Annotated in this window: 103 protein-coding genes (1 of these 103 only partly in view); 37 read left to right on the top strand and 66 right to left on the bottom strand. The window is 71.4% G+C overall.

All coding sequences use genetic code 11. From position 1 onward, the window contains the following. Window positions 1–101 precede the first annotated feature (101 nt). Together HD594_RS06850 and HD594_RS06845 are read left to right on the top strand one after the other, a co-directional pair. On the top strand, window positions 102–1640 hold the full coding sequence (locus tag HD594_RS06850; protein WP_184750231.1) for a DUF11 domain-containing protein: 1539 nt from the start codon (window positions 102–104) through the stop codon (window positions 1638–1640). Next, a complete protein-coding gene (locus HD594_RS06845; RefSeq protein ID WP_184750230.1) occupies window positions 1637–2623 on the top strand; it encodes a hypothetical protein in 987 nt (328 codons plus the stop codon). The genes HD594_RS06850 and HD594_RS06845 overlap by 4 nt, the downstream gene beginning before the upstream one ends. Window positions 2624–2716: 93 nt before the next feature. Here HD594_RS06845 and HD594_RS06840 read toward each other — a convergent pair whose 3' ends face one another. Continuing rightward, window positions 2717–3154: a helix-turn-helix domain-containing protein gene (locus tag HD594_RS06840; protein WP_184750229.1), complete on the bottom strand. Its 438-nt coding sequence runs from the start codon at window positions 3152–3154 to the stop codon at window positions 2717–2719. 431 nt (window positions 3155–3585) lie between these two features. On the opposite strand from HD594_RS06840, the gene HD594_RS17675 reads away from it, so the two are divergent. The 3 genes from HD594_RS17675 to HD594_RS06825 all read left to right on the top strand — a co-directional run bounded on the left by HD594_RS17675 (window position 3586) and on the right by HD594_RS06825 (window position 7547). Further along, the gene (locus HD594_RS17675) at window positions 3586–5307 is read left to right on the top strand and encodes a DUF222 domain-containing protein (protein WP_276511978.1); all 1722 of its coding nucleotides are present in this window, start codon (window positions 3586–3588) and stop codon (window positions 5305–5307) included. Window positions 5308–5363: 56 nt separating this feature from the next. Further along, window positions 5364–6275, top strand: coding sequence for an oxygen-dependent tRNA uridine(34) hydroxylase TrhO (trhO, locus tag HD594_RS06830; protein ID WP_184750228.1), 912 nt, complete (start codon window positions 5364–5366; stop codon window positions 6273–6275). Between the two features lie 63 nt (window positions 6276–6338). Beyond that, window positions 6339–7547, top strand: a complete 1209-nt coding sequence (locus tag HD594_RS06825) for a sulfotransferase family protein (protein ID WP_184750227.1) — start codon at window positions 6339–6341, stop codon at window positions 7545–7547. 97 nt (window positions 7548–7644) lie between these two features. On the opposite strand, the gene HD594_RS06820 is transcribed toward HD594_RS06825, so the two are convergent. Further along, a complete protein-coding gene (locus HD594_RS06820; protein ID WP_184750226.1) occupies window positions 7645–8337 on the bottom strand; it encodes an endonuclease/exonuclease/phosphatase family protein in 693 nt (230 codons plus the stop codon). A gap of 113 nt (window positions 8338–8450) precedes the next feature. Between HD594_RS06820 and lepB the strand changes: the two genes are divergently transcribed. Further along, on the top strand, window positions 8451–9158 hold the full coding sequence (gene lepB, locus HD594_RS06815; protein WP_184750225.1) for a signal peptidase I: 708 nt from the start codon (window positions 8451–8453) through the stop codon (window positions 9156–9158). Window positions 9159–9161: 3 nt separating this feature from the next. Here the strand turns inward: lepB and truA are convergent, their stop codons facing one another. The 3 genes from truA to HD594_RS17835 form a co-directional block, all read right to left on the bottom strand. Continuing rightward, window positions 9162–10016 (bottom strand): tRNA pseudouridine(38-40) synthase TruA, encoded by an 855-nt coding sequence (gene truA, locus HD594_RS06810; RefSeq protein WP_184750224.1) that lies wholly within the window; start codon window positions 10014–10016, stop codon window positions 9162–9164. 41 nt (window positions 10017–10057) lie between these two features. Then, a complete protein-coding gene (locus HD594_RS06805) occupies window positions 10058–10897 on the bottom strand; it encodes a universal stress protein (protein WP_184750223.1) in 840 nt (279 codons plus the stop codon). 75 nt (window positions 10898–10972) lie between these two features. Then, window positions 10973–12475, bottom strand: a complete 1503-nt coding sequence (locus tag HD594_RS17835) for a PqqD family peptide modification chaperone (RefSeq protein ID WP_184750222.1) — start codon at window positions 12473–12475, stop codon at window positions 10973–10975. 112 nt (window positions 12476–12587) lie between these two features. Here HD594_RS17835 and HD594_RS06795 point away from each other — a divergent pair, with 112 nt between their 5' ends. After that, window positions 12588–14711, top strand: coding sequence for an acyltransferase family protein (locus tag HD594_RS06795; protein ID WP_184750221.1), 2124 nt, complete (start codon window positions 12588–12590; stop codon window positions 14709–14711). Between the two features lie 3 nt (window positions 14712–14714). Here the strand turns inward: HD594_RS06795 and HD594_RS06790 are convergent, their stop codons facing one another. The 7 genes from HD594_RS06790 to infA form a co-directional block, all read right to left on the bottom strand. Next, the gene (locus HD594_RS06790; protein WP_184750220.1) at window positions 14715–15749 is read right to left on the bottom strand and encodes a GNAT family N-acetyltransferase; all 1035 of its coding nucleotides are present in this window, start codon (window positions 15747–15749) and stop codon (window positions 14715–14717) included. 177 nt (window positions 15750–15926) lie between these two features. Next, on the bottom strand, window positions 15927–16478 hold the full coding sequence (rplQ, locus tag HD594_RS06785) for a 50S ribosomal protein L17 (RefSeq protein WP_184750219.1): 552 nt from the start codon (window positions 16476–16478) through the stop codon (window positions 15927–15929). Between the two features lie 53 nt (window positions 16479–16531). Beyond that, on the bottom strand, window positions 16532–17521 hold the full coding sequence (locus tag HD594_RS06780) for a DNA-directed RNA polymerase subunit alpha (protein ID WP_184750218.1): 990 nt from the start codon (window positions 17519–17521) through the stop codon (window positions 16532–16534). A 162-nt stretch (window positions 17522–17683) separates the two neighbouring features. Then, window positions 17684–18082 carry a 30S ribosomal protein S11 gene (rpsK, locus tag HD594_RS06775; RefSeq protein WP_167038520.1) on the bottom strand — a complete coding sequence of 133 codons (399 nt, stop codon included), beginning with the start codon at window positions 18080–18082 and terminating at the stop codon, window positions 17684–17686. A gap of 31 nt (window positions 18083–18113) precedes the next feature. Beyond that, the gene (gene rpsM / locus HD594_RS06770) at window positions 18114–18488 is read right to left on the bottom strand and encodes a 30S ribosomal protein S13 (protein ID WP_184750217.1); all 375 of its coding nucleotides are present in this window, start codon (window positions 18486–18488) and stop codon (window positions 18114–18116) included. A 166-nt stretch (window positions 18489–18654) separates the two neighbouring features. Continuing rightward, window positions 18655–18771, bottom strand: coding sequence for a 50S ribosomal protein L36 (gene rpmJ / locus HD594_RS06765; protein ID WP_005050492.1), 117 nt, complete (start codon window positions 18769–18771; stop codon window positions 18655–18657). Window positions 18772–18854: 83 nt separating this feature from the next. Then, complete coding sequence (gene infA, locus HD594_RS06760; protein ID WP_013583992.1) at window positions 18855–19076, bottom strand: translation initiation factor IF-1; 222 nt, start codon at window positions 19074–19076, stop codon at window positions 18855–18857. Between the two features lie 321 nt (window positions 19077–19397). On the opposite strand from infA, the gene HD594_RS06755 reads away from it, so the two are divergent. Continuing rightward, complete coding sequence (locus HD594_RS06755; protein ID WP_184750216.1) at window positions 19398–20897, top strand: phospholipid carrier-dependent glycosyltransferase; 1500 nt, start codon at window positions 19398–19400, stop codon at window positions 20895–20897. A gap of 56 nt (window positions 20898–20953) precedes the next feature. On the opposite strand, the gene HD594_RS06750 is transcribed toward HD594_RS06755, so the two are convergent. The 24 genes from HD594_RS06750 to rpsJ all read right to left on the bottom strand — a co-directional run bounded on the left by HD594_RS06750 (window position 20954) and on the right by rpsJ (window position 34042). Next, window positions 20954–21637, bottom strand: a complete 684-nt coding sequence (locus HD594_RS06750; protein ID WP_184750215.1) for a DsbA family protein — start codon at window positions 21635–21637, stop codon at window positions 20954–20956. Window positions 21638–21692: 55 nt separating this feature from the next. Continuing rightward, on the bottom strand, window positions 21693–22532 hold the full coding sequence (map, locus tag HD594_RS06745; RefSeq protein WP_184750214.1) for a type I methionyl aminopeptidase: 840 nt from the start codon (window positions 22530–22532) through the stop codon (window positions 21693–21695). A 7-nt stretch (window positions 22533–22539) separates the two neighbouring features. Then, the gene (locus tag HD594_RS06740; protein ID WP_184750213.1) at window positions 22540–23148 is read right to left on the bottom strand and encodes an adenylate kinase; all 609 of its coding nucleotides are present in this window, start codon (window positions 23146–23148) and stop codon (window positions 22540–22542) included. Beyond that, window positions 23145–24467 (bottom strand): preprotein translocase subunit SecY, encoded by a 1323-nt coding sequence (gene secY / locus HD594_RS06735; protein WP_184750212.1) that lies wholly within the window; start codon window positions 24465–24467, stop codon window positions 23145–23147. Before secY ends, HD594_RS06740 begins: the two co-directional genes overlap by 4 nt. A 103-nt stretch (window positions 24468–24570) precedes the next feature. After that, a complete protein-coding gene (gene rplO, locus HD594_RS06730) occupies window positions 24571–25089 on the bottom strand; it encodes a 50S ribosomal protein L15 (RefSeq protein ID WP_184750211.1) in 519 nt (172 codons plus the stop codon). Next, window positions 25089–25274 (bottom strand): 50S ribosomal protein L30, encoded by a 186-nt coding sequence (rpmD, locus tag HD594_RS06725; RefSeq protein WP_023954062.1) that lies wholly within the window; start codon window positions 25272–25274, stop codon window positions 25089–25091. Before rpmD ends, rplO begins: the two co-directional genes overlap by 1 nt. Next, window positions 25274–25957, bottom strand: a complete 684-nt coding sequence (gene rpsE, locus HD594_RS06720) for a 30S ribosomal protein S5 (RefSeq protein WP_184750210.1) — start codon at window positions 25955–25957, stop codon at window positions 25274–25276. Before rpsE ends, rpmD begins: the two co-directional genes overlap by 1 nt. After that, a complete protein-coding gene (gene rplR, locus HD594_RS06715) occupies window positions 25954–26313 on the bottom strand; it encodes a 50S ribosomal protein L18 (protein ID WP_184750209.1) in 360 nt (119 codons plus the stop codon). The genes rpsE and rplR overlap by 4 nt, the downstream gene beginning before the upstream one ends. Window positions 26314–26315: 2 nt before the next feature. Beyond that, a complete protein-coding gene (gene rplF, locus HD594_RS06710) occupies window positions 26316–26852 on the bottom strand; it encodes a 50S ribosomal protein L6 (protein ID WP_184750208.1) in 537 nt (178 codons plus the stop codon). Between the two features lie 7 nt (window positions 26853–26859). Beyond that, window positions 26860–27258, bottom strand: coding sequence for a 30S ribosomal protein S8 (gene rpsH / locus HD594_RS06705; RefSeq protein WP_184750207.1), 399 nt, complete (start codon window positions 27256–27258; stop codon window positions 26860–26862). Window positions 27259–27352: 94 nt separating this feature from the next. Continuing rightward, window positions 27353–27943 carry a 50S ribosomal protein L5 gene (gene rplE, locus HD594_RS06700; RefSeq protein WP_184750206.1) on the bottom strand — a complete coding sequence of 197 codons (591 nt, stop codon included), beginning with the start codon at window positions 27941–27943 and terminating at the stop codon, window positions 27353–27355. A gap of 2 nt (window positions 27944–27945) precedes the next feature. Beyond that, window positions 27946–28305: a 50S ribosomal protein L24 gene (rplX, locus tag HD594_RS06695; RefSeq protein ID WP_184750205.1), complete on the bottom strand. Its 360-nt coding sequence runs from the start codon at window positions 28303–28305 to the stop codon at window positions 27946–27948. Between the two features lie 3 nt (window positions 28306–28308). Beyond that, on the bottom strand, window positions 28309–28677 hold the full coding sequence (gene rplN / locus HD594_RS06690) for a 50S ribosomal protein L14 (protein ID WP_184750204.1): 369 nt from the start codon (window positions 28675–28677) through the stop codon (window positions 28309–28311). A gap of 32 nt (window positions 28678–28709) precedes the next feature. Next, window positions 28710–29045: a 30S ribosomal protein S17 gene (rpsQ, locus tag HD594_RS17670; RefSeq protein ID WP_221446571.1), complete on the bottom strand. Its 336-nt coding sequence runs from the start codon at window positions 29043–29045 to the stop codon at window positions 28710–28712. Further along, window positions 29045–29353 (bottom strand): 50S ribosomal protein L29, encoded by a 309-nt coding sequence (rpmC, locus tag HD594_RS06680; protein WP_184750203.1) that lies wholly within the window; start codon window positions 29351–29353, stop codon window positions 29045–29047. The genes rpsQ and rpmC overlap by 1 nt, the downstream gene beginning before the upstream one ends. Beyond that, a complete protein-coding gene (rplP, locus tag HD594_RS06675) occupies window positions 29353–29772 on the bottom strand; it encodes a 50S ribosomal protein L16 (protein WP_144874267.1) in 420 nt (139 codons plus the stop codon). Before rplP ends, rpmC begins: the two co-directional genes overlap by 1 nt. Further along, window positions 29772–30527 carry a 30S ribosomal protein S3 gene (gene rpsC, locus HD594_RS06670; RefSeq protein ID WP_184750202.1) on the bottom strand — a complete coding sequence of 252 codons (756 nt, stop codon included), beginning with the start codon at window positions 30525–30527 and terminating at the stop codon, window positions 29772–29774. The genes rplP and rpsC overlap by 1 nt, the downstream gene beginning before the upstream one ends. Then, window positions 30527–30922, bottom strand: coding sequence for a 50S ribosomal protein L22 (gene rplV / locus HD594_RS06665; RefSeq protein WP_184750201.1), 396 nt, complete (start codon window positions 30920–30922; stop codon window positions 30527–30529). Before rplV ends, rpsC begins: the two co-directional genes overlap by 1 nt. A 25-nt stretch (window positions 30923–30947) precedes the next feature. Beyond that, entirely contained in the window at window positions 30948–31229 is a 282-nt protein-coding gene (rpsS, locus tag HD594_RS06660) for a 30S ribosomal protein S19 (protein ID WP_184750200.1), read from the bottom strand. Window positions 31230–31241: 12 nt separating this feature from the next. Then, window positions 31242–32081, bottom strand: coding sequence for a 50S ribosomal protein L2 (gene rplB / locus HD594_RS06655; RefSeq protein ID WP_184750199.1), 840 nt, complete (start codon window positions 32079–32081; stop codon window positions 31242–31244). Window positions 32082–32105: 24 nt separating this feature from the next. Then, complete coding sequence (gene rplW, locus HD594_RS06650) at window positions 32106–32405, bottom strand: 50S ribosomal protein L23 (protein ID WP_184750198.1); 300 nt, start codon at window positions 32403–32405, stop codon at window positions 32106–32108. Beyond that, window positions 32402–33061: a 50S ribosomal protein L4 gene (gene rplD / locus HD594_RS06645; RefSeq protein ID WP_184750197.1), complete on the bottom strand. Its 660-nt coding sequence runs from the start codon at window positions 33059–33061 to the stop codon at window positions 32402–32404. The genes rplW and rplD overlap by 4 nt, the downstream gene beginning before the upstream one ends. A 4-nt stretch (window positions 33062–33065) precedes the next feature. Continuing rightward, entirely contained in the window at window positions 33066–33725 is a 660-nt protein-coding gene (gene rplC, locus HD594_RS06640; RefSeq protein WP_184750196.1) for a 50S ribosomal protein L3, read from the bottom strand. Between the two features lie 8 nt (window positions 33726–33733). After that, window positions 33734–34042 carry a 30S ribosomal protein S10 gene (gene rpsJ, locus HD594_RS06635; protein ID WP_184750195.1) on the bottom strand — a complete coding sequence of 103 codons (309 nt, stop codon included), beginning with the start codon at window positions 34040–34042 and terminating at the stop codon, window positions 33734–33736. 534 nt (window positions 34043–34576) lie between these two features. Here rpsJ and HD594_RS06630 point away from each other — a divergent pair. Together HD594_RS06630 and HD594_RS06625 are read left to right on the top strand one after the other, a co-directional pair. Beyond that, a complete protein-coding gene (locus HD594_RS06630; protein WP_309297727.1) occupies window positions 34577–36127 on the top strand; it encodes a sugar transferase in 1551 nt (516 codons plus the stop codon). Further along, window positions 36124–37290, top strand: coding sequence for a glycosyltransferase (locus tag HD594_RS06625; RefSeq protein WP_184750194.1), 1167 nt, complete (start codon window positions 36124–36126; stop codon window positions 37288–37290). Before HD594_RS06630 ends, HD594_RS06625 begins: the two co-directional genes overlap by 4 nt. Here the strand turns inward: HD594_RS06625 and HD594_RS06620 are convergent. The 16 genes from HD594_RS06620 to HD594_RS06545 form a co-directional block, all read right to left on the bottom strand. After that, window positions 37237–38346 carry a glycosyltransferase gene (locus tag HD594_RS06620; protein WP_184750193.1) on the bottom strand — a complete coding sequence of 370 codons (1110 nt, stop codon included), beginning with the start codon at window positions 38344–38346 and terminating at the stop codon, window positions 37237–37239. The genes HD594_RS06625 and HD594_RS06620 overlap by 54 nt on opposite strands. A gap of 177 nt (window positions 38347–38523) precedes the next feature. Next, the gene (locus tag HD594_RS17830; protein ID WP_184750192.1) at window positions 38524–40374 is read right to left on the bottom strand and encodes a DUF4012 domain-containing protein; all 1851 of its coding nucleotides are present in this window, start codon (window positions 40372–40374) and stop codon (window positions 38524–38526) included. Between the two features lie 109 nt (window positions 40375–40483). Then, window positions 40484–41677 carry an elongation factor Tu gene (gene tuf, locus HD594_RS06610; protein ID WP_184750191.1) on the bottom strand — a complete coding sequence of 398 codons (1194 nt, stop codon included), beginning with the start codon at window positions 41675–41677 and terminating at the stop codon, window positions 40484–40486. A gap of 156 nt (window positions 41678–41833) precedes the next feature. After that, window positions 41834–43948: an elongation factor G gene (gene fusA, locus HD594_RS06605; protein WP_184750190.1), complete on the bottom strand. Its 2115-nt coding sequence runs from the start codon at window positions 43946–43948 to the stop codon at window positions 41834–41836. 79 nt (window positions 43949–44027) lie between these two features. Then, window positions 44028–44498, bottom strand: a complete 471-nt coding sequence (rpsG, locus tag HD594_RS06600; protein ID WP_184750189.1) for a 30S ribosomal protein S7 — start codon at window positions 44496–44498, stop codon at window positions 44028–44030. 5 nt (window positions 44499–44503) lie between these two features. Then, complete coding sequence (rpsL, locus tag HD594_RS06595) at window positions 44504–44872, bottom strand: 30S ribosomal protein S12 (protein ID WP_091703622.1); 369 nt, start codon at window positions 44870–44872, stop codon at window positions 44504–44506. A gap of 296 nt (window positions 44873–45168) precedes the next feature. Then, on the bottom strand, window positions 45169–45615 hold the full coding sequence (locus HD594_RS06590) for a hypothetical protein (protein WP_184750188.1): 447 nt from the start codon (window positions 45613–45615) through the stop codon (window positions 45169–45171). Continuing rightward, on the bottom strand, window positions 45602–47050 hold the full coding sequence (locus tag HD594_RS06585; protein ID WP_184750187.1) for a DUF5684 domain-containing protein: 1449 nt from the start codon (window positions 47048–47050) through the stop codon (window positions 45602–45604). The genes HD594_RS06590 and HD594_RS06585 overlap by 14 nt, the downstream gene beginning before the upstream one ends. Then, a complete protein-coding gene (locus HD594_RS06580; RefSeq protein WP_184750186.1) occupies window positions 47047–49545 on the bottom strand; it encodes a transglutaminase-like domain-containing protein in 2499 nt (832 codons plus the stop codon). Before HD594_RS06580 ends, HD594_RS06585 begins: the two co-directional genes overlap by 4 nt. Next, window positions 49542–50915, bottom strand: a complete 1374-nt coding sequence (locus tag HD594_RS06575; protein ID WP_184750185.1) for a DUF58 domain-containing protein — start codon at window positions 50913–50915, stop codon at window positions 49542–49544. The genes HD594_RS06580 and HD594_RS06575 overlap by 4 nt, the downstream gene beginning before the upstream one ends. After that, entirely contained in the window at window positions 50912–51877 is a 966-nt protein-coding gene (locus HD594_RS06570; protein WP_184750184.1) for an AAA family ATPase, read from the bottom strand. Before HD594_RS06570 ends, HD594_RS06575 begins: the two co-directional genes overlap by 4 nt. A 15-nt stretch (window positions 51878–51892) precedes the next feature. Further along, a complete protein-coding gene (locus tag HD594_RS06565) occupies window positions 51893–57853 on the bottom strand; it encodes an Ig-like domain-containing protein (RefSeq protein ID WP_184750183.1) in 5961 nt (1986 codons plus the stop codon). Then, the gene (locus HD594_RS06560) at window positions 57853–58989 is read right to left on the bottom strand and encodes a serine/threonine-protein kinase (RefSeq protein WP_184750182.1); all 1137 of its coding nucleotides are present in this window, start codon (window positions 58987–58989) and stop codon (window positions 57853–57855) included. Before HD594_RS06560 ends, HD594_RS06565 begins: the two co-directional genes overlap by 1 nt. A gap of 121 nt (window positions 58990–59110) precedes the next feature. Further along, the gene (locus tag HD594_RS06555; RefSeq protein ID WP_184750181.1) at window positions 59111–59767 is read right to left on the bottom strand and encodes a spermidine/putrescine ABC transporter substrate-binding protein; all 657 of its coding nucleotides are present in this window, start codon (window positions 59765–59767) and stop codon (window positions 59111–59113) included. Between the two features lie 52 nt (window positions 59768–59819). Beyond that, window positions 59820–60272 carry a hypothetical protein gene (locus HD594_RS06550; RefSeq protein WP_271171254.1) on the bottom strand — a complete coding sequence of 151 codons (453 nt, stop codon included), beginning with the start codon at window positions 60270–60272 and terminating at the stop codon, window positions 59820–59822. A gap of 35 nt (window positions 60273–60307) precedes the next feature. Then, complete coding sequence (locus HD594_RS06545) at window positions 60308–61327, bottom strand: ABC transporter (RefSeq protein ID WP_184750179.1); 1020 nt, start codon at window positions 61325–61327, stop codon at window positions 60308–60310. A 137-nt stretch (window positions 61328–61464) separates the two neighbouring features. On the opposite strand from HD594_RS06545, the gene HD594_RS06540 reads away from it, so the two are divergent. Next, window positions 61465–62064: a hypothetical protein gene (locus HD594_RS06540; protein ID WP_184750178.1), complete on the top strand. Its 600-nt coding sequence runs from the start codon at window positions 61465–61467 to the stop codon at window positions 62062–62064. A 1-nt stretch (window position 62065) separates the two neighbouring features. Here HD594_RS06540 and HD594_RS06535 read toward each other — a convergent pair whose 3' ends face one another. From HD594_RS06535 to rpoB, 3 genes are all read right to left on the bottom strand, one after another. Further along, window positions 62066–62680 carry a hypothetical protein gene (locus HD594_RS06535; RefSeq protein ID WP_184750177.1) on the bottom strand — a complete coding sequence of 205 codons (615 nt, stop codon included), beginning with the start codon at window positions 62678–62680 and terminating at the stop codon, window positions 62066–62068. Between the two features lie 174 nt (window positions 62681–62854). Then, window positions 62855–66727 carry a DNA-directed RNA polymerase subunit beta' gene (rpoC, locus tag HD594_RS06530; protein WP_184750176.1) on the bottom strand — a complete coding sequence of 1291 codons (3873 nt, stop codon included), beginning with the start codon at window positions 66725–66727 and terminating at the stop codon, window positions 62855–62857. Window positions 66728–66776: 49 nt separating this feature from the next. Then, entirely contained in the window at window positions 66777–70286 is a 3510-nt protein-coding gene (gene rpoB, locus HD594_RS06525) for a DNA-directed RNA polymerase subunit beta (RefSeq protein ID WP_420827205.1), read from the bottom strand. 264 nt (window positions 70287–70550) lie between these two features. Between rpoB and HD594_RS06520 the strand changes: the two genes are divergently transcribed. From HD594_RS06520 to HD594_RS06510, 3 genes are all read left to right on the top strand, one after another. Beyond that, complete coding sequence (locus tag HD594_RS06520; protein ID WP_184753016.1) at window positions 70551–71138, top strand: hypothetical protein; 588 nt, start codon at window positions 70551–70553, stop codon at window positions 71136–71138. Between the two features lie 118 nt (window positions 71139–71256). Continuing rightward, complete coding sequence (locus HD594_RS06515; RefSeq protein ID WP_184750174.1) at window positions 71257–73569, top strand: DUF7363 domain-containing protein; 2313 nt, start codon at window positions 71257–71259, stop codon at window positions 73567–73569. Between the two features lie 27 nt (window positions 73570–73596). Further along, window positions 73597–75765 carry a caspase family protein gene (locus HD594_RS06510; RefSeq protein ID WP_184750173.1) on the top strand — a complete coding sequence of 723 codons (2169 nt, stop codon included), beginning with the start codon at window positions 73597–73599 and terminating at the stop codon, window positions 75763–75765. A 4-nt stretch (window positions 75766–75769) separates the two neighbouring features. Here HD594_RS06510 and HD594_RS06505 read toward each other — a convergent pair whose 3' ends face one another. Together HD594_RS06505 and HD594_RS06500 are read right to left on the bottom strand one after the other, a co-directional pair. Beyond that, window positions 75770–77335 carry a 5-oxoprolinase subunit B/C family protein gene (locus HD594_RS06505; protein WP_184750172.1) on the bottom strand — a complete coding sequence of 522 codons (1566 nt, stop codon included), beginning with the start codon at window positions 77333–77335 and terminating at the stop codon, window positions 75770–75772. A gap of 13 nt (window positions 77336–77348) precedes the next feature. Continuing rightward, the gene (locus HD594_RS06500) at window positions 77349–78104 is read right to left on the bottom strand and encodes a 5-oxoprolinase subunit PxpA (protein WP_184750171.1); all 756 of its coding nucleotides are present in this window, start codon (window positions 78102–78104) and stop codon (window positions 77349–77351) included. Window positions 78105–78155: 51 nt separating this feature from the next. Between HD594_RS06500 and HD594_RS06495 the strand changes: the two genes are divergently transcribed. The 5 genes from HD594_RS06495 to HD594_RS06475 all read left to right on the top strand — a co-directional run bounded on the left by HD594_RS06495 (window position 78156) and on the right by HD594_RS06475 (window position 82002). Further along, complete coding sequence (locus HD594_RS06495) at window positions 78156–79019, top strand: spermidine synthase (RefSeq protein WP_184750170.1); 864 nt, start codon at window positions 78156–78158, stop codon at window positions 79017–79019. Between the two features lie 128 nt (window positions 79020–79147). Next, entirely contained in the window at window positions 79148–79675 is a 528-nt protein-coding gene (locus HD594_RS06490) for a hypothetical protein (RefSeq protein WP_184750169.1), read from the top strand. Window positions 79676–79705: 30 nt separating this feature from the next. After that, on the top strand, window positions 79706–80194 hold the full coding sequence (locus HD594_RS06485; protein WP_184750168.1) for a SprT-like domain-containing protein: 489 nt from the start codon (window positions 79706–79708) through the stop codon (window positions 80192–80194). 190 nt (window positions 80195–80384) lie between these two features. After that, entirely contained in the window at window positions 80385–81848 is a 1464-nt protein-coding gene (locus tag HD594_RS06480; protein WP_184750167.1) for an NAD(P)/FAD-dependent oxidoreductase, read from the top strand. 16 nt (window positions 81849–81864) lie between these two features. Continuing rightward, window positions 81865–82002 carry a hypothetical protein gene (locus HD594_RS06475; RefSeq protein WP_184750166.1) on the top strand — a complete coding sequence of 46 codons (138 nt, stop codon included), beginning with the start codon at window positions 81865–81867 and terminating at the stop codon, window positions 82000–82002. A gap of 19 nt (window positions 82003–82021) precedes the next feature. On the opposite strand, the gene HD594_RS06470 is transcribed toward HD594_RS06475, so the two are convergent. Further along, window positions 82022–82672 carry a 2-phosphosulfolactate phosphatase gene (locus HD594_RS06470; protein WP_184750165.1) on the bottom strand — a complete coding sequence of 217 codons (651 nt, stop codon included), beginning with the start codon at window positions 82670–82672 and terminating at the stop codon, window positions 82022–82024. 39 nt (window positions 82673–82711) lie between these two features. On the opposite strand from HD594_RS06470, the gene HD594_RS06465 reads away from it, so the two are divergent. The 11 genes from HD594_RS06465 to HD594_RS06415 all read left to right on the top strand — a co-directional run bounded on the left by HD594_RS06465 (window position 82712) and on the right by HD594_RS06415 (window position 94602). Continuing rightward, window positions 82712–83230 carry a hypothetical protein gene (locus HD594_RS06465; RefSeq protein WP_184750164.1) on the top strand — a complete coding sequence of 173 codons (519 nt, stop codon included), beginning with the start codon at window positions 82712–82714 and terminating at the stop codon, window positions 83228–83230. 72 nt (window positions 83231–83302) lie between these two features. After that, window positions 83303–83983 (top strand): hemerythrin domain-containing protein, encoded by a 681-nt coding sequence (locus HD594_RS06460; protein WP_184750163.1) that lies wholly within the window; start codon window positions 83303–83305, stop codon window positions 83981–83983. A gap of 219 nt (window positions 83984–84202) precedes the next feature. Further along, a complete protein-coding gene (locus HD594_RS06455) occupies window positions 84203–85051 on the top strand; it encodes a nitrilase-related carbon-nitrogen hydrolase (protein WP_184750162.1) in 849 nt (282 codons plus the stop codon). Window positions 85052–85209: 158 nt separating this feature from the next. After that, window positions 85210–86646 (top strand): dihydropyrimidinase, encoded by a 1437-nt coding sequence (gene hydA, locus HD594_RS06450; protein ID WP_184750161.1) that lies wholly within the window; start codon window positions 85210–85212, stop codon window positions 86644–86646. A gap of 100 nt (window positions 86647–86746) precedes the next feature. Then, window positions 86747–87766: a TIGR03842 family LLM class F420-dependent oxidoreductase gene (locus tag HD594_RS06445; RefSeq protein WP_184752628.1), complete on the top strand. Its 1020-nt coding sequence runs from the start codon at window positions 86747–86749 to the stop codon at window positions 87764–87766. Further along, window positions 87763–88713, top strand: coding sequence for an ABC transporter permease (locus HD594_RS06440; protein WP_184750160.1), 951 nt, complete (start codon window positions 87763–87765; stop codon window positions 88711–88713). The genes HD594_RS06445 and HD594_RS06440 overlap by 4 nt, the downstream gene beginning before the upstream one ends. Beyond that, window positions 88710–89543 carry an ABC transporter ATP-binding protein gene (locus HD594_RS06435; protein WP_184750159.1) on the top strand — a complete coding sequence of 278 codons (834 nt, stop codon included), beginning with the start codon at window positions 88710–88712 and terminating at the stop codon, window positions 89541–89543. The genes HD594_RS06440 and HD594_RS06435 overlap by 4 nt, the downstream gene beginning before the upstream one ends. Continuing rightward, a complete protein-coding gene (locus tag HD594_RS06430; RefSeq protein WP_184750158.1) occupies window positions 89540–90370 on the top strand; it encodes an ABC transporter permease in 831 nt (276 codons plus the stop codon). The genes HD594_RS06435 and HD594_RS06430 overlap by 4 nt, the downstream gene beginning before the upstream one ends. 55 nt (window positions 90371–90425) lie before the next feature. After that, window positions 90426–91601 (top strand): ABC transporter substrate-binding protein, encoded by a 1176-nt coding sequence (locus tag HD594_RS06425; RefSeq protein ID WP_184750157.1) that lies wholly within the window; start codon window positions 90426–90428, stop codon window positions 91599–91601. 69 nt (window positions 91602–91670) lie between these two features. Further along, window positions 91671–92981, top strand: a complete 1311-nt coding sequence (locus HD594_RS06420; protein ID WP_184750156.1) for an aspartate aminotransferase family protein — start codon at window positions 91671–91673, stop codon at window positions 92979–92981. A gap of 88 nt (window positions 92982–93069) precedes the next feature. Next, window positions 93070–94602 carry a CoA-acylating methylmalonate-semialdehyde dehydrogenase gene (locus tag HD594_RS06415; RefSeq protein WP_184750155.1) on the top strand — a complete coding sequence of 511 codons (1533 nt, stop codon included), beginning with the start codon at window positions 93070–93072 and terminating at the stop codon, window positions 94600–94602. A gap of 30 nt (window positions 94603–94632) precedes the next feature. Here the strand turns inward: HD594_RS06415 and HD594_RS06410 are convergent, their stop codons facing one another. Then, a complete protein-coding gene (locus tag HD594_RS06410; RefSeq protein WP_271171255.1) occupies window positions 94633–95076 on the bottom strand; it encodes an Lrp/AsnC family transcriptional regulator in 444 nt (147 codons plus the stop codon). Between the two features lie 170 nt (window positions 95077–95246). On the opposite strand from HD594_RS06410, the gene HD594_RS06405 reads away from it, so the two are divergent. Both HD594_RS06405 and HD594_RS06400 read left to right on the top strand, forming a co-directional pair. Beyond that, window positions 95247–96680: a DUF6421 family protein gene (locus HD594_RS06405; RefSeq protein ID WP_184750153.1), complete on the top strand. Its 1434-nt coding sequence runs from the start codon at window positions 95247–95249 to the stop codon at window positions 96678–96680. A 91-nt stretch (window positions 96681–96771) separates the two neighbouring features. Then, window positions 96772–97461, top strand: coding sequence for an SDR family NAD(P)-dependent oxidoreductase (locus HD594_RS06400; RefSeq protein WP_184750152.1), 690 nt, complete (start codon window positions 96772–96774; stop codon window positions 97459–97461). Between the two features lie 27 nt (window positions 97462–97488). Here the strand turns inward: HD594_RS06400 and HD594_RS06395 are convergent, their stop codons facing one another. Then, entirely contained in the window at window positions 97489–98850 is a 1362-nt protein-coding gene (locus tag HD594_RS06395; RefSeq protein ID WP_184752626.1) for an MFS transporter, read from the bottom strand. Window positions 98851–98976: 126 nt separating this feature from the next. On the opposite strand from HD594_RS06395, the gene HD594_RS06390 reads away from it, so the two are divergent. After that, on the top strand, window positions 98977–100047 hold the full coding sequence (locus HD594_RS06390) for a threonine aldolase family protein (protein ID WP_184750151.1): 1071 nt from the start codon (window positions 98977–98979) through the stop codon (window positions 100045–100047). Between the two features lie 91 nt (window positions 100048–100138). Here the strand turns inward: HD594_RS06390 and HD594_RS06385 are convergent, their stop codons facing one another. The 4 genes from HD594_RS06385 to HD594_RS06370 all read right to left on the bottom strand — a co-directional run bounded on the left by HD594_RS06385 (window position 100139) and on the right by HD594_RS06370 (window position 105792). Further along, complete coding sequence (locus HD594_RS06385) at window positions 100139–101182, bottom strand: IS110 family RNA-guided transposase (RefSeq protein WP_184750150.1); 1044 nt, start codon at window positions 101180–101182, stop codon at window positions 100139–100141. A gap of 259 nt (window positions 101183–101441) precedes the next feature. After that, on the bottom strand, window positions 101442–103019 hold the full coding sequence (locus tag HD594_RS06380) for a DivIVA domain-containing protein (RefSeq protein ID WP_184750149.1): 1578 nt from the start codon (window positions 103017–103019) through the stop codon (window positions 101442–101444). 234 nt (window positions 103020–103253) lie between these two features. Beyond that, window positions 103254–105170, bottom strand: coding sequence for a M3 family metallopeptidase (locus HD594_RS06375; RefSeq protein WP_184750148.1), 1917 nt, complete (start codon window positions 105168–105170; stop codon window positions 103254–103256). 34 nt (window positions 105171–105204) lie between these two features. After that, entirely contained in the window at window positions 105205–105792 is a 588-nt protein-coding gene (locus HD594_RS06370) for an NUDIX hydrolase family protein (protein ID WP_184750147.1), read from the bottom strand. A gap of 90 nt (window positions 105793–105882) precedes the next feature. On the opposite strand from HD594_RS06370, the gene HD594_RS06365 reads away from it, so the two are divergent. Next, a complete protein-coding gene (locus HD594_RS06365; RefSeq protein ID WP_184750146.1) occupies window positions 105883–106506 on the top strand; it encodes a hypothetical protein in 624 nt (207 codons plus the stop codon). 55 nt (window positions 106507–106561) lie between these two features. After that, on the top strand, window positions 106562–107230 hold the full coding sequence (locus HD594_RS06360; protein ID WP_184750145.1) for an alpha/beta hydrolase: 669 nt from the start codon (window positions 106562–106564) through the stop codon (window positions 107228–107230). Here HD594_RS06360 and HD594_RS06355 read toward each other — a convergent pair. Further along, window positions 107227–107445 (bottom strand): hypothetical protein, encoded by a 219-nt coding sequence (locus tag HD594_RS06355; RefSeq protein WP_184753014.1) that lies wholly within the window; start codon window positions 107443–107445, stop codon window positions 107227–107229. The genes HD594_RS06360 and HD594_RS06355 overlap by 4 nt on opposite strands. A 252-nt stretch (window positions 107446–107697) precedes the next feature. Here HD594_RS06355 and HD594_RS06350 point away from each other — a divergent pair, with 252 nt between their 5' ends. After that, window positions 107698–109395 carry an ABC-F family ATP-binding cassette domain-containing protein gene (locus HD594_RS06350; protein WP_184750144.1) on the top strand — a complete coding sequence of 566 codons (1698 nt, stop codon included), beginning with the start codon at window positions 107698–107700 and terminating at the stop codon, window positions 109393–109395. 31 nt (window positions 109396–109426) lie between these two features. Here HD594_RS06350 and HD594_RS06345 read toward each other — a convergent pair whose 3' ends face one another. Then, window positions 109427–110476, bottom strand: a complete 1050-nt coding sequence (locus HD594_RS06345; RefSeq protein ID WP_184750143.1) for a hypothetical protein — start codon at window positions 110474–110476, stop codon at window positions 109427–109429. Between the two features lie 107 nt (window positions 110477–110583). Here HD594_RS06345 and HD594_RS06340 point away from each other — a divergent pair, with 107 nt between their 5' ends. Continuing rightward, a protein-coding gene (locus tag HD594_RS06340) for an ATP-dependent helicase (RefSeq protein WP_184750142.1) crosses the window boundary here: on the top strand, window positions 110584–115090 show its 5' portion. It continues 275 nt past the right edge of the window; 4507 of the gene's 4782 nt are visible here — the first part of the coding sequence; its start codon is at window positions 110584–110586; its stop codon lies off the right edge, out of view.

Raw genomic sequence — 115090 nt, 5'->3', positions numbered from 1 at the left:
CCGCTCCGAAACGCCGCCGTATCTGACGGGCCTTACGCGTCCTCATCCTCGTGAGTAGCGTTGCCCACGGGGACTGCGCATGTGAATTCTTGGGGGATTCGATGCGAAGCAGGACGAGAGCGATCGCCGCGACGGCCGCGGCGCTGCTCATCGCGGGCGCGTGCGTGGCCGCATCCGCTCCCCCTTCGGCGGTGCAGGATGCAGGCACCGCGGTCGGCGCGTCGATCCCGGCGGCGGTGGGAGGCGTTCGCGCTTCAGCCGAGGAACCGCCCGCGACGATCGTTTCGGACGGCCCGCTGACGCTGATCGAGATCTCGGGCGACCTCAGCTGCCGCGTGCGGCACATCGACGACGACCTGTCGGAGTTCGACGCCGAGACGGCCTGCGGCACCTTCGTCGCGACCGAGCAGGCGCTCTACGGCCCGGCCGACATCCCCGGCGGCGGTCGCGCGCAGCAGACGCCGTGGAAGCCGGTGCTGCAGGGCACCGGCGGAACTGGGACCGACGAGGACCCCTACTTCATCTGGACCGTCGTCACGAACGACTCGATCACCGTCAGCCAGATCGACTCGTACGTGCCCGGCGACGACTTCTACCGCACCCGCATCACCGTCCGGGGCGGGATCGAGACCACCTCGGACGTCGTCGTCTACCACGCCGGCGACTGCCGGCTGGCGGACTCCGACTTCGGCCTCGGCTCCTACGACCCCGGGTCGGGTGCCGTCCGGTGCCACCCGTCGAGCGAGTCCGGCGTGGTCGATCCGGATGGGCGGGTGCTGGAGTTCGTGCCCGAAAGCACCGACGGCAGCCACTTCACATTCGCCAGCGCCCCCGTGGTCTGGGCCCGGGTGGGCAGCCGGCAGGCGCTGCCGGACTCGATCGACCAGGAGGGCGAGACCCTCGACCACGCGATCGCGCTCAGCTGGGACCTCGTCGCCGGCGACGAGTCCGTCGGCGTCACGATGCTCACCCGCATCACCGGAGCACCGGCGGTCGTCCAGCCGCCCGCACCCCTGCAGGGGTCGATCTCGCTGAGCACAGCCGAGCCGCAGGTGGGGGACGAGGTCCGCGTCGAAGCGACGGTGAGCAACCCGAACGACTCGACGCAGGTGATCTCCCGGCTCACCGCCGAACTGCCGCCCGGCACCGACTACGTCGACGGGTCGGTGGAAGGCATCGGGCCGCCGACCGTGTCGGGGACGACGCTCGACTTCGGCGCGGTGACGCTCGCGGGCGGGCAGTCGCTGGGCTTCGGCTTCTCGGTGATCCCGCAGCAGGAAGGCGACGGCACGATCAGGCTGAGCGGCGCCCTGCGCACCGGCGAGCTGGTCGAGGCGCAGTCGACGTTCACGGCGCAGGGAGTCGTTCCGCCGCCTCCGGTCATCGATCCCCTCCCCTGGGCGCTGGGAGCGATCGGCGCCGCACTGCTGCTCATCCTCGGCGCGACCACCATCGCGCGGATCAGAGGCCCGCGCCGGCAGGAGAAGCTCGTGCGCGAGCACGTGCGGCTCATGCCGCAGCGCGCGACGACCATCCACCACACCACGACCCCGGACGTCCCCGCGCCCGAGCCGCCGTCGTTCCGGCTGGTCGGCGAACCAGGCACATGGGAGCACCGCGTGATCGAGGAGAAGCCATGACCACCGCAACCGCATCCACCACGGTGAAGGACATCCTTCTGCCCGAGAGCGAGCCCCCGCCGAAGCTGCGGCAGGAGGCCGCGAAGTCCGCGAAGAAGGGCGGCGTCGCCGACGCGATCGCGCGCCTGACCGCCATCGGGCTCGACATCCTCGGCGCCCGCATCGGCCACGTCGTCGGCGACGTGCTGGGCGCCGACCTCGGCGGCGTCATCGGCTCGGCGCTCACCAAGAACCAGAAGATCGCCGCCGCCATCTCCAAGACCGAGAACGACCCCAAGGCCGAAGAGGTCGTGACCCTCGCCGACCACAAGCTCGAGTCGACGTACGAGCCGTCGGTCGACGTCATCGTCGACGAGCGCAAGATCACCAGCATCCCGTTCGAAGTGAAACTCGAGACCAAGGTCGAAGGCGGCCTCGTCGTCGTCAAGGGCGGCGAGATCGTCGCCGTGCGCACCGGCCGCGGGACGATCACGGCGACCCTGAAGTGCGAGGGCGTGCAGGTCGCCGAGAAGAAGGTCGACTACGAGCTCGCGGGGGTGATGCGGCTGCCGTCGGCGGACACCGCCGCCACGCGCGGTGCGGCGGGGCCGGTGGTCGCCGGGGCGGCGGCGGGGGCGGCGGGGGTCGCGGGGGTCGCGGGGGTCGCGGGGGGTGCCGGCGGTGCCGGCGGTGCCGGTGGGGCCGGTCCTGCCGCTGGTGCGCCACAGGGGGCGTCGGCGCAGCCTGCGGCGGTTCGTCTGCCGCCGGTGCAGCCTGCGCAGCCCCACCAGCCCACGGCCCAGCCCATCGTGCGACCCGCGAGGGACGTTCCGCAGGCGCCGTCGCAGGGGCCCCCGCCACCGGTGGGCTGGATCCAGAACGGGTGGCGGTTCACCGCATCCGGTCAATGGGAGCGCGTCACCCACTACCTGCCGGGCGACATCGTCAACGGCCACCGGCTCAACGCCGCGGGCAACGCGTGGGAGCAGCTGCCGCGGGGGTAGGTGATCAGCCGCGTGACGCGGCAAGCGTCGCGGGCCACAGGCGCGACCCGGTCGTGGCTCTCGTCGGCCATCTGCTGGGCGGCCGAGATGGGTCTAGGAGAACTGCGCCGTCGCCGCAGTCGCCAGTGCACCGCTAGCCACGCCGAGCAGAAACGCGATCGCCGCGATCAGAATCGCCGTGCGCTGGCGGATGCCGGTGACAGCGGGCGCTGCCGGTGCGGATGCGGCGGTCTCAGCATCCGTCGTCGGCGCGGGCGCGACCGCAGCGGGCACCGGCGGCGGGACGGCGAGGCCGGCGAGAACGTCGCGACGGTCGAGCCAGGACGCCGTGTCACCGTCGCACACCCGCACCACGCCGTCGACCGTGCGGGCGGTCGGCAGGGAGCGTCCGGCGAAGGCCTCCGAGAGCACCGACCGCGAGATGCCCGTCTCGTCCTGCAGGCGCTTGAGCGTGGGGTTGCCCCCGTCGAGTCTCAGCTTGCGCAGGTCGGCGGCGAAGCGCTCCTTCGTGTCTGCTCCTGCATCCGTCATGGTCCTCTCGTCGCCCGGCGGCGGCGCTGCTGTCATTCGCGTTCCCCAGATGTTCTGCTGTGGTGGCGGTCCCACCCGCCTCTCTCATATAAGCACGGGATCAGCGGCTCAGCAGAAGGTGTCCGGTTCTTCCGGAAGTGTCCGAAATGCGGACTCGATGCATGCCGGTGCCGGACGGGCGCGCTTGAATGATCATTGCGCCGCGCGCCGATCGGGGGATCGCGCCGCGGCACGGGGGCGGACATCGCAGCGGATCGGGGGATGCGCAGCGACGGATGCCGACGGGGAGGGGCTCGGCGGCCCCTCCCCGGGTCTTCGCTCGTGCGGTGTGCGGCGGCATCCGCTCCTCCCCAGGCTTGGCACTCTGGGGGTTCTGCACATCGACATTGACCATCGAACAAATGTCCGAACCCCCGCGTAGCGTAGCGGGCATGACGAACCCGTTGGTCCCCCTCGGCGAGGCGCTCGACGTCGTGCGCCGTCTGTGGGCCGACGACGTCGATGTCGCGGAGCTCTCCGGTGACGATCTCGCGCTGGTGACGACGCAGTTGGCTCTCGTCCAGCGGCACGTCGACGCGGCCAAGACGCGCGTCGCGCACGAGGTCGCGCGCAAGTCGCGCCCCGACCTCGGGCCCGAGGGGCTCGCGAAGAAGCGCGGCTTCCGCTCCCCCGTCACGTTCATCGCGACGACCACCGGAGTGTCGACCGGCGAGGCCGCCCGCCTGCTCGAGGTGGGCGAGGCGACCGCGCCGCGCTCCGGCTTCGACGGTGAGACCAGGCCGGCACGCTTCCCGGTCGTCGCCGAGGCCCTCGCCGCGGGACGCATCGGAGTCGCCGCTGCGGGCGCGATCGTGCGCCTCCTCACCAAGGTCGCGCTGGCCGCCGATCCCGACGCGCTGCGCCGAGCCGAGTCCGAGCTCGTCGAGAAGGCGCGGATGCTGTCGCTCAACGATCTGACCCGCGTGCTCGCGCGCGCCGAAGCATGGCTCGATCCGGTCGGGGTCGCCCAGCGTGAGAGCGAGCTGCGCTCGCAGCGCGCCCTCCATATCCGCGAGGGCAAGGACGGCATGTTGCACATCTCGGCCATCCTCGACCCCGAGCACGGCGCCGTCTTCAAGACCGCGATCGAGGCGATCGTGACATCGCGACTGCGGATGCAGCGCGAGCGAGCGGGCCGGGGCCGCGGCGGGGATGCGGCGGGCGCGGCGGGCGCCCCGGCGAGCGCGGCGGGCGCCCCGGCGGGCGCGGCGGGCGCCCCGGCGAGCGCGGCGGGCGCCCCGGCGAGCGCGGCGGGCGCCCCGGCGGGCGCGGCGGGCGCCCCGGCGAGCGCGGCGGGCGCCCCGGCGGGCGCGGCGGGCGCCCCGGCGGGCTCCGCTGGAGACCTGGGGAAGAACTCCAAAGGCGACGGCACCGCGGGCGAGGCGACCGGCGACGGCACCGCGGGCGCGGCGAGCGGCGACGGCACGAGCGGCGACGACACCGCGGGCGCGGCGAGCGGCAACGCCACGAGCGGCGACGACACCGCGGGCGCGGCGAGCGGCAACGCCACGAGTGGCGACGCCCTCCCGCGCCCGAGCATCCCGCAGATGCAGGCCGACGCGCTGATCCACCTCATCGAGCACACGATGGGGTGCGGCGAGACGGACCTCCCGCTTCAGGGCGCCACGGTCATCGTGCGGATGACGCTCGCCGACCTGCAGTCCGACGAAGGTTTCGCGACGGTCGACGGCCTCTCGACCCCGGTCTCGGCGCAGACGGCGCGTCGCATGGCCGCCGGCGGAGCGGTGATCCCCTGCGTCCTGGGCGCCGACAGCGAGATCGTCGACTGGGGACGGGAGCGACGACTCTTCACCCGCGCGCAGAAGCTCGCGCTCGTCGAACGCGATGGCGGATGCGCGATGTGCGGGGCACCACCGGGGTGGACCAAGGCCCATCACATCCGATGGTGGACCAGAGACGCGGGACCCACGGATCTCGCGAACGGGGTGCTGCTGTGCGAGAGCTGCCATCACCGGATACACGACAACGGGTGGGACATCCGAGTCGACGGCGCCCGCCGGGACTCCGCGGTGTGGTTCATCCCGCCGGCGGACGTGGATCCGGCACGCACGCCGCGTCTCGGAGGGAGGGCGCTGTATGACTTCGCCGCGTGATGGATCAGACGTGCACGTGCCGAGGTTCTCCCAGGCCCGGCAAGTAATCTTGGCCGGTGCCCATCGCGAAGATCCTGCTCTACTACCGGTTCACGCCGATCGCCGACCCCGATGCGGTGCGGCTGTGGCAACGCGACCTGTGCGAGCTGCTCGGGCTCCGCGGACGCATCCTCATCTCGAAGGACGGCATCAACGGCACCGTCGGCGGCGAACTCGACGCCGTCAAGACGTACTGGCGCAAGACCCGCGAGTACCCGGGCTTCGGCGACATCGACTTCAAGTGGTCCGAGGGCACCGGACTCGACGACGACGGTCGCAGCCTCGACTTCCCGCGCCTGTCGGTCAAGGTGCGCGATGAGATCGTCAGCTTCGGCGCCCCCGGAGAACTGCGCGTCGACGAGGACGGCGTCATCGGCGGCGGCACCCACCTCTCGCCCGGTGCGCTGCACAAGCTCGTCGCGGAGCGCGGCGACGACGTCGCGTTCTTCGACGGACGCAACGCGTTCGAGGCCGAGATCGGCCGGTTCAAGAACGCCGTCGTGCCGGATGTCGCCACCACGCGCGACTTCGTCGCCGAACTGGACTCCGGCAAGTACGACCACCTCAAGGAGCGTCCGGTCGTCACCTACTGCACCGGCGGCATCCGCTGCGAAGTGCTCTCGAGCCTCATGGTCTCGCGCGGGTTCACCGAGGTGTACCAGATGGACGGCGGCATCGTCCGCTACGCCGAGAGCTTCGGCAACACTGGCCTGTGGGAAGGCTCGCTCTACGTCTTCGACGGCCGCGAGGCGATGTCGTTCGGCGCGAACGCGGCCGTCATCGGCCAGTGCACCACATGCGACGGGGCCTCCTCGCTCATGGTCAACTGTGCTGACCCCGAATGCAAGGTGCGCGTCGTGCAGTGCGAGACATGCACGGATGCCGGCACGGCCGCGCACTGCGCGAAGCATCCGGTGGCTGCCGCGTAGGCGATCCCCCGCCGCCCGCCACCCGCCGATAGGATGGCGCGGACCGTCGAGTACGCTGATGCCGTGCGCGAGCCACGCGTGCGGGCGCGCACGTCCGTCGCCCGGAATCCACGGCAGATCGGGGAGCACAGCGTGATGACCACGTCGCCGGTGTTCGTCGTCGGCGCCCCCCGCTCCGGCACGACGCTGGTATCGGCCGCGATCGCCGCGCACCCGGCGTTCCACGGCGGGCCCGAGAGCGACTTCTTCTTCCGCCTCGGTGCCCAGGCTCGCGCGGACGCCGCGACGGACCCGGCGTGGCCGACGAAGGCGGTCGAACTGCTCGGCTCGCTGTCACGCCACGGCGAACGCGTCATCGACATGTTCGGAGTGTCGACCGACGACCTCACGCGCTATCTCGAGCAGCGGCAGCCGTCCCAGTCGGCGATGCTGGCGGCGCTGTTCGAGTCATCGCTGCAGGGCGACCAGGGCCCTCCGCGATGGGTGGAGAAGACGCCGAATCATCTCTGGTACCTGCGCGAGATCGTCGACCACTTCCCCGATGCGACGATCGTGCACGTGGTGCGCGACCCCCGCGACGTCGTCCGATCTCTGGTCGGGCTGCCATGGGCCACGGGATCACGCGTGGCCGACGCCTGGCAGTGGCTTCTCGATCACGCCGAGATCGCCCGGGCCCGCGAAGAAGACCCCGCTGTCGAGGCCGCGATCATCGACGTGCGCTTCGAAGACTTCCTCATCGACCCCACGTCAGCGCTCACCACGATCTGCGACGCTGCCGGAGCCGAGTTCCACCCCGACATGCTCGCGCCGGAGCGGGCGGCGGAGGGCATGATCCTCTCGGCGGAATGGTGGAAGAAGAAGAACGCCTCGGGCATCGATCCGGCCCGCGCGTTCGCGTGGCGTCGAGACGCCGACGAGATGGACGACGCGATCGCGACCATGTGCGACGCCGTGATCCGGCAGTTCGGGTACGACCCCGCGGGCAACCCGATCAGCACCCGCATGCCGCTCGCGTGCGCCTCGCACCGGCACGCAGCGCTCCTGGAGCCGACGCTGCTGCGGGCAGCCGAGGCGGGGACGAGCATCTACCCCGCACCGCGCGATCAGGCCGGAACGGTCTGGGTCTGGTCGGAGCGGGAGGCCTGGCAGGAGGGTCTGACCGGCACGGCTCGCGGAGTCATGCGCACCCGGATCTCGCGCGCGCTCGCGCTGCGCCCGACGCGAACGCTTCACAGGGCGGACGACTTCGGTCCCGCTCGGGTCGCGCAGTAACCGGCGAGCGCTGCCGCGCGCCGCTTCCGGCCGGGAAGGACGGCGGATCCGCGGGACGACGCGCGCAGCCCGAGCGTGGGAGCATGCCCCGGCGCGATCACGCCACGCCGAGCGCCGCCTCCTGCGTCACGCGCGCCGTCACCAGGATCGGCAGGTGGTCGCTGAGCCCCTGCGGCAGCGTCTTGACCTTGTCGATGGTGAAGCCCGACGACGTCGCGAAGTCGTAGTGCCCGCGGAAGAACCGGTACCGCGTGTACGTGCGCGAATCGCTCAGCGACAGCTCGTACCCGTGCCGCCGCACGTGCTGGCCGAGCTTCTCCTTGAACACCGGATAGTTGTAGTCGCCGACCATGAGCGCCGGGAGCCCGTCGCCCAGGTGCTCGATCTCCTCCAGCGCCGTGCGGATCTGATGCCGGCGCAGCGAGTTGAGCGCCGTCAGCGGCGCGGCATGGAAGGAGGCGACGATGATGTCGCGGTTCGCGTCGATGTCGTGCAGGCGCACGCCCAGCATCCGCTCCTCGGCGGGCTTGAGGACGTAGTCATGCAGCGACTTCTTCAGCGCGATCGCCCGCACGTCGACCGCGCGGTACGTGTTCTCGCGGTAGTACACCGCCAACCCCAGCCGATTGCGCTGCGTCGCCTCGGCCAGGCGGAGCCCGTGGATGTTGTCGGGGATGTCGGTCGAATCGCACTCCTGCAGGCACAGCACATCGACGTTGTGGCGCTCGACCAGGGCGTCGAGTTCGGTAGCGGCCCGGTGCTTGCGCAGGTTGTACGAGATGACCTTCATGTCGATGTCAGCCTATGCCCGCGAGTGTTTCGGCGGTATGACTTTCGGCCTCCCCTGGGCGAGTGCGAAGCAGGCTCACAACCAGGCCTCGCGCACCGCGATACGGTGGCGAGGTGACAACCACCGAGGCGCCTGCACGCCCACCGCTGTGGCGACGCATCGTGTCGAGCACGTGGTTCCACTTCGCCGCAGCCGTCGTGCTCACCGGCCTCGTGCTCAGCTTCGTCGCGAAGCCGTTCTGGGTGCCGTCGTCGTCGATGGCCGAGACCCTCGAGCCCGGCGACCGGGTGCTCGTGAACCGGCTCGCGTACGTCGGCTCCGAGCCCGCGACCGGCGACGTCATCGTGTTCGACGCCGACAGCACGTGGAGCATCAGCGGAACCGCCGAGGAGAACCCGATCAGGACGGTCCTGCGGTGGATCGGCGAGGTCAGCGGGTTCGGGCCGACCGGTCCCCACACCCTCATCAAGCGCGTCATCGCGTCGTCCGGTCAGACCGTCGAGTGCTGCGACGCCGACGGCCGCATGCTCGTCGACGGCGAACCCCTCGACGAGCCCTACCTCGGCAGCGACTACGCCTTCGAGCCCGGCACCCTCGACTGCGACTCCGAGCCGACGTCGCTGCGGTGCCTGGTCGCGGTGACCGTCCCCGAGGACTCGTACGTCGTCCTGGGCGACAACCGCACGAACTCCTCCGACTCGGCCCGCGCCTGTCGCGTCGCCGACGCCGACGAGACCTGCTGGCGCTTCGCCACCCGCGCGGGCGTCGTCGGCAAGGCCGTCGTCATCCTGTGGCCGATCGGCCGCTGGAGCGGCCTGTAGCGGTCAGTCGCGGTCGCGGCGCGCGCGGGTCTGCTCTGCCCGCGACGCGAGCAGGTCGTCGGCCGGATACCCCACCTCGGTGAGGGTGAGCCCACGCGCCGCGAGCACCTTCACCTCGGGGATGCGCGCGAGAGCGTCGCGGATGCGGGCGAGGTCGTCGACCTCGAGCCGACCCTCGCCCACCGCGACGCAGCCGCCGACGAGCGCGCGGACCATGCTGTGGCAGAACGCGTCCGCCTTGACGTTCGCGATCAGCACGCCGTCGCGGTCGCGGCGCCAGTCGAACTCCAGCAGCGTCCGGATCGTGGTCGCCTCGGGCCGCGGCTTGCAGTAGGCCGCGAAGTCGTGCAGCCCGACGAGGCTGCGGGCGGCGGCATCCATCCGCTCGACATCCAGCGACGCCTTCACGGTCGTCGTGCGGAGCCGCTCCAGCGGGTCGTACCCGGCCACGCGATCCGCGATCCGGTACGCGTACCGGCGCCACACCGCCGAGAACCGCGCATCGAACCCGTCGGGCGCGAGCGCCGTGCGAACGATCGCGACGTCGGAGTACTGCCCGAGCACGCCCGTGATGCGGTGCGCGAGAACCGCTGCCTGATCCTGCCGACCAACCGACCCGCGCCGCCCTCGCACGGCGAGCAGCCGCTGCTGCTGGCTCTCGTCGAGGTCCAGATGCGCGACCTGGTCCGATGCGTGGACGCCCGCGTCCGTGCGCCCGGCCACCACGAGCCGCGGGTCGCCGCCCAGCACGCGCGCCACGGCATCCTCGATCGTGCCCTGCACGGTGCGCAGGCCCGGCTGTCGCGCCCAGCCGCGGAAGTGCGTGCCGTCGTAGGCGATGTCGAGCCGGATGCGCACGCTGCCAGCCTACCGGCGGGGCCTCGCGTGGCCCCGGCGCGTCAGCGCACGATCGCGGCCGAGCTCGGCAGCCGCATCAGCAGCTCTTCGCTCACCGACCCGAGCAGGAAGCGCGCGATGACGCCGCGGCCGTGCGACCCGACGACCGTCAGATGCGCGTGCCACGCGGCGTCGACGATCGCCTCACCCGGGTACCCCTGCTCGACGCGGCGTTCCACGACCAGGTCGGGGTAGGTCTGCGCGAGCCCCGCCAGCGAGATGGCGGATGCCTCGTCCGCGAGCGCCGCGAGCGAGTGCAGGTACTCGGACGGGTAGAGCCCGGGGCTGCGCGGCACCTCCATCGGCGCCCACGTCGTCACCCCGATGAGCGGCTCACCTAGACGATCGGCCTCAGCGGCCGCGAACGCGATGGCCTTCTCGCTGATTTCCGAGCCGTCGACGCCCACGACCACGCCGCGGCGCTCGCGCTCGTCGGGCTCGCGCACGACCACCACGGGGCAGTGCGCGCCGCTCACGATGCGGATGCCGTGGGGCCCGCGAACCGGGCCGTGGCCCTCACCGCGGAAATCGCTGCCGATCACGAGCATCGCAGCGTCCTTCGACGCCTCGATGAGCCCGGAGACGGGGTTCCCGTGCCCGACATGGACGGTCACGCTGAAGCCCTCGGCCACGAGCGCATCACGCTGGGCCTCGAGCGCCGTGCGCGCGTGCTCCTCGGCCTCGACGACCAGCGACTGCTCGCCGACCGCCCCGACCGCGCCGCCGATGATCGACACCAGCTCGATCGTCCGCTGCCGTCCGCGGGCGTGGAGCGCCGCCCACTTCAGCACGTGCGGGCGGGGGTCGCCCGGAAGGACTCCGACCAGGACCTTGTCGCTCATGTCGACCTCTCTCTCGGTTCACCTCGAACGTAGAAGCCGCACCGACGGCGCGCCAGGGGCCAAGGGCCCGGGACCTCAGGCGGGCTCGCCGTCGGCGCTCTCCTCCGCCGCGCGCGCCACCGGCCGAACGTCCGAAGCGGATGCCGGCGAGGCGGGGACCGTCTCCGATTCGGCGCCGAAGTCGGCGGGGAGCTCCTCGACGAACAGGCAGTCGACCAGATCCGCGACGAACGCCTCGACGTCGGCCGCCACCTGCGGATCCAGCACGCCCGACTCCTCGGTCGCGCGCGCCGCCAGCTGCGTCACCGTCGACGGGGACGCGAGCCAGTCCCAGATGACGGCGCCGGCATCGGCGAGCATGCGCGGCTGCGACGAGAGGTCGCCGAGCGCGAGCGCGTAGACCTGGTCGTCGCGGTCGACCCATGCGACATCCTCGCGACGCTGCACCACCGGCTCGTCCGAGACGACCAGCCCCGCGTCCATGAGGGCAGCCACCGCCATCAGGACCACCGGCCGGGGATCCTGCCCCTCGGGCGCACCGTAGGCGTCGACCGCCGCTTCGACGAGGTCGTCGAGCGTGGCGGCATCCGCCGCCCGCCAGATCGCGGGGGCGACGCCGGCGATCACGCGCACGGTGCCGGTGCCGCGGGCCATCGTCGTCAGGATCGCGATGCGGTCCGGCTCGGGCAGCTCGGCATGGTCGGCCCAGGACGCGCGAGAGTAGCGGGCGGGTCGCTCGACGGTCGCGGGCAGCACCGGATCCGTCGATTCCGGGGACGCGGCCGCCGCGACCGGGTCGGGGACGACGTCCGCGACGACGATCGGTGCGTGGCCGTCGCCGGCGTCGAGCAGCTCGGCGACCACCGGGGCGAGATCGGATGCCTCGGCGTAGCTCAGCCGCCGCACTCCCCCGGTCGCCTCGGCGACGGCGGCGATGAAGCGCAGCGGGGCCTCGGCGTGGACGAGGAAGCTCGACTGCGCGACGAGCTCCTCGAGCGCGTCGCCCAGTTCGACCGGCTCCAGCACGGGCGCGCCGGAGTGCTCGGGGTCACGGTCGAGCATCACGATGGCCCGCACGCGCAGCGGTGCGTCCGGCAGCGGCGCCAGGCCCGCCTCGGACGGCGCGACCTGGACCTTCGGCCGGCCGCGCTCCTCGATGATCGAGAGCGGCTTGCGGTACGCGCGCACGCGGCCGGATGCCTCGATCGCGATCGTCTCGTCGGAGACGTAGCCGAACACGCGCCCGAGCGAGCGGGATGCGGTGGTCTTGCCGCGACCCGACGGCCCGACGAGCACCACCACGTCGCCGCTCTCGCCCGCGACACCGGCGGCGTGGAGCATCCACACCCGGCCGCGGCCGGCGTCCAGCGCGGCGTAGGTGACCTGCTGCGACAGCGACTCGAGGGTGCGGGACACGTCGGCATCGCGCGGGCGGACGGTCGCATCCGGCTCGGCGTCGCCAGGAGCGACCGCGTCCGCCCACGCGCGCTCGACGGCCTCCGCGATCTCGTCACGGACACCGTCCAGGTCGATGCCGATGCGCGCCCCGACGGCGTCGACGCAGATGACCCGGGGCACACTCGCAGTGTACCGGCGGCGTCTCCGATGCGGCGCACGCGGGCGCGGCATCCGCGGTGAGCAATCGCCGAGGAACTACCCTGAGGTGCCGGCCAGGTCGGAGCCTCTGATCATGTCCACGCCCTCCCCCGCCCGCTACGCGGGCCTCGACGGCCTCCGCGCGATCGCGGTGGGCCTCGTCGTGCTGTACCACCTCTTCCCGCCCGCGGTCCTGCCCGGCGGCTTCATCGGCGTCGACGTGTTCTTCGTGATCAGCGGCTTCCTCATCACGAGTCTGCTGCTGCGCGAGCACGTGCAGCAGCGCGCGAGCCTCCCCGGGTTCTGGCGCCGGCGAGCCCGGCGGCTGCTGCCGGCGCTCGCCGTCATGATCACGGTGTGCGCGTCGCTCGGGCTCCTCGTCGGCGGAGACGTGCTGTACCGGCTCGGAGCGCAGATCCTCGGGGCGGCGACATTCACGTTCAACTGGTGGACGATCGCCGCGGACACCGGGTACTTCGACGCGTCGGCGCCGGAGCTGTTCCGCAACGTGTGGTCGCTCGCGGTCGAGGAGCAGTTCTACCTGCTGTGGCCCCTCGTGCTGCCGCTGTTCTTCGTGCTGCGCCGGACGTGGATGCTCGTGGCCGCGGCCGCCGCGCTGGCTGCGGCATCCGCCCTCGAGATGGGGCTCATGCTGGCCGGCGGCGCCGATGCCACGCGCGTCTACTACGGTACCGACACCCACGCTTTCGGTCTGCTCCTGGGCGCCGCCGCGGCGTTCGCACTGGCGCCGATGCTCTCGCACGCGGACGCGAAACCGGCGCGGAAACGCCGACCCCGCCGCTCCGCCCCGGCCGCCGCCGGCACATCGCTGCGCTTCGTCGACGTGCCCCCGCGCCCGCCGGCACCGGGCGAGCTGCTCGATGCGGCCTACGTGGTCCTTCCGGCGGGATGGACGATCGTGCTGCCGCCGTCGGCGCGGACGGCGGAGCCCGAGCGCGAGGGTCCGCCTGTCGCGACGCGCGTCGCGACGAGTCTGGTGGGCGGGATCGCTCTCGCGGGACTGGCCGCGCTGGCCTTCTTCCCGCTCGGGGGCGCCCACACCGGATACGCGCTGTCGCTGCTCGCGGCGAGCGCGCTGTCGGTGGCGCTCGTCGTCACGGCGGTGTGGCCGGGTTCGCCGCTCGGCGCGGCCCTCGACGCGGCGCCGCTGCGATGGATCGGCGAGCGCTCGTACGGCATCTACCTGTGGCACTGGCCGCTGCTCGTGCTCGCCCTGTTCGCCGCCGTCGGCACCGGGCCCGAGGCAGGGGTCCCGGTGTGGATCGGCGGCGCCGTACTCGCGGCGACGGTGCTCGTCGCGTGGGCGTCGTACCGGTTCATCGAGCAGCCGGTGCGCACACTCGGGTTCCGCGGCGCCGCGGGCAGGTTCCGCGAGCTGCTGCGCGCGCCCGGGCGTCGTCGCGTGCGGGCGGCGTCGGTCGCCGTCGCGAGCGTCCTGGTCGTCGCGGGCACGACCGGCGCCATCGCCGCGGCGCCCGATCAGACGAGCGTGCAGCAGGCCGTGGCGGCCGGCGAGGCGGCCCTCGAGCGGGCACAACGGCAGGCGGCGCTCGAGGCGCTCGCGGACGCGGAGGCCGCGGCCGCACGCGCCGACGAGGGGGCAGCGGCCGCGGGCGACGGGAGCGTGACCTCCGTCGACATCCCGGGCTCGGCCGTCGACGCCATCGGCGACTCGGTCATGCTCGCGGCCTCGGGCGCGCTGATCGACGGGCTCCCCGGCATCCGCATCGACGCCGAGGTGTCGCGCTCGATGTGGGCGGCGCCGCGACTGATCGAGGAGCTGGCGGATGCAGGCGAGCTGCGGCACATCGTCGTCGTCGCGCTGGGGACCAACGGCACGGTCGACCCGTCGGCGCTCGACCGGCTCGTGGAGCTGGTGGGACCCGGCCGCGGCCTCGTGCTCGTCAACGCGTCGGCCCCGCGCAGCTGGATCCCCGGCGTCAACGAGACGCTGCGGGCGTTCGCCGCGCAGCACCGCAACGTGGTCGTGGCCGACTGGGCGTCGGCGATCGCGTCCCACCCCGCGGAGCTCGCCAGCGACCGCATCCATCCCGGCGCCGCCGGCGGTCGCCGCTACGCCGACGCCGTGGCCGATGCCGTCGACCGCGTCGAGCAGCGCCGCCTCGAGTGGGGCCACGATCGGCTGGTGAAGCGACTGGCCGAGGCCGAGGCGAGCGGGCTCCCGGTTCCGCAGTGACCGTCAGAACTCCGCGGTCAGCACCCTCTCGCGCTCGGTCGCGACGAAGCCGAGGCCCTCGTACAGCGTGTTCGCGCCGGTCGGGCTGTCGGTGTCGACGTCGAGCACGGCCTTCTCGAGCCCGGCATCCGTCATCGCCTGAAGGGTGCGTGCGATGACCCGCGGCGCGAGTCCCCGGCCCCGGTGGTCGCGCACGACCCCGATCAGGTCGATGTAGGAGTTCGACGCGCCGAGGCTCGCCCAGTCGTCCTCGTTGACCGACGCGAGGCAGAACGCGACGATCCGCCCGTCCGGTTCGAGTGCGAGCGTCGACAGGTCGGGGCGGAAGAACGGACCGCCCACGAACTGCTGCCAGCGCTCCGGCGGGGTCGGCAGGCTCCCCCAGTGGTCGCGGAAGGCGTCGTTGCGCGCGAGACGCGCGTCGTCCGACCGATCGGGCGCGTAGGCCACGAGACGGATGCCCTCGGGCGGACTGCTCTCGCGGACCGGCTGCGCGTTGTCGCGCACCATGGTGGTGAACCAGCGCGCGGTGCGCAGTCCGAGCGCCTCGGCGATGACGACCGCGCCGTCGTTGCCGTCCTGAGCGTACAGGTCGAGCTCGCCCGGCAGCGTCGAGCCGGTATCGGCCAGCTGCTGCAGCGCCCGCGCGTGCAGCCAGCGCCCGAGCTGTGCGCCGATGCCGCGCCGGCGCCGGTCGGGGTGGACCGCGCCCTGCAGATACGCCTTGATGCGCACCGATGCGTCGGGATGCCGGAGCGACGTGCCGACGGCGACGACCCGGCCGTCGTGACCGACGGCGAGGATCGAATCGCGTGCGTGGTCGATCTCGGGAAGGTCGAACGTGTCGGCGACGTCCTCGCGCGGCGTCACCCACGTCGGGTGGTCGACACGATCAGCCGCGGCGGTGACGGCGTGGATCGCGTCGATGTCGGCGCGCGTCGGGGCGCGCCACTCGGCGATGTCGGGATGGCGCGGAACGGCCGGCCCCGAGGCGTCGAGTCCCGCCGCCGCGATGCGCTCCGCCAGGGTGTCGCTCATCCCGACCACGATACGGGCCCACCACCCTGCGCGCGATCCGTCCAGGACCTTCGGCCCGCAGGATCGGCGCCGTCGGAGACGACGAGACCCGCGGGCCCAGAACGGGTCCGCGGGTCTCGCGATGCACAGTCGGTCAGTCAGAGCTGACCAGGCCGAGCGGTTCGCCCGGCCATCCGATCACTCGGACTTCTCCTCGGCGGCCTCGGCGGCCTCCTCGGCGGGAGCCTCCTCAGCGGGAGCCTCCTCGGCCGGAGCCTCAGCGGCCTCCTCAGCGGGGGCCTCCTCAGCGGGGGCCTCCTCAGCGGGAGCCTCCTCGACCGGAGCCTCGGCGGCCGGGGCGGCCTTCGGGGCTGCCTTGGCCTTCTTGGTCACGGGCTCGAGGACGAGCTCGATGACCGCCATGGGGGCGTTGTCGCCCTTGCGGTTGCCGACCTTGGTGATGCGCGTGTAGCCACCCTCGCGGTCCGCGACCAGCGGTGCGATCTCGGAGAACAGGACGTGAACCACTTCCTTGTCTCCGATGACCGAGAGCACCCGGCGACGGGCGTGCAGGTCGCCGCGCTTCGCGAACGTGATCAGGCGCTCGGCGAGCGGACGCAGGCGCTTGGCCTTGGTCTCGGTCGTGGTGATCGACTTGTGGGTGAACAGCGCGGCCGACAGGTTGGCCAGCATCAGACGCTCGTGTGCGGGGCCGCCTCCGAGGCGGGGACCCTTCGTGGGCTTGGGCATTTCTCAGTTACTCCAGGGGTGGGAAGTTGATCGAGACGACGTCAGGACGCCGCTCAGGCGTTCTCGTCGTCGTAGCCGCCGTAGAAGTGCGCGCCGTCGAACCCGGGAACCGAGTCCTTCAGCGAAAGGCCGAGCGAGACGAGCTTGTCGCGCACCTCGTCGACCGACTTCTGACCGAAGTTGCGGATGTTCATCAGCTGCGTCTCCGACAGGGCGACGAGCTCCGACACGGTGTTGATGCCCTCGCGCTTGAGGCAGTTGTACGAGCGGACCGACAGGTCGAGGTCCTCGATCGGCATGGACAGCTCGCTCGAGACGACGGCCTCGACCGGCGCGGGGCCGATCTCGATGCCCTCGGCCTCGACGTTCAGCTCGCGGGCGAGACCGAACAGCTCGGTGAGCGTGCGGCCGGCCGACGCGACGGCGTCGCGCGGGGCGATCGAGGGCTTGGTCTCGACGTCCAGGATGAGCTTGTCGAAGTCGGTGCGCTCACCGGCACGCGTCGCGTCGACGCGGTACGACACCTTCAGGACCGGCGAGTAGATCGAGTCGACCGGGATCTGACCGGCCTCGGCGTACTCGTTGCGGTTCTGGGTCGCCGACACGTAGCCGCGGCCGCGCTCGATGGTGAGCTCGAGCTCGAACTTGGCGGTGTCGTTGAGGGTCGCGATGACCAGGTCGGCGTTGTGCACCTCGACGCCCGCGGGGGCGGAGATGTCGGCCGCGGTGACCTCGCCGGCGCCGGTCTTGCGCAGGTAAGCGGTGATGGGCTCGTCGCGCTCCGACGAGACGACCAGCTGCTTGATGTTGAGGATGATCTCGGTGACATCCTCCTTCACACCGGGAATGGTGCTGAACTCGTGGAGGACGCCGTCGATGCGGATGCTGGTGACAGCCGCACCGGGGATCGACGACAGGAGGCTGCGACGCAGCGCGTTGCCGATCGTGTAACCGAAGCCGGGCTCGAGCGGCTCGATGACGAAGCGGCTGCGGAACTCCCCGATCTTCTCCTCGGTCAGAGTGGGACGCTGTGCAATGAGCACTGTGTGTTCCTTTCGATCACGTGCCCGCCATATGACACGTGGTGGATGAGGTGTTGAGTTTTGATCCGGGATGCCGCGTGGCCGGCATCCGTTCGAAACGTGCTCTGGCCGGGAGCCGGCCCGTCCCACGATCAGGGGACGGGCGCGGCGCCCGGCGATGAATCAGACGCGGCGGCGCTTGGGGGGACGGCAGCCGTTGTGCGCCTGCGGGGTGACGTCCTGGATGGAACCCACCTCGAGGCCGGCGGCCTGCAGCGAACGGATCGCCGTCTCGCGGCCCGAGCCCGGGCCCTTGACGAAGACGTCGACCTTCTTGACGCCGTGCTCCTGCGCCTGGCGGGCGGCCGACTCGGCGGCCATACCAGCGGCGTAGGGGGTCGACTTGCGCGAGCCCTTGAAGCCCACGCCACCCGAGGACGCCCAGCTGATGACAGCGCCCGAGGGGTCGGTGATCGAGACGATCGTGTTGTTGAACGTCGACTTGATGTGGGCCTGGCCCAGCGCGATGTTCTTCTTCTCCTTGCGGCGCGGCTTGCGCGCAGCGGACTTGGCCTGTGCCATGTTCTTCTCCTAAACCCTGCGGCGGCCGCGCTTAGCGCGCCTTCTTCTTGCCGGCGACGGTGCGCTTCGGGCCCTTGCGGGTGCGCGCGTTGGTCTTCGTGCGCTGGCCGCGCACGGGAAGGCCGCGACGGTGGCGAAGGCCCTCGTAGGAGCCGATCTCGACCTTGCGGCGGATGTCTGCGGCGACCTCGCGGCGAAGGTCACCCTCCACCTTGTAGGTGCCCTCGATGTGGTCGCGGAGCGCGACGAGCTGCTCGTCGCTGAGGTCCTTGACGCGGATGTTCTCGTCGATCTCCGTCGCGGTGAGGATCTCGTTCGAGCGGGTACGGCCGATGCCGTAGATGTAGGTCAGGGCGATGACCACGCGCTTGTCGCGCGGGATGTCGACGCCGGCGAGACGTGCCATGCGGCTCTCCTAGGAGTGTCGTGGAGGTGTGGAGCAGGATCGGTGCCCGGGCCTCCGCCCCGAGGTGTCCCCCGCTCGCGCGGGTTCTGATCCTGCCGTGTATTCGTGTTGAGTTGTGTGGTCCGGATGCCGGGGGAACCGGCATCCGGCAAGCTGTGCTCCGGGATCAGCCCTGGCGCTGCTTGTGGCGCGGGTTGGACTTGCAGATGACCATGACGCGGCCGTGGCGGCGGATGACCTTGCAGTGGTCGCAGATGGGCTTGACGGAGGGGTTGACCTTCATGATGTTTCCTGTTCGCTGTCTTCGCCGGGCGCTCCCGGCCGCGCCGAAGCGGGCCGGAACCGGGGCGTTACTTCTCGACCGGTCTAGCGGTAGCGGTAGACGATGCGGCCGCGCGTGAGGTCGTAGGGGCTGAGCTCCACGACGACGCGGTCCTCGGGGATGATACGGATGTAGTTCTGCCGCATCTTGCCCGAGATCGTGGCGAGCACCTTGTGTCCGTTGGTCAGCTCAACGCGGAACATCGCGTTGGGCAACGCCTCGGACACCGTGCCCTCGATCTCGATGACACCGTCTTTCTTGGCCATAGCCTCGCTTACGCTTGTGCAGACCGGTCGGTCTGCGGTGGATGGGTGGCTGGGTGCCGTGACACGCCAAGATAGGCGCAAGGCACCAAAGATCAATGGTACGTGATAGTCGCGCGCTCGGCAACTCGCGGCGTTGACTCATCTATCACCTCCGCGTGCTGGTGTTCGTTGGCTCATGTAGGGATCTCCGGACGCGGGTACGCCTGAAGCTGTGGAGCTCTGTCACGTTCACCCAGACCCCGCCGTGTCACACCTCGGGCACGCGGCGCTGCTAGATTCGGCGAACATGCAGACGCGAAAGAGATCGGCCAGGCCCGCCTGATGCAGTGGGCGGCACGTGCGGGGACACTGGCGGCGACGGCGCTCTTGGCCGGGGCGCTCGTCGCGTGGGCTGTCGTCGCTCCCGGATACCGCGGCCCGGATGAGCCGCAGCACGTATCTGCGGTCATCGACCTCGCACTGGAGTCCGCATATCCGCCGCCCGGCACCGCACCGTTGGATCCGGGCGTTCGCGGATCTTACCCCTGGTTCGGCTTCGCCGGCGCGACCGACTACAGCGGGATCGATGTCACCGTCGGAGCCCTCCCGAACGACGCGCCTTCCCTCAATGAACTGCGTGAGCTGTCGCCGGAAGCGGACGCCGGTCTGCGCAACCAGATCACCCAGCATCCCCCTCTGTATTACCTCTACCTCGCCGGCGTCGTGCACCTGCTCTCCCTCGCCGATGCGCCGATCACGACCGCGGTCCTCGTACTCCGACTCGCGTCCGCTCTGCTCTTGCTCCCAATCCCCTGGCTCATCGTTGTGACCGCCTATCGCCTGCGGCTCTCGCCGAGCGCCGCGTTCATCGCGGCGATGATCCCCGCCGCGTGGGTGCAGTTCGTTCATATCGGGGCTGTCGTCGGCAACGGCACGATGCTCGCACTCACGACCTCGGCCGCGGTCGCGCTGCTGATCCGAGTCGTGACGGGCGACCTCACGGTACGCACGTCTGTGGGTCTGGGGTTCGCGCTATCAGCAGCTCTCCTCTCCAAAGGGTTCGCGCTCCCGTTACTCCCCCTCGCCGTCTTCGCGTACCTATGGCGTTGGCGCACAGACCGCGCACGGATCTGGAAGCCTATGCTGATCGGCGCAGCCGTGTCGCTGATCGGATGCTCGTGGTACGTCGCGAGCTTCCTACGTTTCGGCACGCTCCAGCCCATGTCCAGGTCAGTGGAGTTCGAGTTCTCGGCGTCAGCCCTTCTCGAATGGATCCCGCGCTTCCTGACCGCATTGTCCAGTTCGATGTGGATGAATCTCGGCTGGCTTGAGACACCGCCGCAGCCCCCGATCCTCCACCTCGCCGTAAGCGCTACCGTCGGCGTGCTGGTCATTCTCGGCACCTGGGCTATGCGACGTCTGCCAGGGGCGCTCGTGGTGCTGCACGGCTCATGGGCTCTCCCACTGCTGATCTTCGGATACGGCAGTGCGCGCTCGTGGCTGTACGCAGGCACCATCCGAGCCGCTCAGGGACGCTATCTGCAACTCGCCGTCATCGCCGTGGCCGTACTCATCGTCGCGTCCATTCAATGGTCGCGATGGATGGTCTCCGCGGCTCCCGCACTGTGCACCGTGGCGATCGTCTTCGGTGTGATATTCGGGATCCGCCACTTCTGGGCCACCCCCACGCTCGCCAGCGTTGCCGGCGCCTGGCCAGGTGGAACGGCAGCATTCGTCACCGCGGGGGCGCTACTCGTAGCCGGAAGCGCCGTCGGCACCTTCGTCGCACTGCGCATACCCACCCGCGCCCAAGAAGACGCCGCAGAGCCGGCGTCGATCTGACGCCGGCTCTGGTTCCGGGATGCCTGCGTCAGGCGCGGCCCGGACCGCGAGGTCTCCTATTGGAACAGCGAGGCGAGGTCAGCCGGGTCGGGGATGTCGGCGTTGGCGATCGCCTCGCCGTTGACCGCGACGGTCGGGGTCGCGATCCCGTCGAGCCCGGGCTGCACCGGGGTGTCCTCGGTGAGCTGCGCGACGTAGTCGCCGTACTCGCGATCGGTGACGCACGCGTCGATGCCCGTCACGCCGACGCTCGCCGCGATCTCGAGGATCTGGTCGTCGGTGAGGCCCGTGGTGTTCTCGTCGGGCTGGTTGGCGAACATCGCCTGCATGAACGGCACGGCGGCCTCGCCGTCGGCGACCGCGACGCAGTACATCGCGTTGGCGGCGCGCGTGGAGTACTCGGTGCCCTGCGAGTAGCGGTCGAGGATCGAGATCGGGTGGATGCCGACCGTCGCGGTGCCGTCCTCGGCCAGCGCCAGGATCGATTCGCCGTAGAGCTGCTCGAACTGGTTGCAGATCGGGCACATGAAGTCGATGTAGGTGTCGAGGCGGTTCTCGCCGTCGCCGATGACGATGGCACCGGTCTCCTCCTCGACGACCGCCGCCTGCGGAGCCGTCGCGGGGCCCTGCTCGGCGTTGTTGAGGGTGATCACGAGAACCGCGACGAGCGCGAGCGCGACGACCACGCCGACGCTCACCCAGACCGCGAACCAGTTCGTGCTCCGTGACTGTGCTGCCATCACTCTTTCCTTGCTGTGGGGGGCGGGCGCGGGGCGCCCGGTGATCTCGGGAGGCTCAGGCGATCGGCTGGGGCGTCACACCGAAGGGTGCGAGGCCGGCCGCTCCGCCGTCGGGTGCGGTCAGCACCCAGATTCCGCCATCGTGCACGGCCACGCTGTGCTCCCAGTGGGAGCCTGCTGTGCCGTCGACGGTGGAAACGGTCCAGTCGTCGTCCTCGACGAGGGTCGCCTGATCGCCGATGACGACCATCGGCTCGATCGCGACCGCGAGCCCGGGGCGCACGTCGGCGCCTCGATCGGGCGTGCGGTAGTTGAAGATCGGCGGCGACTCGTGCATCTTGCGGCCGATGCCGTGACCGACGTAGTCGCGCAGGATGCCGTAGCCGTCGCCCGGGGCGTTGGCCTCGATGTAGTCCTCGATGGCGGCGCCGACCTCGCCCAGGTGCGATGCGGTGGCGAGGGCCGCGATGCCGGCCCACAGCGAGCCGCGGGTCACGTCGCTCAGCCGCTCGCGTTCTGCGACGAGCTCGGGGCGCTGCGGATCGGGGATCACGACGGTGAACGCCGAGTCGCCGTTCCAGCCCTTGTACTCCGCACCGGCGTCCACCGACACGATGTCTCCGGCCTCGAGGATGCGCTCCCCGGGGATGCCGTGGACGACCTGCTCGTTGACCGAGGCGCAGATCGTGTGCCGGTATCCGCGAACCATCTGGAAGTTCGACCGCGCCCCGCGCCCGGTGATGGCACGGTGCGCCACGGCGTCGAGCTCCGCCGTCGTGACGCCGGGCGCGATGCGGTCGCGCACCGCCTCGAGCGCGGCGGCCGTGATCATCCCCGGCTCGACCATCGCCCGCAGCTGCGCTGGGGTCTTGTAGAGGGAGCGGCGCAGCGCCACGGCGACGTCAGGCCGCCGCCGAGCGCTCGAGGCCGCGGGCCCGGAGCGCCTCGACGATGCGGGCGGTGATCTCGTCGAGCGATCCGACGCCGTCGATCTCGTCGACGATGCCGCGCTCGCGGTACACGTCGAGGATCGGCGCCGTCTCGCGCTCGTAGATGGCCAGGCGGTTGGCGATGACCTCTTCGGTGTCGTCGGTGCGGCCCTGCTCCTTCGCGCGCAGCGCGAGGCGCGAGATGCTCTCGTCGCGCGGGACCGTCAGCTCGATGACCGCGTCGAGGGACTCGCCGCGGCCCCCGAGGAAGGCGTCGAGGTCGCCGACCTGCCCGAGGTTGCGGGGGTAGCCGTCCAGGAGGAACCCGCCTGCGGCGTCCTCCTGCGACAGGCGCTCCCGCACCACCGCGCTGGTCAGCTCGTCGGGCACCAGGTCGCCGGCCTCGATGATGGTCTTGACCTTCACGCCGAGCTCCGTGCCGGCGGCGACCGCACCGCGGAACACATCCCCTGTCGAGATGGCCGGGATCCCCAGCGCTTCGGCGATCCGCACGCCCTGCGTGCCCTTGCCGGAGCCCTGCGGCCCCACGATCAGAAGACGTGCCTGCGGTGCGTTGGTCATCGGAGAAGCCCCTCGTAGTGTCGCTGCTGAAGCTGTGCGTCGATCTGCTTGACGGTCTCGAGCCCGACACCGACCATGATGAGGATCGATGCGCCGCCGAACGGGAAGTTCTGGTTCGCGCCGACCGTGGCCAGGGCGAACAGCGGCAGCAGGGCGACCAGACCCAGGTAGATGGAGCCCGGCGCGGTGATGCGCGTCAGGACGTAGTCCAGGTACTCGGCCGTCGGGCGTCCCGCGCGGATGCCCGGGATGAAGCCGCCGTACTTCTTCATGTTGTCGGCGACCTCGACCGGGTTGAACGTGATCGCGACGTAGAAGTACGTGAAGCCCACGATCAGCAGGAAGTACAGCGCCATGTACAGCGGGTGGTCTCCGCTGACGAGGTACTGCTGGATCCATGCGACCCACGCCGGGATCTCTTCGCCCGCCTGCGGCTGGTTGAACTGCGCGATGAGCGCCGGGATGTACAGCAGCGACGATGCGAAGATGACGGGCACGACGCCGGCCATGTTCACCTTGATCGGGATGTACGTGTTCGTGCCGCCGTAGGTGCGGCGGCCGACCATGCGCTTGGCGTACTGCACCGGGATGCGGCGCTGCGACTGCTCGACGAAGACGACGAGCGCGATGATGACGATGCCGACGGCCAGCACGAGGAGGAACACCTCGAAGCCGCGGGACTGCCAGATCGCCCACAGCGACGCGGGGAAGGCCGCGGCGATCGAGACGAAGATCAGCAGCGACATGCCGTTGCCGACGCCGCGCTCGGTGACGAGCTCGGCGAACCACATGATGAGGCCCGTGCCGGCGGTGAGCGTGATGATCATCAGCAGCTGCGCCCACCACACATCGTTGGTGAGGAGCTGCTCGCACTCGGGGATGCCGGTGACGCCGAACAGCTGCCCGCTGCGGGCCACAGTGACAAGCGTCGTCGACTGCAGCAGAGCGAGGGCGATGGTCAGGTAGCGGGTGTACTGCGTGAGCTTGGCCTGGCCCGCCTGACCCTCCTTGTAGAGGGTCTCGAAGTGCGGGATCACGACGCGCAGCAGCTGGGTGATGATCGTCGCGGTGATGTACGGCATGACGCCGAGGGCGAAGATCGACAGCTGCAGCAGTGCGCCGCCCGAGAACAGGTTGACCAGCGACAGCAGTCCGTCGGTGCTGGCCGACTGCGCGAGGCAGGCCTGCACGTTGGGGAAGTCGACGAACGGCGCGGGCACGTGGGCGCCGAGCCGGTAGATCGTGATGATGGCCAGGGTGAATGCGATCTTCCGACGGAGGTCGGGTGTACGGAAGACCCGCGCGAGGGCGCTGAACAAGAGGATGCCTCCAGGAGAGGGGGAAAGCCGGCGCGCACAGGCGCACCGTTCCCAGGGTAACGCAAGGGGGCCGGAGCGAAATTCTCCGGCCCCCTGGCGTGGACTACTTGACGGTGCCGCCTGCCGCGACGATCTTCTGCTCGGCGGAACCCGAGACCTTGTCGACCGACACGGTGAGCTTCACCGAGATGTCGCCGGTGCCGAGCACCTTGACCTTCTCGTTCTTGCGGACCGCACCCTTGGCGACGAGGTCGCTCACGGTGACGTCTCCGCCGTTCGGGTACAGCTCGGCGAGCTTGTCCAGGTTCACGACCTGGTACTCGACCCGGAACGGGTTCTTGAAGCCGCGCAGCTTCGGGGTGCGCATGTGCAGCGGCATCTGGCCGCCCTCGAAGCCGACCTTGACCTGGTAGCGGGCCTTGGTGCCCTTGGTGCCACGGCCGGCGGTCTTGCCCTTCGAGGCCTCACCGCGACCCACGCGGGTCTTGGCGGTGTGGGCGCCGGGGACCGGACGCAGGTGGTGCACCTTCAGCACGCCGGGGCGGGCCGCGGCGTCCTTCTTCTCGTCGGCCTTGGCGGCCGCGGGCTTCTTCGAAGAAGCCTTCTTGGCGTTCTCAGCCATCAGTCGATCTCCTCAACCTTCACGAGGTGAGCGACGGTCTTGACGTAGCCGCGCGTCTGCGCGTCGTCGGGACGGACGACCGAGTCGCCGATCCGCTTGAGACCGAGCGAGCGCAGCGTGTCGCGCTGGTTCTGCTTCTCGCTCACCTTGGACTTGACCTGGGTAACCTTCAGGCGCGCGGCCATCATGCACCAACCTTCGGGGCAGCGGCAGCCTCGGCCTCTGCGCGCACGAGGCGCGCCGGGGCCACCTGGTCGAACTCGAGGCCACGGCGAGCTGCGACCGCACGGGGCTCCTCGAGCTGCTTGAGCGCATCGACGGTCGCGTGCACGATGTTGATCGTGTTCGACGAGCCGAGCGACTTCGACAGCACATCGTGGATGCCCGCGCACTCGAGGACGGCGCGAACCGGACCACCGGCGATGACACCGGTACCGGCGGCGGCGGGGCGCAGGAGCACCACACCGGCGGCGGCCTCACCCTGGACGGGGTGCGGGATGGTCGAGGCGACGCGGGGCACGCGGAAGAAGTTGCGCTTGGCCTCCTCGACGCCCTTCGAGATCGCCAGCGGCACCTCGCGGGCCTTGCCGTAGCCGACGCCCACGACGCCGTTGCCGTCGCCCACGACGACGAGCGCCGTGAAGCTGAAGCGGCGGCCGCCCTTGACGACCTTCGACACGCGGTTGATCGTGACGACCTTCTCGAGGAACTGGCTGTCGCTGCGGTCGCGACCGCCGCGGTCGTTGCGCTGGTTGCGCTCACGACCGCCGCGGCGGGCCTCGCGGGGCTCGCGCTCGGTGGCGGGCGCCTCGGCCGGAGCCTCGGCAGCTGCCTGCTCGGTCACGTTGTTCTCCTTGTTCTCGCTCACAGGTTCAGACCTCCCTCGCGGGCGCCGTCCGCGATCGCGGCGACGCGGCCGGCGTAGCGGTTGCCACCGCGGTCGAACACGACGTCGGCGACGCCGGCGGCCTTGGCGCGCTCGGCGAGCAGCTCGCCGACCTTGTGCGCCTTGGCGGTCTTGTCACCGTCGAAGGCGCGCAGGTCGGTCTCGAGCGTCGAGGCCGAAGCGACCGTGTGGCCCTTCGAGTCGTCGACGATCTGCACGAACACGTGGCGCGACGAGCGGGAGACGACCAGGCGGGGACGCTCGGTGGTGCCGACGACCTTCTTGCGAAGGCGGGCGTGACGACGCGCGCGCGCGTCGGACTTCGACTTCACAGCCATGGTTACTTACCAGCCTTTCCGGCCTTGCGACGGACGACCTCGCCCGCGTAGCGCACACCCTTGCCCTTGTACGGCTCGGGCTTGCGGATCTTGCGGATGTTGGCAGCGGTCTCGCCGACGGCCTGCTTGTCGATGCCGCTCACGGTGATCTTGTTGTTGCCCTCGACCGTGAACGTGATGCCGGCGGGCGGCTCGACCAGGACGGGGTGCGAGAAGCCGAGCGCGAACTCGATGTTCGAGCCCTTCTGCTGCACGCGGTAGCCGGTGCCGACGACCTCGAGGCCCTTGGTGTAGCCCTGGGTGACACCGATGATGTTGTTGTTGATGAGCGTGCGGGTCAGGCCGTGGAGCGACCGCGACTCGCGCTCGTCGTCGGGACGGGAGACCAGGACCTGGCCCTCCTCGACCTTGACCTCGAGGGGCTTCGCGACGGTGAGCTTCAGCTCGCCCTTCGGGCCCTTGACCTGGACATCCTGGCCGTCGACCGAAACGGTCACGCCGGCGGGGATGTCGATGGGAAGACGTCCAATACGCGACATTGTCAGATCACCACACGTAGGCGAGGACTTCCCCACCCACGCCCTTCTGCTCGGCCTGGCGGTCGGTGAGAAGACCGGAGGAGGTGGACAGGATCGCGACGCCGAGGCCGCCGAGGACCTTGGGGATCTCGTTCGACTTCGCGTACACGCGCAGGCCGGGCTTCGACACGCGCTTGATGCCGGCGATCGACCGCTCGCGGTTCGGGCCGTACTTGAGGGTCATCGTGAGGGTCTGGCCGACGCGGGCGTCCGCGACGTCCCAGCCCGAGATGTAGCCCTCCTGCTTGAGGATCTCGGCGATGTGCGACTTGAGCTTCGAGCTCGGCAGCGACACGGAGTCATGGTGAGCCGAGTTCGCGTTGCGCAGACGGGTCAGCATGTCTGCGACCGGGTCTGTCATTGTCATTTCGTGTTTCCTTTGTTCACCAGGTTTCGTACGCCGTTACACGACGGCCGACCTGTGGTGGTGTGGGCCCGGATGACCCGGGCCCACAGGGTTCTCAGGCCTGAGCGCCCTCGGCGCGGAACGGGAAGCCGAGGTGGCGCAGGAGCGCGCGGCCCTCGTCGTCCGTGTCGGCCGACGTCACGATGGTGATGTCGAAGCCGCGCACGCGGTCGATCTTGTCCTGGTCGATCTCGTGGAACACCGACTGCTCCTGGAGACCGAAGGTGTAGTTGCCGTGGCCGTCGAACTGCTTCGGCGACAGACCGCGGAAGTCGCGGATGCGGGGCAGCGAGAGGTTGACCAGGCGGTCGACGAACTCCCACGCGCGGTCGCCGCGGAGCGTGACGTGCGCGCCGATGGCCTGGCCCTCACGCAGCTTGAACTGCGCGATGGACTTGCGGGCCTTGGTGACGACGGGCTTCTGGCCGGTGATCTTGGTGAGGTCGGCGACCGCACCCTCGATGACCTTGGAGTCGCGAGCGGCCTCGCCGACACCGGTGTTCACCACGACCTTGACCAGACCGGGGATCTGCATGACGTTCGCGTAGCCGAACTCGTCCTGCATCGCCTTCTTGATCTCGGTGTTGTACTTCTGCTTCAGGCGGGGCTGGATCTTGCCAGCCTCCACGGCAGCGGAGGTGCTCATATTCAGAGGTCCTTGCCTGACTTCTTCGCGTAGCGCACGCGGACCGTGCGCTTCACGCCGTCCTTGACCTGCTCCTCGACGCGGTGGCCGACGCGGGTCGGCTTCTTCGTCTCGGGGTCGACCAGGGCGACGTTGGAGATGTGGATCGGCGCCTCGAAGGTCTCGATGCCGCCGGTCTTGGTGCCGCGCTGGGTCTGACCCACGCGGTTGTGACGGGTGACGTAGTTCACGCCCTCGACGATGACGCGGTCCTGGTCGGTGAGGACCTCGAGGACCTTGCCCTGCTTGCCGCGGTCGCCGCCGTTGTCCTGCTTCTTGCCGGTGATGACCTCGACCAGGTCACCCTTCTTGATGTTGGCCATGGGTCAGATCACCTCCGGTGCGAGCGAGACGATCTTCATGAACTTCTTGTCACGAAGCTCGCGGCCGACCGGGCCGAAGATGCGGGTGCCGCGGGGCTCCCCGTCGCTCTTCAGGATGACGGCGGCGTTCTCGTCGAACTTGATGTACGAGCCGTCGGGACGACGGGTCTGCTTGACGGTGCGGACGACGACGGCCTTGACCACATCGCCCTTCTTTACGTTGCCGCCCGGGATCGCGTCCTTGACCGTGGCGACGATGACGTCGCCCAGGCCTGCGTAACGCCGGTTGGAGCCGCCGAGCACACGGATCGTGAGCAGCTCCTTGGCGCCGGTGTTGTCGGCGACCTTGAGGCGGGATTCGTTCTGAATCACTTCTTACTCCTTGGGTTCCAAGCAGCCGAGGCTTACTTGGCCTTCTCGAGGATCTCGACCAGGCGCCAGCGCTTGGTGGCGCTGAGCGGGCGGGTCTCGTTGATGAGGACGAGGTCGCCGATGCCGGCGGTGTTGTTCTCGTCGTGCGCCTTGACCTTGGAGGTGCGGCGGATGACCTTGCCGTAGAGGGGGTGCTTCACGCGGTCCTCGACCTCGACGACGATGGTCTTGTCCATCTTGTCGCTGACGACGTAGCCGCGGCGGGCCTTGCGGTACCCACGGGCGTCGGCGTCGCGCACGTCGTGCTCGGCGCTCTCGTGGCCCGGAACGACCTCGGTCGCCGAGGCTTCCTTCTTCGTGGTGGCCATCACTCAGCCTCTTCCTTCACGGCCTCGGCGGCATCCGCCTTCTTGGCCTTCGTCTTCTTCGCCTTCGTCACCTCGACCGGAGCGGGCGTGGCACGGATGCCGAGCTCGCGCTCACGGATGACGGTGTAGAGCCGCGCGATGTCGCGCTTGACCGCACGGATGCGGCCGTGGCTCTCGAGCTGGCCGGTGGCCGACTGGAAGCGCAGGTTGAACAGCTCTTCCTTGGCCTTGCGCAGCTCCTCGACGAGGCGCTGGTCTTCGAACGTGTCGAGCTCGCTCGGGGCGAGCGTCTTGGTGCCGATCGCCATTATGCGTCGCCTTCCTCGCGCTTGATGATGCGTGCCTTCAGGGGCAGCTTGTGGATGGCACGGGTCAGGGCCTCACGAGCGAGTTCCTCGTTGACGCCGGCGACCTCGAAGAGGACGCGACCCGGCTTGACGTTTGCGACCCACCACTCCGGCGAACCCTTACCGGAACCCATGCGGGTCTCGGCAGGCTTCTTGGTGAGCGGACGGTCGGGGTAGATGTTGATCCACACCTTGCCGCCGCGCTTGATGTGACGGGTCATCGCGATACGAGCGGACTCGATCTGACGGTTCGTCACGTAGGCGGGGGTGAGGGCCTGGATGCCGTACTCGCCGAAGGAGACCTTCGTGCCGCCGGTGGCCTGGCCGTCGCGCTTGGGGTGGTGCTGCTTGCGGTACTTGACCTTGCGGGGGATAAGCATCAGGCAGACGCTCCTTCTGCGACGGGGGCCTCCGCGTTGCTGTTGCGGGGGCCGCGACGGCGGTCGCCGCGCTCACGGGCAGGCTTCTGGTTGGCCTGCTCGCGTGCGAGCTCCTTGTTGGTCAGGTCGCCCTTGTAGATCCAGACCTTCACGCCGATGCGGCCGAAGGTGGTCTTGGCCTCGTAGAAGCCGTAGTCGATGTTCGCGCGCAGCGTGTGCAGCGGCACACGACCCTCGCGGTAGAACTCCGAGCGGCTCATCTCGGCGCCGCCGAGGCGGCCGGAGACCTGGATGCGGACGCCCTTGGCGCCGGCGCGCTGCGCGCCCTGCAGGCCCTTGCGCATCGCGCGGCGGAACGCCACGCGAGCCGAGAGCTGCTCGGCGATGCCCTGGGCGACCAGCTGAGCGTCGGCCTCGGGGTTCTTGACCTCGAGGATGTTCAGCTGGATCTGCTTGCCGGTGAGCTTCTCGAGGTCGGCGCGGATGCGCTCGGCCTCGGCGCCGCGGCGGCCGATCACGATGCCCGGGCGGGCGGTGTGGATGTCGACGCGGACGCGGTCACGCGTGCGCTCGATCTCGATGTTGCTCACACCGGCGCGGTCGAGCTGCGTGGTGAGGAGCTTGCGGATCTTGATGTCCTCGGCCACGTAGTCCGCGTAGCGCTGGCCCGGCTTCGTCGAGTCGGAGAACCACCGCGACACGTGGTCGGTGGTGATGCCGAGGCGGAAGCCGTACGGGTTGACCTTCTGTCCCATTACTTGCTCGCCTTCTTCGTTGCTGCCGGGGCGGTCTCGGCGACCTCGGGGGTCGCGAGCACCACGGTGATGTGGCTGGTGCGCTTCTTGATCTGGAAGGCACGACCCTGCGCACGGGGCTGGAAGCGCTTGAGCGTCGTGCCCTCGTCGACGTACGCGTTCTTCACGTACAGGTCCTGCTCGTCCAGGTACTCGCCGTCCTTGTCGGCCTTCACGCGAGCGTTCGCGATCGCCGAGGCGACGAGCTTGTAGATCGGCTCGCTCGCGCCCTGCTGCGCGAACTTGAGGATGGCCAGGGCCTCCTCAGCCTGCTTGCCCTTGATGAGCGCGACGACACGACGAGCCTTCTGAGGGGTCACGCGGATGTGTCGCACGCGTGCGATGGACTCCACCATTTCTCTCTCCTCTATCGCCCCCGCGTCAGCGGCGGCGGCCCTTCTTGTCGTCCTTCACGTGGCCGCGGAAGGTGCGGGTGGGCGCGAACTCGCCCAGCTTGTGGCCGACCATGGTCTCGGACACGAACACGGGGATGTGCTTGCGTCCGTCGTGCACGGCGATGGTGTGACCCAGCATGGCCGGGACGATCATCGAGCGGCGCGACCAGGTCTTGATGACGTTCTTGGTGCCGGCTTCGTTCTGCGAGACGACCTTGCGAAGCAGGTGCTCGTCGACGAAGGGGCCCTTCTTAAGGCTGCGAGGCATCTTCCTCTACTCCTACTTGCGCTTCTTGCCGGCGGTGCGACGACGGACGATGTACTTGTCGCTCTCCTTGTTGGGGTGGCGGGTGCGACCCTCAGCCTGGCCCCAAGGAGTGACGGGGTGACGTCCACCGGACGTCTTGCCCTCACCACCACCGTGCGGGTGGTCGACCGGGTTCATCGCGACACCGCGGACGGTCGGGCGGACGCCCTTCCAGCGGTTGCGACCGGCCTTGCCCCAGTTGATGTTCGACTGCTCGGCGTTGCCGACCTCGCCGATCGTCGCGCGGCAGCGCGCGTCGACGTTGCGGATCTCGCCCGAGGGCAGACGCAGCTGCGCGTACGGGCCGTCCTTCGCCACGAGGCGAACCGACGTTCCGGCCGAGCGGGCCAGCTTCGCGCCGCCGCCGGGGCGGAGCTCGATGGCGTGGATCACGGTACCGGTGGGGATGTTGCGCAGCGGCAGGTTGTTGCCGGGCTTGATGTCGGCGCCGGCACCCGACTCGACGATGTCGCCCTGCTTGAGCTTCTCCGGCGCGAGGATGTAGCGCTTCTCGCCGTCGAAGTAGTGCAGCAGCGCGATGCGCGCGGTGCGGTTGGGGTCGTACTCGATGTGAGCGACCTTGGCGTTCACGCCGTCCTTGTCATTGCGACGGAAGTCGATGACGCGGTACTGGCGCTTGTGGCCGCCACCGATGTGACGCGTGGTGATGCGGCCCTGGTTGTTGCGGCCACCGGTCTTGCTCAGCGGGCGGAGGAGCGACTTCTCAGGCGTCGATCGGGTGATCTCGGCGAAGTCCGCCACCGACGAGCCGCGGCGACCCGGGGTCGTGGGCTTGTACTTGCGAATAGCCATATCTCTAGTCCTCTATTCCGACCGTCAGCCGACTGCCGTGAAGATGTCGATGGTGCCCGACTTCAGGGTCACGATGGCGCGCTTGGTGTCCTTGCGCTTGCCGGTGCCGAAGCGGGTGCGGCGGGCCTTGCCGACGCGGTTGAGGGTGTTGACCGCTGCGACCTTGACGCCGAAGATCTTCTCGATGGCGAGCTTGATCTCGGTCTTCGAGGCGCGGGGGTCCACGAGGAACGTGTACTTGCCCTCGTCGATGAGCCCGTAGCTCTTCTCCGAGACGACCGGCTTCAGGATGATGTCGCGCGGGTCCTTGTTCACGGCGCTCATGCCGAGACCTCCTCGGTGGCCGACTTCGAGGCGACGAAGGCGTCGAAGGCGTCCTTGGTGAAGACGATGTCGTCCGAGACGAGCACGTCGTAGGCGTTCAGCTGGTCGAACGTCAGCAGGTGCGCGAACGCGAGGTTGCGAATGCTCAGGATGCTGAGGTCGTCGTCGCGGTCGATGACGACCAGGACGTTCTTGGTGGCGCCGAGGCCGTTCAGGACCGCCGCGGCGGCCTTGGTCGACGGAGCACCCTCGATGCCGAACGACTCCACGATGTGGAGACGCTCGCCGCGAGCGCGGTCGCTCAGCGCGCCCAGGAGGGCGGCGGCGATCATCTTCTTGGGGGTGCGCTGCGCGTAGCCGCGCGGCTTCGGGCCGTGGACGATTCCACCGCCGGTCATGTGCGGCGCGCGGATCGAGCCCTGGCGGGCGTTACCCGTGCCCTTCTGCTTGAAGGGCTTGCGGCCGGCGCCGGAGACCTCACCGCGACGCTTGGTCGAGTGGGTGCCCTGGCGAGCCGCCGCGCGCTGCGCGACGACGACCTGGTGGATGAGCGGGATGTTCGTCTTGACGTCGAACAGGTCGGCGGGCAGCTCCACGGAGCCGGCCTTCTTGCCGTCTGCGTTCACGACGTCGAGCGCGAGAGTCGAGTCAGCCATGTGATCAGGCACCCTTCACTGCGTTGCGGACGTAGACGGTGCGGCCACGAGCGCCGGGGACGGCGCCCTTGACGAGCAGCAGACCCTTCTCGGCGTCGACGGCGTGCACCGTGAGGTTGAGGACGGTCACGCGCTCGCCGCCCATGCGGCCGGCCATGCGCATGCCCTTGAAGACGCGGCTCGGGGTCGACGAAGCGCCGATCGAACCGGGCTTGCGGTGGTTGCGGTGCGCACCGTGCGAGGCGGAGACGCCCTTGAAGTTGTGGCGCTTCATGACACCCGCGGTGCCCTTGCCCTTGCTGGTGCCGACGACGTCGACCAGCTGGCCGGCCTCGAAGGCGCCGTCCACGGTGAGCTCCTGACCGAGCGAGTAGTCAGCGGCATCGGCCGTGCGGACCTCGACGAGGTGGCGACGGGGGGTGACGCCGGCAGCCTCGAAGTGAGCGGTCTGCGGCTTGTTCACCTTGCGGGGGTCGATCTGACCGGCGGCGATCTGGACGGCGCTGTAGCCGTCCTTCTCGGCGGTGCGGATCTGGGTGACCACGTTCGGAGCGACCTCGATGACGGTGACGGGAACGAGCTTGCCGTTCTCGTCCCAGACCTGGGTCATGCCGAGCTTGGTGCCAAGGAGGGCCTTGGAAATCTTGGAGTTGATGTCAGCCATGTCGAACCTCAGAGCTTGATCTCGATGTTGACGTCGGCCGGAAGGTCGAGGCGCATCAGCGAGTCGACGGCCTTGGGCGTCGGGTCGATGATGTCGATCAGACGCTTGTGGGTGCGCATCTCGAAGTGCTCGCGGCTGTCCTTGTACTTGTGGGGCGACCGGATGACGCACACGACGTTCTTCTCGGTCGGAAGGGGCACGGGGCCCACGACGCTCGCGCCCGCACGGGTCACGGTCTCGACGATCTTGCGGGCCGACGAGTCGAGGCCTGCGTGATCGTACGACTTCAGGCGAATGCGGATCTTCTGTCCCGCCATTTGTCTGCTCACTCTCTGTCTCGCGTCATACCTCTCGGAGGCTCCGAGGGCATTGGACGCACGGTGGCGCTGCTGCGCCATGGCACGTTCACCAGCTGCGCTGGTGCTGCTGCACCGCTGTTCTGATGTCAAACCGGAGGCTCGCCCCGGCTCCTCCTCCCCCGGCCGGCACGCGCACGTGCGGATCCCATTCCTGGGTGGGGGTTTCGGATATCGTGTTCTGCTGCCCGCGGCCTAGGTCCTTGCGCGTGACGCGCCGCCTATGCACTGCCCTGGCAGTGATCCTGCGCACGCCAACAGGCGCGCCGGAATGTGGAACCTGACTAGTCTACGGGTCTCCCGGGCGTGTCGCAAACCCGGGCGTGTCGTGACGCGCGGTATGGAGCACCTTCCCAGAGAGGACGGCATCACGAGCCGATCACGACCGATCCCCCACCCTGGGCGGGATCGGCGGGCGGGTGGCAGAATGGCAGAACCACGCCGCCCGCACACCTGACGGGCGGGCACGCCGCCCCGGCGGCGGGGAAGGGTGCTGTGGCGTCGAACGTCATCGGCGCGGCGAGGACGCCGAGCGAACCGGAACCCGAGGATCTGAACACCTCGGAGGTCCGTCGTGTCGCCGCGGCCGCGCCGCCGCCGCGGCGGTCGGACTGGCGCGCGAAGTACGCGCGGCTGCTGACGCTGAGCGACTTCGTCGTACTGATGGCCGTCGTCTTCGGCACGCAGCTGTTCTGGTTCGGCATCGGCGGGGCGCGCGTGTCGATCCGCGAGGACGCGCGGCTGAGCGTGGTGTCCTACTGGCTGTTCTCGGCCGGGCTCGTGGTGCTCTGGATGTGGTCGCTGAGCCTCATCGACTCCCGGACCGACCGCGTCTTCGGCACCGGGTCCACGGAGTACATCCGCATCATCTCGGTCAGCACGCGCCTGTTCGGCATCATCGCGATCGTCGCCTTCCTCCTCCGCGTCGACGTGGCGCGCGGCTACCTGCTCATCAGCCTGCCGCTGGGCGTCGCGGTGCTGCTCCTGGAGCGCCGGATATGGCGCCAGTGGCTCATCGCCCGGCGCCGGCGCGGCGAGTTCAGCGCGCGCGTGCTGCTCGTCGGCTCGGAGCGCTCCGTGGCGCAGATCGGGCAGGCGCTGCAGCGCGTCCCGAGCGCCGGCTACCACGTCGTGGGTGCCTGCGTCCCCGGCGGGCGCACGCGCGCCGGCGACCGCGTGGACGGGCTCGACATCCCTGTGCTCGGCGATGTCAGCGCCATCGCATCGGTGCTGCGCGCCGCATCCGCCGACACCGTGGCCATCACCAGCACCGACGATCTGCCGCCCTCGAGCGTCAAGCGCATCTCGTGGGAGCTCGAGGCCGGCCGGCAGCATCTCGTGCTCGCGCCGAGCATCGTCGACGTCGTGGGTCCCCGCATCCAGACGCGCCCGGTGGCGGGTCTTCCCCTCATCCACGTCGAGACGCCGCGCTACAGCAAGGGTCAGCGGGTGGTGAAGCGCTCCGCCGACCTGGTCCTGGCCACGATCGCCGTGATCGTGCTGAGCCCGGTGATGCTGGCGATCGCCGCCGCCATCCGCGTCACCTCGCGCGGACCGGCCCTCTTCCTGCAGACCCGCGTCGGGCTGGACGGCCGCGAGTTCCGCATGGTCAAGTTCCGCACCATGGTCCACAATGCCGAGGAGCTGCTCACCGGCCTGCGGGCGCGCCAGGATGCCGGCAACGAGGTGCTGTTCAAGATGCACCGCGATCCGCGCGCGACGAGGATCGGCGGATTCCTCCGCCGATACAGCCTCGACGAGCTGCCCCAGCTGTTCAACGTGCTGACGGGCTCGATGTCGCTCGTCGGCCCGCGTCCGCCGCTTCCGCGGGAAGTGCGCAAGTACGCCGACCACGTCCACCGGCGATTCATGGTCAAGCCGGGGATCACGGGCCTCTGGCAGGTCTCCGGGCGGTCGAGCCTGTCGTGGGAGGAGTCGGTGCGGCTCGACCTGTCGTACGTCGAGAACTGGACGCTGGTCGGCGACCTCGTGATCCTCTTCCGCACGGCGCGCGCGGCGCTGCGACCGGGCGGGACGGCAGCGTGAGCGGCCTCCTCGTCACAGAGTGGATCGAGCCCGCCGGCGGCGCCGAGCGCGTGCTGGACCGCCTGGCGGGTCTCTTCCCCCACGCGGACATGCTCGCACTGTGGAGCGACGCGCCCGACCGATACCCGGATCGCATCGTCCGCGAGACCTGGCTGTCGCGCACGCCGCTGCGCCGGCGCAAGGCCCTCGCGCTGCCCGTCATGCCCGTCACGTGGCGCATCCCCCGCCAGCGGGGGCACGAGTGGACCCTGGTGAGCTCGCACGCCTTCGCCCACCACGTCCGCACCGAGCCCGGCACGCCCAAGCTCGTGTACGCGCACACGCCGGCGCGCTACCTGTGGGCCCCCGAGCTCGACGCGCGCGGCGACAACCTGGCCGCGCGCATCGCGGGCCCACCCCTCCGGGCGATCGACCGGCGACGGGCGGGCGACGCGACCGCGCTCGCCGCGAACAGCCGGTTCGTCGCCGACCGCATCGCGCGCTCCTGGGATCGCGAGGCGACGGTCGTCCACCCGCCGGTCGATGTCGCCGCCATCCGCACCGGCGCCTGGCGGGCTGACCTCACCGACGCCGACCGGCGACTGCTCGACAAGCTCCCCGTCGACGTCGTGCTCGGAGTGTCGCGCTTCATCCCGTACAAGCGCATGGATGCCGTGATCGCCGCAGGCGAGGTGCTGGACCGGCCGGTCGTGATCGCCGGCTCGGGGCCGCTGGAGGCCGAGCTGCGCGAAGCAGCCGCGGCGGCGTCCGTCCCCGTCCGGCTGGTCGTCGGCCCCAGCGACGCGCTCGTGCGGGCCCTCATGGAACGGGCGTCGCTGTTCGTCTTCCCGCCCGTCGAGGACTTCGGGATCGTCGCGGTCGAGGCGATGGCGGCCGGGACGCCGGTGATGGCGAACCGACGCGGCGGCGCCGGCGAGTCCGTCGTCGACGGCGTGAGCGGCGCCCTGTTCGATCCGCGCTCGGCGGACGAGACCGCCGCCGCAGCCGACGTGTGCGCGGGAATCCCGCGCGAACGGATCAGCGCACACGCCCTCCGGTTCGACGCCGAGGCGTTCGACCGCGACCTGCTGGCGTGGCTCGCGCCGCACGTCGCGGACGCGGCGTCGCTGTCAGACCAGCGCGCTCACGCCGGCGTGCGCGCCGACGAAGGAGCGGATGCGTGACGTGAACACGCACGTGTCGAAGTCCTCGGCACGGGCGATGCAGTCCTGCGGGCGCGCCTCGAGCGCGCGGGCGACGGCTTCGCGCAGCTCACCGCGCTTCCACGTCGTCACATGCGCGCCGGTGACCCCCTCGATGACCGACTCGGATGCCCCGCCGACGGCGTTGGCGATCACGGGCGTGCCCGAGGCCATGGCTTCGACGGGAACGATGCCGAAGTCCTCGACGGGCGCGAACACGAGCGCCGACGCCCGGCGGTAGAGCGCGCGCAGCAGCGAGTACGACGGCCGGTGCACCAGCTCGACGGGGATGCCGCACGATGCGCCGATCTCGCGCAGGTGCCGCTCCTCGGGCCCCGCTCCAGCGAGCACGACCGGCATGCCCGAGGCGAGGCCCGCCTCGATCACGGCGTCGAGACGCTTGTACGGCACGAAGCGGCTCACCCCCAGCAGGAACTCGCTCGGCAGCGCGTCGAGGATGCGCTGCTCGTCGTCGGTGAGGGTCAGCGGCGCCGCGAACGCGCCGACGTCGACGGGCGGGTAGATGACCTCGGCCTCGCGATCCCACTTCTCGGCGATGCGGGCCGCGATGTAGCGGCTGTTCGCGGCGATCGCGGTCGGCTCTGCCGCCCGGCGGCGGTCGATGGGCTTCAGCGCCGCGGAGATCGCGCGCGCCGCGAGGCTGTCACCGCGCTGATCCAGTTCGGGGACCCAGACGTAGCGGGCCGGCGTGTGCGCGTACACGAGCTTGGGCACGTCGCGCGCGGGCCCGCCGAAGCGGGCGTGGTGGGCGAACACGTGGCTGCTGGCCAGGATCCAGTCGGCGTCGCGCTCCGGCAGGGAGCGCCACACGGCCGGCATGAACGGCAGCGCGAGCGCCTTGTTCCGCCGCAGCGGCGTGCGCGCCAGGATCGTCTCGTCGACGTCTGTGAAACGTCCGCCGCTGTCGTTCCACAGGCAGAGGCGGCCGGCATCGGGGAAGGCGTCGACCAGTGTCTCGAAGACGTTCTCGGACCCGCCGCTGGCCTCGAGCCACTCGTGGACGATCAGGCCCGGCATGCGGCGTCCCCCGGGCACGATCCGGCTGTCGTCCTGCGGCTTGCTGCGGTCATCATTGCCCCTGAGTCGGCGGGTCGGGCATCCTGCTCGACGCCCCGGGTCGGGTCTCCGGCGCGCTTCCCCCAGAGCAGGTCCCACCATCCTAGAGTGCACGCCCCGTTTCGATGCAACCCCGTATCAGCCCGCGGGTTCGCCGAGCAGCTCGGTGCACGCGGCGCCGATCGTGACCGGGGTGTCGGTCACCGTCGGCGTCCACCGCACGGACAGCGGCCCCAGGTCGCCGTCGGGGAGGACGCTGGTGTACGCCACGGTCTGCGTCTCGCCGCGATCGAGCAGGATCGACACGCTCTCGGCCTCGCGACCCTCCTCGACGCCGGTCCGGGCGAGCACGGGTGCATCGCCGCCGACCGGATCCACCTCGTCGATCGTGGCGCCGGGCGGCGCGACGTAGACGATGTCGAGGAGCATGCTCGTCTTGGCGCCTCCGTAGGTCGGGGTGCGCCGCGACAGGATGTGGAACGTCAGATCGTCGCGGTCGACGTGGTTCGTCATCGTCACGGCCGTCGTCACCGACCGCTCATCCGCGTCGCAGGTGACGGCCACCGACGCGTCCAGGTAGTACTCCATCTTGCCGACGCCGGAGTCGTTGATGAAGATCCCGACCTCCGTGGTGGTGTCGTTGTCCGTCTCGAGCGCACCGCTGATGCCGAGCTCGGCGGCGGCGGCCTCCTCGTCCTCGCGCGTGAACCACGCGTACACGCGCTGCTCGTCGGCCGACTTCTGCAGCGCGTCGATCATGCGCAGCGGGTCCCACTTGCCCACGACGAGCTTGTTGAACACCGCCGCCGACGCCGCCGCGAAGAACGCGTCGGCCGGCTCCTGCGACCCGGGGTAGCGCAGGTAGGTCTCGCTGAGGAGCTCGTCGACGACGTTGTCGGCGGTGAGCTTGATGCCGTCGACCTTGACCGCGCCGGTGACCTCGAGCATGTGCGACAGCGCGATCGGGTCGAGCGAGAACACCCCGTCGATCTTCTCTCCGGTCTCGGCGAGGATCCCCTGGAACATGCGCGCCGAGGTCGGGAAGTTCGGCGTCTTCGTGTAGTTCTGCACGAACCGCGGCCACTCGTCGTCGTACAGCGCCATCGTCTCGGTCGGAAGGTCGACGAACTGCTGGTTGTAGAGCGCCCACTCATTGAACGTCGTGGAGCTGGACTGCTCCCCCATGGTGACGCGGCCGTTCTCCACGTGGATCAGCATCGACGCAGCCGGGTTGCCGCCCGTGGCCCGGATCTCGGCGTTGTTCTGGAACATCACGAAGTACGTGCGCTCGCCGTCGTCGCCGAGGATCTGCAGCGCGGTGGGGAGCACGCCGGTCGCGGTGTGGACGAGCGGCGCGGTCTCGTCGATGACCTCGATGACCTCGCCCACCGCGTCGTCGACGATCGGCAGGAGCGAGCTGCGGTCGATGTCCGCCACCTGCTGGCGCGCCGAGGCGAATGCCTGGTCGATGCCGGGCAGGACCTCGACGATCTCCTTGAACGGCTCGAGGTTGAAGCCCCCGCCCGAGAACCGGATCTTGGTCTGGTCGACGGCGCCGAGGATCTCGAAGCTGGCCGGGAGCGCATCGCGGACCAGGATGTGCGCCGCGACGGTGGCATCGCGCACGGCGGCGACGTTGGGGCCGACACCGGGGATCCAGGTCGCGAACTCCCACAGCGGTCCCTGCACCGTCTCGTCGGCGCTCGAGGTGTGGGCCAGGATGCTGGCGGCCGCGGCGTCGAACTGCTCGGTGTCGCCCTCCTCGACCAGAGCGGGGACGCTGCTGAGCTCGGACTTCGCGGCCTCGAGGTCGTCCCGCACCTCGAGCGCCTGGCCGGCCAGCGCGACGCCGGCGATGCCGAGGCCCGCGATCACGACGATGACCCCGCCGATGATGCCCAGCACCCATGGCCAGCGACGCCGACGCGGTCGGCGTCGGGCGGGTCGCTCGTCGTCGGGCGCGGCGAGATCGTCGAAAGTGTCGGGCACCTACGCATCCTAAGCGAGCGGACTGCGAATCGACCTGTGCATGTGCTTCGGGGCATGCGAAAGGGGGCCGGACCCGAAGGTCCGACCCCCTCTCAGAGGCGCGAAGTCCTTACTTCAGGATCTTCGTGACGGTGCCGGCACCGACGGTGCGGCCACCCTCACGGATCGCGAAGCCGAGGCCCTCCTCCATGGCGATCGGCTGGATCAGCTCGACCGACATGTCGGTGGTGTCGCCGGGCATGACCATCTCGGTGCCCTCGGGCAGCGTGATGACGCCGGTGACGTCGGTGGTGCGGAAGTAGAACTGCGGGCGGTAGTTCGTGAAGAACGGGTTGTGGCGGCCACCCTCGTCCTTGGACAGGATGTACGCGGTGCCCTCGAAGTTGGTGTGAGGGGTGACCGAGCCGGGCTTCACGATGACCTGGCCGCGCTCGACCTCGTCACGCTTGGTGCCGCGGAGGAGCAGACCGCAGTTCTCGCCGGCCCAGGCCTCGTCGAGCTGCTTGTGGAACATCTCGATACCGGTGACGGTCGTCTTCTGCGTCGGACGCAGGCCCACGATCTCGACCTCCGAGTTGATCGCGAGGGTACCGCGCTCGGCACGGCCGGTGACGACGGTGCCACGGCCGGTGATGGTGAAGACGTCCTCGACGGGCATGAGGAACGGCTTGTCCTTGTCACGCACCGGGTCCGGGATCGACTCGTCGACGGCCTCCATGAGGTCGAGGATCGACTGGACCCACTTCTCGTCGCCCTCGAGGGCCTTCAGGCCCGAGACCTGGACGACCGGCGCGTTGTCGCCGTCGAAGTCCTGGCTCGAGAGCAGCTCGCGGACCTCGAGCTCGACGAGCTCCAGGATCTCCTCGTCGTCGACCATGTCGGCCTTGTTCAGCGCGACGAGCAGGTAGGGAACGCCGACCTGCTTGGCGAGCAGAACGTGCTCACGGGTCTGAGCCATCGGGCCGTCGGTGGCGGCGACCACGAGGATCGCGCCGTCCATCTGAGCGGCACCGGTGATCATGTTCTTGATGTAGTCGGCGTGACCCGGGGCGTCCACGTGAGCGTAGTGGCGCTTGGGGGTCTCGTACTCGACGTGCGAGATGTTGATCGTGATGCCGCGCTGGCGCTCCTCGGGAGCCGAGTCGATCGACGCGAAGTCGCGCAGCACGTTGGTGGCCGACGGGTACTTGTCGGCGAGCACCTTCGAGATGGCAGCGGTGAGCGTGGTCTTGCCGTGGTCGACGTGACCGATCGTTCCGATGTTCACGTGCGGCTTGGTCCGCTCGAACTTGGCCTTAGCCACTGGGTCCTCCTCAGGACGGTCATGTAGAAGCTCCGGGCGCTGGTTTGCGACCGGTTCTCTACGGGGATTCCTCCACCATAGTGGAGAGGTTCTGGTGGTTCTTCTTATGCAGTTGTGACCGGATGCCGGGACGCGCACGCCCCGGCATCCGAAGCGTTACTCGCCCTTGTTCTTCTGGACGATCTCGTCAGCGACGGCCTTGGGGACCTCGGCGTAGCTGTCGAACTCCATCGAGTACACGGCGCGGCCCGAGGTCTTCGAGCGCAGGTCGCCGATGTAGCCGAACATCTCGGACAGCGGCACGTTCGCACGCACCACCTTGACGCCGGCGGCGTCCTCCATCGACTGGATCTGGCCGCGGCGGCTGTTCAGGTCGCCGATGACGTCGCCCATGTACTCCTCCGGAGTACGGACCTCGACGGCCATGAGCGGCTCGAGGATGACCGGGCTCGCCTTGCGAGCGGCCTCCTTGAAGCCCATGGAGCCGGCGATCTTGAACGCCATCTCCGACGAGTCGACGTCGTGCGAAGCACCGTCGGTGAGGGTCGCCTTGACGCCCACCATCGGGTAGCCGGCGAGGATGCCGACCTGCATGGCGTCCTGGAAGCCGGCGTCGACCGAGGGGATGTACTCGCGCGGGACGCGGCCACCGGTGACCTCGTTGCCGAACTCGTAGATCTTGTCGCCCTCGACCTCCATGGGCTCCAGGCGGAACTGGATCTTCGCGAACTGGCCCGAGCCACCCGTCTGCTTCTTGTGGGTGTAGTCGTGGCGCTCGACGGTCTTGCGGATCGTCTCGCGGTAGGCCACCTGGGGCTTGCCGACGTTGGCCTCGACCTTGAACTCGCGCTTCATGCGGTCGACGAGGATGTCGAGGTGCAGCTCGCCCATGCCCTTGATGACCGTCTGACCGGTCTCGGCGTTGAGCTCGACGCGGAACGTCGGGTCCTCTTCGGCGAGCTTCTGGATGGCCAGCGACAGCTTCTCCTGGTCGGCCTTGGTCTTCGGCTCGATGGCGACCTCGATGACCGGCTCCGGGAACGTCATCGACTCGAGGACGACCTGGTCCGACGCGTCGCACAGCGTGTCGCCGGTGGTGGTGTCCTTCAGGCCGATGACCGCGTAGATGTGGCCGGCGGTGACCGAGTCGACCGGGTTCTCCTTGTTGGCGTGCATCTGGAAGATCTTGCCGATGCGCTCCTTGCGGCCCTTCGTGGAGTTCACGACGGCCGATCCGGAGTCGAGGTGACCCGAGTACACGCGGATGTAGGTCAGGCGACCGAAGAACGGGTGCGACACGACCTTGAACGCCAGGGCCGCGAAGGGCTCCTCGCGGTCGGCGTGGCGCTCGATGATCTTCTCTTCGTCCTTGGGGTCGTGCGCCTCGATCGAGGGCACGTCCAGGGGCGAGGGGAGGAAGTCCACGACCGCGTCGAGCATGGGCTGCACACCGCGGTTCTTGAACGCCGAGCCGCAGAGCACCGGGTACGCCTCGCCGGCGATGGTGAGCTTGCGGATCGCGCCCTTGATCTCCTCGGGGGTGAGTCCCTCGCCGCCGAAGTGCTTCTCGAGCAGGACCTCGTCGGACTCGGCGACGGCCTCGAGCAGCTTCTCGCGGTACTCCTCGACCTTGTCGACCATGTCGGCCGGGATCTCCTGGATCTCGTACTTGGCGCCCATGGTCACGTCGCCCTTGGCGTCGCCCGGCCACACCAGCGCGCGCTGGTAGATCAGGTCGATGACGCCCACGAAGTCGTTCTCCGCGCCGATGGGCAGCTGGAGCACGAGCGGGGTCGCCTTCAGGCGGTTGATGATGGTGTCGACGGTGAAGTAGAAGTCCGCGCCGAGCTTGTCCATCTTGTTGACGAAGCAGATGCGGGGGACGTTGTACTTGTCGGCCTGACGCCACACGGTCTCGGACTGGGGCTCGACGCCCTCCTTGCCGTCGAAGACGGCGACGGCGCCGTCGAGGACGCGGAGCGAGCGCTCCACCTCGACGGTGAAGTCGACGTGACCGGGCGTGTCGATGATGTTGACCTGGTTGTTCTCCCAGAAGCACGTCACCGCGGCCGAGGTGATGGTGATGCCGCGCTCCTGCTCCTGCTCCATCCAGTCGGTGGTGGCAGCGCCGTCGTGCGTCTCGCCGATCTTGTGGTTGACGCCCGTGTAGAACAGGATGCGCTCGGTCGTCGTCGTCTTGCCGGCATCGATGTGCGCCATGATGCCGATGTTGCGGACCTTGTTGAGGTCGGTGAGCACTTCTTGTGCCACGGGTGTCTTCCTTACCTGGATCGGGAGGTGATTCGGTGTCGCCGGCCGGGACGGGGCCCCGGCCGGCGGACAGAGGCTGTTACCAGCGGTAGTGCGCGAAGGCGCGGTTCGACTCGGCCATCTTGTGGGTGTCCTCGCGGCGCTTGACCGCGGCACCGAGGCCGTTCGAGGCGTCGAGGATCTCGTTCTGCAGACGCTCGGTCATCGTCTTCTCACGACGGCCCTTGGCGTAGCTGACGAGCCAGCGCAGCGCGAGGGTGTTCGCGCGGTGCGGCTTGACCTCGACCGGCACCTGGTAGGTCGAACCGCCGACGCGGCGGCTCTTGACCTCGAGGGTGGGGCGGACGTTGTCGAGCGCCTTCTTGAGCGTGGCGACGGCGTCCTGGCCGGACTTCGCCTCGACGCCCTGGAGGGCGCCGTAGACGATGGCCTCGGCGATCGACTTCTTGCCGTCGATGAGGATCTTGTTGACCAGCTGGGTCACGACGGGGGCGCCGTAGACCGGGTCGTTGACGACGGGGCGCTTCGGGGCGGGTCCCTTACGAGGCATCTTTCTCAGCCCTTCTTCGCGCCGTAGCGGCTGCGAGCCTGCTTACGGTTCTTGACAGCCTGGGTGTCGAGCGCACCGCGGACGATCTTGTAGCGGACACCGGGGAGGTCCTTGACACGACCGCCGCGGACGAGCACGAGCGAGTGCTCCTGCAGGTTGTGGCCCTCGCCGGGGATGTACGCGGTGACCTCGGTGCCGTTGCGGAGCTTGACACGGGCGACCTTGCGCATCGCCGAGTTCGGCTTCTTCGGGGTCGTCGTGTAGACGCGGGTGCAGACGCCCGCCTGCTGCGGGTTCGACTTCAGCGCGGGAGCCTTGGTCTTGGCGACCTTCGGCGACCGGCCCTTGCGAACCAACTGCTGAATGGTTGGCACGTTCTCTCCTATGTTGTGCTGCACGGTGACAGCGTTCGTGGTCTCCCCCGGGCGTCGGATCTCGCGATCCGCTGTGTCCCGGGCTCACGTGGACCCACCCGTGCGTCAGAATGATCCGACGCTCGCTGTTGTGGTGGGTATGCCGTGGGGGTGGCCTGTTCGCAGGCCCTTCCCTGAGATGCGGCGCTCGCGGTTCCTCGCGCACGTGCCGGGGCACGTCGCAAGGCGCGCGCGAACGCACACCCGATCCATGATACGTGAGGTGGTGCGGGACGAGCAAACGGAGCGGCTCGGCATCAGCCGAGAATCAGCACCAGACCCACGACGGCGGCGGCGATCGCGGCCACGGCGACCGTCCCCGCGATGACCGCGCGGCGCACCGCCCGCGCGCGGACGGCCCGGTTCACCTCGTCGCCCGCGACCGGCGCACCGCCGGACGGCGGCTGGGGTGCAGCGCCCCGCGCCACCCGGATCGCGTCGTCCCCGCGCGCCGGGTGCGGCGACCGCAGCGACGCGGCATCCGGCACGACCGCCTTCCGGGCGGTGGACGGCGATGCCGGGGCGGGCGGGGGCATCCGGGAACGTCCGCGACCCGGATCCGTATCGTCGGCGTCGTCGTGCGCCGAGACCGCCGTCGGCCCGAGGATGCCGGCCGCGGGCGTGTCGGGCGCGCGCTCGCGCGGCCGCGACGACACGACGGTGTCGTCGTCGCGGTCGTCGGCGGGATCCTCAGTCGGCGCCACGACCGCCCTCGTCGGTGACGAGCGAGACCTCGGCGTCGCCGACGAGGAAGCGGGCGGGGACCGGATGCAGCGAGCCCGGCTCGATCTCGGTCTCGCCCCCGTCGCTGCCGATCAGGACCGTGCCGTTGGTCGAGCCCAGATCGACGATGTGCCAGAGCGCGCCGTCGCGCTGCAGCCTCGCGTGGGTCTTCGACACCGTCCCGTCGGCGACGCGCACCAGCTGGGCGCCGGGGAAGGCCGACGACGGCGTCGGGCGGCGGCCGACGATGACGACGTCCGCCGTCAGCTCGACCCGCTCCCCCGACGGCAGCGCCAGCGACCACCGGGCACGGCGGCGCTGCGCGATCTCGGTGTCGTCGAAGTCGTCGTCGGGGATCTCGGGACGCACGTGCTGCGCCGACACCGACGACCGGGCGGCGCGCGGGACGTCGGCGACCGGCGCACCGGCGATCGCCGAGACCTCCGCGGAGGCCTCGGGGAAGGTCTCGGGGACCACCCGCGACGGCGCGGTGGCCGGAGCCGCCGACGCCGGAGCCCACGGCTCCGCGGTCTCCCGCGCCGGCATGGACGGCACGTGGGTCACCGCCGCAGCGAGGACGGGCGCGGGCGCGGGGGCCTGGGAGCGACCGGGAACGGCGGCGATGGGCGCGGGCTCCTCGGCACGACCCGGCACGGCGGCGATGGGTGCGGGCGCGCCGCTGACGCCCGCGGTGATCTCCCCCGCGGTGTCCACGTCGGTGTCCAGCCCGGTCCACGGCTGCGGCCGCCGAGCGGACGCGGGCGTCGCCGCCACCGGCTCGGGTGAGGTCCGGACGGGTCCCGCAGCGGCGGTCTCGGGCTCCCCGGCGGCGTCGGGGTCCATCGTGGGTGCGACCGGAGCCGCGACGGCGGATGCGGCCGCGGCGGGGGCCGGGGGCGCCACCCCCGGAGCGGCCGACGCGACCGGAGCGGCCGGAGCCGACGGGGCTTCCGACACCGGACGCGGAGCGGGCCGGGCCTCGGGCGCCGGGGGCACGGCGGTCGAGCGGGCCCGGGCCGGGCCGCGCACGGGACCCGCCGCGGCGCCGAGCCAGCGCGCCGAGCCGAACCCGACGACGCTCGCCCACGCGGGGAGGAGAACGGCGGCGAGGACCGTCATGCCCGGCCCCAGGCCGAACGAGCGTCCCACCCGGTGGCAGGCGATCACCGTGATCACCCACAGCGCCAGCGAGCCGACCCCCGGGAACAGCGCCACGAGCACCAGCCACCCCGACAGCCCGCCCAGCTCGAGCAGGACGAACACGTTGAGGAAGGGCACCCAAGCCTTCCAGGACTCGCGGCCGCTCTTGCCGAAGACGGCGGCGAGCGCGATCGCCGCCCAGACGTAGAGCGCCGCCGCCAGCAGCAGCGAGATCGTGAGGCCGGCGATGACCGAGGTCGGGTCTTGCGTGGTCATGGTGCGGTGCGCGCGAGCGATGCGGTCGCGCGCTTCCCCCTCTCGGGACGGATCCGGGCGGCACGGGCGGGCGCCGGCGGACGAACGAACGACTTCAACGATACGGTCATGGCCACCCGGCCCCAGAACGTCTGTGCATGACGGATGCCGGCGCGCTCGGCGTCCACGAGGCGCCAGAACTCCTCGGCCTGGTCGTCGTCCGGGTCCTGGCCGGAGAAGACCGCTCGGTCCGCCCGTGCGGCCAGGGCGGGTCCGCCCGCGGTGGCGATGCGGGCGGCGAGCTCGCTGCGCGTGAGCCGGCCGCCCCCGGCGAGTCCGGCGTCGGCCGCGGTGTCGACGTACTCGTCCCAGCCGCCGACGATGCGCGCCCCGGGGGTCGGCGCCCGTCGGCGGGCGCGGCGCCGCACGGCCTTCGCGCCGACGACGACCAGCAGCGGCGCGGCGGCGATCAGCAGGAGCAGCAGGCCGACCCCGACGATCCGGGCGGCGCGCCACAGCCACGCGAGATCCCATCCGTCGTCGGCTCCGCCCCCGTCGCGGACGCCGGTGTCCTCCTGCAGGGGGTCCGGCGGGACGACGTCCTCGACGGCGTCGGGCAGCGCGTCGGTGACGTTCTCGGGGTCGCGCGCCTCGGTGACCACGAGGCTCGGGGACTGGGTGTGCTGCGGCGTGGCGTCGATCGCCACCCACGATCCGTCCGCCGACTGGACCTCCGCCCACACGGCGAGATCCTGGGCGCGGCAGACGCCCTCATCGCACACCGGCACTCCGGGATCGACCGAGGTCAGGCGTGTGCCGACCACGACGCGGCTGGGGAAGCCCAGTTCGCGCGCGACGAGCGCGACGGCGACCGCGAACTGCTCGTCGTCGCCGATGGCGGCGACGTAGACGCCGGTCGCCGCCGCGCGCGGATCGGCCTCCCGCTCGAGCAGCCGCGTGAACATCGTCTGGATGCGCGCGAGCGAGTGGCCCGACGCGCTCGGCTGGAAGCTGTACCCCGGCAGCGACCGCACCCACACCGCGTCCGCTTCGGCCTCGAGCCCATGGCTGAGGTATCCGCGCTCGCGCAGCAGCGCGACGAGCCCCGACAGCGCCTCCCCGCCGGATCCGGCGCTGTGCCGGTCGACCCACGCGGTGAGGGCCTCGGGCACGGCCACCGACGAGGCGGCGCCGCCGGGGGCGGCGATCGACGCGAGCGCCGGCTCGTCGGGGACCACGACCTCCAGCCGGAGGACGTCGCCGGCGGCCAGGCCGCCCGCGGCGGTCTGGACGCCCGCCCAGGCGGTGCGGTTGTAGTAGAAGCTGGCGTCGAGCTCCGCGGCGCGCGGACCGGCGAAGTCCACCGAGCGGACCCGTCCCACCGTCGGCATCCAGATCCCCTCGAGCGTGCCGACCGTGATCTCCACCGATGTCCGATCGCCCTCGCCGGCGTCGAGCTCGGCGGGGACCCGCACGAAGCGCGCATCGTCGACCGCGCCGTCGTCGCCCGAGCGGAAGACCTCCCCGTCGTAGGCGTCGAGGGTGGCGATCCGCACGCGCTCCGGCAGGCCGTCGTCCGAGACGACGCTGAAGAGCACGTCCCCCGCCCGGTCGTCGGCGAACATCGTGCGATACGCCGAGAGCGGGCTCGCCGATGCCGAGAGCTCGACGTCGGGGCCCGCTGCGGCCCGCAGCACATCGCGCGTCGTCGCCTGTGCCGCGAAGGGGACGACCGCCACCGACACGAGCAGCGCCGTCGCGACCATGACGGCCGCGAGCACGCCGCGCCGACGATGCGCCGGCGAGCGCTCGCGCACCAGGCGCACACCGCTGCTCTCGGCGGCGAGCGAGAGCGCGAGCATCCGCTCGTGATCGCCGCGCCACACCAGCCACAGGAGGCAGGCGAGGAACGTCAGGGCGCCGAGCGCCGTCTCGACCGGCGCGGGAAGGACGACCGGCCCGAGGACGAGCGGGTCGCTGACCACGGTCGCCCCGAACAGCAGGCCGAACGCGGTCATCGCCGCCGCGACGGGCACCGCCGCGTAGGCGATGCGGTCGCGGCGCCAGGCCAGCAGCAGCAGCGCGCACGTGCCGGCGAGGAACACCGCGAACGCGGGCACGAGCAGGTTGCGGTACGTCCCGATCGGGAGGTCCACGGTGACGAGGTCCTTGAAGCCGACCAGGACGCCGGCGGCGACGTCGCCCAGACCCTGCGCGAACTCGCCCGGGCCGGCGACGCGGGCGGGGACGGCCAGCGGCACGCCGAGCACCAGGAACGCCGCGGCCGTCACCCACGCCGTCGTGCCGACGCGCCATGACCGGCGCCAGGCGACCGCTGCGATGAGGCTCGCCGCGGCCACCGCGCCGCCCGCGGTGACGACGAGCCACGGCGTCCGGTACACCGGCCACGCGGCCGCGAAGGCGATCGCCACGATGGCGGCCGCGAACAGGGTGCCGACGAGGATCCGCGGCTCCCGCCGGACCGTGCGCGACGCATCCGCCCTGTCCGCGCTCACGATGCCGCTCCCCGATGCAGGAGCCCGGTCAGGTCGTCGAGCGTGCCGATGGTGAGGACGGTCAGCCCCGAGAGCGACTGCATCCGCGGATGGGCGCGCTCGTCGCACACGACGGCGATCACGACCGTGTCGGCGGGGAAGGCCAGGGCGGCCTGCTGCAGCCGGGCGAGCGGCACGGTCGATCCCACGACGACGAGCGCGACCGACATGCCGCCGCCGCTCTCGGCCACGAGGCGGCACACGTCGGCCACCGGCATCGTGGCCTCGAGCGGCGTGACGCCGCTGAAGCCGTCGAGCATCGCCCGGGGCGAGCCGGCCGGCAGGCGGCGGATCGAGCGCAGGCGGCTGCGCACGGCGCGCGGGACCTCGGCGCCCACGACGATCTCGACGTCGCGCGCGTCGCGGATGGCCCGCAGCCCCAGCGACGCCGCGCAGGAGACGGCGAGCTCGAACTCGTCGTCGTCGAGGTGCTCCCCGGCGCCGACGCCGAGCACGACGGCCATGCGCGAGCGCCGGGACTCCTCGTACTGGCGGACCATGAGCCGGCCCGTCTTCGCCGTCGACTTCCAGTGGACCTGGCGCCGGGCATCGCCCGGGGCGTACTCGCGGATCGCGTGGAACGACATGTCGGCGTCGACCAGCCGCCGCGTCGGCAGCCCCTCGAGATCGCGGATGAGCCCCGCGCTCATGGTGGGCAGGACCACCGTGCGGGGATGGACGTACAGATCGTGGACGTCGGCGAAGGCGTGCTCGCGACGCAGCAGTCCGATCGGATCGCCGCGGACCGTGGTGGCCGGTCCCACGGTCACGATCCCCCGACGCAGGCCCGGGATCTCGAGGTCCTGCGCGTGGGTCTGCCCGCCGCGCAGAAGCGGCACGCCGAACTCCACGAGCCCGGCGCCGACCGGGATGTCGATGGCGCCGGGCAGGGCGGTGCGCCGGTGGACGTTGCGCACCTCGACCCGGCCGGTGATCCCCTGACCCGCCGTGACGTGCTCGCGCGAGAGCGTGAGGTCCACGTCGTACGCGCGCGCTCCGAAGAGGAACGGGACCGACGCCGTCAGCAGCAGCAGGGACGCGCCGCCGGCGATCATCCACTCGACCCAGCCGAAGGCGAGCCCGACACCCAGGCCGGCCGTCGCGGCGAGCGCGACCAGGGCGCCCGCCGGCCGGACGGTGCGCGCCGCCCACGCCGCGCTCGCGCGCGTGGCCGCCCCGAACGCCCGCCACGCCCGCGTCCACCACACCACGAACCGCACCAGCGAGCGGCCGCCCGAGCCTCCCGCCACCGAGGTCGCGGTCTCGTCGCCGCGACCTCCCGTGGAGGTGGCCACGGTCGTGCGCGTCAGGTGCTCTTCGCCGAAGCTCATACCGCCTCGCGACTGCTGGGCGGATCGACGTCGAGGAGCACCTGGCCGATGACCGACTCGGGGGTGACCCCGTCGAACTCCGCTTCGGGATGGAGGATAAGGCGATGGGCGAGCACCGCGACGGCGAGCGCCTTCACATCGTCGGGGGTCCCGTACGTGCGTGCCTGCGACACCGCGCGCGTGCGCACCGCCCGGGTCAGCGCGAGGGCGCCGCGGATGCTGACGCCCAGGCGGACCTCGTCGGCCGAGCGCGTCGCGTCGACGATGCGCGAGATGTAGTCCAGCACGAGCGCGTCCACGTAGACCTGCGCGGCGAGGTCTGCCATCCCGACCATCGCCTCGGGCGTGATGATGGGGGCGAGCTCCGCGGTGGGGACGGCCGCGCCGTCGAGGATGCGCACGGTCGCCGCATGGTCGGGATACCCGAGCGACGCGCGCATCATGAATCGGTCCAGCTGCGCTTCGGGAAGGCGGTACGTGCCGGCCTGCTCGACGGGGTTCTGCGTCGCGAGGACCAGGAACGGCACGCCCACCTGGCGGCTCACCCCGTCCACGGTCACGCGCCCCTCCTCCATGACCTCCAGCAGCGCCGACTGGGTCTTGGGGCTCGCGCGGTTGATCTCATCCGCGAGGACCACGTTGGCGAAGACCGGTCCCGCGTGGAACTCGAAGACGCCCTCCTTCTGGTCGTACACGCTCACGCCGGTGATGTCGCCGGGAAGCAGGTCGGGCGTGAACTGGATGCGCGTGTTCGTGCCCTGCACCGACTGGGCCATGGCCCGCGCGAGCGAGGTCTTGCCGGTTCCCGGGACGTCCTCCAGCAGCACGTGGCCCTCGCTGAGCATCGCGGTGAGCACCAGTTCGACCACGTGGCGCTTGCCGAGGATGGCGCGCTCGACGTTGTCGGCGATCTGGTCGAAGGTCTGGGCGAACCACGTCGCCTGCTCCTGGGTGATGGTCATGTGAGGCCTTCCGGGTCAGGGCTGGGGGCCGGAGTCGTCCGGGGGGAGGTTGGGGGTGCAGGATGCCGAGAACGTCGTCGTCGCGGGCTGGAGGCCCCAGCCCTGGGCGTCCCAGTCCGCGGTGACGGAGATGCCGTCCACGCTCGCGGCGCCGACCGGGACCTCCCACGTCCCCTCGGCGTGGGCGAGCACGGCGCCGTCGGCGTCGCGGTAGACCAGCGAGGCGCTGCCGAACGAGATGGTCGCCGTGCCGCCGGACGGACCCGCCGACGAGCCGCCCTGCAGCTCGAGCTGCCCCCCGCCGACGCACGATGTCGCGGTCCAGCTCGCCTGGAGCTGGTACGGCGCGCTTCCCGCCGCCGGCACCACCGTCGCCCATGGCGTCGTCCGGTTCCAGAACGTGTGCACGTAGCGCACCAGGATCCCGGGGTCCCGCCCGAAGACCGATGTCGGCGGCGCACCGCTGAACTCCACGGTGTTGTTGTTCGGCACGCGCTCGTCCGAGGTGGGCTGGTCGCGGATGATCCACTCGGCGCGCCCGGATCCGACAACGGGCGTCGCGTCGACGACGAACGTCCAGCCGGTGGGCGCCCTGCCCGTCTGCTGAGCCCGCACCGTCGCCGTCGCCGTCACGCGCCCGTACGGGACGCCCTCGAACCAGGACTCCGCGCACATCGTGTACCGGTACTCCTCGCCGTCGGCGAGGCCCGAGAACGTGGCCGTGTCGCCGTCCTCCGTCACCTGGCAGGCGGAGCCCTCCGGCACGATGCCGTACCGCACCGTCGACCCGTCGCCGCCGGAGGCCGCGGCGGCCCGCGCCGTCACCGTCGAGGTTCCGTCGCCGTCCGAGGCGGACGCGAGCGTCAGCTGCGGGTCGAGCGGGGCTCCCACGCCGTTCGTGCGGACCGTGACCGCCGTGCCCGCCTGGGTCCCCGTCAGGCCCGGCGGCAGCTCGAACCGCGACACGGGGGTGACCGTCACCGCGGTGCGGGAGTTCGTCCCGATCCGGTACGACGCCACCTCGAGGCGCGTCTGACCGGGTCCGACCGAGAGGGTCAGCGTCTCGCCGGTCTCGCTCTCGATCTCGATCGCCCCGGTCTGAGCTCCGTCGATGCCGGTCACCGCCAGCGCCACGATGCCCCCGTCGCCGCCGGTCACGACGGGCTGCGCGGTGACGGACTCGGGAGCCGGCGGCGGCTCGTACGCCCACGCGACGGTCCGCACCGCCTCGCGCGACCGGCCGACGGCGTTGACCGCGACCGCCTCGTACTCGCGTGCGTCGCCGTTGGGCGCGGAGATGTCCGGGCACACGCCGTCGGCGTCGCAGCGGGCAACGACCGTTCCGCCGCGCAGCACCGAGAAACCCGTGAGGGCCGGGTACGCCTGGCGCGCGTCGCCGGGATCCACCCGCAGCGTGAGGGTGCCGTCGCCGTACGCGGTCTGCGACACGCTCGCCGGGGCCTTCGGGTACCCGAGCAGATCCAGGACGAGGGTGCCGTCGCGCTCGGCGTTGGTGCGCCGCTGCTGCGCGTCGCGCACCGAGAAGGACGCCGTGCACGTCGCGCCCGGCGCGTCGGCGTCCCACGTCGCCGTCACCGCGGTGCTCGAGGCGACCCGGAAGCTCACGCCGACGCACGGGCCGGTCGCACGCACGTCGATGACCTCGAGCGGCGTGCGCGGGAGCGGGTTGACCTCGCCCGGCGCGGCGACGACCGAGATGGTGCAGCTCGACCCGGCCGCCTGCGTGCACTGATGCGCGACCGTCCCGCCCTGCGGCAGCGTCGACGGCGCCGCACCCACCCGCAGGATGAGGCGCACCGGCGCGACCGAGCCGTGGCTGGTGACCGTCACGATCGCGGCCTCCTCGGCGCCGGGGAGCGCCCGGTCCCGTCCCGTGACGGTCACGATCGTCCCCGTCAGCGACACGTCGAACGAGGTTCCCCCGTAGGAGACGGCGTAGCGGATGCCCTCCCAGTCGGCGCGCAGCTGCCACCGCGTCATCTCGGTGAGGTCGAACGTCCGGACTTCGCCGGGTCCGACGGTGAGCGAGGCGGCGCGCAGCTCGGGCTGCGGGTCGAGCGCGAACACGGTGATGGGCACCGACAGGTACGTCCACTCCTCATCGCCGGCGGTGCGCACCGGCACGCGGCACGCGTCCGCCCACGGGGCGCCGGCTCCGGCCTCGTAGCGCACCGTCGTCGGTCCCGCGCGCGTGCACACGGCATCCGGCCGCGCTCCCGACGCGACGATGTCGGAGCCCATCTCGAGCGTCGCGCCGCGCGGCAGCGCGACGAGGTCGGCCATGTCGAAGTCCGTCGACCCCAGCTCGTCCACCTGAGGAGCCGAGAATCCCGTCCTCAGCGCCAGAGCCAGGTCGCCGTCGCCGGGCACGCGCAGGAACGCGTACGTCGTCACCTCCCCGGAGGCTCCGGTGCCGGTGACGGCGAACGGGATGATCCGCGAGGTCTCGGGCAGGTCCCCGCCCAGCCGCGGCCCGTCGACCCACACGCCGTCGGCCGGGCCCCACAGCGTCACGACGAGATCGTCGACGTCTCCTCCCGACCACGACACGCGGTCGGCGAGGACGTCGACGCCGTCGGGGAAGTCCTCGCGCGTCTCGACCGTGAGCACGGTGTCGGCGACGACCGGATAGTCCGGCACGCTGTCGCGCACCACCTTGACGACGATCAGTCCGCGGCCGGTATTGCCCGACGAGGACTCGACGTCGTAGAGGAACGACATGACGCCGGGTTCGGTGCCGGCCGAGATGAGGACGGTGTCGTCCCGCGTGGACCGGATCAGCCCCGCAGTCCGCGTGTACTCGGGGTTCGGCGTCCCGTCCTCGAGGATCGCGACGACGTCGGGCCGCACCTGCGTGAGGGTCAGCTCTCCCATCGTCGGGTCCACGTCGTTGGCGAGCGGGCTGACCCGGATGCGGCTGCCGATCCCCACCTGCACCTGCACGTAGTCCGTGTAGGTGACCGGGCTCGGATTGGACTCGGCGTCCAGCACGCCGACGCGCACCGTGCCCTCGCCGGTCCGGCCGAACGCGTCGGCGACGCGGTAGCGGAAGGACACCTGGCCGCGGTCGCCGGGGACGCTCGTGTAGACGATCGACGCGCCGTCGGCGCTGATCGCGGCCGCGCCGCGCTCGGGCTGCTCGGTGATGCCGTCGAGGGCGACGACGTCGCCGTCGGGGTCCATCCCGAAGCCGTCGAATTCGATGAGCGTCGACTGGCCGCTGAGCACGCGCCCCTCCAGCGTGGCGGGCAGCGGCGAGCGGTTCGCATCGGCGTCGAGGACGCTGATGCGCACCACCGCGGTGTCGGCGAGGGCAGGCGACCCCGCCGAGTAGACCGAGTACTCGACCGTGTACTCCCCCGGCTCCTCGGGCGCCAGGTACCGCAGCACGTCGCCCGAGGCGAACGCCAGCGCGTCGGGCGACGACGACGTCACGGTCGCGGGGTTCAGGATGGGAAGGCCGCCGGCGGGGGCGATGTCGTTCTCGAGCACCGGCACGTCGATCTGCGCCCCGGCGCGCACGAGCACCGTGTCGTCGACGGCGATCGGCGCGAGCTCGGGTGCCGGCGGCAGCAGGTAGACGGTCGCCTCCCCCTCGACGCGGGAGCCCGCGTCGTCGGTGCCGTCGCTGACGATGTAGCGGACGCTGCCGAGCCGCCCCGCCGCGGCGTCGGCGGTCGTCCCCGACACGCGCAGATGGTTCTGCGCCACCGCGTCGACGGTCAGCGACGCCCCCGCGTCGGGCGTGGTGACGACGTCGCTGAGCAGCAGCACCCGCCGCGTCGGGTTGGACACCGCCGCGAACACGTCGAGCGTGGCGTCCTGCTGGGGCCGGACGAAGGCGACGACCGGGGAGGTCGCCAGCTGAGCGGGCGCGTCGGCGGCGAGGATCGTGATGCGCGCGGTCCCGGCGGCATCCGACCGGCCGTCGGTCACGGTGAAGCCGACACGGAACGTGCCCGGCTGCCGCGCGGCGAAGTCGAACGTCGTGGAGCCCGCGACGAGGGTCGCCGTGGCCGCGGCGTCGTCGAGCACGCGCACCGACTCCAGCGACATCGCGCCGGCGGTTCCGGTCACGTGAGGCGCGACGTCGACGGAGATGCCCGCCTCGATCGAGTCGATCACCGCGAACGAGTCGACCGCGAGCACCGGGTCGGCCGCCGCCCGCACGATCAGCGGGCGCGTCGACGTCGCGCCGGCCGTGTCCGACACCGTGACCGACAGGGTGATGAGCTGATCCACGCCCGAGCCGTCGTCGTCGTGCTGGTAGACGACGTCGCCCGCCGGCGTCGCCGCGACGCTGCCGACCCCGGTCTCGTTCTCGACCGACAGCAGCAGCAGCGGGTCGCCCTCGGGGTCGACCCAGCCCGGCAGCACGGGCACGGTGACCGTCCCGCCGCGCGCGACCTCGGGCTCGGGCCACTCCAGCAGGCAGTCCTCGACGCCGCACCATTGCGGGCCGGTGTTCTGCGCGCCGTCGACCACCGTCAGCGCCACGGCGGCCGGGGACGAGCGCAGTCCGCCTTCGGCGGTGCCGTCCGTGACGACGTAGCGCAGCGACGCGGTGCCGCTCGCGGTCGCCGAGACCCGCACGGCGAGGCGCTGCCCGTCGTCCGTGATCGACACCTCCCCGAACCCGGGATCGAGACCGGCGACCGACTCGGGATCGATCGCGAGCACGTCCTCGTTCGGATCGTGGTCGTTCATGAGGACGGGAAGCGTGACGAGAGCACCCGCGCGGACGCCGAACGCGTCGGGCTCGGCGACCGGCGGCTTCGGATCGATCACGACGCTCAGCTGCTCGTCGCTGGGCACGGCCTCGGGGTCGATGCGGTCGTCGAGCGTCCAGTCCTGGCTCGAGGCGACCAGCCGGCCGTCCGGGACGGTCCACACCCACCCGGTGCGGGTCTCGTTGAGGATGACCGCCGAATCGCCGGCGACGAAGACCGGCCGCCGCTGGTCGGGCAGCTCGCCGTCGCCGTAGTCCAGCGGCGCGGACCCCGAGGTCGAGCGCCACAGGGTCCCGCCGTCCGAGCCGCGCGCGAGCCACGCCGCGAACACCTCGCCGTCGTGCACGATCGGCTGCGCCGGCTCGCCGAGCACGGCGCTGCCGTCGCCGGCGACCCGCTCGACCGCGGTGCCGTCGGCTGCCACCCTCACCAGCCCGGTCTCGTCGGCGAGATAGACGGCGCTCCCGGCCGGGTCGGGTCGGCCGAGCACGACGGCGCCCGTCGTCGGGGCGGATGCCGCCCCCTCGGCATCCGCGAGCCACACGTCGCCGTCCTCGATGTCCACGACCGCCCACGTCGCGCCGGCCGCCGTCACCGCGGGAGACGACAGGCCCGACGCGTCGAGATCGTCGCGGCTGACCAGCCGCGACGCCGCGATGTCGAAGCGCAGCACCGAGGCGTCCTCCCGCGAATAGGCCAGCAGAACGCCGTCGGCGCCGACCGCGATCGCGTCGGCGGTGTACTGGGGCGCGTCGTCGTCCGGCTCCGAGAAGGGATCCACCTGCGAGGTCTCACCCGACGACAGCAGCCCCGCGTACACCGCCCCGGCATCGGTGCGGTACGCCACGAAGTCCCCGGCGGTGGCGACGTCGGTGGTGCCGCGCGGCGTCGAGCTCGCCTCCTGCAGCGCCTGCTCGTCGAGGTCGACGGGGAGCGCGCCGTCGATCTCGAAGAGCTTGCTGTAGCTGTCGGTGTACAGGTACGCGGCGCCCGCCCCCTGGACCACCTGCGATGGATTGCTGACGCTGCGCACGGTGTCGAGCTCGCCGATGGCCGTGTTCACGCGCGCGTAGCGGCGGCCCTCGCCCGTCTGCAGCGCCCACACCGCGGTGTCGACCTCGGGCGTCTCGCGCGCGTCGAGCCCAGGCCACGCGACGCCGACGCCCACCAGCACGGCCCCGGCGCACACCGCCGCGATGACGCCGACGAGCGAACGCCGCCTCATCACAGCCCTCCGGTCAGCAGCAGCGTCGCGATGACCGCCGCCGCGGCGACGGCGACGGCCGCCCCTGCGCCGACCAGCCACGGCGCGAGCCGCCGCGGCGCACCGGCGGCGCCGTCGATCGGCTCGTCCTCGTCGCGCGCCAGCCCGGTCAGACCCGCCGTCCGATCGCTCTTGCGCGCGGTGGTCCGCTCCAGCCGGCTGCGGACGGGCCCGCGCAGGACGCTGTCGTCGAAGTCCACCTCGCGCGACGACGGCGCCCACCCGGACTCGGGCACGTCCACCGGGGTCGGGCTCAGGCCGAGCTCGCGCTGCACGTCGCGCAGGGCGTCCGCGAACGCGAGGGCCGACGGGTAGCGGCGCGCGGGGATCCGGTTCATCGCGGTCGCCAGCACGCGCTGCAGCGAATCCGGGACGTCGGAGCGCGGGATGTCGGTGTAGCTCGCACGGGTGATCCGGCGCCGCAGCAGCTCGCGGGAGTTCTGCCCGCGCTCGCGCCGCTCGAACGGACTGTGCCCCGCCAGCAGTGAGTACACGGTGGCCCCCAGGCCCCACACCTCGCTGGCCACGGTCCCCGAGGTCTCCTCGGTCACCACCTCGGGAGCGCTCCACGGGATGGACATCGCCAGCACCTGGTCGCGGCCGGCGCGCAGCAGCGACGACGAGATGCCGAAGTCGGCGAGCACCGGCGATCCGAAGGTCGTGGTGAGGATGTTGCTGGGCTTGATGTCGCGGTGGATGAGTCCCGCACGGTGTGCGGACTCCAGCGCGCCCGACATCCGCACACCGATCGCCAGCACCTCCTCGACCGGCATCCGCTCGATGCGGTAGCGCTGGGCGAGTGCGCCCGGGCAGTACTCCATCACGATGTAGGGCCGGCCGTCGGCCGAGATCCCCGCCTGATAGACGGTCACGATCGCGGGATGCGCCGACAGGTGCGCGAGGACGTCGGCCTCGACGTTGAACATGCGGCGCAGGTCCGGGTCGCGGATGTCGGCGGGGAGCACCTTCACGGCCACATCACGGCGCGGCATGTCCTGCTCGTACAGGAAGACGTCGGCGAATCCGCCGGATCCGAGCGGCCGGATGTAGGTCAGGCCCGGGAGGATCGGCGGCGTGGAGGGCAGTCGTTGCGGCACCCGCCCTCCTCTCGACACCGCGCCGGCGGGACACGGGCCGACGGCCGCGTCGCCCGCGGGCCCGCCCATGCTAACAAAGCGGCGGGAGCCGGTCCGGCGCTCTCCGGCGATCAGCCGGCGATCAGCCGGAGAGCGGATCGTTCGGGTCGAACGGAGCGTCCAGCGACTCCGTCAGCTCGGCCAGCATCTGCTCGATCTGGGGCTCGACGTACGTGGAGATCGCGGACTGGATGCGCAGCCGGTGGTGCAGCAGGATCGAGCAGATCTCGCGGCCGACCATGTTCGCGTAGTCGTCGGCGAGCCCGACCTCCTGCCGCAGCGCCGCTTTGGCCTCGTCGCTCAGCGGCGGAAGCGCCGGGACGTGGGCATCCGCCTCCTGCGCGAGGCCGGCGATCGTGAACAGGAAGGGCGCGCCGGGCACCGGATCGGGGTCGAGCGGAAGCCCCTCGAACTCCGGTTCCAGCCCCTCGCCGGGCCGGTAGCTTCTCGCCCGGTTGCGGGCGGCCTGCTGGTCGAGCTCGGCCTGGAGCGTCGGGAGGTTCAGAGCCGTGTACTCGGCGACGGAATGGTCCACGATCGTCTTGATGCGCGTGGACAGACCGTGCTGAACGCCGTGAGGGACGTCCGCGCCGAGACCGGCCGCCGACAGCACCGGCGACCCGAAGCACCTGCGGCACACCGCCACCCGTCCCCGGTGCGTGGCCGGCTCCCAGCGGGGAAGCCAGCGGAGCCAGGCGTCCACCGCCTGGCTCACCTGCGTCTCGAGCGAGCGCTCCACCGTTCAACGGTACCCCCGACACGCCGGATGCCGCGGGATGACGGGCGGAGGATCACTCGTCTTCGTCATGCTCCCACGGCCAGCGGGGTCGCTCGGAGCGCGTGCGCACCAGCGCGATCCCGCCCCAGCCGCACACCAGGCCGGTCCCGGCCACGACCGCTCCGAACCACGACACCGCCACGTCGCCGGCCGCGCCGACGGCTGCCGCCGGGCCCGCCCCCGCGATCGCCGCGCCCAGCCAGACGCCGACGAGGTAGCCCAGATACGCGCCGAGCGCGCACCATGCCGCCGCCCAGTAGGACGGGCGCGGCAGACGGACCCCGGCCCACAGCCCGAGCACGAAAGCCGCCGTCGCGGCCGTCGTGCCGGCGACGCCCGGCGCGAGCCCGAGCCCCGGCGTGGCGACGACGTCGGCGTCGAGAGCGAGGCTCGTCAGGCCGAGGCCGGCGATGAGCAGCGCGACGAAGGCGACCGACGCGAAGGCGATCGCCTGCGCCGGGCTCACGGACCCGGAGGCGCCGCCGCCGGGTCCGCCCGTCATCACTGCCGGACCAGCTGCGGCCCCGCCTCGAGCGTGCGCTCGTACTCGCGCTGGGCCTCGACGTTCAGCTCGGTGACGCGCTTGCCGCGCGAAGCGGCCCACGCGCCGAACCAGATCGTCAGCTCGCGGCCGATCACCAGCGCGGCGATGGCCGAGGGGGCGAACAGCTCGTCCTGCAGGAGCGCTGCGCCCTCCGATGCCGTGAGCATCCAGAACGGCGCCTGGAAGAGCACGCCGAGGAGGTGGCCGCCGTACGCGGCGACGCCGACGAGCAGGCCGAAGATCACCCACGCACCCCACCGCCCGCGGTTGATGATGGCGCCCAGCAGCCAGAACGCGAGGTAGAACACGACGATCGGCGTCCAGAGGGTCCACGTGCCCAGGGCCTCGACGACCGCCTCCCCCGCGTTCGCCGCGTCGACCTCTCCGGTGACCAGCCTCAGTCCCAGCCAGGCGCCGAGGTACAGCAGCGCGAACGACAACGCCGCCAGGAGGCCGATCGCCCCGGCCGCGGCGCGGTTGCCGCGCGGGCGGGGCGCTTCGGGCGCCTGAACGAAGATGGCCTGCTGACCCACCGGGACCGCGTACGCCTGGTCGGCGGCGGGCTCGCTCGGCGGCATGGCCACCGTCTCGTCCACGGGGGCGGCGACCGGCTCCGGCTGCGCCTGGGCGACGGGCTCGCTCTCGGGCGCCGCCGCAGGCGCGGGCTCCGCCTCGGCGGCAGGCTCGGGCTCGGCCGCGGGCGCGGCGGGGGGCGCCTCGCCGCCGGCGGATGCCGCGTAGGCGGCGTCCCACTCGTCGGGGGTCGAAGCGGGCTCGGGCTCGGGGGCGTCGACTGTCGACGCAGCGGCGTCCGCGGGCTCGGGCGCCGGGGCGGTCTCGTCAGCGCCGGCCCCGGGCTGCGACTCGGTCCGGGCGGCCTCCGCCTCGGCGAGTCCCTCGTTGGCCGTCCCGACGACGTCGTCCACCGGCGTGGGCTCCTCGACCGGCTCGCCGTACGTCGACTTGGGATCACTCATCGGGGTGCGCTCCTCACGCGGGGCCGTTCCCCGCACGAGCGAGGGTAGCGTCCGGCGCGGCCCGCGCCGCGCAGGCGTGCCGGGAATCGCGGGCGCGGCGCGGGCCGCGCCCGCCGGCGCCGCCATAGCCTGGGGCCATGCCCGTCCCCCGTGTCCGCGTCGCGCTCGCCGCCGCGTCCGTCCTGCTCGCCGCATCCGCCCTGTCGGGGTGCGCTCCGGCCGAGGTCGTCGCGACGACGCCGACCGCCACCGTCGACGCGACGCCGACCCCGATCCCGATCGCGACGACGTCGGCGGACCCGACGGCCTCCCCCACCCCGTCGGTGCGCATCCCGACGGACTGCCGGGTGATCCTCGACGACGACGTCCTGGCGCAGCTCGAGGACATCCCCCTCAACGACCCCGCCTTCGGCGACTCCGGCGCGCAGCCCGACGGGAGCCTGATCTGCATCTGGGGCGATCCGGCCGCCGACACGACCGGGCTCACGACGACGATCAGCTGGATGTCGCGGGGTCCCGCGCTCGACATGCTCAACGAGCTCGTCGACGAGGAGGACTACACGTGCTACACGCCGTCGGGCGGAACGCGGTGCGAGAAGACCTGGAAGAACAGCACGTATCCCGTGACCGACGGCCGGACGCTGTTCTGGCGCGACGACGTGCTGATCGACACGCGGTACTCGAACCTGGCGCCGTCGGGCTACACCGACGCGATCGTGGCCGGCATCTGGGGCTGAGTCAGCCGAACAGCCACGCGTCGAGGCGGTCGCCGTAGCCGGCGGGCTGCCAGCCGGACTCGAGGCTCACCAGCCACAGGCGCCCGCTGAGGGTGTGCTCCTCGCGCACGCGCCCGGTGAGCCGCGCGCAGTCGAGCACGCCCTCCCGGACGTTGCACGAAAACCCCTCGGCGCGAAGCGCGTCCTGCACGACCGTCTCGGCGTCCCCGTCGACCTCGGCGAGCGTCGTGACGATCGACCCGCCCGCGCCGCGCGTCCACGTGCACGTCACCGCGACGTCGGCCGACACCTCCTCGGCGAGCCCGGCGGCGGCCGTCGGCGGCGGCGAGTGGTCCTGGGCGAGGGACACGTCGGCCGTCCACGTCAGCTCCGCCCACAGGTTCTCGGGATAGAGGTCGCGGCAGTCCAGGGCGTCCAGATCGAGACTCCCCGCGACCGGCTCCTCGTCGCCGGTCTCCTGCGCCCGCAGCGTCGCATCGCGCAGCGTCTGCCCCACCCAGTCCCACGCGACGGGCACCATCGGCAGGGCGAGCCACACCAGGGCGGCGACGACGGCGAGGGAGACCGTGGTCGCGGGCACCGCGATCCACATGTTGCGTCCCCCCGTCCGGGCCATCCCCACCTCCCGTCTCCACGGTAGGCGGCGAGTCGCCGGGGCCCCGTAGGGCGCGCAGCGGTCGCGCCGGACCGCACGCGGGAACCGTCGGCCGGGTGCGGCGTTCGCCGACGCGGGAACGACGAAGGGCCCCGGCGTGATGCCGGGGCCCTTCGCTCACCTACTCGCCGGGGATCAGTTGTAGTTGCCCGAGAAGTCGTCGGTGGTGAAGCTGTCGAAGTCGACGTAGCTCAGGTCCGCGTCGCTGTACGCGCCGTCCGAGGCGAAGATGCGGTTGGGGTACCGCTCGCTCTTGGCCTCCTCGGTCGCCTCGACGGTGACGTTGCGGTACTTCGAAAGGCCGGTCCCCGCGGGGATGAGCTTTCCGATGATGACGTTCTCCTTGAGGCCGACCAGCGGGTCGCTCTTGCCCTCCATGGCCGCCTGCGTCAGGACGCGGGTGGTCTCCTGGAACGACGCGGCCGACAGCCACGACTCCGTCGCGAGCGACGCCTTCGTGATGCCCATCAGCTCGGGACGACCCGACGCCGGACGCTTGCCGGCGGCGACGGCCTCGCGGTTGATCGCCTGGTAGCGCTTGAGGTCGACCATCTCGCCGGGCAGGAGCGCCGTGTCGCCGTGGTCGACCACGGTGACCTTGCGCAGCATCTGGCGCACGATGACCTCGATGTGCTTGTCGTGGATCGGCACACCCTGCGAGCGGTACACGCCCTGGACGCCGTTGACGAGGTACTTCTGCACCTCGCGGGCGCCCTGCACGCGCATGACCTCCTTGGGGTCGAGCGTGCCGACCTGCAGCGCCTGGCCGACCGTCACGCGCTGGCCGTCCTCGACCAGCAGCGTGGCGCGCTTGAGCACCGGGTAGACGTGCGGCTCGTCGCCGTTGTCGGGGGTCAGGATCACCTTGCGGCTCTTGTCGGTCTCCTCGATCGTGATGCGGCCGTCGGCCTCAGCGATCGGGGACGCGCCCTTGGGGGTGCGGGCCTCGAAGAGCTCCTGCACGCGGGGCAGACCCTGCGTGATGTCGTCGGCCGACGCCGAACCACCGGTGTGGAACGTGCGCATCGTCAGCTGCGTGCCGGGCTCGCCGATCGACTGGGCGGCGATGATGCCGACCGCCTCGCCGATGTCGACGAGCGAACCGGTCGCGAGCGAGCGGCCGTAGCACTCGGCGCAGACGCCGACGGCCGAGTCGCACGTGAGGACCGAGCGGACCTTGATCGACTCGATGCCGGCCTCGACCAGGAGGTTGATCTCCGGGTCGCCGACGTCGGAGCCGGCGGCCAGGACGACCTCGCCGGAGTCGCTGACGACATCCGCGGCGAGCGTGCGGGCGAACACCGAGTTCTCGACGTTCTCGTCGCGACGCAGGACGCCGTCCGCACCCTCGCGGGCGATGACGAAGTCCAGGCCCTTCGAGGTGCCGCAGTCGTTCTCGCGGATGATGACATCCTGCGAGACGTCCACGAGACGACGGGTGAGGTAGCCCGAGTCCGCGGTGCGGAGGGCGGTGTCGGCCAGACCCTTTCGCGCACCGTGGGTCGCGATGAAGTACTCGGCCACCGACAGACCCTCGCGGTACGACGAGATGATCGGGCGGGGGATAATCTCACCCTTCGGGTTGTTCACCAGGCCTCGCATACCCGCGATGTTGCGGATCTGCAGCCAGTTACCACGCGCACCGGACGACACCATGCGGTTGATGGTGTTGTCGGCCGGGAAGTTGTCGCGCATGGCCTTCTGGACCTCGTCGGTCGCCTCGGTCCAGATCTTGATGAGCTCCTGGCGACGCTCGGCGTCGGTCGTGAGACCCTTCTCGAACTGCGCCTGGGCCTTCGCGGCCTGCTTCTCGTGCTTGGCGACGATGTCCTTCTTCGCCGGCGGCGTGAGGATGTCGCTCAGCGCCACCGTGACACCCGAGCGGGTGGCCCAGTAGAAGCCGGCGTCCTTGATGCGGTCCAGGGAAGCTGCGACCTCGACCTTGGGGTACTCCTCGGCCAGCTTGTTGACGATCTCGCTGAGCTTGCCCTTGTCGGCGGGCTCCCGCACGAACGGGTAGCCCTTGGGGAGCGTGTCATTGAAGATCGCCTGACCGAGCGAGGCGTCCAGGAGCCCGTGGCGCTCGTAGCCCTCGGGGGCCTCGCCCTCGAGGAACGTCAGACCGGGGACGCGGATGCGGACCTTGGCCTGCAGGTCGAGGGTGCCCTCGTCCTTGGCCAGGATCGCCTCCGAGACCGAGCCGAACACGCGGTTCTCGCCCTTGGCGCCCTCCTTGACCGTGGTCAGGTGGTGCAGACCGATGATCATGTCCTGCGAGGGCAGGGTCACCGGACGGCCGTCCGACGGCTTGAGGATGTTGTTCGACGCCAGCATCAGGATGCGGGCCTCGGCCTGGGCCTCCACCGACAGCGGCAGGTGCACGGCCATCTGGTCGCCGTCGAAGTCCGCGTTGAACGCGGCGCACACGAGCGGGTGCAGCTGGATGGCCTTGCCCTCGACCAGCTGCGGCTCGAAGGCCTGGATGCCCAGGCGGTGCAGCGTGGGGGCGCGGTTCAGCAGCACGGGGCGCTCGCGGATGATCTCCTCGAGCACGTCCCACACCTCGGGGCGGTAGCGCTCGACGGCGCGCTTGGCGGCCTTGATGTTCTGCGAGTGACCGAGGTCGATGAGGCGCTTGATGACGAACGGCTTGAACAGCTCGAGGGCCATCTGCTTCGGCAGACCGCACTGGTGGAGCTTGAGCTGCGGGCCGACGATGATGACCGAACGGCCCGAGTAGTCCACGCGCTTTCCGAGCAGGTTCTGACGGAAGCGTCCCTGCTTGCCCTTGAGCATGTCGCTCAGGGACTTCAGGGCGCGGTTGCCGGTGCCGGTGACGGGACGACCGCGGCGGCCGTTGTCGAACAGCGCGTCGACGGCCTCCTGCAGCATCCGCTTCTCGTTGTTGACGATGATCTCGGGGGCGCCGAGGTCGATCAGACGACGAAGACGGTTGTTGCGGTTGATCACGCGGCGGTACAGGTCGTTGAGGTCGGAGGTCGCGAAGCGGCCACCGTCCAGCTGCACCATCGGGCGCAGCTCCGGCGGGATGACCGGGACGACGTCCAGGACCATCGAGGCCGGGCTCATGCCGGTCTGCAGGAACGAGTTGACGACCTTCAGGCGCTTGATCGCGCGGATCTTGCGCTGGCCCTTGCCCTCGGCGATCTGCAGGTGCAGGCTCTCGGCCTCGGCGGCCAGGTCGAAGGTCTCGAGGCGGCGCTTGATCGACTCGGCGCCCATGTGGGCCTCGAAGTACTGACCGAAGCGGTCCTGCAGCTCGTGGAAGATCTCGTCCTCGCCCTTGAGCGAACCGACCTCGAGCGTGCGGAACTCCTCCCACACGCGCTCGAGCTTGGCGAGATTGTCGTCCGCGTTCTTGCGGATCGAGGCCATCTCCTTCTCGGCGGCGTCCTTGACCTTCTTCTTCTGGTCGGCCTTGGCGCCTTCCTCCTCGAGGGCGGCGAGCTCCTCCTCCAGCTTCGCCAGGCGGGTGGCGATGCGGGAGTCACGGCGGTCGCCGATGTTCTTGATCTCGAGACGGATGTTGTTCTCGTGGGTCGCGAGGTCGCGGTGGCGGGCGTCCTCGTCGACCGAGATCACCATGTAGGCGGCGAAGTAGATGACCTTCTCGAGGTCCTTCGGCGCCATGTCCAGCAGGTACCCGAGGCGCGACGGGACGCCCTTGAAGTACCAGATGTGGGTGACGGGGGCGGCGAGCTCGATGTGGCCCATGCGCTCGCGGCGGACGGAGGACTTGGTGACCTCCACGCCGCAGCGCTCGCACACGATGCCCTTGAAGCGGACGCGCTTGTACTTGCCGCAGGCGCACTCCCAGTCGCGGCTGGGGCCGAAGATCTGCTCGCCGAAGAGGCCGTCCTTCTCGGGCTTGAGCGTGCGGTAGTTGATGGTCTCGGGCTTCTTGACCTCACCGTAGGACCAACGGCGGATGTCGTCGGCGGTGGCCAGGCCGATGCGAAGCTCATCGAAGGTTGTTGCGTCGAGCACTAGTTCTCCTGTGTCGAAAATTCAGTCTGAGTCGGTTGCCGGTCGCGGATCAGATCTCGTCGATCGACGACGACTCGAACCGGGTGGAGATGTTGATGCCGAGCTCCTCCGCTGCGCGGAAGGCGTCGTCATCCGTGTCGCGGAGGTTCACCGCGGTGCCGTCGGCCGAGAGGACCTCGACGTTCAGGCACAGCGACTGCATCTCCTTCATGAGGACCTTGAAGGACTCGGGGATGCCGGGCTCCTGGATGTTCTCGCCCTTGACGATCGCCTCGTACACCTTGACGCGGCCGAGGATGTCGTCGGACTTGATCGTGAGGAGCTCCTGGAGCGCGTACGCGGCGCCGTAGGCCTCGAGGGCCCACACCTCCATCTCACCGAAGCGCTGACCGCCGAACTGCGCCTTACCACCGAGCGGCTGCTGGGTGATCATCGAGTACGGGCCGGTGGAGCGCGCGTGGATCTTGTCGTCCACGAGGTGGTGCAGCTTCAGGATGTACATGTAGCCGACCGAGATGGGCGCCGGGAACGGCTCGCCGGAGCGGCCGTCGAACAGCTGCGTCTTGCCGCTGCGGTCGATCAGGCGCACGCCGTCGCGCGTGGGGGTCGTCGAGTCGAGCAGACCCGCGATCTCCTCCTCGTACGCGCCGTCGAACACCGGGGTGGCGACCTTGGTGCCCGGAGCGGCCTCGCGGGCGATCTCGGGGAGCTTCACAGCCCACTCCGGCTCGCCCTCGACCTTCCAGCCCTGCTTGGCGACCCAGCCGAGGTGGGTCTCCAGGACCTGGCCGAAGTTCATGCGGCCGGGGATGCCGAGCGGGTTGAGGATGACGTCCAGCGGCGTGCCGTCGGCGAGGAAGGGCATGTCCTCGACGGGGAGGATCTTCGCGATGACGCCCTTGTTGCCGTGGCGGCCGGCGAGCTTGTCGCCCTCGGTGATCTTGCGCTTCTGGGCGATGTAGACCACGACGCGGCGGTTGACGCCCGAGCCGAGCTCGTCGTCGCCGTCCTCGGCGTTGAACTCCTTGACGGCGATGATGGTGCCCTGCTCACCGTGCGGCACCTTCAGCGAGGTGTCGCGGACCTCGCGGCTCTTCTCGTTGAAGATCGCGCGGAGCAGGCGCTCCTCGGCGCTCAGCTCGGTCTCGCCCTTGGGCGTGACCTTGCCGACGAGGATGTCGCCGGGGCGGACCTCGGCGCCGATGCGGACGATGCCGCGCTCGTCGAGGTCCTTCAGCAGGTCGGGGCTCACGTTGGGGAGGTCACGGGTGATCTCCTCCTTGCCGAGCTTGGTGTCGCGGGCGTCGACCTCGTACTCCTCGATGTGGATCGACGAGAGGGTGTCGTCCTTCACCAGGTCCTGGCTGAGGATGATGGCGTCCTCGAAGTTGTGGCCCTCCCACGTCATGAACCCGACGAGCAGGTTCTTGCCGAGCGCGAGCTCGCCGTCCTCGGTCGCGGGACCGTCGGCGATGACCTCGCCGGCCTCGATGCGCTCGCCGGCCGAGACCACGACGCGCTGGTTGTACGAGGTGCCCTGGTTCGAGCGGTCGAACTTGCGCAGGAAGTAGTCCTGCGTGCCGCCCTCGTCGAGCTGGATCGTCACGACGTCGGCCGAGACCTCGAGCACGACGCCCGAGCTCTGGGCGGTGATGACGTCACCGGCGTCAATCGCGGCGTAGCCCTCCATGCCGGTGCCGACCACGGGCGACTCGCTGCGCAGCAGCGGCACGGCCTGGCGCTGCATGTTCGCACCCATGAGGGCGCGGTTGGCGTCGTCGTGCTCGAGGAACGGGATGAGCGAGGTCGCGACCGACACCATCTGGCGCGGCGAGACGTCCATGTAGCCGATGTCGCCGGCCGGGAACAGGTCGACCTCGCCGCCCATGCCGCGACGGGCGAGGACCCGCTCGTTGACGAAGGAGCCGTCGGCGTTGAGCGCGGCGCCGGCCTGCGCGACGATGAACGCGTTCTCCTCGGAGGCGGTGAGGTAGTCGATCGTGTCGGTGACGTGACCGTCCACGACGCGACGGTACGGCGTCTCGATGAAGCCGAACGAGTTGATGCGCGCGAAGGACGCGAGCGAGCCGATCAGACCGATGTTCGGGCCTTCCGGCGTCTCGATCGGGCACATGCGGCCATAGTGCGACGGGTGGACGTCGCGAACCTCGACGCCGGCGCGCTCACGCGACAGACCGCCGGGGCCCAGCGCCGACAGGCGGCGCTTGTGGGTCAGGCCCGCGAGCGGGTTGTTCTGGTCCATGAACTGCGACAGCTGCGAGGTTCCGAAGAACTCCTTGATCGCGGCGACGACGGGGCGCACGTTGATCAGGGTCTGCGGCGTGATCGCCTCGATGTCCTGCGTGGTCATGCGCTCGCGGACGACGCGCTCCATGCGCGAGAGCCCCGTGCGGACCTGGTTCTGGATCAGCTCGCCGACCGCGCGGATGCGGCGGTTGCCGAAGTTGTCGATGTCGTCGACGTCCAGGCGGATCTCGGTGGTCTTGCCGCCGCGCGAGCCCTCGAAGGTGACGTCGCCGCGGTGCAGGCGCACCAGGTACTTGATCGTCGCGACGATGTCCTCGACGGTGAGCACCGACGCGTCGATCGGCAGCTCGAGGCCGAGCTTCTGGTTGATCTTGTAGCGGCCCACCTTCGCCAGGTCGTAGCGCTTGGCGTTGAAGTAGAAGTTGTCCAGCAGCGCGCGGGCGGCCTCGGCGGCGACCTGCTCGCCCGGACGGAGCTTGCGGTAGATGTCGCGGAGCGCGTCCTCCTTGGTGAGGATCGTGTCCTTCGACAGCGTCTCCTCGATGGAGTCGAAGCCGGCGAACTCGGCGAGGATGTCCTCGCTGGTCAGGCCGAGGGCCTTGAGGAAGACGGTGACCGACTGCTTGCGCTTGCGGTCGATGCGCACGCCGACCTGGTCGCGCTTGTCGACCTCGAACTCCAGCCACGCGCCGCGGCTGGGGATGACGCGGGCCGACACGATGTCCTTGTCGGAGGTCTTGTCGGGGGTCTTGTCGAAGTAGACGCCGGGCGAACGGACGAGCTGCGACACGACGACGCGCTCGGTGCCGTTGATGATGAACGTGCCCTTGTCGGTCTGGAGCGGGAAGTCGCCCATGAAGACCGTCTGCGTCTTGATCTCACCGGTCTGGTGGTTCATGAACTCGGCCTCGACGTACAGCGGGGCGGCGTAGGTCTTGCCGCGCTCCTTGCACTCCTCGATCGAGTACTTCTCGGGCTCGAGGTAGGGGTTCGTGAACGACAGCTGCATCGTCTCGGAGAGGTCCTCGATGGGCGAGATCTCCTCGAAGATCTCCTCGAGGCCGCTCTTGACGGCGATGTCGGTGCGGCCTTCGGCCTGCGCCTGCGCGAGGCGCTCACGCCACGTGTCGTTGCCGACGAGCCAGTCGAAGGACTCGGTCTGCAGCGCAAGAAGGTCGGGGACCGTCAGCGTGTCGGAGATCTTGGCGAACGAGAGGCGGGATGCTCCGCGTCCGCTCTTGGGGGTGGTGGTGGATGCGTGGGGCGCAGCAGCCAAGGGGATAACCTCCATGGGCCCGGATCGGGGGCTCGTTTCCTTGTCGTGGTGGAGTGCTCGATCCCCTCCGAAGCCGCACGTCACGCACCGCGAACACGCGGGGACATGCGGACACAGCCGACCACCATATGAGGGCAGGGAGGATCCATCGAGCGCAACTAGCAACTATAGTTCGCTCGACGCGCCATGTCCAGTCCGATTCTTGACCCTTCGCATCCGCTGCGGTATAAACCGGACGGAGTGCGCGGGATCGGAGCCACCAGGGGCGGGGAGGCCATCATGCCAGGGTTCTACACAGCGGCGAAACGCGGAGGAGGTCTGGCCGCGATCGCGGTCGCGGCGTCCCTCGTGCTGACGGGGTGCGGCGACGTCGACGACCTCGACGATCTGAACGACATGATCGACCGCGCGCAGGAGTTCGTGGACGAGGCCAGCGAAGGGTCCGGCGACCCGGGTTCCGGCGACCCGGGATCCGGCGACCAGGGTTCGGGGGACGAGGGATCCGGCGACCAGGGCGACTCCGGCGAGGACGAGCCGGGGTCGGACTGGGAGGAGCGGATGCGGGAGGCCCGCGACGACTGGGACACCTACCCCGCGCCGCCGGCCGACATCCCCCCGTCCGAGGAGCCGTATTCGTACGCCACCAGCCACAACGACGGCTCTCGGTCGGCGACCGAGCAGAACACCTACCCCGGGAACGAGTCGGAGGACCTGTCCGACCACTACACCGAGCAGTATGGATCGGAGCCGACGGTCCAGGACGGCACGACGACGTGGTCGAACGACAACGCGACCACGACGATGGAGACGAACTGGGACGGCTCGGTGACCGTCGAGTCGAAGTGGTACGACCCGTCGACAGGCTGACGGGCCCCGGCTGATCACGACCTCCCTGGTGCGGCGTATCAGGCATCCGTACACTCCGCTCTAACGGGGTATCGCGGGCGGTGGCCCGCGGGTTCGGTCGTGACGAGGGGGTTCGGTCATGACGTCGCCGTCGGGCGGGGACGATCGCGAGGTGCGGGTCGCCGGCGCCGCGCGCGCGGCGGACACGCTCACCGCGGGTCCCGCGACCCGTCTCGCCCGCCGCGGCGGGCGCCTGGTCGCCGCCACCCTGATCGAGTGGGTGGAGCACGGTGGGGCCAGCGTCTCGGCGCGTGTTCCGGCCGCGGCGCCGTACGGCGCGGCCCTGATCATCCTCGAGGACGGAAGCGCGCTCGCCGTCGTCGCGCGGCGCCGGGCCGGGACGATCGTCGCCGACGTGCCGGCGCACCGGCGCGGGCACCGGGCCGCGGTCGTGCTGCTCGCGTTCGCGAGCACGGCCGAGCGCGACCGGTACGTCCGCGAGGCGGGAGGCGCCACCGATGCCGACGCCGTGCGGGCGATCGTCACGGGCACCCTGGTCGCGCGCGAGGAGGAGTCGGGCCGCGGCGGCGGATTCGCCGGCGGCGGATACTCGGCCGGCGAGGGGTACGCCGTCGGCGGCGGATACTCCGGCGGCGGACCGTCCGAGCTCGAGACCGCCGCCGGGGAGAGCGCCGAGGAGGCCGTCGAGGAGGCGATGGCGGAACCGGCCGAGGAGGCCGCGCCGCCGCCGGTCCCGCGCATGGCCGCACCCCGTGCGCCTCGCCCCCGAGCCCCTCGCGCCGCGCCGCCGTTCGGGATCGCCGGTGGCGAAGTGCCGCGCATGGCCGCTCCGCCGGGGCCGGCCCCCGAACCCGGGACGGCTGCGGAAGCGGCGCGCGAGCCCGACGGGGGGCGCGCGGAGCCGGTCTCGGCGCACATCGACGCCGAGATGCCGGGGCGGCTGGTCCGCGGCGAGCGGATCGACGTCACGGTGCGCCTGTCCCCCGTCCCTCTCGCCGCCACGCCCGGCGCGGCCCATGCCGAGGCGCGGATTCCGATCGACCCGGGCCGCCCCGTCGACCTGGTCGTCGTCCCGCGCGGCCTGAGGTTCGCGCCGGGTCACCGGTCGGCGCGGCGCATCAGCCTTCCGCCCGCCGGTGACGGGCCGGCGGTCGTGCGCGTCGGACTGATCCCCACCGACGTCGGCCGCGCCGACGTGTCGGTCATCGTGCGCCAGGAGCCCGTCGAGCTGCCCCTGGCAACGCTGCGGATCACGGCGCCGATCCTCGCGACCGCAGACGATGCGGCCGCCGCGGACCTCGAGGTCACGGCCCCCGTCGGGGGCGCCGCGGCCGACATCGCCGGACTTCCGACGCTGCGGGTCGACGAGTCCATCGCCGCGGGGCGCTCGACGCTGCGGATCGCGCTCGTGGTCGGCGGCGAGCGCGCCGAGCGATCGGTGGTCATCGGCGACAAGGTCGCCTTCATCGACCGCATCTACCGCCGCCTCGACGGCGTGCGCGCCGCGATCGAGAGGGAGCCCGAAGCGGGCAGGGCCCGCGAGGCGGCGCGGCAGATCGCCGACATCGGACGCGTCATGACCCGCGCGCTGCTGCGCGGCGACATCGCCGAGCTGCTGTGGCGACGTCGCGACGATCTGACGGGCCTCATCGTGCAGACCTCGGGCGAGATCGACCTGCCGTGGGAGATCGTGACGATCGACGAACCGGGCGCTCCGGCGACGGACACGCCACGATTCCTCGCCGACGTGGGCGTGACCCGCTGGGTCTACGACACCGCGCACCCGGCGACGATCACCGTCCGTCCCGATCGCGTGCTGGCGGTGGCGCCGCAGTACGACAACCAGCTCTTCCGGCTCGCGCGCACCGCCGAGGAGCTCGACGACCTCCGCGCGCACGTCGACTTCACCCCCGCCGTCGTCCCCCGCCGCGCGGATCTCAGCGGACGCATCCGCGGCGACTTCGACCTGCTCCACTTCGCCGGCCACGGGCGCTGGCGCGACCGCGACGAACGCAGCCAGGAGCTCCTGCTGGCGTCCTTCACCGACGACGATGACGACGACCATGCCGGCGCCTACACCGACGCCGACGCGCGGGCCGACCTGGACGGCGCGGCCCCGGCATCCGCTCCCCTGGTGTTCCTGTCGGCCTGCGACGTCGGGCGGCTGCGCTCGGACGGGCCGGGTCTGGGAGGCTTCGCCGAGGCGTTCCTGCACGGCGGCGCGGGCGCGTTCATCGGCTGCGGCTGGGCGGTGCGCGACGACGTCGCCTCCCAGTTCGTGCGCACGTTCTACCGGGCCGTGTTCGACGACCGCCTCACGATCGGCGAGGCGACGGCCGTCGCGCGCTCGGCCGCGGGAGGCTCCCGTGACCCGAGCGCACTGGCGTTCGCCGTGTTCGCCGACCCCCGCTCACGACTGACCACCGGATGAGATACGCACCAGGCACCAGGAGGAACCATGTCCACTGAGACCACGGAGCCCGCGGGCGCCACCCGCGGCGGCTTCTCGCTCACGCCCGCCCAGCTCGCCCGCATGCGCGGCCACGTCATCCACATGAAGGACGGGCGCCTGGCCGACAAGTCGGTCGCCCGGCCGGGCTCCATCGCCGAGTTCACGACCACAGAGCAGGACGTGAAGAACCTCGTCGCGAAGGACCTGCGGAAGTTCGTCGACGACCACCCCGGCACGCGCGTGCCGGTCGTCATCTGGGCGCACGGCGGCCTCGTCGACAAGGAGTCGGGCTTCGAGACCGCCTTCGAGCAGATCGAGTGGTGGAAGGCCAACGGCGTCTACCCGATCCACATGGTGTGGGAGAGCGGCCTGCTCACGTCCATCGGCGGCGCGATCGCACGCCGCGCGACCGGGGCGCGCGGGTTCTTCGACGTCACCGACAGCGTCATCGAGGTGGCTGCGCGCCTCTTCGGCGGCCGGGGGATCTGGGACGAGATGAAGCTCGACGCCGCGGCGGCCTCGCTCGACGGCGGCGGCGGAGACGTGCTCATCGACGCACTGAGCGCCCTGATCGCCACCGACGAGGTCGACGTCTCGCTGCACGCGATCGGCCACAGCGCCGGTTCCATCTTCCATTCGCACTTCGTCGCGAAGGCGCTGAGCGGCCCGAAGCCGCGCCTGCGCGAGTTCGAGACGGTGACCTTCCTCGCCCCGGCGGTGCGCGTCGACACGTTCGAGTCCACGCTGCTGCCCCTCGCCAAGCGCCAGGCGATCAAGGAGCTGTCGATCTTCACGATGGACGACGAGCACGAGCAGGACGACTCGTGCGTGGGCGTGTACCGCAAATCTCTGCTGTATCTCGTCTCACGCGCGTTCGAGCCGGAGCGGGGCGCGGCGATCCTGGGCATGGAGAAGCACCTGAGCGCCGCCGGCAACACGATGCGGTACCTCGGCGCGGGCAGCGAACGGCTCGTCTACGGACCGGTCACCGGCGGTCCCCGCACGAGCTCCAACGCGACCTCGCACGGCGACTTCGACAACGACGCGCCAACGATGGAGTCCGTCGCGCGCCGCGTCACCGGATCCGGCAGCGTCACACCCTTCGAGCCGCTCGCCCGGGCGAGCCGCGCGGTGCCCCCGCCCCTGCCCGCCCCCGCCCTCGCGGGCGCCCGCGGGGCGGCTCCCGCCCGCCGCGCACTGTGCATCGGCATCGACGCGTATCCGTCGGACCCGCTGTCGGGCGCCGTAGCGGACGCGCGCGACTGGGAGCGCTGGTTCACCGCCGCGGGCTTCGACACCGACGTCATCGTCGACGGCGCCGCCACCCGCGAGGCGGTGCTGGCACGGATGCTGGACGCCGTGGCGACGTCGACGGCCGGCGACAGCCTCGTCATCCAGTACTCCGGCCACGGCACGTTCGTGAAGGACCTGGACGGCGACGAGGACGACGCCGAGACGTTCGGCGCCTACGACGAGGCGCTGTGCCCCGTGGACTTCCGCGACGGCAAGCTCATCATCGACGACGACCTCGCACCGATCTGGGATGTCATCCCCGACGGCGTCGCCGTGACGCTGCTGTTCGACTGCTGCCACTCCGGAACCGCGAGCAGGGGCCTGCCCGCCCGCGCGGACGGTCCCGAGCCGGTCGCGGGGCGCCGCGCGCGCTTCGTGCGGCTGGACGGCCCCACGATCGACCGGTACGAGGCCGAGCGCGCCGTGTTCCGCGGGGATCCGGTGTCCGCCGCGGCGCGCGCGTCGGTGCTCGAGGCCGAGACCGGCCGGGCTGCGAACGTCACGAAGAACCGCCCCGAGGTGGCACGCCGCGAGGTGCTGGTGAGCGCCTGCAAGCCCGACGAGGTCGCGTGGGAGAAGGGCGGCCACGGCGTCTTCACGCAGGCCGCGCTCGGCGTGCTCACGGCGGATCCGGCGATCAGCGCGAAGGCGTTCCTGGCGGCCGTCCTCGACACGCTCGGTCCGGACCGCGACCAGACCCCGGTGCTCACCGGCGACGAGGCGCTCGTGGTCCTGCCGCTCCTCGGCGGCGCCACCGTGTCGGCGCCCGCGGCCGCCCCCGGCGCGCTCCCCGCGGTGCGGGGCACGACCGAAGACGTCCGCGAGGCGGCGATCGTGTCGATCCTCCGGGCGACCGCCGACCTGCTCGAGACCAGAGGCTGAGCGCTCAGCCGGGCACGCGCGCGTGGCGGAAGCGCACGCGCGTGCCCGGTCGCGCCTGCGCGAACGCGTCGATCGCGGCATCCGTCGCCACGGCGATCACCGGGTAGCCGCCCGTCACCGGCCCGTCGGCCATCAGAACCGTCGGCCGCCCGCTCGGGGGGACCTGCAGCGCTCCGGGCACCATCCCTTCGCTGGGCAGCTCGCCGTCGCGGATGCGCTCGAGCTCGGGACCGTCGAGGCGGATGCCGACGCGGTCGGCCTGTCCCGACACCGTCCAGACGGCGTCGTAGAGCAGGTGGCGCGCATCGGGGGTGAACCACGCGGAGCGGGGCCCCGGCGCGAGCTCCACATGGATCTCGGCGTCGGGGGCCGTCCACGGCGCGAGGTCCGCCGCCGGTACCGCGTTCGCGGCGGCATCGGCGAAGCCGACCTCGGCTCCGGCCCGCAGCGGCTCGGGCCCGAGGCCGGCCATCAGATCGGTCGCGCGCGAGCCGAGCACCACGCGGCCGTCCCAGCCCCCGCGCACCGCGAGGTAGGCCCGCGCGCCGTGCGCGAACCAGTCGAGATGAAGCTCCTCGCCCGCGGGCCACGGGAACGCGCGGCCCGGGTCCACGGCGCGGCCGCCGAGGGTCATGGCGCCCCACGCACCGGTGACCGCGGCCCACGCATCCGCCGTCGCGACCGCGCGGAGGCCCCCCATCGTGACCTCGATGCACGCGGCGCCCTCGGGGTTGCCGACCAGCCGGTTCGCCAGTCTCAGCGCGCCGCGGTCGAGCGCCCCCGACAGCGCGACGCCGATCGAGGCCGCGCCCGGACGCCCCAGGTCCTGCAGCGTGGCGAGCAGCCCCGGCTCGGCGATGCGGATGCCGCCCGCGCCGGCTTCCGCCGCATCCGCCCGCCCGGCATCCGTCCGATCCGCATCCGCCTGCCCGAGCACGGCCCCCGCGGCCACCGCGCGCACCGGACGGAACCGCACGTGGTCCCCCGGCGTGAGCAGCGCGGGGGCCGCGGCATCCGCATCGAACAGGACCGCGTCGGTCGTGCCGAGCAGGCGCCAGCCCCCCGGGGTGTCGCGCGGGTACGCCCCGCTGAATTCGCCGGCCACGCCCACGGCGCCCGCGGGCACGCGCGTGCGCGGCGACGCGAGCCGCGGCACGTCGAACGGCCAGTCGTCGCCGACGAGATACCCGAACCCCGGCGCGAAGCCGGTGAAGGCGACGGTCCATTCCGTCCCCGCGTGCCGGGCGACGAGCTCGTCGCGGCTCACGTGCAGCAGGGCCGCCGTCTCGTCGAGGTCGGCTCCGTCGTAGACGACCCCGATCTCGACCGTGCGCGGCTCGGCGGCGGCGGCGCCTGCCTCCGTCCCCTCCGCGCCCTCGATCCACATCCGCGCGGCGGCGAGCGAGAGCACGCGCGGGTCGACCTGGACCAGCACGGTCCGCGCGGCGGGGACCAGATCGACGACGCCGGCGGGACGGGACGCCGCGAGGGCGTCGTGGAGCGACAGCACCTCGGCGAGGGTCGCGACCTCGGCCAGCAGCGCACGCTCGCCCATCGGCAGGATCCGCATCAGCGCCTCCCGCTCACCACGGCGCCCGCACGTCGACCCCGGCCGCGGCGAGCGCCTCCCGCACGGCGCGCGCCATCGTGACGGCCGCCGGCGTGTCCCCGTGGACGCACAGCGACCGCGCCCGCACCTCGATCGCCGTGCCGTCGACGGCGGTCACGGTGCCGGCGACCGCGAGCGCCACGGCGCGCTCGGCGACGGCATCCGGGTCCTCCAGCAGCGCGCCCGCCTCGGCCCGCGGCACGAGCGTGCCGTCGGCGAGGTAGCCGCGGTCGAGGAAGGCCTCCTGCACGAACGGCAGCCCGCGCTCGGAGGCGGCGAGGGCGATCCGCCCGCCGAGCCCGAGGAGCGGCAGCGCCCGCCCGAGCTCCTCCGACAGCGCGGCGACGGTGTCGGCGACGACCTCGGCCTGCTCGGCATCCGCCACGATCGCGTTGTACAGCGCCCCGTGCGGCTTGACGTAGCGGATGTCGGCACCGGCCTCGCGCAGCCGCGCCACCTGCTCGTCGAGGCTCGCCCGCAGCACGGCGGACGGGAGGCTCATCGCGGTGCGCCCGAAGTTCGCCCGGTCGGGGTACGACGGATGCGCTCCGATCGCGACGCTGTGGCGCGCGGCGCGCACGACCGCGTCCCGCACCGACGACGCGTCGCCGGCGTGACCGCCGCACGCGACGCTGGCGCTGGAGATCACCGCGAACATCGCCTCGTCGTCGGCGGTGGGCACGCCCTCGACCGTCTCGCCGAGGTCGGCGTTCAGATCGATCGTGGCCATGCCTCCACGCTAGCCGCGTCCCCGCGCGGCTGGGCGACTACCGTGGACGCCATGGCGCGGTCACGACACGACGCCGACGCCCCGCACGTGCGGCTGTCGGACGGGACGATCGCACGCGTCGTCCCGGGCCGCTACGCGGGCGGCTGGGAGCTCGACGTCGACGGGACGCCGCAGTCGCATGTCGACCTCGACGATCCGACGCACCTGCACTTCGAGTACGTCGCGCGCATGGGCGCCGTCATCGACCGGCTGCGCATGCCGGGTCAGCCGCTGACCGCCGTGCATCTGGGCGCGGGGGCCCTGACGATCCCGCGCTACGTGGAGCACACGCGCCCCGGGTCCCGTCAGCAGGTCGTCGAGATCGAGCAGCCGCTCGTCGACCTCGTGCGCGAGCACCTGCCGCTGCCGCGCGGCGCGTCGATCCGGGTGCGCATCGGCGACGCCCGCGACGTCCTGTCGCGGCTGCCGGCCGGGCTCGTCGGGAACGTCGACCTGCTCGTCTCCGACGTCTACAGCGGCGCGCAGACGCCGGCGCACCTGACGACGCTGGAGTTCTACACGGCGGCGGCGCGGATGCTGGCGCCCGACGGCGTGCTGCTGGTCAACGTCGCCGACGGGGCGGGGCTGGCCTTCGCGCGCCGGCAGGTGGCGACCGTGCGCGCGGTGCTGGAGCACGTCATCGTGCTCGCCGAGGTGCAGACGCTCAAAGGCCGCCGCTTCGGCAACCTCGTCGTGGCGGCCTCCCCCGCGCCGCTGCCGACCGAATGGCTGCCCCGCATCATGGCCGCCGGCCCGCACCCCGCGAAGGTCGCCCAGGGCGCCGAGCTCGACGAGTTCGTGCGCGGAGCGCGCGTGGCCACGGATGCCGATTCCTCGGCGTCGCCGAAGCCGTCGGCATCCGTCTTCGACCGCTGAGCGGGCACCGGCGTCGGGCGCCCGCGCCCGTCCGCGACGGCTCGGCGGCGTCGTCGGCGCGGCGGACGGCGATCGGGCCGGAGCCCGGGCACACTGGATGCCAAGCCTCGCGGGCGAAGGGAGACACGGTGAGCTACATCCTCGGGTATGACCCCGACACGCTGCGCGAGAAGGTCGATCCGCGCCGGTGCACGGAGCGTCTCGCGGAGATCGGCGAGCAGCGCAGCCTTCCGGCCCTGCTCGAGCGCGTGTGGCTGCTGAAGGTCCTCGAGCGACTCGACGAGGCGCTCGTGCTGTCGGACCAGTCGGTGCGCGTGGCGCGCATGGCGGGCACCCGCAAGGATCTGCTGCGCGCGCGCATCCTCCACGCGTCGGTGCAGCAGTGGCGCGGCGCGTACGCGGCCGCCGTGCAGGAGCTCACCACGTGCGCCGCGGAGGCCGAGGGTCAGGAGTGGTCCGGCATCGCCGCCTTCGCCTACCAGCACCGCGGCAAGACCCACTTCGACTCCGGCGACTACGACCTGGCCCGCTCGGACTTCAAGCGGGCGCTGTTCCTCCGCCAGGACGCGGGCGCCACCGACGAGCAGCTGGAATCGACGCTGCTGGCCGTCGACGCCGCCGACCGCCGGCGCGCGGCCGCCGTGGTCGCCAGCTGAGTGTCGTAGGTACGTTCTAACGTCACCGACATGTCGGAACTGCGCGATGTCCGCCGCTGGGCGGACGCCCTCATCACCCTCCACCTCGACGCATCGTGGACATTCGCGTTCGACAACGCCAAGCGCCGGGCCGGGCTCTGCGACTACACCCGCAAGCGCATCAGCGTGTCGCGCTACCTCGCGGCGCGCTACGACGACGACACGAACCATCAGACGCTGCTGCACGAGGTCGCGCACGCCCTCGCGGGGCCCGGCGCGGGGCACGGGCCGCGGTGGAAGGCGCAGGCGCGCGAGCTCGGCTACGTCGGCGGCACCACGCACCGCGGCGAGACCGCGACCGACCTCGCCCCGTGGGTCGGAGTGTGCCCGGGCGGGCACGTCGCGTACCGCCACCGGCGTGTGACGCGCGCGACGTCGTGCGCCAAGTGCGCTCCGCACTTCGACGACCGGTACCTCTTCGCATGGACGCGCCGTGAGATCACGCCCGCGACGCGACTGGCGGCGCTGACGCCGCGCTGACGCGACGCCCGCGACGCGACTGGCGGCGCTGACGCCGCGCTGACGCGACGCCCGCGACGCGTCTGGCGGCGCTGACGCCGCGCTGACACCCGGTCTCCCGGCCGACGACGGGACCAACGTCCCCCTCCGCGATATACCCCCGGGGGCATTATTGACCCGTCGGCCACGGAGGCCGGGAATCGAGGCGAGGATGTCGACCGTCGTCGTTCTGGGAGCAGGGGTGGCCGGCCACACCGCGGCGCTGACGCTGCGCCGCAAGCTCGGGCGCGGGCACCGCGTGATCGTGGTGTCGCCGAATTCGACGTGGAACTGGATCCCCTCCAACATCTGGGTGGGCGTGGGGCGGATGCAGCCCCAGGCGGTGGTGTTCCCCCTCGAGCCGGTGTACCGCCGCAAGCGCATCGACTTCCGCCAGGCCAAGGCCGTCGCGATCCGCCCCGACGGCGACGAGGAGTCCCCGCAGGGCGCCGTCGACATCGAGTACACCGGGCAGGGCCGCGTGGGCGAGACCGAGCGGATCCGCTTCGACTACCTCGTCAACGCGACCGGGCCGATGCTCAACTTCGGCGCGACGCCCGGTCTCGGGCCCGACGCCGGCAACACCGTCTCGGTGTGCACGCCCGCGCACGCCGTCGAGGCATCCGCACAGCTCTCCGAGGCGATCGGCCGCTGCCGCGACGGAGAGCACCTGCGGTTCGTCGTCGGCGTCGGCCACGGGCAGTGCACGTGCGAGGGTGCGGCGTTCGAGTACGCCTTCAACGTCGAGCAGGAGCTCGAGCGGGCCGGCGTCCGCGACCGCGCCGACGTCGTCTACCTCAGCAACGAGCCGGCGCTGGGCGACTTCGGCGTCGGCGGGATGTCGTTCGAGACCCCCGACGGGCCGGTCTCGGGCGAGCAGTTCATGGCGAGCCTGTTCCACGAGCGCGGCATCCGCGCGGTGGCGCGCGCGGCGGTGACCGAGGTCGACGCATCCGCCATCCACTACGTGCACGAGGACGGTGCGCCGCAGGAGCTCTCGTACGACTTCGCCATGCTGCTGCCGCCCTTCCGCGGCGTGCCCCTGAAGGCGTACGACCGCGCGGGCGAAGACGTCACCGACCGGTTCTTCGCGCCGAGCGGCTTCATGCGCGTCGACGCGGACTACAGCCCCAAGGCGCCGGAGGAGTGGTCCGGCGACGACTGGCCGTCGACGTATCAGGTGCCCGGCTACCCGAACATGTTCGCCGTGGGCATCGCGTTCGCCCCGCCGCACGCCATCAGCACGCCGATGAGCACTCCGGACGGCGTGGCGATCGCCCCGGCGCCGCCGCGCACCGGCATGCCGTCGGGCGCGATGGGCAAGGCCGCGGCGCTGAGCATCGCCGGCATGGTCCGCCACGGCGCCGGGACCGCGCCGCACCGCGCGTCGATGGCGGAGCTCCCCGCCGCCTGCATCGCCTCGACCGGCACGGGCTTCGCCCGCGGCACGGCGGTGGCGATGACCATGACGCCGATCGTGCCCGATTTCGCCAAGCGACCGGACTCCCACGGACGCGACGCGACGCGCACCGTGGGCGAGATCGGGCTGGCGGCGCACTGGCTCAAGCGCATGCTCCACACGGCCTTCCTGTACAAGGCGAAGGCCTACCCGTTCTGGTACCTGATCCCCGAATGAACCGGGAGGGACTGACATGACCACGGCACAGCAGCTGATCGACACGGCCGCCGATCCGTCCGCCGCCGAACTGCGACGACGCTCGAACTGGTTCCTCCAGGGCTGGCGCTTCGTCGTGCTCGGCTGGCGGATGTTCCGCCTGGCCCAGCACTGACCCGCGAGGGCGGCCCCGGTCAGAGGGCCCGGAAGTACCCCGCGTCGAGCACCGGGACGGCGGTGGCGACATCGACCTGCGCGGCGAGCGCGACATCGCCCTGCTCGCCGCGCGCGATCAGCTCCTGACCCGAACCGCTCGCACTGACGAGGTGTCGCACAGCGCCCCCGAGTCCGCGGAACGCTTCGCCGGCGGCTGCGGCCTCGGGCGACGTGTGGTCGATGCCGTGCTCGCCGAGCGCGTCGATGATGGCCCCCGCGCCGAGCATGTCCTCCACGGCGAAGCGCACGGGATCGTGCGGGTCGGAGCCGATGCGCTCGCCGGCGGCGATCACCGCGACGCTCGTCCGCTCGCCGCGACGATCCTGCTCGTCGGCGACCGCCTGGGCGACGGCGGCGGCGTTGCGCAGGCACCCGAGCAGCACGAGACCCGACGAGAGCGTGGCCCGCCCGGCGACCGGCGCACCGTTCAGCGACACCGCGTGGGCGTCGTCGTCCAGCAGCACGCGCTCACCGGACGCGACCGCCTCGGTGATCGCCGTCGAGTACCGCAGCACATCCACCACCACGACGACATCGGCGGGTGCGAGCCGGCCGAGGCCGATCGCGCCCCACTCGTGGCGGACCTGATAGCGCTGCTGGTCGTACGGGCTGGAGATATGGTCGGGCATCCTTCCAGGGTACGTGGTGGGTGGTGCGACACTGGGGGCATGCGCATCCTGCTCAAGCTCGTGATCGACTGCGACGCGGATGCCGCCTGGCGCGCGCTCCATTCGCCTCGCGCCGTGGCCGAGCTGTACGGACCCCTGCTCGAGGTCGCGCCGATGTCGGCCGGGGGCCTCCCCACACGGTTCGAGCCCGGCGCCGACGTCCCGGTGTCGATAGCGGCCGCGGGTGTTCCCCTCGGCGACCAGCTCATCCACATCAGCGACCGCTGCGTCGAGGACTCCCGGGGCCCCGTGCGCATCCTCCGCGACTCGGGCATCCCGCTCACGGGGCCCCTCGCGGCACTCGATGTGTGGGACCACCAGATGGCCGTCTCCCCCGCGCCCGGCGACCCGTCGAAGACGCTGTGGCGGGACCGCCTCGCGATCGGGGGCGCCGCCGCGCCGGCGCTGTGGCCGGTGCTGTGGGCCACGTGGCAGTGGCGCGCGGCGCGCATCCACGCCATGGCTCCGACGTGGGCGCACGACCCCGAGCCCGCGCCCGAGCCGACCGAGCCGGCCTGACCGCGCCGCCGGCATCCCCTTTCGCCGGGGAGGCGTGCGCGCTATCTTCGGGCCCTGACAGGGGAGGCTCTCATGCCCGCACAAGCAATGCCCTCCAGCGGCGGTGAGCCGCAGCAGCCCAAGACGTGCGATGCCAGTGGCATGGCGATGATCCATCGCGTGTTCCGCTCCGGGTTCGGCGAAGGTTCCGACTTGGTGCGCGCGGTCCGCGCCGGCGACACCGCGCACGCCGACGCCGTGGCCACCCAGCTGAACATGCTCTCGGTCAGCCTCCACGCCCACCACGAGGGTGAGGACGCGCGGCTGTGGGGTCCGCTCGAGGAGCGCGCGCCGGCGTGCGCCGTACACGTCGAGCGCATGAAGAAGCAGCACGCCGAGATGCTGGTGCACCTGCGCGAGCTCGACCGCGCCCTCCCGGCGTGGCGCACCGCGGCGAGCGATCCCGACGCGGTCCTGCAGGCTCTCGACGGCATCAACGCCGCGCTCGCCGTGCACCTGCCCGACGAGGAGGAGAACATCGTGCCGGTGATGGAGACGACCATCACCGAGAAGGAGGCCGACTGGTTCTCGGAGCACGGACGCAGGGCGACGCCGAAGGGCCAGACGTGGAACATGATCGGGACCGTGCTGCGCGCCCAGCCCGATCCCGACGCGTTCCTGCGCGAGGAGTTCCCGCCGCCGTTCCGGCTCGTGTGGCGCATGATCGGCCGGTCGCGGTACGAGAAGAACCGCGCCCTCATCGAAGGGCGCTGATCGGCGACGGGCCGCCACCGCGCTCCCGCGACGTGCGCGCGCGCTGCACGCACCCCCCTGCCGCGCGCGCCGCCGAGGCTTTACTGTTCGGACATAGGCCGAAACCGCGGGGAAATGTGGGCGCAGAATGATCGGCTCACGGGGTGGAACCCACCGGACCCGACCCGGTCCCCCGTCGGCCCAGGCCGAAGCGGTGCAGCAATGGACGGGGGATGGACCATGACCACGGTACGCGCGGCGATCTCGCAGACGACCTGGACGGGCGACAAGGAGTCGATGCTCGACAAGCACGAGGGCTTCGCGCGGGACGCCGCGGCTCAGGGCGCCCAGGTGATGTGCTTCCAGGAGCTGTTCTACGGCCCCTACTTCGGGATCACGCAGGACAAAAAGTACTACCGGTTCGCCGAGCCCGCTGACGGCCCCATCGTGCAGCGCTTCGCCGACGTGGCCAAGGAGCTCGGCATCGTGATGGTGCTCCCCATCTACGAGGAGCAGCAGACCGGCGTGTACTACAACACCTCGGTGCTGGTGGATGCCGACGGCACGATCCTCGGCCAGTACCGCAAGAACCACATCCCGCACGTGGAGAAGTTCTGGGAGAAGTTCTACTTCCGTCCCGGCAACATGGGCTACCCCGTCTTCGAGTCGGCCGTCGGCAAGGTCGGCATGTACATCTGCTACGACCGGCACTTCCCCGAGGGATGGCGGGAGCTCGGCCTGAACGGCGCGCACATGGTGTTCAACCCGAACGCGACCAAGCCCGGCCTGTCGAACCGTCTGTGGGAGATCGAGGGCCCGGCCGCGGCCGTCGCGAACGGCTACTACGTGCTCCAGCCGAACCGCGTGGGCCTCGAGGACAACGAGTACGGCGACGACGCGGTGTTCTTCTACGGCAACAGCCAGGTGATCGACCCGCGCGGCAACTTCGTCGGCGACATCGGCTCGAGCGAGCACGAGGAGCTGCTGGTGCGCGACCTCGACCTGGACCTCGTGCAGCAGATGCGCGACGACTGGCAGTTCTACCGCGACCGCCGTCCCGACACCTACGGCGACATCGTCGCCCCTTGACCACCGCCCCCACCCTCATGCGCACCCGGTCAGACGAGCGAAGCGGCGCGGCCTCCGCGACCGCTGGCATCGGGTCTGGCGGGAGGCGGCCGCAGGCCGCCGGGGGCATGCGGTCGCGGAGGCCGCGCCGCGCAGCGGACATCTGAAGAGGAGAGAGCATGGCAACCACACTCATCAAGGGAGGCACCGTCGTCTCGGCCACCGGCCGCGGCGAGGCGGACGTCCTCATCGACGGCGAGACGATCGTCGCCGTGCTCGCGCCGGGGTCGGAGCTGCTCGGCACCGACCTCACGGCGTCCGTGGACACCGTCGTCGACGCGACCGGCAAGTACGTGATCCCGGGCGGGATCGACGCGCACACCCATATGCAGCTGCCGTTCGGCGGCACGAGCGCCAGCGACACGTTCGAGACCGGCACGCGCGCCGCCGCGTGGGGCGGCACGACCACGATCGTCGACTTCGCCGTGCAGAAGTACGGCGAGCGCGTGGAGGACGGGCTGGCCCACTGGCATGAGCTGGCCGCCGGCAACTGCGCGATCGACTACGGCTTCCACCAGATCATCGGCGGCGTCGACGAGGACTCCCTCGCGGCGATGCCGAGGCTCATCGACGAGGGCGTGTCGAGCTTCAAGCTCTTCATGGCCTACCCCGGGGTGTTCTACTCCGACGACGCCCAGATCCTCAAGGCCATGCAGATCTCGGCCGAGACGGGCCTGCTGACGATGATGCACGCCGAGAACGGTCCCGCGATCGACGTTCTCGCCGAGCAGCTGGTCGCGAAGGGCAACACCAGCCCGTACTTCCACGGCAAGGCCCGTGCGTGGCAGATGGAGGAGGAGGCCACGCACCGCGCCATCATGCTGTCGAACCTCACCGGCGCCCCGCTGTACGTCGTGCACGTGAGCGCGAAGCAGGCCGTCGAGCAGCTCGCGTGGGCGCGCGACAACGGCCAGAACGTGTTCGGCGAGACGTGCCCGCAGTACCTGTACCTGTCGCTCGAGGAGCAGCTGGGCGCGACGAGCGAGGAGTGGGGCGACTTCGAGGGCGCCAAGTGGGTGTGCTCGACGCCGCTGCGCTCGCGCGCCGAGGGCCACCAGGACCACATGTGGCAGGCGCTGCGCACGAACGACCTGCAGATGGTCTCGACCGACCACTGCCCGTTCTGCATGAAGGACCAGAAGGAGCTGGGCCTGGCGGACTTCCGCGCGATCCCCAACGGCATCGGGTCGGTCGAGCACCGCATGAACCTCATGTACCAGGGCGTCGTGACCGGCGAGCTGAGCCTCGAGCGCTTCGTGGAGCTGACCTCGACGACGCCGGCGCGCATGTTCGGCATGTACGGCAAGAAGGGCGTCATCCAGCCGGGAGCCGACGCCGACATCGTCGTCTACGACCCGAACGGGCACACCTCGATCGGGTACGAGAAGACCCATCACATGAACATGGACCACTCCGCGTGGGAGGGCTACGAGATCGACGGCCACGTCGACACGGTCATCGCCCGCGGCAAGATCATCGTCGACGACGACCAGTACCTGGGGTCCAAGGGCGACGGCAAGTACCTCAAGCGGGGCCTCAGCCAGTACCTGCTCTGACCCGCACCGACCGGTGTCCCGCGTCCGGTCGCCCGGCGAAGCCCCCGGCGCCCGGAAGCGGGACGTGAACCACCCCGACACCAGAGAGGCAGTGAACGACATGGACTTCGGCGTCGTCCTGCAGACAAACCCGCCCGCGGCGCGCACCGTGCAGCTGGCCAAGCTGGCCGAGGCCCACGGCTTCAGCCACGTGTGGACCTTCGACTCGCACCTGCTGTGGGAGGAGCCGTACGTCATCTACTCGGCGATCCTCGCGCAGACGAACCGCATCACCGTCGGGCCGTTCGTGACGAATCCGGCCACGCGCGACTGGACGGTCACGGCATCCGTCTTCGCCACGCTCAACGAGATGTACGGCAACCGCACGGTGTGCGGCATCGGCCGCGGCGATTCGGCCGTGCGGGTCACCAACGGCCGGCCGTCGTCCATGGCGGAGCTGCGCGAGTCGATCCACGTGATCCGCGAGCTCGCGAACTCGCGAGCCGTGGAGTACAAGGGCTCGACGCTGCAGTTCCCGTGGAGCCGCGGCTCGGAGCTGGAGGTGTGGGTCGCCGCGTACGGACCGATGGCGCTCAAGCTCACCGGCGAGGTGGGCGACGGGTTCATCCTGCAGCTGGCCGACCTCGACATCGCGGCCTGGATGATCAAGACGGTCCGGGATGCCGCCGAGGCCGCGGGCCGAAACCCCGACGACATCGCGTTCTGCGTCGCCGCGCCGATGTACATCGGCGACGACATCGGGCACATGCGCGACCAGACCCGCTGGTTCGGCGGAATGGTCGGCAACCACGTGGCGGACATCGTCGCGAAGTACGGCCACCAGGGCGACGGGGTGCCGCAGGCGCTGACCGACTACATCGCGGGCCGCACCGGCTACGACTACAACACGCACGGCAAGTCCGACAACGACCACGTGGACTTCGTGCCCGACGAGATCGTCGACCGCTTCTGCATCCTCGGCACCGCCGAGCAGCACATCGAGAAGCTGAAGGCGCTCGCCGAGCTCGGCGTCACGCAGTTCGCCGGCTACCTGCAGCACGACAACAAGGAGGAGACGATGCGGGTCTACGGCGAGACCGTGATCCCCGCACTCGCCGACCATGTGACGGCCAAGTCATGACGGCCGCCCCGCCCGCTTCCCGCACCCCGGCTCGCGCCGCGCGATCCCTCGCGCGGACGCGCCGCTGGTACGCGGTCGGGTGGGGTGTGCTCGGCGTCCTCGCGGTCATCGCGCTGTGGGAGCTGTACAAGTTCCTCGGTCCCGCCGAGGGCCTGGTCGTCGGCGCCGTCGAGGGCGAGACCGGATCGGGCGTCATGCTCCTCCCCCGCACCCACGACCGCGCCATGCCGCACGTGTGGGACATGGTGGCGCGCCTGTTCGAGCCCACGAGCGGCGGAGCGACACCGCCCCTGTGGGTGTCGGTGGCCGCGGCGGCGGCGCTGACCCTCGGCATCGCGGCCGTCGGCTGGGTCATCGGCGTCATCGTCGGCGGCATCCTCGGCCTCGTCATGCAGCGGTGGCGGCTGGTCGAGTGGGGCCTGCTGCCGTGGATCGTCGTCAGCCAGATCGTGCCGCTGATCGCCTTCGCACCCGTCGTGAACGCGATCGGCAACCAGATCGACCGCGACGTGATGCCGTGGCCGCAGTGGCTGTCGGTGGCGGTCATCGCGTCGTATCTGGCGTTCTTCCCGGTCGCGGTGGGGGTCCTGCGCGGCCTCGCCGCGCCCGACCGCATCCATGTCGACCTGATGCGCACGTACGCCGCCGGATACTGGGCGACCCTGCTGCGTCTGCGGCTGCCGGCATCCGTTCCCTACCTGCTGCCGGCGCTGCGCCTCGCCGCGGCGAACGCCGTCGTCGGCGCCGTCGTCGCCGAGGTGTCGATCGGCATGCGCGGCGGCATCGGCCGCATGCTGCTGCAGCTCGCGGGGCAGGCGTCGGCCGACCCCGCCGCCCCGTGGGGCCCCACCTTCGGGTCGATCCTCATCGGCCTCATCGCCGCCGGCTCCGTCGCGCTTCTCGGGATCGGCCTGAAGAACTACCGCAGAGGAGAGGCGACCGCATGACCGGACGCACGACGGATGCCGCCCCGGCGGGCACGACCACGACCGCTCCGGCGGTCTCGGCCAGCGGCGTCGAGAAGGTCTTCGCGACCAAGACCGGCGACATCACCGCCCTCACCGACGTGCACCTCGAGGTGGCCGCGGGCGAGTTCGTCTCGCTCATCGGCCCGTCCGGGTGCGGCAAGTCGACGCTGCTGCGGCTCATCGCGGACCTCGACGGACCGACGGCGGGGTCGCTGGAGATCTTCGGCAAGCCCGCCGCGCAGGCCCGCGCCGACCAGGATTACGGCATCGCGTTCCAGCAGGCGGGGCTCCTCCCGTGGCGCACCGTCGCGGGGAACATCTCGCTGCCGCTCGAGCTGCACGGGCACGCTCGCGCCGAGCGGACCGCGCGGGTGGCCGAGCTCGCCGAGCTGGTGAACCTCTCGGACTTCGTCGACCGCTACCCCGACGAGCTGTCCGGCGGCATGCAGCAGCGCGTCGCGATCGCGCGTGCGCTGGCGGCGAGCCCCCGCCTGCTGCTGATGGACGAGCCGTTCGGCGCCCTCGACGAGATGACGCGCGAGTATCTGCAGTCGGAGCTCACGCGCATCGCCGCCGAGACCGGCGCCGCCGTCGTCTTCGTCACGCACTCGATCCCCGAGGCGGTGTTCCTGTCGGACCGCGTCGTCGTCATGAGCCCCCGCCCGGGCCGCATCACCGAGGTCGTCGAGACGACCTTCGGCGACACCCGCGACGAGGACCTGCGCGAGTCGCCGGCGTACTTCGAGCGCGTCACCGCGGTGCGCGAGGCGCTGCACGGCACCCGCATCGAGAGGGCGAACGAGCGATGACGGCCGCACCGCCCGGCAATGTCGGGCTCACGCGCGCGAAGCCGGTGCGCCGGCTGCCCTCCGAGCGCCCGCTGCCGCCGTGGCTGCGGATCGTCGCGCCGATCGCGGTCGGGGTCATCGGCCTGGTGCTGTGGGTGCTGTGGGTGGATGTGCTCGGCGCGGCGCCGCGGATGCTCCCGAGCCCGTTCGCGGTCATCGCCGAGTTCATCGCCCGCTGGGGCATCATCTCGGAGGACATGCTCATCACGGGCACGAACGCCCTGATCGGCCTCGCTTTCGGCACGCTCTTCGCGCTCGTGCTCGCCGGGCTCGCCGCCGCGATCGGGCCCGCGGATCAGATGATGGCACCGTTGGTCGCGGCGATCGCGGTCGTCCCGATCGTCGCCCTCACGCCGATCTTCAACACGATGTTCGGCGCCTCCAGTCAGTTCGGCCGCATCGCCGTCGCGACCATCGCGGCGTTCGTGCCGGTGTTCATCAACGTGCTGCGCGGCCTTCGCCAGACCGATCCCGTCCACCGCGACCTGATGCGCGCCTCGGCAGCATCCGCCTCCCAGACGTTCCGCCATCTGACGCTGCCCGCGGCCCTCCCCCACCTCATGACCGGTCTGCGCATCGCGAGCTCGCTCGCGGTGATCGCGGCTCTCGTCGCCGAGTACTTCGGCGGTCCAGCCGACGGCATCGGCACCGCCATCGCCACGTACGCCAAGTCGGGGCGCGCGGCGCTCGCGTGGGCGTACGTTCTCGGCGGCATCCTCATCGGGCTCATCTTCTTCCTCGCCACGTCGCTCCTGGAGCGGCTCGTGACGAGGCGTCCGCCGGTCTGACCGGCACCTGCACCACCAGCACCACCCAGCACCACCCCATCGTGAAAGGAACACCATGAGACACAGCATCCGACGCGGCCTGGTCGCCGCGTCCACCCTGACCGTCGCGGCCCTCACGCTCGCGGCGTGCTCGGGCGGCACGAGCGAGTCGACGGACGACGCCACGACGGACGAGTTCGAGCCGCTCACCGAGATCAGCCTGCAGCTGCAGTGGCTGCCCCAGGCGCAGTTCGCCGGGTACTACATCGCCCAGGAGATGGGCTACTTCGAGGAGGAGGGCTTCGACGCGGTCGAGATCGTCCCGTCCGGCGGCGACATCGTGCCGCAGGACGCCCTCGTCGCCGGCGACGTCGACTTCGCCATCGCGTGGGTGCCCAAGGTGCTCGGCACGCTCGAGGCCTCGGGCGTCGAGCTGACCGACATCGCCCAGGTCTTCCAGTCCTCGGGCACCCTGCAGGTGTCGTGGGCGGACGACGGCATCGCGTCGGTCGCGGACTTCGAGGGCAAGCGGATCGGCTCGTGGGGCTTCGGCAACGAGTGGGAGATCTTCGCGGCGATGGCCGCCGAGGGACTCGATTCGACCACCGTGTCGATCACCACGCAGGACTTCTCGATGAACGCCCTGCTCGACGGCGACGTGGATGCCGCGCAGGCGATGACCTACAACGAGTGGGCGCAGATCCTCGAGGTCGTCAACCCCGAGACCGGCGAGCTGTACCAGCCCGAGGACTTCGACGTCGTGTCGTACGAGGAGACCGAGGGCGCCATGCTGCAGGACGCCATCTGGGCCGACACCGAGCGCCTCGACTCCGACCCGGCCTACGCCGACGCCGCGGTGCGCTTCCTCAAGGCGATCACCAAGGGCTGGCTGTACGCCCGCGACAACCCCGAGGACGCCGCGAGCATCGTCTACGACATCGCCTCGAACGCCGAGGCGGCCTTCCCGGTCGGTCCCGTGCACCAGCTGTGGCAGATGAACGAGGTCAACAAGCTCATCTGGACGGGTGCGGACTTCGGCGTCGTCGACGCGGCGGCGTGGGACAAGACCGTCGCGGGCGCACTGTCGGCCGTCAACCAGGACGGCCTCGAGCTGATCACCGCCGAGCCGAGCGACACCGCCTACTCCAACGAGTACATCGAGCAGGCGCTGGCGGAGCTCGCCGATGAGGGCGTCGAGGTCTCGGGCGAGTACACCCCGATCGAGGTCACCCTCACCGAGGGCGGCCAGTAACCCTCTCCTCTGTGGGGCGTCGCGGCGAGGCCGTGGCGCCCCACACCCATTTCCGGAAGGATCGGCCTCATGACCGAAGATCTCGACGCCCGCGCGAAGGAGCTCGACCGCGCGCACGTGTTCCACTCGTGGCTCGCGCAGGCGGGCCTGGACCTCCCCGTCGTGGCGGGCGGGTCGGGCACGACGGTGTGGGATCACGCCGGCAACCGGATGCTGGACTTCTCGAGCCAGCTCGTCAACGTCAACATCGGCCACCAGCATCCGAAGGTGGTCGCCGCGATCCAGGAGCAGGCCGCCGAGCTCGCGACGATCGGGCCCGCGACGGCACACCTCAAGCGCGGCGAGGCCGCCGCGCGCATCGTCGCGAAGGCCCCCGAGGGCTTCTCGAAGGTGTTCTTCACCAACGGCGGGGCCGATGCCATCGAGAACGCGATGCGCATGGCCCGGCTGAGCACGGGACGCGACACCGTGCTGTCGACCTATCGCTCGTACCACGGCAACACCGGCGGAGCCATCGTCGCCACCGGCGACTGGCGACGCATGCCGAATCAGTACGCGCGCGGCCACGCGCACTTCTTCGGGCCGTACCTGTACCGCTCGGAGTTCTGGGCGACGACGCCCGAAGAGGAGTCCGCCCGGGCGCTGCACCATCTCGAGCGCGTCATCCAGGCCGAGGGGCCGCAGACGATCGCCGCCGTGCTGCTGGAGTCCGTCCCCGGCACCGCCGGCGTGCTCATCCCGCCGCCGGGCTATCTCGCCGGCGTCCGCGCGCTGTGCGACAAGCACGGCATCGTGCTGATCCTCGACGAGGTCATGGCGGGTTTCGGGCGCACCGGACGCTGGTTCGCGTTCGACGGCTACGACGTCGTCCCCGACCTCATCACCTTCGCCAAGGGTGTGAACTCCGGGTACGTGCCCATCGGCGGCGTCATCATCTCGGATCCGATCGCGGAGGTCTTCGACGAGCGCGTCTTCCCGGGCGGACTGACCTACTCGGGTCATCCGCTCGCGGCGGCGTCCATCGTCGCCTCGATCGACGCCATGGAGTCCGAGGGGATCGTCGACCACGCGGCGGTCATCGGGGCGTCGGCCATCGGGCCGGGGCTGCTCGACCTGGCGCACCGGCATCCGCTCGTCGGCGAGGTGCGCGGCGAGGGTGTGTTCTGGGTCGCCGAGATGGTGAGCGACCGCGACACCCGCGAGCCGCTTCCGGCCGCGGGCATGGGCGCGCTGAAGAAGGAGATCATCGCGCGCGGCGTCATGCCGATGATCGTCGAGAACCGCCTGCACGTCGTGCCGCCGTGCGTGGTCACCCCCGACGAGGTCGCCCAGGCGCTGGCGGTCTTCGACGAGGCGCTCACGGTCGTCGGGAGTGCCTGAGCCGGTCGTCGAGGGGGTTGCGTCCTGGGCAACCGGGCGCAGACTGGAAGACGGCCCCCACGAAGGGCCCTCAATGGAGAGGACCGACATGACCGACACCAGCACCCTCGAGCACGCGGCGCCCGCCGCCACCGCGATCGTCGACCACTGGGTGGGAGGAGCGGCCTGGGCCGGCGGATCCGACCGCACGGGCGACGTCTACAACCCCGCTCTGGGGGCGGTGCAGCGCGAAGTGCGGTTCGCGACGGCCGGCGACGTCGACCACGCGGTCGAGGTCGCGTCGGACGCGTTCGCGTCGTGGCGCGACGTCAGCATCGCCAAGCGCCAGCAGGTGATGTTCGCGTTCCGCGAGATCGTGAACGCCCGCAAGGACGAGCTCGCGCAGATCCTCACCAGCGAGCACGGCAAGGTGCTCGCCGACGCGCACGGCGAGATCGCGCGCGGCCTCGAGGTCGTCGAATTCGCGTGCGGCCTCGGGCAGCTGACGAAGGGCGCCTACAGCGAGAACGCCTCGAGCGGCATCGACGTGTACACGCTCCGCCAGCCGCTCGGCGTGGTGGGCATCATCAGCCCCTTCAACTTCCCGGCGATGGTGCCGATGTGGTTCTTCTCGATCGCGATCGCCGCCGGCAACGCCGTCGTGCTCAAGCCCAGCGAGAAGGATCCGTCCGCGGCGAACTGGATGGCCGCCGCCCTCGCCGAGGCGGGACTGCCCGACGGGGTCTTCAACGTCGTGCACGGCGACAAGGTCGCCGTCGACGCGCTGCTGGAGCATCCGGACGTCCGCTCGATCTCGTTCGTGGGTTCGACCCCCATCGCCCGGTACGTGTACGAGACGGGCACGCGCGCGGGCAAGCGCGTGCAGGCGCTGGGCGGCGCGAAGAACCACATGCTCGTGCTGCCGGACGCCGATCTGGATCTCGCCGCCGACGCGGCCGTCAACGCGGGGTTCGGCTCGGCCGGCGAGCGATGCATGGCGATCTCGGTGGTGCTCGCGGTCGACACGATCGCCGACGCGCTGGTCGGGAAGATCGCGGAGCGCATGGCGACGCTCCGCACGGGCGACGGCACCCGCGGCTGCGACATGGGCCCGCTCATCACCGGCGCCCACCGCGACAAGGTCGCCGGCTACGTCGACGTCGCCGCGGGCGACGGCGCGACCGTGGTGGTCGACGGGCGGGGCATCGACGTCGACGGCGACCCGAACGGCTTCTGGGTGGGTCCGACGCTGCTCGACCAGGTGCCGACGACGTCGGCGGCGTACCGCGAGGAGATCTTCGGGCCGGTGCTGTCGGTCGTGCGCATCGAGGGCTACGAGGACGGTCTCGAGCTGATCAACTCCGGCGCCTTCGGCAACGGCACGGCGATCTTCACGAACGACGGCGGCGCCGCCCGGCGGTTCCAGCGCGAAGTCGAGGTCGGCATGATCGGCATCAACGTGCCGATCCCGGTGCCGGTGGCGTATCACTCGTTCGGCGGCTGGAAGGCGTCGCTGTTCGGCGACGCGAAGGCCTACGGCCCCCACGGGTTCGAGTTCTTCACCGCCGAGAAGGCGATCACGAGCCGCTGGCTGGACCCGTCGCACGGCGGCATCAACCTCGGGTTCCCGCAGCACACCTGATCGCCGCGGTCCGGGGCGCCCCGCCCCCGCTCAGCTCACCAGGGGCCGATTCTCGAAGAAGGTCTGCAGCACGACGGTGGTGCGGGTGTTCACGGAGGCGGCGGCGCGGATGTCGCGGATGAGCCCCTCGAGGCGTCGCGGGCTCTCGACGCGCGCGAACAGCAGGTAGGCGGCGTCACCGGCGATGGAGTGGCACGACAGGATCTCGGGGAGGTGCTCGAGCAGTTCCGGGGCGTTGTCGGGCTGAGCCGGGTCCAGCGGCGTGATCTCGATGAACGCCGACAGGGGCTTGCCCGCGGCCTCAGGGTCCACGACCGCGCGGTACCCCGTGATGACGCCGCGCGCCTCGAGCCGCTTCAGGCGGGCCTGGACCGCCGACACCGAGAGCCCTGCGGCCGCGGACAGGTCGGCCAGCGTCATGCGCCCGTCGCGCGAGACCTCGCCGACGATGCGCGCGTCGATCGCGTCGTCGATGCGCGGGGCGGATGCGGGTGCGCTCTGCTCGTTCGCCGTCATGTCCCCGACCATACCGGCAGATACCCCGTTCACCGGACTATTTCCGGCTAGGGTCAGGCATCGACGATTTTCCTCCTACAATCGAGCGAGAAACACTCAGGATGACCGCACGAGGATCGGAGGTTCCCATGTCCGGCATCACGCCCGCGCTCCGCGCGACCACGGCGATCATCGGCGAGCCCGAGGTCGTCGAAGACGCCCGCACCGCCGAGACCTCCCGCGCGTGGCACCTGCTGAAGGACGCCGCCACGCGGCTGCAGTCCCTGCAGGCGCAGGACGGATCGATCCCGGATGCCGCGGACCACGCGCCCGCGCGCGAGCTCGTCACCGCGATCACCGCCGGCATCCGCGCCCTCGCCCCCGCCTTCCCGCACGACGGCGCCTATCTCGACGCCTCGGTCCGCGACTTCGAGCGCTGGACGGAAGGCGGCTTCGGCGTGCCGGACTTCCTCGACTCGCTGGTGGAGTTCCAGCCCCAGCAGCACCGCGTCGACGGCATCCGCCACCTCGTCGTCTTCCCGATGTACACGCAGAACGGCTCGCAGAGCCGGCTCGTCGAGGCCCTCATCGCCGAGGCGATCTGGCCCGAGTTCATCGCACGGCTCGAGACCGAGTACACCAACCGCCTCTTCGTGTCGCTGCGGCTGATCGACTTCACGCCCGGCTACGACACCAACTCGGCGGTGCTGTTCCCCGAGACGGTCGCGATGCGTGAGATCCCCGCGTTCACGTGGGGCGCGATCTTCCAGGACCGCGAGGCCGCGCGGTACCGGCGCGTCGTGCGGGCGGCGTCCGAGATCACGAAGCTCGACCTGCCCGCCGACGCGGCGCGGATGCTGGAGGATCAGGACCTCGCCGAGAAGACGTTCGTGATGTGGGACCTCATCCACGACCGCACCCACATGCGCGGCGACCTGCCGTTCGATCCGTTCATGATCAAGCAGCGGATGCCGTACTTCCTGTACTCGCTCGAGGAGCTGCGCTGCGACCTGACGGCGTTCCGCGAGTGCGTGGCCATCGACCGGCGCCTGAGCGCGCGTGCGGCTGCCGGCGACGCGCTCGACGCCGCCGAGGCGGAGATGCTCGAGCACGCGAAGCTCGTGCAGTACGCGGTGCTGTTCGACCGCATCTTCCGGTTCGCCATCACCGGCTCGCGCGTGCGCAACTACGACGGGCTCGGCGGCCAGCTGCTGTTCGCGTGGCTGCACCAGCGGGGCGTGCTGCATTGGACCGACACGTCGCTCGCGATCGACTGGGCCGACGTGCCCACGGCCGTCGTGGCCCTCGGCGATGCGATCGACGACCTGTACTGGCGCTCCATCGACCGGCCGAAGACCGCGCACTGGCTGGCCGCATACGACCTGATCCGTGCGACGCTGACGCCGAACCCGGCGTCGGCGTGGTCGCGCGGGCTGTCGGATGCGGTGCTCGCCGGCCCGCCGCGCGGGTACACCGACGCCGTGCTCGACGACGAGTTCCCCCTCTCGATGTTCTACGAGGCGCTCGAGAAGAAGATGCGCCCCGTCATCGCGTCCACGACCGGCATCACCGGCCGCGACTGACCGCGGCCGGATCGCCCCGCCCTCTTTCGGCCGGGTGGGCCCCTCTGGAACGGTGGACAGGGGGACGGCCCAGCGAGAGAGGGATGGCTCGATGACACAAGGACACCGGCTCGCCGGGCGCACCGTCCTGATCGCGGGCGCGACCAGCGCGAGCGGCGCGGCGGCGGCGCGCGCGCTGACGGATGCCGAAGCGCGCGTCATCGCGGTGGGGCGGGATGCGGGCAAGCTCGCCGACCTCGCGGCCGAGGTCCCCGGCATCGCCGTCGAGACGTGCGACCTGTCTGACGAGGCCGACGTGGCCGCCCTCGCCGAGCGCGTGCGCGCCGCGTCGGGCCCCGTGGACGGTGTGCTGCACCTCGTGGGCGGATGGCGCGGCGGCGGCGGGCTCGCCGGCCAGACCGAAGAGGACTACCGATTCCTCGAGAACTCGCTGACGGCGCTGCGCCATGTCACGCGCGCCTTCGACGACGACCTGCGGGCGTCGGATGGCGCCCGCCTCGCCGTCGTCTCGTCGACCGCGGTGACCCGCCCCCTCGCGGGCGGCGCGAACTACGCCGCCGTGAAGGCCGCGACCGAGGCGTGGGCGCGCGCGGTCGCGCAGGGGTTCGCGAAGGCGGCGCGCGATGCCGGGCAGCCGCTGCGGGCGGCCTCGGTGGTTTTCCGGGTGAAGACCCTGGCGGGCCTCGAGGACGACCTCGCGCGCGCGTTCTGCGCACTGTGGGGCGAGGACGCGGATGCCGTCAACGACACCGTGATCGACCTGAGCGGACGGTCGGCCTGACGCGCGACCTCCGCCCGCTCGGGGCTCTCAGCGCCGCGGGTCGACCGCCTCGGGACCGGCATCCCGGGTCGGCGCGGCAGCGACAGCCACGGATCCCGGCTCCCGCGCGAACCGCTCCGACAGCACACGGTAGGACCGCGTCAGGAACGCCAGTCCCGCAAGCACCGCGAGGATCACGCCCGCGAACACGAATACGAGCGCGATCCCGCGCGCCTCGCCCTCGCCCACGAGCCATCCCCACGCGTCCTGCCCGGCGCCGGAGTCCATGTGGGGGATGATCGCGAACTCCGCGATGGGTGCGATCAGGAACGCCGTCACGGGTGCGGCGGCGGATTCGAACGCGGCCGCGAAGCCGAACACGCGGCCCTGCTGCCGGAAGGGCACGACCTTCTGGATGACGGTCTGCTCGGCGGCCTCGACGGCGGGCACCATCGCCATGTACAGCCAGATCCCGACGGCGTACAGCAGCCACCACTCGCGGATGGTGAAGAGCGCGCCGACGATGCCCATCCCGACCACGAGCAGCAGCATCGTGCGGATGGGGTTGCGGCCGAGCCCGAACTTCGCGATCACGGCCCCGCCGACGATGAACCCGGTCGAGGCGACGCCGAGCACGATCCCCCACACCTCGACGCGGAAGAGCGTCAGACCGTACGGGTCCATGAGCGCCATGTAGACGCCGCCGATGAGGTTGTTGAGCGTCGTGAACAGGATCAGGGCCATGAGGCCCGGGACGGCGTCGATGGCGCGCAGCGCCCCGCGCACATCTATCGCCGGGGCATGCTCGGCGTCCGGCTCGGGCTGAGGCTCGGGGATGCGGAGTGTGAGCAGGTGCACGAGCGCGAGCGCCGTGAACACCAGGGCGATCACGAGGGTGCCGCCCATGCCGAGCAGCCCCACCGACAGACCGCTGAACACGCTCGTGACCATGAAGGCGATGCCGGTGACCGTGCCGACCATGCCGTTCGCGTTCGCATGCCGCTCCACCGGAACGAGCAGCGTCACGGTCGTCGACAGCGCGATGTTGCGCATGTTCTCGATCACCGAGCCGAACAGGATGATGCCCGAGAACAGCCAGAACCATGGTCCGCCCAGATCCAGCAGAGCCGACTCGGGCTGGGCCAGGTACAGCGCCCCGCCGACGAGGAACGATGCGAGCGTGACCATGCTCGACAGGACCATCACCCGATGCTTGCGGTACCGGTCGACGAGCGTGCCGAAGACCATGGCGAACATGGCCACCAGCAGCATGTACGCCCCGCCGATGATCCCCGTCGCGAGGACGGACTGCGTCTCGATGTACACCCAGAAGGTGAGGGCGAACCACAGGAAGCTGGTCGTGATGTTCGCCACCGCGGTGTTCACGAGCACCTGGACGAAGGTGCGCATGCCGTGCGGCGGCGGGGCGAGCTGAGCTCGCGCGTCGGGGGACGGTTCTTCCACGCCGAGAGCGTACTCCGCGCCGCCGACACCGCGATCCCGCCGCACTCCGGCGAGGACGTAGGCTGGAAGATCGTGACGACCATCCACGACCCCAACCTCCGCGGCTTCGCCTCCGACAACTACTCCGGTGTGCACCCCGAGGTCCTCGCCGCGATCACCGCGGCCAACGACGGCCACCAGATCGCGTACGGCGAGGACGTCTACACCGCGCGTCTGCAGGAGCTGTTCGTGCGGCACCTGGGCGACGGGGTGGAGGCGTTCCCGGTGTTCAACGGCACCGGAGCGAACGTCGTCGGCCTGCAGTCGATGCTCCCCCGCTGGGGAGCGGTCATCGCCGCGTCGACGGCGCACATCAACGTCGACGAGGGCGGGGCTCCCGAGCGGGTCGCCGGCATCAAGATCCTGAACGTCCCGACCGACGACGGCAAGCTCACCCCCGAGCTGGTCGACCGCGAGGCGTGGGGCTGGGGCGACGAGCACCGCGCCCAGCCGCTCGTGGTCTCGATCACGCAGTCCACCGAGCTCGGCACCCTCTACACGCCGGACGAGATCCGCGCCCTCGCCGACCACGCGCACGAGCGCGGCATGCGCCTGCACCTGGACGGAGCGCGCGTCGCCAATGCCGCCGCGGCCCTCGACCTGCCGCTGCGCGCCTTCACGCGCGATGCCGGCGTCGACGTCATGAGCTTCGGCGGCACGAAGAACGGCGCGATGATCGGCGAGGCGGTCGTGGTGATGAACCCCGATGCCGCGCACGGCCTGATCTACCTGCGCAAGCTCAACATGCAGCTGTCGTCGAAGATGCGCTTCATCTCGGCGCAGCTCGTCGCGCTGCTCGAGGACGACCTGTGGCTGCGCAACGCGCGCCATTCGAACGCGATGGCCCAGCGCCTGCGTCGCGGCGTCGAGGCGGGCCTCGCGGACGGCTCGATCCGCGGCGTTGCGTTCACGCAGCCCACGCAGTCCAACGGAGTGTTCGCGACGCTGCCCGACGGCGTCGCCGACCGGCTGCGCGAATCGTTCCGCTTCTATGACTGGGACGCGTCGCGCAACGAGGTGCGCTGGATGTGCTCGTTCGACACGAGCGAGCACGACATCGACGCGTTCATCGCCGCCATCGCACGCGAGACCGCCGGGCTCTGACGCGACAGCGGCGGCCGGGAAGTCCGGCCGCCGCTGCTGCAGTGTTCACGACCGGATGCCCGGCCGCCGATGTGCGACGCTCCTATGGATGTCAAGCGGGGTGTTCGAGGAGTCGGTAGAGGTCCCGGGCGATGTAGCGCTTGAGGCAGCGGATGATCTCGCGGCGTGATCGTCCTTGGCTGGTGCGGCGGTCGGCGTAGGCGCGAGTGCGCTCGTCGTAGCGCAGCCTCGATAGCGCGATCACGTGCAGGGCCCGGTTGAGTTGCCTGTCGCCGTGGCGGTTGAGTCGGTGTCGATGGGTGACTTGACCGCTGGTCGCCGGGATCGGGGCGACGCCGCCGAGCATCGCGAATGCGGCTTCGGAGTGGATGCGGCCGGGATGTGACCATGCGCAGAGGACTGTTGCGGCGACGATCGGTCCGATCCCGGGCTGGTCGAGCAGGTCGGGGCGCATCGTTCGGACGATGCGGAGGATCTCCTTCTCGTGTGCTGCGGCCTCGGCAGTGAGCTCGAGTGCGCGGCGCGCCAGAGATCGCAGCACGGTGACCGTGGTGCGGGTCTCCAGGTCCCAGGACGGGCTCAGCCGCAGCTTCGCGGCGGTGCGAAGCATCGCGGGCAGCTTCATGCCCCGGAACTTGACCCGGATCGGCTCGGGTGCGGCGATGACGAGACTGAAGACCTGTCGCTGCGCATCGGTAGATGACGCGACCGCGGAGCGGCGGGCCGCGAGCAGTACCGACAGTGCCTGGCGGTCGCCTGGGGAACGTGGTGTTCCGAGCCGGGGCCGGGACAGCGCCTCGCGCGCGGCGCGGATCGCGTCCAAAGGGTCGGATTTCGCCCCGTGGCGGCGCTGCGCGCGTTCGGGTCGATCCAGCTCGACGACCACCTCGCTCGACCGCTCGAGGTGACGGGCGAGACCGGCGCCGTGCCCACCGGTCCCTTCGATCGCCCAGGCCCGCAGCGTGCTGTGCTCGTCGGCGAAATCGACCAGCTCTGCGTATCCGGTCGCGGTCGCGTCGACGGTGAGCTGGGCGATCACCCCGCCCGTGCCGGCATCGACGATCGCGGCGGTGTGGGTGAGGACGTGCGTATCGACGCCGATGACGACGTCGAGCAGATCGGTCAGACTGTTCATGCGTTCTTCTCCATTGCCAGGACGGGACGTGGATCCCGGTCCGGGTTGGAGAATCGGCAGGACTGTGACGGGACACGAAGAGCGCGCCAACGCTCGACGGTCAAGCTCCTGATCAGGCCAGTCACTCCACTCGGGCCGGGGCCGGCGACCCCGAGCGGACAAGTCGCGCGAAAGGCACGAAGCCAGTCAGGCCAAGGGTCACGCTCGAAGCCACCGACCACAGCCCAGCACCGTCAGGCTGCGAACGCCATCCTCACAGTCAGTCCTCGTGGTCGTCCGACGCCGGCCACGGAGCGACCTCGGCCTCGACGTCGTCGGTCTCGACGGGCTCGGCCTGAGCCTCGTCCGCCTCCGCCTCAGCCTCGGGAGCCGCGTCCTCGGGAGCCGACTCCTCGGCGTCCGCCTGAGCCTCGGGAGCCGCGTCATCTGCGACCTCGGCAACCGGCGCCTCGGCGGCGGGGGCCTCGTCGTCGAACGACAGCCCCTCCTTCTGCTCGGCGCGGATGAGCTCCGCGACCTCGGCCATGAAGCTCGTCAGCTGGTGCTGCTGCCAGCGCAGCTGGCGCGTGCGATCCTCGGCGTCGCGCAGCACGGCCTGGGAGTGGACCGTGACGGTCTCGATGATCTTCTGGGCCTTGCTGCGCGCCCGGTCGAGGTGCTCGCCGGCGCGGAGCTTGGCGTCGGCCTCGACCTGCTGCGCCTGCGCCCGCATCAGGCGGTCGAAGTCGTCCGCCTTCGACCCGACGCGCTGGGCGTGCTCGAGGGCGGCGGCGACCTGCTCGTTGGCATCCTGGGTGATGCGCTCTGCGTGGGCGACCGCCTGGTTGTGGAGCATGAGGAACTCCTGCTGCGCGTCGTCCTGGCGACGCGTGAGCGACTCCTCGAACTCGAGCGCGCGCATGCGCAGCTCCTTCACGGCCTCCTCGGCCTCGCTGCGCTGCTGCGTCGTCTCGCGCGCCACGAGGGAGCGCAGCGCCGCCGCGCCCTTCTCGGACTCGGTGCGGATGGCCGCGGCCTCCTGCTCGGCCTGCGAGACCTTCTCGGCGGCGTGCTGCGCCTCGCGCTCGAGCTGGGCCTGGTGGGCCGTGAGCTCGGTCTCGATGCGCAGGCGCACCTGCTGGGCGTCGTGCTCGGCGCGCGCGATGATCGCCTCGGCGTCGGTCTGCGCCTCGCCGCGGCGCGCGTTGATCTCGCCGCGCGCGGCCTCGAGCAGGCGGTCGGCCTGGATCGTCGCGTTCTTGATGAGGGTGCTGGCCTGCTCCTCGGCGACGCGGAGGATCTCCTCGAAGTTGCGGCGGCTGTCGGACTCGCCGGACGAGTCGCTGAGCTCCTCGGTGAGCGCCTCGATCTTCTGCTCGGACGCGGCGATCTTCGCCTGGGAGGCGGCGAGCTCGGCCTCGAGCTTCGCGATGGTGCCGCGGTGCTCGGCATCCGATCCGCCGAGCTTCTCGGACAGGGCCTGGTGCTTCTTCTGCGAGTCGGCGAGGTCCCTCTCGAGCCGCGCGACGACCTCGCGCCGCTCGGTGTCGGCCGCGGCGAGCTCCTTCTCGAGCCGCTCGACGGTCTCGCGGGCGCGCTGGTGCAGCTGCTCGCCGGCGCGCTCGTGACGGTCGCGCAGCATCGCCGCCTTCTCGGTCTCGGCGCGCAGGCGGGCCGAGAGGTTCGCGAACGCCGCGTCGACCTCGTCCTTGTCGTAGCCGCGGAACGCGGTGGTGAACGCCACCCCGCCGCCGGCGCCTCCCGACGACTCGGGTGCGGACCCGCGTCCCATCAGCTCCTCGAACGGCGATGGGGACTCGGCGCCGGATCCGAACACCGGCGTCTGCTGATCGGTCATGGGGACTCTCCGCTTCTGGAACGCTGAGCACGCCGCAATCGGGTCCGTGCGCGCCCGGCGCGTGCTCCGCGACGCGGATGATCGCGGGATCGACAGGCGACGTCACGTCACCGACGGCGACGTCGTTATGGGGGGATGTGGGTCACGCAGCGGGGGGGGACTGCGATCTTCGGGTAGGAGAACTCTACCCGCCCCGCCTATGTGTGCCGAACGCGGCCCCAGCCGATGGGAGCGTCAGCTCCCGGCGAGCCAGTCCCGGTACGCGTCGAATGAGAATGGCCGGCCGAGGAACGCGCCCACCAGGTCCGTGGCGTCGCGACTGCCGCCGCGTTCGAGGATCTCGGCGCGGTAGCGGGCGGCGACACCGGGGTCCATGAGGTCGCCCGCGAAGGCGCTCAGCAGATCGCGCGCGATCACGAGGCTCCACTGGTACGTGTAGTAGCAGGCGCCGTACCCGGTCAGGTGCCCGAACCCGGCGTACGGATGCAGCCCCGGCAGGGGCTGGACGGGGCTGGTCGTGGCGTAGATCGTCTCGGTCGCGGCCTGCAGATCGGCGGGGTGCTCGACGTGGAGCCGGTAGGACACGGTGGCGTGGCCGAGCTGTCGGCGCACTTCGAGGGCGCGACCGAAGGCGTCGGCCGTGCGCATGCGCTCGACGAGTTCGGCGGGGATCGCCTCGCCGGCGTCGTTGCGGGCGAATGTCGCCAGGACGTCCGCATCCCACGCCCATTCCTCGAGCAGCTGGCTGGGCGCCTCGACGAAGTCCCACTCGGTCTCCACGCCGCTGAAGCGCACCCACGGCTGATGGCCGCCCAGGATCGCGTGGACGAGGTGTCCGAACTCGTGGAAGAACGTCACGACCTCGTCGTGCGTGAGCAGGCCGCGGGAGAAGTTGCACAGCAGCACCGACTCGGGCAGCTGCCTGCCCGCGATGCCGGGCACGAGGCCGAAGCACGCCGCGTGCCCGTACTTGCCGTCGCGCGGGTGCAGGTCGAGGTGGATGCGGCCGAGCCGGGCGCCTGCCCGCACGACGTCGTACGTGCGGACGTCCTCGTGCCAGCTCGGTGCGTCCACGGGCGTGTACTCGACGTCCAGCAGGCGCGAAGTCGTGGCGAGCACGCCGTCGACGACCCGCTCGAAGCGGAAGAAGGAGCGGACGAGCTGCGGGTCGACATCGAACCGCTCGTGCTTGAGGGTCGACAGCAGGTACCAGAAGTCCGAGAGCGCGACCTCGTCGGCGCCGGGCGCATCGCGGCGCAGACGCTCCAGGAGCACGGGGTACTCCTGCGCCGCCGCCTCCCGCGAGGCGGCGTCGAGCCTGCCGAGGAAGCGCGGGATCTCGGCACCGGAGCCGATCATGCGCGGCTCGGCCTCGAAATCCGCCCAGTCGGTGTAGCCGAGGAGCTCCGCGCGCTCGGCGCGCACCGCGAGGAGCTCCGCGAGCACCGGCTCGTTCGCGGGCCACGCCAGGTCGTTGTAGGCGGCCACCAGCGCCGCGCGCGTCGCGCGATCGGATGCGTATTCCCGCACGGGCATGAGGTCGGGGTAGTCGGTCGTCAGCCGCACCATGCCGTCGTCGCCGACCGGGTGGGCGTCGACGAAGTCCTGAGGCAGCCCGGCGAGTGCCGCGGGGTCGACGCGGATCTCGCGACGGCTCTCGCGCAGGTTCCGCGAGAACGCCACGCACAGCGCGCTGTCACGGTCGGTCAGTTCGCGCACGCGCTCGCGCGCCGAATCGTCGAGATCGACGCCGCCCCGGCGGAAGTCGCGGCGCAGGTGCGCCAGCATCCGCGCGGCCTGCCCGTCGAGGCCCTCATCGGCGGCATCCGCGAAGACCGCCCACAGTCCTCGGTCGAGCAGGCGCGAGCTCGCGAGCGACTCCGTCTGCTCGATCTGCGCCTCCGCGGCCTCGCGAACGCGGGCATCGGGGTGCGACTCGCTCACCAGGTAGCTCGCGTCGAGCGCCTCGCGAAGCGCGGCCTCCGCATCGTTCCACAGCCGCAGGCGCTCGAGCACGCTCAGCCCGGCGTCCGTCCGAAGCGTCTCGTCGATGTGAGCGACGCGTGCGCGCCGGCCCACGGGCCGATCGGTCGCGAACGCGATCCAGCCGTCGACGTCGGTGGGCAGCGGCAGCGGTTCGGTGTCGGTCACGCGTCGAGCCTACGGGCCGCGGCCGACGGTCCTGTCAGGGCAACGCCCCGACGCTCGCGAGAGCCATGCGCACGAGCGTTCCGCGCCCACCCTCCATCTCGGCGGCCAGCGACTCCGACGCCGCCTCCTCGGGTGCCATCCAGGTCACTTCGAGCGCGTCCTGCCGGGGCTCGCAGGTCCCGGTGACCGGCACCACGAAGGCGAGCGACACGGCGTGCTGCCGGTCGTCGTGGAAGGCCGTCACTCCCGGCAGCGGGAAGTACTCCGCGACCGTGAACGGCACCGGCTGGGGCGGAAGGAGGGGGAAGGCCATCGGGCCGAGGTCGTTCTCGAGATGCCGGAACAGCGCGTCGCGGACGGTCTCGCCGTAGCGGACGCGGCCGGAGACGATCGAGCGCGTGATCTCGCCGACCGGCGTCGCGCGCAGCAGGATCCCGACCTGGGTGACCATCCCCATGCCGTCGGTGCGGACGGGGATCGCCTCGACGTAGAGCATCGGCAGTCGCCGACGGACCTCGGCGAGCTCGATGTCGGTCAGCCAGGCGGGGTTGGAGACGCTGCCGGACGGCGGCCCGAAGGGCTCGTCGCCCGCCGGCTCCGGATCAGGAGTGCGAACGGCCATGCGTCCTGTATACCGCCCCCCGCGGGATGCGTGCACGACGGCCGCGAATGCCTCTATCCTTACCCTCAACATGCAGACAGGGGAATGACCGTGAGCGGCGACGACGGCGAGAGCACGATCCAGCGCATCCAGGACATCGTGGCGGTGTTCGTCCTGTCGATCACCGCCGTCCTGACCGCCTGGTGCGGCTTCGAGGCGTCCAAGTGGGGCGGCGAGATGTCGATCGCCTTCAGCCAGGCGTCCTCCGCACGCATCCAGTCGACCGCCGCCGAGGGCGAGGCGCAGTCGGCCCGCCAGCTCGACCTGAGCGTGTACACGCTGTGGATCGGCGCCAAGGCCGACGAGGACGACCGGCTCGCCGACTACGTCGAGGCGCGCTTCACACCGTGGTTCACTCCGGCGTACGAGGCCTGGGTCGCCGACGGCATGGTCGAGAACTCGCCGTTCGCCCGGGAGGAATACGTTCCCCCGGGGACCGAGGAGGCGGTGGAGCTGTCGGAAACAGCGGACGAGAAGTTCGCCGCGGCGCTCGAGAACAACCAGCGCGGCGACGACTATTCGCTGCTGACGGTCATGTTCGCCCTCGTGCTGTTCCTGACCGCCATGTCGCAGCGCGACGTCAAGACCTGGGTCGGGCGGGCTCTGCTCGGGATGGCGGTCGTCCTCGACATCGTCGGCATCGCCATCCTGCTGACGTTCCCGATCAAGATCTGACGGGCACGGCCACCGGCAGGCGATGCCGTCGGCGCGCGATGGCAGGATGGCATCCATGCCGGAACCGCTCGCCCTCGACGCCGCGGCCGTCCTGTGGTCGCATACCCCGACCGACCTCGCCGGGCGCCACCTGATCGTGCTGCTGCACGGCTACGGCTCGGACGAGCGCGACCTGTTCGGGCTGACGGCGTATCTGCCCGCCGAGTTCGTCGTGGCGTCGGTCGCCGCCCCGCTCGCACCGCCCTGGCCCATGCCCGGCCGCTCGTGGTACCCCATCGAGGGGCTCGACGGCCGAGATCCGTCGCACGTGACGGCGGCCGGCGAAGCCCTCATCGCGTGGGTGGATGCGCACGCCGCTCCGGCGGCATCCGTCGGTCTCCTCGGGTTCTCGCAGGGCGCCGCCGTGTCGCTGCAGGCGCTGCGGCTGCAGCCCGAGCGCTTCGCCTACGCCGTGAACCTGAGCGGATACGCCACCCCGGGCGCCCTCCCGCGCGACGCCGAGCTCGCCGAGGTGCGCCCGCCCGTCTTCTGGGGCCGCGGCACGCGCGACGACGTGATCCCGTCGCCGCTGGTCGAACACACCGTCGAGTGGCTCCCCGCCCACACCGACCTGTCCGGACGCGTCTACCCGGGGCTGACGCACAGCGTGTCCGAAGCCGAGCTCGACGACGTGCGCGCGTTCCTCGACAAGCAGCTGGAGGGGTTCGCGTCCGGCGCGGACTAGGACCCGCCGCTCCCGCGGCGGCGCTTGCCCTCCGACAGCGCGATCGCCATCGGGATGCCGATGCCCGCGCCGATGGCGATGCCCAGCGGGAGGTTGCCCAGGGCGACGCCGATCGCGACGCCGGCGCCGACGCCGATCGCGATGCCGGCTCCCCAGCTGGCGGCATCCGGCTTGCGCTCCTCTGGCGGGCCGCCCCCGTCGCCTCCGTCGGACATGCTCTGACAGTACCCGCACAGCCGCGCGGTGCACTATGGTTGCCATCGCCCCCTTCCCGAGTGTGAGGAACGAACCGTTGAAGAGCACCGACGCGACCGCGTGACCACGCGCTGATCCGTCGTATCGACGTGCCGGCGCCCCCATCCGCGCTGACCGTCGACCCGCCGCTCCTCCGGGCACCTCCGGCATACCGCCGTATCCGCTCGTGGCGGCATCCGCGTGTCAGCACATGACCGACACCGGAGGCCCTCATGCCCGCTCACACAACGACCCCCTCACTCGTCCTCGACCGCGTCTCGTTCGCGTGGCCCGACGGCACCCCCGCCCTGACCGACGTCTCGGGATCCTTCGGCACGGGCCGCACGGGCCTGGTCGGCCGCAACGGCTCCGGCAAATCGACGCTGCTGCGGCTCATCGCCGGTGGGCTGACGCCCGCCGCGGGCCACATCGCGCGGTCGGCCGACGTCGCCTTCCTGCCGCAGCGCCTCACGCTCGACGTCGACCGGGGCGTCGCCGACCTGCTCGGCGTGGGGGCGGCCCTCGGGGCGCTGCGCGCCATCGAGTCGGGCGACCCGGATCCCCGCCACTTCGACGCCGTCGGCGACGACTGGGACATCGAGGCACGCGCCCACGCGGCACTCGCCGAGGCGGGGCTCGAACCCGGCATGCTCGACCGGAGCGTCGGGGAGCTGTCCGGGGGCGAGGCGGTGCTGGCCGCCGTCACCGGCATCCGCCTGCGGCGCGCACCCATCACGCTGCTGGACGAACCCACCAACAACCTCGACCGCGACGCGCGCACCCTGCTGCACGAGATGGTGCGGTCGTGGCGCGGCGCTCTCGTCGTCGTGAGCCATGACACGGCGCTGCTGGAACTCATGGACGAGACAGCGGAGCTGTACGGCGATGAGCTGAGCGTGTTCGGCGGACCGTACTCGCAGTGGCGCGCTTGGCTGGACGCCGAGCAGGATGCGGCACGGCAGGCCGAGCGCGCCGCCGCCCAGGTCGTGCGGCGCGAGAAGCGCGAGCGCATCGAGGCCGAGACCAAGCTCGCGCGCCGTCAGGCCTATGGCCGCAAGGCACAGCTCGAGAAGCGCGTGCCCCCGATCGTCGCGGGCGGGCTCAAGCGCGCTGCGCAGGTCTCGGCCGGAAAGCTCCGCGGCGAGAAGGCCGACCGCGAGGCGTCGGCGCGCACCGCGCTCGATGCCGCGGAGCGCCGCGTCCGCGACGACGACACCGTGCGGATCGACCTGCCCGATCCGTCCGTGCCGGCGGGACGCCGGCTCGCCGAGCTGTGCGACGGCGAGCGCACGTGGGTGATCCAGGGCCCGGAGCGCGTCGCGCTGGTGGGTCCGAACGGCGCCGGCAAGACGACGCTGCTCGAACAGCTCGTGGCGTCGGCGGGAGACGGCGACGGCCACGCACCGGCGGTGAGCACGAATGCAGGAAGAACCGACGAAGAGGAGCGGATGCCGACCGCTGCGGCCCGGGTTCTCCTGCGTACGTGCACGGCGCGGGCGCTCACCGACCGCGTCGGCTACCTGCCGCAGCGGGTCGACGGGCTGGACGACGCGGCATCCGTCCTCGACAACGTGTCGGCGGCCGCCCCGGGGGTCGACGCGGCCCTGCTGCGCAACCGCCTCGCCCGGTTCCTCATCCGGGGCGCCGCGGTCGACCGACCCGTCGCATCGCTGTCGGGCGGGGAGCGATTCCGCGTCGCGCTGGCGCGCCTGCTGCTCGCCGACCCGCCGCCGCAGCTGCTGGTGCTGGACGAGCCGACCAACAACCTCGACCTCGACACCGTCGACCAGCTGGTCGCAGCGCTGTCGGCCTACCGCGGTGCGGTGCTCGTCGTCAGCCACGACGACGCGTTCCTGGCACGGCTCGGCCTGGACCGGGTCCTGGCGCTCACATCCGCCGGGACACTCGCCGACGTGGACGTCACTTCCTAGTCGCGCGGTGACGTCCGCCCGCGGTCGTCGATTACGGCTGCGACGCGGTCGACGCGATCCACTCCGCAGCGGCCTCCACGACGTCTGCGGCCGGCCACGGACCGTCGGGCACCACCGTCAGCTGCATCACGTTCACGCCGTCGGTGAGCAGGACGGACGAGCCCAAGGAGTAGGCCAGGTTCTCTTCCACGGAGTACGCCGTGACGCCCGCAGCGTCGACCGGGTGCGCGGTGGCGGTGTAGTCCCCGGGCACCGACCACGCGATGCCCGCATCGAGCCGGACCTCTGCGAAGTGCGGACCGTCGCCCTGAGGCTCTCCGCCGGTCAGCAGACACCACGACGTGTGCGACGCGATGTCGACCAGAGCATGTGCCGGCGCGGGCACGTCGTGGTACCCCATCGGCGCCCACGCGATCGAGGCCCCGAGGCTCTCGCCCAGCCCCGCGGCGAGCGCATTGCAGGAGTCGGCCTGCCACCACCCGGTGCGATCGCGTTCCCACGGCTCGTCGTCGAGAGCCCTCGGCATGAGCGCGCCGAGGGCGGAGCCCTGAGCATCGGCGCCGGCGCGCGTGACCGCCTCTGGATCCCCTGAGCCGCCGATGATCTCGAGCCCATCCGCCGTGGTGCGCCACGAGCACCAGTACCCCTCGCACTCGCCGAAGTAGTAGTCCTCGTCCGCGGAGCTCAGGGCGGCGTCGCCCAGCCCCGCCTGCGGGAGGATCCAGACGCTGCCGGAGCTCTCGCCGCCGGCCGAATTCTGCCCGCGCCACGAGCATGCCAGCCCGCCGACGTTGGCCACCGTCGCGGACTCGCGACGCGCCTCGACCGTGGCCGATGAGATCCCGACCGCCTCTTCGATCGCGGTCGCCGGAAGCGCCGCGGCGCAGTCGCCGCCGAACACGGTCGGCGGCCTCCCTCCAGCGCCGATGAGAAGGACCTCGGGCGTCGGCGTGGGAGTCGGCGTCGGCGTGGCCGCCGCGACGGTCTCGGTCACCGCCGGCGCCGCCGGGGAGCTCGCGCAGCCCGCGAGCAGGGCGGCGAGGGCGAGCGGGACGGCGGACAGGACGGCGTCTCGACGCATGCTCTCCCCAGGTTTCGGCGTGAGGTGACACTAGCCGAGGCGCCGCTCGCCTCGGACCCGTTGTCCACAGCCGCGCCGATGTCGGCGGCGGAGAGCAAGATGGTGGGGTGGGCGATGTGCTCGAGAGCTTCGGTCCTGCCACCCAGGACTGGTTCCGGGGTGCCTTCGCGCAGCCGACGGACGCACAGACCGGAGCGTGGCGGGCGATCTCGCAGGGCAAGCACGCCCTCGTCGTGGCCCCGACCGGCTCGGGCAAGACGCTGTCGGCGTTCCTGTGGGCGATCGACCGTGTGTTCCACGATCTGGATGCCGCGCCCGCCCCGACCGCCTCCGGCTCTCGCCGCCGCGGCGACCCGCCGCGCGGGACCCGCATCCTCTACATCTCGCCGCTCAAGGCGCTGGGAGTCGACGTCGAGCGCAACCTCCGCTCGCCGCTCGTCGGCATCGGGCAGTCGGCCCGGCGGCTGGGACTCGAGGTGCCGGCCGTCTCGGTGGGCGTGCGCTCCGGCGACACGACGTCGAGCGACCGGCGCAAGCTCGTGCAGGCGCCGCCGGACATCCTCATCACGACACCCGAGTCGCTGTACCTCATGCTCACGAGCCGCGCCGGCGAGACGCTGCGCGACGTGCACACCGTCATCGTCGACGAGGTGCACGCGGTGGCGGCGACCAAGCGCGGGGCGCACCTCGCGGTGAGCCTCGAACGGCTCGACGCGCTGCGGCAGGCCCACGACCCCGCCGCCGCCCCCGCGCAGCGCATCGGGCTGTCGGCCACCGTCCGCCCCATCGACGAGGTCGCGCGGTTCCTGGGCGGCGCCGCGCCCGTCGAGATCGTCGCGCCGCGCGCGACGAAGGCGTTCGACATGCGCGTCGTCGTCCCCATCGACGACATGGTCAACCCGCCTCCCGCCCCGGGCAGCGAGACCACGACGGATGCCGCCGACGCCGCGCCCGATGACGAGGACTGGTTCCTCGACTCGGGTCCGCGCCGCCGTCCCGAATCGACCGACATGACCGGCTCGGTGTGGCCGCACGTCGAAGAGGCGATCGTCGACCGCATCCTGCAGCAGCGATCCACCATCGTCTTCTGCAACTCACGTCGCCTCGCCGAGCGGCTCACGGGGCGACTCAACGAGATCTACAGCGAACGGCTGGGGCTCGACCTCCCGGAGCCGACCGTCCCGGCCGCCACGGGGGCCCACGGAGCAGAGGCTCCGCGCGGCGCGCAGGCGACGCGTGGAGGGGCGACCGGGGAGGCGCAGGCCGGGGCGACGGCCGGGGCGGATCCGGTGCTCGCGAAGGCCCACCACGGCTCCGTCTCGAAGGAGCAGCGCGCGCAGGTCGAAGAAGAGCTGAAGTCCGGCGTCCTGCGGTGCGTCGTCGCGACGTCGAGCCTCGAGCTCGGCATCGACATGGGCGCGGTCGACCTCGTGATCCAGGTCGAAGCACCGCCGTCGGCGGCCTCGGGCCTGCAGCGCATCGGCCGCGCCGGACACCAGGTCGGCGAGGTGAGCCGGGCCGCGCTGTTCCCCAAGCACCGCGGCGACGTGCTGCACACCGCCGTCGTGACCGAGCGGATGCTGGCCGGGCAGATCGAGGCGATCCAGGTCCCCCAGAACCCTCTCGACATCCTCGCGCAGCAGACCGTCGCCGCCTGCGCACTCGGTCCGGTCGACGTCGAGGGCTGGTACGAGACCCTGAAGCGGAGCGCGCCCTTCCGCTCGCTCCCCCGCTCGGCGTTCGAGGCGACCCTCGACCTGGTGTCGGGGAGGTTCCCGTCCGACGAGTTCGCCGAGCTGCGCCCGCGCGTCGTGTGGGACCGCGATCACGGCACGCTGACCGGCCGGCCGGGGTCGCAGCGCATCGCGGTGACCAGCGGCGGGACGATCCCCGACCGCGGGCTGTTCGGCGTCTTCGTCGCCGGCGAGGCGCAGAACGCACGCGTCGGCGAGCTCGACGAGGAGATGGTCTACGAGTCCCGCGTGAACGACGTGTTCACGCTCGGCACCACGAGCTGGCGGATCGTCGAGATCACGCACGACCGCGTCAACGTCGTGCCGGCGTTCGGGCAGCCCGGCAAGGTGCCGTTCTGGCACGGCGACGGCATCGGCCGCCCCGCCGAGCTCGGTGAGGCCCTCGGCCGGTTCTCGCGCGAGGTCTCGGGCGCCGACGACGACAAGGCCGACGCCCGCCTGCGCGCGGCCGGGCTCGACGACCGCGCGATCGGCAACCTGCGCGCGTACCTGGCCGAGCAGCGCGAGGCGACCGGCACGGTGCCCACCGACCGATCGCTCACCGTCGAACGCTCGCGCGACGAGGTCGGCGATTGGCGCGTCATCCTGCATTCCCCGTACGGCATGCAGGTGCACGCGCCGTGGGCGCTCGCGGTGAACGCGCGCATCCGCGAGCGCCTGGGCGTCGAGGGATCGGCGGTCGCGAGCGACGACGGCATCATCGCGCGGATCCCGGATGCCGAAGCCGACGCGCCCGGCGCCGAACTGTTCGTGTTCGACCCCGATGAGCTCGACCCCCTCATCACCGAAGAGGTCGGCGGCTCGGCGCTGTTCGCCTCGCGCTTCCGCGAATGCGCCGCGCGCGCCCTGCTGATGCCGCGCCGGAACCCCGGCCGCCGCAGCCCCCTGTGGCAGCAGCGGCAGCGCTCCGCACAGCTGCTCGAGGTGGCGCGCCGGCATCCGACGTTCCCGATCATCCTCGAGACGCTGCGCGAGGTGCTGCAGGACGTCTACGACGTGCCCGCGCTGCTGCGCCTCATGCGCGGCATCGGCGAGCGCCGCATCCGCCTCGTCGAGACCACCACGAGCCAGCCGTCGCCGTTCGCGCGCGACCTGCTGTTCGGTTATGTCGGCGCGTTCATGTACGAGGGCGACTCCCCGCTGGCCGAGCGCCGCGCGGCCGCGCTGTCGGTGGACCCGGCGCTGCTGAGCGAGCTGCTCGGCACCGTCGAGATGCGGGAGCTGCTCGACCCCGACGTCATCGCCCAGTTCGAGCGCGAGGCTCAGCGCCTCGATCCGGCGCGGCGTGTGCGCGGAGTCGAAGGCGTCGCCGACCTGCTGCGGCTGCTCGGCCCGCTCGACGCCGCCGAGGTCGCCGAGCGACTGCAGCCCGACGGCGCGGATCCCACCGCCGAGGATGCGCAGGCGCTCCTCGACGAGCTCGTCGCGGCGAGGCGTGCCATCGCCGTCACGATCGCCGGGCACGCGCGCACCGCGGCCGTCGAGGATGCCGGGCGCCTGCGCGACGCGCTGGGCGCAGCGCTGCCGGTGGGCGTCCCGATCGCCTTCACCGAGCCGGTCGCCGATCCCCTCGGCGACCTCGTCGCGCGCCACGCCCGCACGCACGGGCCCTTCCGGGCGGATGCCGTTGCCGACCGCCTGGGGATCGGCGTGGCCGTCGCCCGGCTGACCCTGCAGCGCCTCGAATCGCAGGGACGGCTGGCGACCGGCTTCTTCCTGCCCGCATCCGATGTCCCCGCGGGCCGCGACGAAGCGGAATGGTGCGACGCCGAGGTGCTGCGGCGGCTGCGGCTGCGCTCGCTCGCCGCGATCCGGGGCAGCGTCGAGCCGGTGCCGCAGGACGCGCTCGCGCGCTTCCTGCCCGCCTGGCAGCACGTCACCAGACCGCTCGAGGGCGTGGACGGCGTCGCCGCCGTCGTCGAGCAGCTCGCCGGGGTGCCGATCCCGGCGAGCGCCTGGGAGTCGCTCGTGCTGCCCGCGCGCGTCGCCGGCTACACCCCGGCGATGCTCGACGAGCTGACGTCGACCGGCGAAGTCGCATGGTCCGGGCACGGGGGCCTTCCGGGAAACGACGGCTGGATCGCGCTGCACCCCGCCGACACCCTCGCGCTGACACTGCCGCCGCCGGAGGAGGATGTCGCCGCCGGTTCGCTCGATGAGCAGGTCGTCGCCGCGCTGGCAGGCGGCGGCGCCTACTTCGCAGCGCAGCTGCGCAGTGCGACCGGTGCCGACAGCGAGCAGGCCGTGCTCGAAGCGCTGTGGCGGCTCGCGTGGTCGGGCCGCGTCACGAACGACACGTTCGCGCCCCTGCGGACGCTCCTCGGCGGCGGCGCCGGGGCTCATCGCACGGCCCGGCGCACACCTCGCGCGCGTCTGTACCGCGGCGCCGCGGTGCGCGCCGTCGCGGCTTCCGTTCCCGCGCGCCCCGCCAACGCCGGCGGCCGGTGGTCGCTGCTGCCCGAACCCGAGAGCGACGCCGGCATGCGCGCGGCGGCGACCGCGAGCCTGCTGCTGGACCGCTACGGCGTGGTGACCCGCGGCGCGGTGCAGAGCGAGGGAGTCGCCGGCGGCTTCGCGCAGACCTACCGCGTGCTCGCCGGCTTCGAGGACGCGGGCCACTGCCGTCGCGGCTACATCGTCGAGAAGCTCGGCGCCGCGCAGTTCGCGACCTCGGCGACGATCGACCGCATCCGCGAGTTCGCCTCGCGCGGCGATCCGCCCCCGAACCGCGCCGTCACGCTCGCGGCGACGGATCCGGCCAACCCCTACGGCGCCGCCCTGCCGTGGCCGGCGCTCGACGGCGTGACGCACCGCCCCGGCCGCAAGGCGGGGGCGCTCGTCGTCCTCGTCGACGGATCGC

Origin of the sequence: Microbacterium thalassium, from assembly GCF_014208045.1 — a bacterium.
GTDB classification, from domain to species: Bacteria; Actinomycetota; Actinomycetes; order Actinomycetales; family Microbacteriaceae; genus Microbacterium; species Microbacterium thalassium.
Note: the sequence above shows the minus strand (reverse complement) of the source record. Positions and strands in the feature narration are given on the sequence as shown.

Bases quoted from the DNA above. Each gene is read 5' to 3' on its own strand.
- HD594_RS06850 (WP_184750231.1), top strand. From the start codon at position 102: ATGCGAAGCAGGACGAGAGCGATCGCCGCGACGGCCGCGGCGCTGCTC.
- HD594_RS06845 (WP_184750230.1), top strand. From the start codon at position 1,637: ATGACCACCGCAACCGCATCCACCACGGTGAAGGACATCCTTCTGCCC.
- HD594_RS06840 (WP_184750229.1), bottom strand. From the start codon at position 3,154: ATGACGGATGCAGGAGCAGACACGAAGGAGCGCTTCGCCGCCGACCTG.
- HD594_RS17675 (WP_276511978.1), top strand. From the start codon at position 3,586: ATGACGAACCCGTTGGTCCCCCTCGGCGAGGCGCTCGACGTCGTGCGC.
- HD594_RS06820 (WP_184750226.1), bottom strand. From the start codon at position 8,337: ATGAAGGTCATCTCGTACAACCTGCGCAAGCACCGGGCCGCTACCGAA.
- HD594_RS06805 (WP_184750223.1), bottom strand. From the start codon at position 10,897: ATGAGCGACAAGGTCCTGGTCGGAGTCCTTCCGGGCGACCCCCGCCCG.
- HD594_RS06795 (WP_184750221.1), top strand. From the start codon at position 12,588: ATGTCCACGCCCTCCCCCGCCCGCTACGCGGGCCTCGACGGCCTCCGC.
- HD594_RS06790 (WP_184750220.1), bottom strand. From the start codon at position 15,749: ATGAGCGACACCCTGGCGGAGCGCATCGCGGCGGCGGGACTCGACGCC.
- rplQ (WP_184750219.1), bottom strand. From the start codon at position 16,478: ATGCCCAAGCCCACGAAGGGTCCCCGCCTCGGAGGCGGCCCCGCACAC.
- rpsK (WP_167038520.1), bottom strand. From the start codon at position 18,082: ATGGCACAGGCCAAGTCCGCTGCGCGCAAGCCGCGCCGCAAGGAGAAG.
- rpsM (WP_184750217.1), bottom strand. From the start codon at position 18,488: ATGGCACGTCTCGCCGGCGTCGACATCCCGCGCGACAAGCGCGTGGTC.
- rpmJ (WP_005050492.1), bottom strand. From the start codon at position 18,771: ATGAAGGTCAACCCCTCCGTCAAGCCCATCTGCGACCACTGCAAGGTC.
- infA (WP_013583992.1), bottom strand. From the start codon at position 19,076: ATGGCCAAGAAAGACGGTGTCATCGAGATCGAGGGCACGGTGTCCGAG.
- HD594_RS06755 (WP_184750216.1), top strand. From the start codon at position 19,398: ATGCAGTGGGCGGCACGTGCGGGGACACTGGCGGCGACGGCGCTCTTG.
- HD594_RS06750 (WP_184750215.1), bottom strand. From the start codon at position 21,637: ATGGCAGCACAGTCACGGAGCACGAACTGGTTCGCGGTCTGGGTGAGC.
- HD594_RS06740 (WP_184750213.1), bottom strand. From the start codon at position 23,148: ATGACCAACGCACCGCAGGCACGTCTTCTGATCGTGGGGCCGCAGGGC.
- rplO (WP_184750211.1), bottom strand. From the start codon at position 25,089: ATGGCTGAGAACGCCAAGAAGGCTTCTTCGAAGAAGCCCGCGGCCGCC.
- rpmD (WP_023954062.1), bottom strand. From the start codon at position 25,274: ATGGCCGCGCGCCTGAAGGTTACCCAGGTCAAGTCCAAGGTGAGCGAG.
- rplR (WP_184750209.1), bottom strand. From the start codon at position 26,313: ATGGCTGTGAAGTCGAAGTCCGACGCGCGCGCGCGTCGTCACGCCCGC.
- rplF (WP_184750208.1), bottom strand. From the start codon at position 26,852: ATGTCGCGTATTGGACGTCTTCCCATCGACATCCCCGCCGGCGTGACC.
- rpsH (WP_184750207.1), bottom strand. From the start codon at position 27,258: ATGACAATGACAGACCCGGTCGCAGACATGCTGACCCGTCTGCGCAAC.
- rplE (WP_184750206.1), bottom strand. From the start codon at position 27,943: ATGAGCACCTCCGCTGCCGTGGAGGCTGGCAAGATCCAGCCCCGCCTG.
- rplX (WP_184750205.1), bottom strand. From the start codon at position 28,305: ATGGCCAACATCAAGAAGGGTGACCTGGTCGAGGTCATCACCGGCAAG.
- rpsQ (WP_221446571.1), bottom strand. From the start codon at position 29,045: ATGGCCACCACGAAGAAGGAAGCCTCGGCGACCGAGGTCGTTCCGGGC.
- rpmC (WP_184750203.1), bottom strand. From the start codon at position 29,353: ATGGCGATCGGCACCAAGACGCTCGCCCCGAGCGAGCTCGACACGTTC.
- rplP (WP_144874267.1), bottom strand. From the start codon at position 29,772: ATGCTTATCCCCCGCAAGGTCAAGTACCGCAAGCAGCACCACCCCAAG.
- rpsC (WP_184750202.1), bottom strand. From the start codon at position 30,527: ATGGGACAGAAGGTCAACCCGTACGGCTTCCGCCTCGGCATCACCACC.
- rplV (WP_184750201.1), bottom strand. From the start codon at position 30,922: ATGGTGGAGTCCATCGCACGCGTGCGACACATCCGCGTGACCCCTCAG.
- rpsS (WP_184750200.1), bottom strand. From the start codon at position 31,229: ATGCCTCGCAGCCTTAAGAAGGGCCCCTTCGTCGACGAGCACCTGCTT.
- rplB (WP_184750199.1), bottom strand. From the start codon at position 32,081: ATGGCTATTCGCAAGTACAAGCCCACGACCCCGGGTCGCCGCGGCTCG.
- rplW (WP_184750198.1), bottom strand. From the start codon at position 32,405: ATGAGCGCCGTGAACAAGGACCCGCGCGACATCATCCTGAAGCCGGTC.
- rplD (WP_184750197.1), bottom strand. From the start codon at position 33,061: ATGGCTGACTCGACTCTCGCGCTCGACGTCGTGAACGCAGACGGCAAG.
- rplC (WP_184750196.1), bottom strand. From the start codon at position 33,725: ATGGCTGACATCAACTCCAAGATTTCCAAGGCCCTCCTTGGCACCAAG.
- rpsJ (WP_184750195.1), bottom strand. From the start codon at position 34,042: ATGGCGGGACAGAAGATCCGCATTCGCCTGAAGTCGTACGATCACGCA.
- HD594_RS06620 (WP_184750193.1), bottom strand. From the start codon at position 38,346: ATGCCGGGCCTGATCGTCCACGAGTGGCTCGAGGCCAGCGGCGGGTCC.
- rpsG (WP_184750189.1), bottom strand. From the start codon at position 44,498: ATGCCTCGTAAGGGACCCGCCCCGAAGCGCCCCGTCGTCAACGACCCG.
- HD594_RS06585 (WP_184750187.1), bottom strand. From the start codon at position 47,050: ATGACCACGCAAGACCCGACCTCGGTCATCGCCGGCCTCACGATCTCG.
- HD594_RS06575 (WP_184750185.1), bottom strand. From the start codon at position 50,915: ATGAGCTTCGGCGAAGAGCACCTGACGCGCACGACCGTGGCCACCTCC.
- HD594_RS06570 (WP_184750184.1), bottom strand. From the start codon at position 51,877: ATGACCATCACCCAGGAGCAGGCGACGTGGTTCGCCCAGACCTTCGAC.
- HD594_RS06565 (WP_184750183.1), bottom strand. From the start codon at position 57,853: ATGAGGCGGCGTTCGCTCGTCGGCGTCATCGCGGCGGTGTGCGCCGGG.
- HD594_RS06545 (WP_184750179.1), bottom strand. From the start codon at position 61,327: ATGAGTGATCCCAAGTCGACGTACGGCGAGCCGGTCGAGGAGCCCACG.
- HD594_RS06540 (WP_184750178.1), top strand. From the start codon at position 61,465: ATGCCCGTCCCCCGTGTCCGCGTCGCGCTCGCCGCCGCGTCCGTCCTG.
- HD594_RS06535 (WP_184750177.1), bottom strand. From the start codon at position 62,680: ATGGCCCGGACGGGGGGACGCAACATGTGGATCGCGGTGCCCGCGACC.
- rpoB (WP_420827205.1), bottom strand. From the start codon at position 70,286: ATGGAGGTTATCCCCTTGGCTGCTGCGCCCCACGCATCCACCACCACC.
- HD594_RS06520 (WP_184753016.1), top strand. From the start codon at position 70,551: ATGCCAGGGTTCTACACAGCGGCGAAACGCGGAGGAGGTCTGGCCGCG.
- HD594_RS06515 (WP_184750174.1), top strand. From the start codon at position 71,257: ATGACGTCGCCGTCGGGCGGGGACGATCGCGAGGTGCGGGTCGCCGGC.
- HD594_RS06510 (WP_184750173.1), top strand. From the start codon at position 73,597: ATGTCCACTGAGACCACGGAGCCCGCGGGCGCCACCCGCGGCGGCTTC.
- HD594_RS06505 (WP_184750172.1), bottom strand. From the start codon at position 77,335: ATGCGGATCCTGCCGATGGGCGAGCGTGCGCTGCTGGCCGAGGTCGCG.
- HD594_RS06500 (WP_184750171.1), bottom strand. From the start codon at position 78,104: ATGGCCACGATCGATCTGAACGCCGACCTCGGCGAGACGGTCGAGGGC.
- HD594_RS06495 (WP_184750170.1), top strand. From the start codon at position 78,156: ATGGCGCGGTCACGACACGACGCCGACGCCCCGCACGTGCGGCTGTCG.
- HD594_RS06485 (WP_184750168.1), top strand. From the start codon at position 79,706: ATGTCGGAACTGCGCGATGTCCGCCGCTGGGCGGACGCCCTCATCACC.
- HD594_RS06480 (WP_184750167.1), top strand. From the start codon at position 80,385: ATGTCGACCGTCGTCGTTCTGGGAGCAGGGGTGGCCGGCCACACCGCG.
- HD594_RS06475 (WP_184750166.1), top strand. From the start codon at position 81,865: ATGACCACGGCACAGCAGCTGATCGACACGGCCGCCGATCCGTCCGCC.
- HD594_RS06470 (WP_184750165.1), bottom strand. From the start codon at position 82,672: ATGCCCGACCATATCTCCAGCCCGTACGACCAGCAGCGCTATCAGGTC.
- HD594_RS06465 (WP_184750164.1), top strand. From the start codon at position 82,712: ATGCGCATCCTGCTCAAGCTCGTGATCGACTGCGACGCGGATGCCGCC.
- HD594_RS06460 (WP_184750163.1), top strand. From the start codon at position 83,303: ATGCCCGCACAAGCAATGCCCTCCAGCGGCGGTGAGCCGCAGCAGCCC.
- HD594_RS06455 (WP_184750162.1), top strand. From the start codon at position 84,203: ATGACCACGGTACGCGCGGCGATCTCGCAGACGACCTGGACGGGCGAC.
- hydA (WP_184750161.1), top strand. From the start codon at position 85,210: ATGGCAACCACACTCATCAAGGGAGGCACCGTCGTCTCGGCCACCGGC.
- HD594_RS06445 (WP_184752628.1), top strand. From the start codon at position 86,747: ATGGACTTCGGCGTCGTCCTGCAGACAAACCCGCCCGCGGCGCGCACC.
- HD594_RS06440 (WP_184750160.1), top strand. From the start codon at position 87,763: ATGACGGCCGCCCCGCCCGCTTCCCGCACCCCGGCTCGCGCCGCGCGA.
- HD594_RS06435 (WP_184750159.1), top strand. From the start codon at position 88,710: ATGACCGGACGCACGACGGATGCCGCCCCGGCGGGCACGACCACGACC.
- HD594_RS06430 (WP_184750158.1), top strand. From the start codon at position 89,540: ATGACGGCCGCACCGCCCGGCAATGTCGGGCTCACGCGCGCGAAGCCG.
- HD594_RS06425 (WP_184750157.1), top strand. From the start codon at position 90,426: ATGAGACACAGCATCCGACGCGGCCTGGTCGCCGCGTCCACCCTGACC.
- HD594_RS06420 (WP_184750156.1), top strand. From the start codon at position 91,671: ATGACCGAAGATCTCGACGCCCGCGCGAAGGAGCTCGACCGCGCGCAC.
- HD594_RS06415 (WP_184750155.1), top strand. From the start codon at position 93,070: ATGACCGACACCAGCACCCTCGAGCACGCGGCGCCCGCCGCCACCGCG.
- HD594_RS06405 (WP_184750153.1), top strand. From the start codon at position 95,247: ATGTCCGGCATCACGCCCGCGCTCCGCGCGACCACGGCGATCATCGGC.
- HD594_RS06400 (WP_184750152.1), top strand. From the start codon at position 96,772: ATGACACAAGGACACCGGCTCGCCGGGCGCACCGTCCTGATCGCGGGC.
- HD594_RS06395 (WP_184752626.1), bottom strand. From the start codon at position 98,850: ATGCGCACCTTCGTCCAGGTGCTCGTGAACACCGCGGTGGCGAACATC.
- HD594_RS06385 (WP_184750150.1), bottom strand. From the start codon at position 101,182: ATGAACAGTCTGACCGATCTGCTCGACGTCGTCATCGGCGTCGATACG.
- HD594_RS06380 (WP_184750149.1), bottom strand. From the start codon at position 103,019: ATGACCGATCAGCAGACGCCGGTGTTCGGATCCGGCGCCGAGTCCCCA.
- HD594_RS06370 (WP_184750147.1), bottom strand. From the start codon at position 105,792: ATGGCCGTTCGCACTCCTGATCCGGAGCCGGCGGGCGACGAGCCCTTC.
- HD594_RS06360 (WP_184750145.1), top strand. From the start codon at position 106,562: ATGCCGGAACCGCTCGCCCTCGACGCCGCGGCCGTCCTGTGGTCGCAT.
- HD594_RS06355 (WP_184753014.1), bottom strand. From the start codon at position 107,445: ATGTCCGACGGAGGCGACGGGGGCGGCCCGCCAGAGGAGCGCAAGCCG.
- HD594_RS06350 (WP_184750144.1), top strand. From the start codon at position 107,698: ATGCCCGCTCACACAACGACCCCCTCACTCGTCCTCGACCGCGTCTCG.
- HD594_RS06345 (WP_184750143.1), bottom strand. From the start codon at position 110,476: ATGCGTCGAGACGCCGTCCTGTCCGCCGTCCCGCTCGCCCTCGCCGCC.